This is a genomic window from Agrococcus sp. Marseille-P2731, assembly GCF_900117395.1.
Taxonomy (GTDB): Bacteria; Actinomycetota; Actinomycetes; order Actinomycetales; family Microbacteriaceae; genus Agrococcus.
The window spans coordinates 1-112951 of sequence record NZ_FPEG01000001.1 but is presented as its reverse complement, the minus strand read 5'-3'; the positions used below and the strand labels follow the sequence as shown (position 1 = coordinate 112951).

Here is a 112951-nt window from a genome sequence, read left to right as displayed (position 1 = left end):
CGCGCTTGACGCCCATCTCGATGCCCTCGAAGTCCATGACCAACGAGTAGGCACCCAGCAGCACCGCGAGACCACCGAGGAGCACGCCCCACGGGATGCCGAACAGCGGGCTGGGGGCCGAGCGCATGCCGAAGGCGAGGTCGCCGGTCGCGCCGAAGAGCATCATGCCGAAGTTCACGAGCGAGAAGACGCCGTAGCCGATGATCGCGATGAAGAAGATCTTGTTGAGCTTCGGCGACGTCCGGAAGATGCGGAACGCGTAGCCGGCGAGCGTGACACCGATCACGCAGGCGGTGGCGAGCAGCGCCTGGAAGATGATGCCGTCGAGCTGCATGCCGAACTCGAGCATGCCCGAGAATCCGCCGAGGAACAGGCCCTGCGCCGCGGCATAGCCGAGGATGAGCGCGGGGCTCGGCTCCTTCTTGAAGATGTTGACGAGCGCGAGCACGAAGCCGACGAGCGCGCCACCGTAGGTGAGCACGAAGAAGGGCGTCGTAGTGCCCTGCAGCATCACCATGCCGAGCGTGATGAGGAAGCCGACCGCAGTCACGCCGAGCGTGAGCGCCGTCTTCATGATGACGCCGTCGTAGGTCAGGCGCTCGGTCTCGACCGGGCCCGCCGCCGGAGCGTTGAACTGCTGGTTCAGCTGCTCGGGGGTGGGCACGCCGGGCTGCTGCTGACCGTACGGCGCCTGGCCGTAGGACTGCTGGCCGCTGGGCTGCTGCCCGAACTGCTGCTGGCCGTAGGGCGCCTGTCCATACGGAGCCTGGCCGTAGGGAGCCTGCTGGCCACCGGGGGTGGCCTGTGCAGCGCGCTGAGAATTCTCGCTGAACGCGGGGGAATTGCGGAACGCCGGGTTGCCTGCCAAGGGGTTTCCTCCAAGATGGTGTGGCCGTCGTGATGACGGACACGGTCAGCGTATCGAGCGACCGTCGGTTTTTGCTGTGGATCACGGGCCGTTCGCCCACCGCGCACCGCCGCTAGCCTGGCCCCGTGCATCCGACGCGCGTCATCGCCCACCGCGGCGCCTCCGGCTGGGCGCCCGAGCACACCGAGACGGCGGTGCGCCTCGCAGCGCAGCTGGGCGCTGATGCTGTGGAGCCCGATCTCGTCGCCACGCGTGACGGCGTGCTCGTCGTGCGCCACGACAACGAGCTCGGCGAGACGACCGACGTCGCGAGTCGGCCGGAGTTTGCCGATCGGCGTCGCACCGAGGTGATCGACGGCACCCGGCTCACCGGCTGGTTCGTCGAGGACTTCGCGTGGTCGGAGGTGGCGACGCTCCGCGCTCGCGAGCGACTGCCGGCGCTGCGACCGGCGAGCGCGCGACGCGACGGCGCTGAGGGCATCCTGCGCTTCACCGAGCTGCTCGCGATCGCCGAGCAGACCGGGCTCGATGTCGTCGCCGAGCTCAAGCACGCCAGCCATCACGCAGCGATCGGCCTGCCGCTCGCGGCGATGGTGGCGGATGCGGTGGCCGGCACCCGGTGGGCGACGCCCGGCGCGCTGACGGTCGAGTCGTTCGAGGAGGCGGCGCTGCACGAGGTGCGCGCAGCCGGGGTCGAGGCCCGGCTGGTCTACCTCATGGAGGAGGACGGCACCGCCGCCGACCTGGTCGACGGGCCCTCCGCATCCACCACCTATGCCGAGCAGCGCAGCGACGCGGGCCTCGCTGCGCTCGGTGCCCGGGTGGACGCCATCAGCGTCGCGAAGTCGGTGCTCTTCGACCGCAGCGGCGGCGAGCTGCGCACGAGCGACGTGGTCGAGCGTGCGCGCGCGGCTGGCCTCGGCACGATCACCTGGACGCTGCGGCCCGAGAACGCCTTCCTCGAGCCCGAGCATCGGCTGGGCGAGCATCCGGCCGCGTGGGGGAACTGGCAGCAGGAGTGGGGGATGCTCGCCGAGCTCGGCCTGGAGGCGGTCTTCGCCGACCACCCCGACCTGTGGCGGCGGATCCAGCGCTGAGGTCCTGCGATGGGCGGCACCCGCTGCCACGGCGGGGGACACTGCACGACGACTTGCCATCTCGCGTTCACCTGGCGTTCGCCGGGGAGCACCTGCACGTCGTCCGGCACGCGTTGGCTGAGCGGGTCCCACCCATCGAAGGAACCCCATGCGCCGTCGCACCCCAGCCATGCTCGCCGCCGCGATCCCCGCGGCGCTCGCAGCATCCCTCCTCATCGCCCCCGCCGCATCCGCGGCCGACACCGACATCGTCATCAACGAGGTGCAGTCCAACAGCGCTGAGGGCGCCCCCGACTTCTTCGAGCTGACGAACATCGGCTCCGCGCCCGTCGACATGTCGGGCTGGATCGCGCGCGACAGCAAGGATGCGCCCGACGCCGAGTTCGTCGAGCTCCCGGCCGGCACCGTGATCGAGCCCGGCGAGATCGTCGCCTTCGAGCCCGACACGCTCGCAGGCATGGGCCTCGGCAAGCAGGACGCGGTGCGCATCTTCACCGCGAGCGGCACGCTCGTCGCCGAGCACACCTGGAGCGAGCATGTGATCAGCGAGGGGCGCGTGCCCGATGGCACCGGCGCCTTCGGCCCGACCGAGCCGACGCCCGGCGCCGCGAACGTCGCGCGCTTCGCCGCGTCGCCGATCGTGATCAACGAGGTCGAGTCGAACGGCGACGCGCGCGGCGACTGGGTCGAGCTCGCGAACACCGACACCGTGAACACGGTCGATCTCTCTGGCTGGACGCTCGTCGACGGCGACCCGGAGCACGAGCCGATCGTGCTGCCGGAGGGCGCGACGATCGAGTCGGGCGGCTACCGCGCGATCATCACCGACGGCACCGCCTACACCACCGACTTCGGCCTCGGCGGCGGCGACTCCGTGACCCTGCGCGACGCTGCTGGCGCGGTCGTCGACCAGTTCAGCTGGGAGTCGCACGCGGACGTCACCTACGCGCGCTGCGCCGACATGACCGGCGGCTTCGTGCAGGCGGCGACGTCGACCTTCGAGCTCGTCAACGACTGCTCGACGGTCGACGAGCCGGTCGTCGAGGCCGAGCCGTGGCCGTTCGCCCAGACGGTGACGGATGCGGTGGCCGCCGGCACGTGGGGTGACGACATGTCGGGCCTCGACTACGCGGCCGACGGCACGCTGTTCGCCGTGAACAACGACAACGCCGAGATCTTCGAGCTGACCGAGGGCGCTGACGGCGTCTTCTCGATCGCGCAGTCCTGGATCCCGACCTACGCGGATGGGTCGGGGCAGCCCGACGCCGAGGGCATCTCGGTCGCCGGCGACGGCGCGATCTTCCTGGCGACGGAGCGCGACAACGCGGCCAAGAGCGTCAGCCGCCCGTCGATCCTGCGCGTCGAGCTCGGCGCCGACGGCACCTCGACCACGACGCACGAGTGGAACCTCACCTCGGTGCTGGGCGAGCTGGGCGCGAACCTCGGGCCCGAGGCGATCGAGTGGATCTCGGACGCCGACGCGACCCGACTGGGCGTGCTCGACGCATCCGGCGCTGCGTATGACCCTGACGCCTACGGCGAGCACTCCGGCGGCGTCTTCGCCTTCGCGGTCGAGCAGACCGGCATGGTCTACGTCGCGGTGCTCGAGGCATCGGGCGAGATCACGCTGCTGCAGGAGGCCGACCCGGGCGCGGCGCTCGAGGTCGTCATGGGCCTCGACTGGGCCGCGGGCGGCAATGCCCTGTGGGCGCTGTGCGACGAGGCGTGCGACAACCGCCACGCGGAGCTCGCCTTCGTCGATGGTCAGCTGACGGCGCAGCGCGCCGTGCACGCGGCGCCGACCATGGAGGCCGGCTACACCAACGAGGGCCTCGCGATCGACTGGTGCGAGACCGACCCGGCCGCGGTGCCGACGGTCGCGTGGATCTCGGACACAGCGCATGAGGGTGTCTCGCTGCGGATCGCGGCGGGCGACGAGTGCGCGGCGGTGGCACCGGTCGACCCGACCGAGCCCGGCGAGCCGACGGTGCCGGCTGAGCCGGCCGAGCCGACGGCGCCCGGCGAGCCGACCGACCCCGGCGCGGGCCAGGGCGACGACGGTCAGGGCGACGACGGTCAGGGCGCAGGCTCGTCGGGCGGCCAGGTCGGCGGCGACGGCACGCTGCCGCAGACCGGCGCCGACGCGCCCGTCATGCTGATGGCCGGCGCGCTGCTCCTGCTGCTCGCGGGTGCGGGCCTCGTGCTCGGTCGACGCCGCAGCGCCTGAGGCGCTCGCGTCACCCGCTGGTTGAGGAGCGCGCGCCGCAGGCGCTCGCGTCACCCGCTGGTTGAGGCGCGCGCGCCGCAGGCGCTCGCGTCACGAAACCATGGCCGAGGTCTCGAGACGCGTGCGGCCCGAGGCCGCGCGCTCCTCGACCAACGGAGGGGTGCGGCCTGCGGCCGCGCGCTCCTCGACCGACGGAGGGGTGCGGCCTGCGGCCGCGCGCTCCTCGACCAAGGGAGGCCTCGACCGGCGGAGGACCGACGGCGCGTGTCGGCGGGCGCACGTAGAATCGGGGTGATGAGCGACTTGTGGGGGCTGGGCGACGACGGCTTCGAAGCGGTGCAGCGTCCCGGCCCGACCGGGCCGCGCGGCGACGGCATCCCGGAGCACCTGCTGGCTGGCCTGAACCCGCCGCAGCGCGAGGCCGTCGAGCACCGCGGACCGGCCCTGCTGATCGTCGCCGGCGCCGGCTCCGGCAAGACGCGAGTCCTCACCCACCGCATCGCCGGCCTGCTCGCCACCCGCGAGGCGTGGCCGAGCCAGATCCTCGCCATCACCTTCACCAACAAGGCCGCGGCCGAGATGCGCGAGCGCGTCGAGCACCTCATCGGCGAGGAATCGCGCGGCATGTGGATCTCGACGTTCCACTCCGCGTGCGTGCGCATCCTGCGCCGCGAGGCCGAGGAGTTCGGCTTCAAGCAGTCCTTCACCATCTACGACTCCGGCGACGTGCGGGCCCTCATCAAGCGGCTCATCAAGCAGCGCGGCGCCGACATCCAGGGGCTGACGCCGGGCGGGGTCTCCGCCCGCATCTCGAAGGCGAAGAACGAGCTGCACGACGTCGACTCCTGGGCCCGCACCGCGAGCCTCGAGAACCCGCTCGACGCGGCCTTCCTCGAGCTGTGGCGCGACTACGACGCCGAGCTGCGGCGCGCGAACGCCTTCGACTTCGACGACCTCATCTCGCAGACCGTCTTCCTGCTGCGCGCCTTCCCGAACGTGGCCGCGCAGTACCGCAAGCGCTTCCGCCACGTGCTGGTCGACGAGTACCAGGACACCAACGCCGCGCAGTACGCCCTCATCCGCGAGCTCACGCAGCCCGTCACCCGCATGCAGCTGCCCGATCTGCGCAGCGACCTGCCCGGCGCATCGCTGACGGTCGTGGGCGACTCCGATCAGTCGATCTACGCGTTCCGAGGCGCCGACATCCGCAACATCACCGACTTCGAGCGCGACTTCGCGGGCGCCCGGGTGATCATGCTCGAGCAGAACTACCGCTCGACGCAGAACATCCTCTCGGCGGCGAACGCCGTCATCGGCAACAACTTCGACCGGCGGGCCAAGAACCTCTGGACCGACTCGGGCGACGGCGCGAAGATCATCGGCTTCACCGGCTACTCGGGCCACGACGAGGCGCAGTTCGTCGCCGACGAGATCGTCGAGCTCACGAGCGGCGGCATGTCCTACAGCGACATCGCCGTCTTCTACCGCACGAACGCGCAGACCCGAGCGCTCGAAGAGGTGCTGATCCGCACGGCGGTGCCCTACCGCGTGATCGGTGGCACCAAGTTCTACGAGCGCGCCGAGATCAAGGATGCGATGGCCTACCTGATCACGGTGGCCAACCCCGCTGATTCGCTGAGCCTCCGCCGCATCATGAACGTGCCCAAGCGCGGCATCGGCCCCGCGACCGAGGCCGCGCTGCAGGCCTTCGCCGACGAGCACCAGATGACGCTGCGGGATGCGATGCGTCGCGTCGACGAGATCGCGCTCGGCCCGAAGGTGGCGGCAGCGATCAAGGACCTCGCGACGCTGCTCGACGAGTGGAGCGCCCGGCCCGACGCCGACCCCGGTGAGGTGCTGCGCGAGCTGATGAGCCGCTCGGGCTACACCGACCAGCTGCGGCGCTCGCCCGACCCGCAGGATGCCGCGCGGCTCGAGAACGTCGAGGAGCTGGTGGCGGTGACGCGCGAGTACCGCCGGCAGAACCCCTCGGGCACCCTGATCGACTTCCTCACCGAGACGGCGCTCGTCGCCGCGGCCGACGAGCTCGACAGCTCCGGCGGCCAGGTCTCGCTCATGACCCTGCACACGGCGAAGGGCCTCGAGTTCGACGCGGTGTTCATCACCGGCGTCGAGGAGGAGCTGCTGCCGCACCGGATGGCGGCGATGGAGCCCGGCGGGCCGGCCGAGGAGCGCCGCCTGTTCTACGTCGGCATCACCCGAGCGCGCCAGCGGCTGCACCTCTCGCTCGCGATGACGCGCGCGCAGTTCGGCGAGGTGTCGCCCGCTGCGCCCAGCCGCTACCTCGAGGAGATCCCGGCCGAGCTGATCGACTGGCGCACGCCGCCGACCGCGACCCGCGGCGCGCAGCCGCGCGCGCTCGGCGGCCGCTGGCGCGACGAGCCGCGCGAGTCCTTCGTGACCGGTTTCCGCGACGCGCCGAAGCCGCTGCCCAAGGGGCCCAAGAAGGTGTTCGCCAACATGATCACCGAGGTGCGCGACAACAGCGCCATGGTGCTCGAACCAGGCGACCGCATCCGCCACAAGGACTTCGGCGAGGGCCGCGTGCAGGCCATCACCGGTGTCGACAAGAAGCGCGTCGCCGAGGTGCTCTTCGACGGCGTCGGCCGCAAGCGGCTGCTCGTGAAGATCGCGCCGATCGAGAAGATCAGCTTCTAGCGGGAGCGACGAGCGAGCCGGCTCAGAGGCCGGGCGTCACCAGCAGCACCATCGCGACGAGCGTCACCGCGCCGACGAGCCAGATGACCGGCTGAAGACGGCGCCGCAGCGTGCGCGGCGGCCTGTCGTCGTCGTAGCGGTCGAACCACGGATCGAGCTCCGGTGGCACGGCGTCCTGCTCGCGGCTGTGCCCACGCTCTTGCTCCTGCATGCCCCCAGCCTGTCACGCGCCGGCGCATCCGTCACGCGCTACGAGGTGGCGCTGCTGTAGTCGGGCAGCTGCTGCAAGGTCCAGCGGTTGCCGTCCGGGTCGGAGAACCCGACGAAGCGGCCCCACGCCTGCTCGTCGACCTCGCTCGCCTCGATGCCGGCAGCGCGCAGCTCGGCGTGAGCGGCGTCGGCGTCGTCGATCACGACCTGCACGTTGCGCAGGCTGCCGGGCGCATCCTCCGTCAGTCCCTCGCCGAACGCGATCGAGCACGCCGAGCCCGGCGGCGTCACCTGCACGAACCGCAGGCCCTCCTGCACGGTCTGGTCGTGGTCGACGCGCCAGCCGAGCCGCTCGCCGTAGAACGCCTTGGCTCGATCCGTGTCGCTCACCGGCACGAAGATCAGCTCGATGCGGTACTCCATGACTGCTCCCATCGTCGAGCGCTCGCCGTCGAGCGCGCTGCGCGCGATGCTACGCCCGGGCACCGACACGCGACGATGCGGTGGTGCTCGCGGTACCCCCCGGAGACGACGGATGCCGTCCCGCAGTGCGCGGGACGGCATCCGTCGTGTGCGTGGTCGGTGCCGACGAGGCGGTGCTACTCGCCGACGCTCGGCCCCTCCGGGTGGTTCGGGCCGTCGCCCCGGATCTTCGGCAGCGCCGTCGTCGAGAGACGACCGCGGTCGAGCTCTGGGTGCGGCTCCTGCGACTCGATCTCCTCGTCGAGCGCGGCGATCGCGGTCGTCTCGAGCGACGGCAGCGAAGCCTCGTAGCGCGCGCGGCGGCGCTTGAGCCACATCGCACCGACGATGATCAGCAGCATCACCGCGTAGGCGACGATCGAGAACGGGCTCTGCACGAGGTAGGTCGGATCGCCCTGCCCGATCTGCATCGCCTTGCGCAGCTGCTCCTCGGCCATCGGACCGAGGATGGCCCCCACCACGAGCGGCGCGATCGGGAACCCGAGGCGCCGCATGAAGAAGCCGAGCACGCCGAGCACCAGCAGCACGCCGATGTCGAACACCGTGAAGTTCGCCGCGTACGCGCCCAGGCCCGCGAAGACCAGGATGCCCGCGTAGAGGTAGGGGCGCGGGATCTGCAGCAGCTTCACCCAGATGCCGACGAGCGGCAGGTTGAGCACGAGCAGCAGCACGTTGCCGATGTAGAGGCTCGCGATGAGCGCCCACACGAGCTCCGGCTGGTTCTCGAACAGGCGGGGGCCCGGCTGGATGCCGTAGCCCTGGAAGGCGCTCAGGATGATCGCCGCCGTCGCCGTGGTCGGGATGCCGAGCGTCAGCAGCGGCACGAGCACGCCCGCGGCCGCCGCGTTGTTCGCCGACTCGGGGCCGGCGACGCCCTCGATGGCGCCCTTGCCGAACTGCTTGCGGTACTCGGGCTTCGCGAGGCTCCGCTCCGTCGCGTACGACAGGAACGTCGCGACGTCGGCACCGCCAGCGGGGATCGAGCCGATCGGGAAACCGATGAAGGAGCCGCGGAGCCACGGCTTCCAGGAGCGCGCCCAGTCGGAGCGCCGCATCCAGGTGCGCCAGCCGCGCGTGATCGGGATGATCGGCAGCTCGCCGCCGCGCAGGCGCGAGCCGACGTAGAGCGCCTCGCCGAGGGCGAACAGGCCCACCGCGACCAGCACGACGTCGATGCCGTCACCCAGCTGCGGGATGCCGAGGGTGAAGCGGGTCTGACCGGTGAGGGTGTCGACGCCGATGAGCCCGACGAACAGGCCGAGCGAGAGCGAGACCATGCCGCGCCACATGCTGTCGCCCAGGAGCGCGCCGACCGTGAGGAAGGCGATCACCATCAGCGCGAAGTAGTCGGCGGGACCGAGGCCGACCGCGAATCGCGCGACGAGCGGAGCGAGCAGCGTCAGCAGCACGGTCGCGATCGTGCCGGCGACGAACGAGCCGATCGCCGCGGTCGCGAGCGCGGCTGCGCCGCGACCGGCGCGCGCCATCTTGTTGCCCTCGAGCGCGGTGACGATCGACGCGGACTCACCGGGCGTGTTCAGCAGGATCGACGTGGTCGAGCCGCCGTACATGCCGCCGTAGTAGATGCCGGCGAAGACGATGAACGCCGCGGTCGGCTCGAGCACGTAGGTGATGGGCAGCAGCAGCGCGACCGTCATGGCCGGGCCGATGCCTGGCAGCACGCCTACGGCGGTGCCGAGCAGCACGCCGAGCAGCGCGTACAGCAGGTAGATGGGCTGGAGGGCGGTGGCGAAGCCGTCGAGCAGCAGGGACCAGGTGTCCATCAGATGCCGATCCAGGAGGTCAGGGTGCCGGTGGGAGGCAGCGTCAGGCCGAGCAGGGTGCCGAACACGATCTGCGTGATGACGCCCATGGCGAGCCCGATCAGGGCGGCGACCCACCAGCGCTTCGCACCGAGCGCGAGCGAGGCGCCCGTGAACAGGATGGCCACGCCGAGCGGCCAGCCCAGGTGCGGGATGGTGAGCATGAGGGAGAGGAAGCTCAGCACGATGATGCCCGTGACACCCCAGGAGGTGCCGTGCTCGAGGTCGACATCCTCGCCCTCCTCCGCGTGGCCGTAGCGCCCGCGCAGCTGGCCGATGAGCACCGCGATCGCGCTCAGCAGCATCAGGCCGCCGACGGCGTAGGGCACGACGCGTGCGCCGAGCGTGTTCGTCGAGCCGGGAGGCTCGCGGATGGTGGTCGTCGCGATCAGGACGGCGATCGAGAGCACGATGAGCAGCCCGACGAAGGCCATCGACTCGATGCGCAGGGAACGCGACGCCGCCGGCGCACCCGAGGGTGCACCGGCGGTCGTCGAGGCGGTCATTCGATCAGGCCGATCGTGCGCAGGGTCTCCTGCGTGAGCGAGATGTCCTCCGTGAGGAAGGCGTCGAACTCGTCGCCCGGCATGAACGCGTCCGTCCAGCCCTTGGTGGAGAGCTGCTCGGCCCAGGCGTCCTGGTCGTGCAGCTGCGTGGCGAGGTCGACCAGCGCGGTGCGCTCCTCGTCGGTGATGTCCCCCGGCGCGATGATGCCGCGCCAGTTGGTCAGCGTGATGTCGATGCCCTCGTCCTGGATGGTCGGCACGTCGGGCAGCGCCTCGGCGGGCTCGTCGCTGGAGACGGCGAGCGCCCGCAGGTCACCCGAGAGCACCGACTCCGAGAACTCGCCGACGCCGGAGATGCCGGCCTGCACGGTGTTGCCGAGCAGCATCGTGAGCGCCTCGCCGCCGCCGGAGTTGGCGACGTAGTTGAGGGTCCCCGGCACCTCGGCCGGGGCGACGCCCGCCTCGGTGAGGAGCAGGCCCGCGAGGATGTGGTCGATGCCGCCGGCCGAGCCGCCCGTCACCGCGACGCCCTGGCCCTCGGCGACGACCGCGTCGACGAGGTCCTGCAGCGTCTGGTACTCCGAGTCGGCGGGCACGACGATGACCAGCGGCTCCTCGGTGAGCTTCGCGATCGGCGTCATGTCCTCGATGCGGTTCTCGGATGCGTTGGTCTCGACCGCGCCGACCATCACGGAGCCCGTGATCATCAGCGTGTTGGGGTCGGTCTCCGTCGCGAGCGAGGCGAGGCCGACGGTGCCGCCGGCGCCGCCGATGTTCGACACCGGTGCCGAACCGACGAGGCTGGTCTCCGTGAGCACCTGGCCGAGGGTGCGGGCGGTCTGGTCCCAGCCGCCGCCCGGGTCGGCCGGTGCGATGACGTTGACGGCGCTGATCGCCGCGGGTGCCCCGCCCTCTGCGCCCTCGGAGCCCGCCGGAGCGGTGCCGCCCGTCGAGCATGCGGCGAGGGTCAGGGCTGCTGCGCCCGCCAGGCCGATTCGGAACATGGTCTGCGTGCGCGTGCTGCGCGTGGTGCTCGGGTGCATGGATCGCACGTCTCCTCCTTGAGCGCCCGGCTCCATGCCGGGTCACGATCTGTGGCGACCGTAGTCGCAGGCCGCCGCCGCGGTGCCGTTGTGGTCGAAAGGGAGCGTTTCGGTCGTTTCGGTCAGCGTCGGAGGGACGGCCGGCGGCCTACGATGGGGCCGTGAGACGAGCGATGAGGCTGCGCACGCAGCTGGTGCTGCTGCAGAGCGCCATCATGCTCGTCGTCATCGTCGGCTCCGGCATCGCTGCCGCCTGGCTGCAGGAGCGCGCGATCCGCGACGCCTACCAGGACCGCATGGTCGGCGTCGCCTACTCGGTCGCGCAGCTGCCCACCGTCATCAACGCCTTCGACGACCGCGATCCGTCGATCGTCATCCAGCCGATCGCCGAGACCGTCCGGAGCGCATCCGACGTCACCTACGTCGTCGTCACCGACGTCGGCGGCATCCGCTTCTCCCATCCGAACCCCGACCGCATCGGCGAGGTCGCCTCGACGCCGGCGGATGCGGTCATCACCGGGGGCCTGTTCACCGACACGCAGACGGGCACCCTCGGCACGTCGTGGCGGGCGAAGGTGCCGGTGTTCGGCGCGGAGGGCGAGATCATCGGCCAGGTCTCGGTCGGCATCCTCGAGTCGGAGCTGCACGCCGAGTGGGCGGCCAACATCTGGGTGCTCGCGCTGTGCCTCGCCGTCGCGGCGATCGTCGGGGTGCTGCTGGCCACGTGGGCCGCCGCAGTCGTGCGGCGCAGGATCCACGGCGTGGAGCCGGACGAGATCAAGGCGATGCTCGAGACGCGCAACGCCACGCTCCACGGCATCGGCGAGGGCCTCGTGGTGCTCGACGAGCGAGGCGCGATCGTGCTCTGCAACGACGCGGCGCTGCGACTGCTGGGGCGCGAGGGCGAGGATCTCGCCGGGGTCTCGGTCACCGAGGTGCTCGACGCGCAGGTCGAGCCGCTGCTGGCCGACGCGGGCGAGCAGCAGCTGGTGCTCGCGGGCGAGCGCGTGCTCGTCGTGCGCGCCGACCCCGTCGTGGTCGACGGCCGCGACGTCGGCACCGTGCTGATCCTGCGGGACCGCACCGAGCTCGACGCGGCGCTGCGCGACCTCGCCGGGGCCAAGGGCTCGACCGAGACGCTGCGCGCGCAGCAGCACGAGTTCGCGAACACGCTCCACACGCTCGGCGGGCTGCTCGAGCTGGGCGAGACCGAGGCCGCCATGGGCGTCATCCGCCGCGCCGGCGCCGGCGGTGCGCTCGACGCGCTCGAGCCCGCCTCGGGCACCTCCGCCATCCTCGAGCTCGAGGTCTCGGCACTCCTGCTCGCGAAGCGCGCGCAGGCGCGCGAGCGCGGCGTCGAGCTGGTGGTGGCGGCGGATGCGTCGCTGCAGCCGGCACCGTCGGTCGAGGTCGCCGGAGACTGGCTGACGGTGCTGGGCAACCTCATCGACAACGCCCTCGACGCGACTGCAGGCGGCAGGGTCGAGATCGCGCTGCGCGACGCGGAGACGGATGCGGGCAGGGTGGTCACGATCGCAGTCGACGACGACGGCGAGGGCGTGCCGGAGGAGCTGCGCGACTCGATCTTCGACGTCGAGTTCTCGACGAAGCAGCGCCCGGCCGGGGGCGCGCGCGGCTACGGGCTGACGCTCGTGCGTCGCGTCGCGGAGCGCCTCGGCGGCTCGGCGACGGTCGAGCGATCCCCGCTCGGAGGCGCGCGCTTCATCGCCCGACTGCCGGTCGCGGCCGACGCGGATGCGGTGCTCGGCGCGGGAACCGCCGGCACCGTGCGCGCACCGGCGTCAGCCGGTGACCGGGGGGCGCTGCCGTGAGGCTGCTGCGCGTGCTGATCGTCGAGGACGACAAGGCCGTCGCGATCGTCACCCGCGGCTTCGTCGAGCGCCACGGCGCCTTCGCGGTCGTCGGCGAGGCCGGCACCGGGCGCGACGCCCTCGAGGCGATCGAGGCCGTGCGCCCCGACCTCGTGCTCCTCGACGTGCACCTGCCCGACGCATCCGGCATCGAGGTGCTGCGGGTCGCACGCGCGCGCGGCTTCGCGGGCGAGGTGGTCGCCGTGACCGCCGCCCGCGACCTCGAGACCGTGCGGGCGGCGCGCACCTTCGGCGTGCGCCACTACCTCGTCAAGCCGTTCGGGCTCGAGGCGATGCGCGAGCGCCTCGAGGCGATCCGCGCCGAGCTCGCGCAGGTGGAGCACCTGGCGACGCAGCCGCTCGACCAGCGCGCGGTGGATGCGATGCTGCAGCCGAGCGAGCGGCAGAAGCCTGGCTCCGCCGGCTCGCAGCTGACACTCGACCGCGTGGCCTCGCTGCTCGCGGCGGTCGACGAGACCGTGAGCGCGGCCGAGGTCGGGGAGCGGCTGGGGATGTCGCGCGTGAGCGCTCGCCGCTACCTCGACCGCCTCGTGGTGGAGGGGCGCGCGGCCGTCGCGCCCCGCTATGGCGGCACCGGGCGGCCAGAGCTGCGCTACAGCGCTCGCTGAGTCAGCGCGCGGCGCCACTTGTCAGGCCGCCGTGCGCTCCCGTGGCTACGATGCCCGCATGGTGAAGCGGTGGGGGCGCGCGCTCGCGTCAGGCGCGGCGGCATCGCTCGTCGTCGGAGCGCTCGCGGGGTGCGGCATCACCATCCCCGCAGACCCCGACGGCACCCTGGAGCGGGTCTCCGGTGGCGTGCTCGAGGCCGGGGTGACGCCCAACCCGCCGCATGCGGAGACGGGCGGCACGCATCCGACCGGCACCGAACCCGCGCTCGTGACCTCCTTCGCCGAGTCGATCGGTGCGCGCGTGGAGTGGACCGAGGGCAGCGAGGAGCAGCTCGTCGGGCTGCTCGAAGCGGGCGAGCTCGACCTGGTGATCGGCGGCATCTCGGATGCGACGCCCTGGGTCGACCGCGCGGCCGTCACGCGCAGCTATGCGCAGGCAGTGCAGCCCGATGGCTCGACGGCGGGCCTCGTGATGCTCGCGCCACTGGGTGAGAACGCGTTCCTCACGGCGCTCGAGCGCCACCTCGACGCGGAGACGGCGGTCGCGCAGTGAGCCGCGTGCACGAGATCGGTGGCCGGCCGATGCCCGAGGAGCAGGCGCGGGCGCTGCGCAAGGCGCGCAACCTCGAGTGGGCCGTGCTGGGCTTCACCACCTGCACGATCGTGCTGGTGGCGCTCGTGATGGGCAGCTCGCAGGCGATGCGCACGGCCTGGTTCGAGGACCTGCTGTCGACGATCCCGCAGATCGCCTTCCTCGTGGCGCTGCCCTTCATCCGCCGATCGGCGACCGCGAAGCACCCCTACGGCTACCACCGGGCGATGGGGATCGGGCACCTCGTGTCAGGCGTCGCGCTGCTGGGCGTCGGTGGCTCGCTCTGCTTCGAGGCGATCAGCGGCCTCGTCAAGCAGGAGCACCCTCCGATCGGCACGATGCAGCTGTTCGGCATCACCTTCTGGCAGGGCTGGGCCATGATCGCGGTGATGTCGGTGATCGTCATCGGTCCGCTCATCTACGGACGCATGAAGATGCAGCTCGCGAAGCAGCTGCACAGCAAGCTGCTCTACGCCGACGCCGACATGGCGCAGGCCGACTGGACCACGAACGTCGGCTCGATCGTCGGTGTGCTCGGCATCGGCATGGGCCTGTGGTGGCTCGATGGCGCTGCCGCCCTCTTCATCTCGCTCGGCATCCTGAAGGACGGGCTGAAGAACACCCGGGCGGCGGTGCTCGACCTGATGGACATGCGCGCGACCGTCGTCGACCAGTCCGAGCCCGACCCCGTGCAGGGGCGCATCGACGATGCCATGCGCCGACGCCGCTGGGTGCGCGAGGCCGCCAGCCGCATCCGCGACGAGGGCCAGGTGCTGCACGTCGACGCGCACGTCGTGCCGAAGCGCGCGAAGGTGCGGGTGACGGATGTCGAGCGCATGATCGAGGATCTCAAGGAGGTCGACTGGCGCGTGCAGGATGTCTCGGTGACCGTCGTCACCGAGCTGGCGCTGCCCGACGAGGAGGAGCAGCGGCGAGGTCGCCGCTGACGTGGCCGCGGCGCCATCCTGCTCGCGGGCCTGCCCGAGGACCGAGCGCTAGTGGACCGGTGTGCCGATGAGCGAGCCGATGGCCCAGGTCGCCGCGAGGGCGATGCCGCCGCCGAGCAGCACGCGCACCATGGCGGCGCGCTTGCTCGAGGCCCCGATGCGCGCGGAGACCACGCCGGTCGCGACCAGCGCGAGGACGGTGGCGACCACGATCGGCCACGGCATCCACGCGGCGGGGGAGAGGAGCGCTGCGAGCAGCGGCACGAGCGAGCCCAGCGTGAAGGCGAGGGCGGATGCGCCGGCCGCCGACCACGGGTCGTTCAGGTCCTCGGGGTCGAGCTTGTACTCGACGTCGAGGTGCGCGCGCAGGGGATCGGCGTCGGTGAGCTCGACGGCCACCAGGTGCGCCGTGCGCGGGGTGAGGCCGCGCAGCTCGTACATGTGGGCGAGCTGGTCGACCTGGGCGTCCGGTGCGGCGTCGAGCAGCACCTGCTCGCGGCGGATCGCCGCTCGCTCGCTGTCGCGCTGCGACGAGACCGAGACGTACTCGCCGACGCCCATCGAGAACGCGCCGGCGACGAGCGCCGCGACACCCGCGGTCAGGATCCCGGCGGCAGAGGTTCCGGCGCCCGCGACGCCGACCATCAGGGCGGAGGTCGAGACGATGCCGTCGTTCGCGCCGAGCACGCCGGCGCGCAGCCAGTTGAGCTTCGAGGTCATCGACTCGACCGGCGGTGGCAGGTCTGGCCGACGCTGCAGTGCGGGATCCATGGAGTTCCTCCTGCCACCATGGTCGGTGCTCGCAGGGGCCGCCGCAAGCAAGGCGAGGCTCGTGCGAAAGCCGCAAGAAAGCCGAATCTTGGCGGTTCGGCGGGCCGAAAGCGCACGGGGGTGCATCGGTGGCAGGGCTAGGCTTGACGCGGCGAATCCCACACCACACATGGCTCACCAGACATCGATTGGATGACGCGTGGATCTCTACGAGTACCAGGCAAGAGACCTCTTCGAGCAGCACGGCGTCCCCGTGCTGCGAGGCATCACCGCCGACACCCCCGAGCAGGCCGAGGCAGCAGCCGCGGAGCTCGGTGGCGCTGTCGTCGTCGTGAAGGCACAGGTCAAGACCGGCGGACGAGGCAAGGCGGGCGGCGTGAAGGTCGCGAAGAGCCCTGCAGAGGCGAAGGACGCGGCCTCCGCGATCCTCGGGCTCGACATCAAGGGCCACACGGTGCAGCGCGTGATGGTGGCTGAAGGCGCCGCCATCAAGGAGGAGTACTACTTCTCCGTGCTGCTCGACCGCGCGAACCGCTCCTACCTCGCCATGTGCTCGTACGAGGGCGGCATGGAGATCGAGCAGCTGGCAGAGGAGCGCCCCGAGGCGCTCGCGAAGGTCGAGGTCGACCCCGCCGTCGGCATCACCGCCGAGAAGGCTGACGAGATCGTTCGCGCCGCGAGCTTCCCCGAGGAGCTGGTCGCAAAGATCGCTCCCGTGCTCGTGAAGCTGTACGACGTCTTCGTCAAGGAGGACGCCACGCTCGTCGAGGTGAACCCGCTCGTGCTCACCGAGGGCGGCGACATCGTCGCGCTCGACGGCAAGATCTCGCTCGACGAGAACGCCGAGTTCCGCCAGCCCGGCCACGCCGAGCTCGAGGACAAGGCTGCCGCAGACCCGCTCGAGGCGAAGGCCAAGGAGTCGGACCTCAACTACGTGAAGCTCGACGGCCAGGTCGGCATCATCGGCAACGGCGCGGGCCTCGTCATGTCGACGCTCGACGTCGTCGCCTACGCGGGCGAGCGCCACGGCGGCGTGAAGCCGGCCAACTTCCTCGACATCGGTGGCGGCGCATCCGCCCAGGTCATGGCTGCCGGTCTCGACGTCATCCTGAACGACGAGGACGTCAAGAGCGTGTTCGTGAACGTGTTCGGCGGCATCACCGCGTGCGACGCCGTCGCGAACGGCATCGTGCAGGCGCTCGAGATCCTCGGCGACACCGCCACGAAGCCGCTGGTCGTGCGGCTCGACGGCAACAACGTCGAGGAGGGTCGCAAGATCCTCGCTGACGCCGCGCACCCGCTGGTGACGGTCGTCGACACGATGGACGAGGCCGCCGACAAGGCCGCCGAGCTGGCTGCGGCGTAAGGGAGCAAGAGATGTCGATCTACCTCAACAAGGACAGCAAGGTCATCGTCCAGGGCATCACCGGCGGTGAGGGCTCGAAGCACACCGCCCGCATGCTCGCGGCCGGCACCCAGGTCGTCGGCGGCGTGAACGCCCGCAAGGCCGGCACGACCGTCTCGCACGTCGCGAAGGACGGCTCGCAGGTCGAGCTGCCGGTCTTCGGCTCGGTCGCCGAGGCCATGGAGGCCACCGGCGCCGACACCTCGATCGTGTTCGTGCCGCCGGCCTTCGCTAAGGACGCCGTCATCGAGGCCGTCGACGCAGGCATCGGCCTGCTCGTGGTCATCACCGAGGGCATCCCCGTCCAGGACTCCGCCGAGTTCTGGGCGCACGCCAAGGCTGCGGGCACGACCCGCATCATCGGCCCGAACTGCCCCGGCATCATCACGCCCGAGGAGTCGCTCGTCGGCATCACTCCGGCGAACATCACGGGCAAGGGCCCGATCGGCCTCGTGTCGAAGTCGGGCACGCTGACGTACCAGATGATGTTCGAGCTGCGCGACATCGGCTTCTCGACCGCCATCGGCATCGGCGGCGACCCGGTCATCGGCACGACGCACATCGACGCGCTCGAGGCCTTCGAGGCCGACCCCGAGACCAAGGCCATCGTCATGATCGGCGAGATCGGTGGCGACGCCGAGGAGCGCGCGGCCGACTTCATCAAGGCCAACGTGACGAAGCCGGTCGTCGGCTACGTCGCCGGCTTCACGGCGCCCGAGGGCAAGACGATGGGCCACGCAGGCGCCATCGTCTCGGGCTCGTCGGGCACGGCCGAGGCCAAGCAGGAGGCCCTCGAGGCCGCCGGCGTCAAGGTCGGCAAGACGCCGACCGAGGCCGCTCGCCTCATGCGGGAGATCATCGAGTCGCTCTGATCGGAGCGCATCGCCTCGAGACGGGTCCCGGCTTCGGCCGGGGCCCGTCTCGTCGTCGCGCGGGCACCGCGATCGTGCCCGTCCCATCCGCTCGTCGCACTCGGCTCGCTCAGGGCTGGCGGGGCTATCGTGGCGGCACGCTCCGGCCCTCCGCGAGGCCGGACGCTGATCAGGAGGACGCGATGAGCGAGCACGAGCAGCAGCACGATTCCGAGGGCACGCAGAAGCCCGGCGGCCTGGGCGAGGACGGCACGATCCCCGCCGACCCCGATGGCCTGGGCGCGACGACCACGGACGAGGCCTCGACCTTCGAGCCCGAGGAGGACGAGGCGAGCGACGAGGACGGCCAGTAGGGTCGCGACGTCGAGCTGATCGTGGTGGATGCGGGCGCGGTGGTGGCGGGCATGCCGGATGCGGGTGCGCCGGGTCCTGGCATGACCGTGCTGTGCGCGACCTGCGGTGTCGAGAGCCAAGAGCCGCTCCCGGAGACCTGCCCGATCTGCGCCGACGAGCGGCAGTGGGTACCCCTGCACGGCCAGCGCTGGACCTCGGTCGACGTGCAGCAGCGCGAGGGCATGCGCATCGACGTCGTCGAGCTCGAGCCGCGGCTCTGGGCGCTCACCTCTGAGCCGGCGGTCGGCATCGGGCAGCGAGCGCTGCTGGTGCAGACCGCCGAGGGCAACCTGCTCTGGGACCCCCTGGGCACGATCACGGATGCCGCGGTCGAGCAGGTGCGCGAGCTCGGTGGGCTGAGCGCGGTCGTCGCCTCGCATCCGCACATGTTCGGCGTGCAGTGCGCGTGGGCGGATGCGCTGGACGCGCGCGTGCTCGTCAACGCGCGCGACGCATCCTGGATCCAGCGCGAGCACGCGCGGATCGAGCTGTGGGACGACGAGGTCGACCTGCTGCCGGGCGTGCGGCTCATCCGCTTCGGCGGTCACTTCCCGGGTGCGGCGGTGGTGCTCTGGGAGCAGGGGAGCGGCGGCGCGGGCTCGCTGCTCGCGGGCGACACGATCCAGCCGAAGCCCGACCGCGCGAGCGTCGCCTTCATGCGCTCGTACCCGAACAACATCCCGCTCTCCGCCGGCGTCGTGCGTCGGCTCGCCGATCATGCCGCGACGCTCAGGTTCCGCCGCCTCTACGGCAACATCCCTGGGCAGCTCGTCGAGGACGGCCCGGGCGCCGTCGCTCGCTCGGCCGACCGGCACATCGCCTGGGTGACCGGCGAGCACGACGACCTGACCTGAGCGTTGGCACAGGCCGGGCCTGATCGGCGGTGGGGCGGCTGATCAGCGGTGTGGCGCCGGAGGATCTCCGGTTGTGGGCGGCTCGGGTTGGATAATCCGGGCGGATGCGCTCAGGGTCGGGGAATTTCTGGGAACTCCCGGATAGGCAGTGCGCGGGCCTCCGCCGCGTGAGGATGGACGGCTCTCCACAGCCGCTCGAGCTGCGGCGCCAGGCCGCCCTGGCACGTGGCACGGTGCGCCGATGGAGACGTTGACGCAGCAGCTGGGGATCGTGTCTGCCGCACAGCTCATGGCCGCAGGTGCGACCAGGTGGCAGATCGAGGTGTCGCTGAAGCTCGGTGAGCTCATTCGCGTGCGACCAGGCTGGTTCGCGACCTCTGCATCGGACGCATCGGCGCGCGCGGCTGTCGCGGCCGGCGGCTGCCTCTCCTGCTTCAGCGCGCTTCGCCTGCATGGCGTCTGGGTGCCGGAGGGCAAGGGCGCGCACGTGCGCCTGCCCGAGCACCGGCGGCGACGCAAGGTTCGGCCCGATGGCACGCGCGGCGCTCGGCTGCCCAGCTGTCGCTCCTTCGGGCTCGAGGCGCCGATCACCGCGGCGGCCGACGACCTCGAGGTCGCCTTCCGCTGCGCGCTGCGATGCGGTAGTCGTGAGGAGATCGTCGTGATCATCGACTCGATCTTGCAGCGGCGCCTCGCCAGCCGGGCCGCGCTCGAGCGGTGGGCGCGAGATGCGCCGCTCGCGGTGCGAACGCTGCTCGACCTCGCCGACGGCCGCTCGGAATCCGGCAGCGAGTCGATGGTGCGCTTGCGGCTGCGCTCGCTGCAGGTCGCCACGCGCATCCAGGTGCGGGTCACGGAGGGAGTGCGCGTCGACCTGCTCGTCGGCGAGCGCCTGATCATCGAGTGCGACAGCAAGGAGCACCACACGGCCGCGGAGGCCTACGAGAGCGACAGGCGCCGCGACCGCCGGCTCACCGCCCGCGGCTTCGTCGTGCTGCGGCTGAGCTACCGCCAGATCCACGACGAGTGGGCAGAGATCGAGCAGGACATCCTCGCGATCGTGCGTCGCGGCGGGCACCGAGTGCCGCGGCGCCGGAAGATCTCTGCCTGAGCCGTGTGCCAGCGGGATAGTCCCAGCGGATGCGCTGAGGTCCGGAGATCTTCCGGCAGCACGAAGGGCCCGGCCGGAGCCGGGCCCTTCGTGCTGCGCCCGCCTCTGGGGGTCAACCCAGCGGCGGCGAAGGGTCAGCGCAGCGGCGCGAGGATCGCGTTCAGCGAGGCGCTCGGGCGCATCGCGGCGTCCGCGAGGTCGGCGTCGACGCGGTAGTAGCCGGCCAGGTCGACCGGGCTGCCCTGCACCGCGAGCAGCTCGCGCTCGATCGTCTCGGTCTGCGCGACCAGCTGCTCGGCCACCGGTCCGAACGTCTCGGCCAGGTCGGCGTCATCGGTCTGCGCCGCGAGCTCCTCGGCCCAGAAGCGCGCGAGCCAGAAGTGGCTCCCGCGGTTGTCGAGCTCGCCCGTGCGGCGCGATGGCGACTTGTTCTCGTTGAGGAACGAGCCGGTCGCGGCGTCGAGCGTCTCGGCCAGCACGCCGGCGCGGTCGTTGCCCGTCGTCACCGACAGGTGGCGGAACGACTCGGCCAGCGCCATGAACTCGCCGAGCGAGTCCCAGCGCAGGTGGTTCTCCTCCACCAGCTGCTGCACGTGCTTCGGGGCCGAGCCGCCGGCACCCGTCTCGAACAGGCCTCCGCCGTTCAGCAGCGGCACGACCGACAGCATCTTCGCGCTCGTGCCGAGCTCCAGGATGGGGAACAGGTCGGTGTTGTAGTCGCGCAGCACGTTGCCGGTCACCGAGATGGTGTCGAGGCCCTGGCGGATGCGGTCGATCGACACCTTCGTCGCCTCCTCGGGGCTGAGGATCTGGATGTCGAGGCCCTCGGTGTCGTGGCTCGGCAGCTCCTGCTCGACCTTCTTGATGAGCTCGGCGTCGTGCGCGCGGGTCTTGTCGAGCCAGAAGATCGCGGGCGTCGAGGAGGCGCGGGCGCGCGTGACCGCGAGCTTCACCCAGTCGCGCACCGGCACGTCCTTCGTCTGGCAGGCGCGCCAGATGTCGCCCGCCTCGACCTCGTGCGAGGTGAGCACCGCGCCGGCACCGTCGACGATCTCTACCCGGCCGGCCCGCTCGATGCGGAAGGTCTTGTCGTGCGAGCCGTACTCCTCGGCCTTCTGCGCCATGAGGCCGACGTTCGGCACGGAACCCATCGTGGTCGGGTCGAAGGCGCCGTTGGCCTGGCAGTCCTCGATGACGACCTGGTAGATGCCGGCGTAGGACGAGTCGGGGATCACGGCGAGCGTGTCGGCCTCCTCGCCATCCGGGCCCCACATGTGACCGGACTGGCGGATCATGGCCGGCATCGACGCATCCACGATCACGTCGGAGGGCACGTGGAGGTTCGTGATGCCCTTGTCGGAGTTCACCATGGCGAGGCGCGGGCCGTCGGCGAGGCCCTGCTCGACCGCGGCGCGGACGCCGGCGGCGGTCGGCTCGTCGAGCTCCGACAGGCCCGAGAGGATCGAGCCGAGGCCGTTCTCGGGAGAGAGCCCGGCCTCCTCGAGCTGGGCGCCGTACTGCTCGAAGACCTCGGGCAGGAACGCACGCACGACGTGGCCGAAGATGATCGGGTCGGAGACCTTCATCATGGTCGCCTTGAGGTGGGCGGAGAAGAGCACCTGCTCGTCGCGGGCTCGCTGCACCTGCTCGGCGAGGAACGCGTCGAGCGCCTTCGCCGACATGAACGTCGCGTCGACGATCTCGCCCTCGAGCACGGCCAGGCCGTCCTTCAGCACGGTCGTCTCGCCGTCGGTGCCGACGAAGCGGATCTGCAGCGCATCATCGGCGGCGATGGTGACCGACTGCTCGTTCGAGCGGAAGTCGCCTGCGCTCATCGTCGCGACAGCGGTCTTCGAGTCATCGGCCCACGCGCCCATCGAGTGCGGGTGCTTGCGGGCGAACTCCTTCACGGAGCGCGGCGCTCGGCGGTCGGAGTTGCCCTCGCGCAGCACCGGGTTGACGGCGGAGCCCTTGACCGAGTCGTAGCGGGCGCGGATGTCGCGCTCCTCGTCGGTCGTGACCTCGTCCGGGTAGTCGGGCAGGTCGAAGCCCTGCTGCTGCAGCTCGGCGACGGCGGCCTTCAGCTGCGGGACGGATGCCGAGATGTTCGGCAGCTTGATGATGTTGGCCTCTGGCGTCTTCGCCAGCTCGCCCAGCTCGGTCAGCGCATCCGGCTCCTGCTGGTCGGCGGGCAGGCGGTCGGCGAACGCGGCGACGATGCGCCCGGCGAGCGAGATGTCGCGGCGCTCGACCTCGACGTCGGCCGCGGCGGCGAACGCGCTCACGATCGGCAGGAACGAGTGCGTCGCGAGCATCGGCGCCTCATCGGTGTACGTGTAGATGATCTTGGCCATGCGGCTCGAACCTCTCGCAGTGAAGTGATGGAGGGCGGCCACGATCGGTGCGCGGGCCGCGCCGTGCCCGTCCAACCTACCGTCTCGCCCGTCGGCGGTGCGCGATCCCAGCGCCGCTCGAGCGGCGCCGGGCACCTCGTGCTGCCCGGCGAGGCGACGGCCTCGGGGGCGGATGCGTCGATACAGTGCCTGCCGTGCGTCGCGTATGGGCCGGCATCGGCCAGGCAGTCGAGTCCGCAGCCATCGCGGCGGCGGGCATCGTGCTGTGCGCGCTCGTCTGCGTCGCCGTCTGGGGCATCGATCAGGGCTTCGGCGGCGACCCCCTGGTGCAGTGGCGCATCGCGGCGGACGCCTGGCTGCTCGGGCACGGCGTCGACATCGGCATCACGCCCGGCCGCGAGACCGTGCTCGCCGTGGGCCTCGAGGAGGCCGGGCGCTCGTGGGTGCTCTCGGCAGGCGCGTGGGGCATCGGCCTCATCACCTTCTGGCTGCACTGGCGCAGCGGCGGGAGGCTCGCCACGCTGCCCTTGCTCGACACGTCCATCGCGATCCTGCTCGGCGCGGTCGCGACCGGCACCATCGGCCTGCTGGTCGGCTCGAGCGCGCAGCACGGGGTCGCGAGCCCCGACCTCGCGCAGGCGGCCGTGCTGCCAGCGCTCGTCGCGCTGCTCGGCATGGGCGCCGCGGTGCTCGCCGCCCACAAGCACCGCTGGCTGCTCGCAATCGCCGCCGCGCTCACGGTCGAGGAGCGGTGGCTGCGCTCGATCCGCGCGGCGTTCCGCGCCGGGTTCGCGGGGCTCGTCGGCGTGCTGGGCGTCGGCGCGGGGCTCGTCGGCCTCGGCCTGCTCCTGCGGTTCACGGACGGCCTGCTGCTGCTGGAGTCGCTCGGGGTCACCGCCGTCGGCGTCATCGCGATCTTCCTGGTGCAGCTCGCCCTCGCGCCGACCGCGATCGTCTGGGGCGCGTCCTGGGCCGTCGGGCCCGGCTTCATGATCGGCCAGGGCTCGAGCGTCTCGCCGCTCGGCACGGACCTCGGCCCGGTGCCCGCGCTGCCGCTGCTGGCCGCGATCGACCCGGAGGCGCAGCCCTGGATGGCCGCCGTCGTCGTGCTGCCGGTGCTGGCCGCCGTGCTCGTCGGCGTCTTCGTGCGCCAGAGCCTGCTCGCGGGCAGCGCTGCCCGGCCGGTGCACTGGTGGGAGCTCGCGATCACCGCGGTCGGCGGTGGCGTGCTCGCCGGCGCGCTGCTGGGCATCGCCGCCATGCTCTCGGCCGGCGCGATCGGACCCGGACGCCTGGCGGTGACGGGGCCGGATGCGGTGCTCGTCGCGGCGTGGGGCGCGCTCGAGGTCGGGGTCGGCCTGCTCATCGGCATGCTGGCCGGCGGCAAGGGGGTCGGCGCGCTCGCGGGCGGCTTCGCGCTGCCGCTCGCGGCGGAGGGCGAGGGGTCGAGGATCCGCGACTTCTTCGGCTTCGGCGGCGGAGGGGGAGCGGCGGCGGATCGCGAGCCCGACGAGTCGGACGAGGACGACGCCGAGGCCGGGGCGGTCGGCGAGGTCGTGGGCGACGACGACGGCGACGACCGCGACGATGCGAGCCCGCCCGCCGAGTCCGCTGCACCAACCGCTGCCGCTGGCTCCGACGAAGCCGCTGCACCCGGCGAGGCCGCTGCACCCGACGGCGCCGCTGCGCCGGGCGGCGCGACGGGCGACCACGGCGGGCCGACCGCGGTCGGCGCGGCGTCGCCCGAGGCATCCGGCACCGACTCGCCCCGCGACCCTCGGTAGGCTGGACGGCGTGCTGCGTCTCGTCGTCCTCGTCTCCGGCAGCGGCACCAACTTCGCCGATCTGCTGCAGCGCACGAAGGCCGGGCGCGTGCCCGCCGAGATCATCGCCGTCGGCGCCGACCGCGCGTGCGGCGGCATCGAGACGGCTGCGGCAGCCGGCATCCCCACCTTCGTCGAGCCCTTCTCGGCGCCCCGTGAGGCGTGGTCGCGCCGCGTCGCCGACCGCGTCGCGGCCTTCGAGCCCGACCTCGTCGTGCTGTCGGGCTTCATGCGCCTGCTGTCGCCCGAGGCCGTCGCCCGCTTCGAGCCGGCGCTGCTCAACACCCACCCCGCCTTCCTGCCGGAGTTCCCCGGCGCCCACGGCGTGCGCGACGCGCTCGCCGCGGGCGTGACCGAGACGGGCGCATCCGTCATCATCGTCGACAGCGGCGTCGACACCGGGCCGATCCTCGCGCAGCAGCGCGTGCCGATCGAGCCCGACGACAGCCCGGACGCGTTGCACGACCGCATCAAGCTGGTCGAGCGCGAGCTGCTCGCGAGCGTCATCACCGACATCGCCGACGGCACCATCGACCTCGCCGACCACGGCCTCGAGCACCGCCTCGACCGCCCCGACACCCCAAGGACAGCACAGTGAGCGGACCCCAGCACGACCCGAGCCTCTACCGCGAGCGCGAGCAGGTGCCGTTCCGGCGCGCGCTGCTGTCGGTGAGCGACAAGTCCGGCATCGTCGAGCTCGGCACGGCGCTCGCCGCGGCCGGCGTCGAGCTGGTCTCGACCGGTTCGACGGCGAAGATGCTGGCAGATGCGGGGCTGGCGGTCACCGAGGTCGCCTCGGTGACGGGGTTCCAGGAGGCGCTGGACGGCCGCGTGAAGACCCTGCACCCGGCGATCCACGCCGGCCTGCTTGCCGACCTGCGGCTCGAGCACCACGAGGCGCAGCTCGCTGACCTCGGCATCGCGCCGTTCGAGCTCGTCGTCGTCAACCTCTACCCCTTCGTCGAGACGGTGCGCTCCGGCGCCGCCGATGCCGACGTGGTCGAGCAGATCGACATCGGCGGCCCGGCCATGGTGCGCGCTGCGGCCAAGAACCACGCGAACGTGGCGATCGTCACCGATCCGCGCGTCTACCCCCTGATCGAGCGGGCTGCGGCGACGGGACTCTCGCTCATGCAGCGGCGTGCGCTCGCGCGCGACGCCTTCGCGCACACCGCCGGCTACGACCGCGCCGTCGCGCGCTGGTTCGCGGGCGAGCCCGTCGACGAGGTGTCGGCTGCGGCCGCCGCCGCCACGCCGACCTCGCCGGTCGAGGAGCGCGCCGCCGCCCCCGCCTCGCCGGTCGAGGAGCGCGCCGCCGCCTCCGCCTCGACGGTCGAGGAGCGCGCCGCCGCAGGCGGCACGCGTCACGAGACCACCGCACCCGCCGCTCCCGAGCCCGCCGCCGCATCCGCCGTGCCCGACACCTCGAGCGCCACGGGCCTGCTGCGCGCCGTCGGCGCCGCGACCCTCGTGCAGGGCCTGCGCTACGGCGAGAACAGCCACCAGCAGGCGGGGATCTTCGGTCTGCCGGGCGGCAGGGGGATCACGCAGGCCGAGCTCCTGCACGGCAAGCCCATGTCGTTCAACAACTACGTCGACGCCGACGCGGCCCTGCGCGCCGCCTTCGACTTCACGGAGCCCGGGGTCGCGATCATCAAGCACGCGAACCCCTGCGGCATCGCGATCGCGGCACCGGGTGCCGACGATGCGATCGCCTCGGCGCACCAGCGCGCGCACGCCTGCGACCCGGTGTCGGCCTTCGGCGGGGTCATCGCCGCGAACCGCGTCGTCACTCGCGCCATGGCGGAGTCGGTGAAGGAGATCTTCACCGAGGTCGTCGTCGCGCCCGACTTCGAGCCCGAGGCGCTCGAGCTGCTGACGGCCAAGAAGAGCATCCGCCTGCTGCGCCTGCCGGAGGGCTACGCGCGCGAGGCCAGCGAGCTGCGCCAGGTCTCCGGCGGCGTGCTCGTGCAGCAGCCCGACACCTTCGACGGCTTCTCGTCGCACACGTGGCGCCGCGTCTCGGGCTCGCACGTGTCGGATGCGGTGCTCACCGACCTCGAGTTCGCGTGGCGGGCGGTGCGGTCGGTCAAGTCGAACGCGATCCTGCTCGCCTCCGGCGGGGCATCGGTCGGCGTGGGCATGGGCCAGGTCAACCGCGTCGACTCGTGCGGCCTCGCCGTGGCGCGCGCAGGCGACCGGGCGGCCGGCTCCGTGGCGGCGTCGGATGCGTTCTTCCCCTTCGCCGACGGCCTGCAGGTGCTGCTCGACGCGGGTGTGCAGGCGGTCGTGCAGCCGGGCGGGTCGGTGCGCGACGAGGAGGTCATCGCGGCCGCGAACGCCGCGGGCGTCACGATGTACTTCACCGGAGAGCGCCACTTCGCGCACTGACGCGCGCCGCGCCGCTGCGGCGCCCGCGCCGAGCACAACGCAAGCCCGGCGCGCGAGGGCTGCGGCGCTCCGGTGTCCAGCTCGCGTTCCGCCGCGTCTCGAGGCGCGCGGACTTGCGTTGTGCAGAGCCGCTGCGGAAGCCGCGGGCGAGCCGCTACGCTCGCTCGCGTGAGCGCCGGGAGCATCGACGACGTGCGAGCGGCCAGCCGCGTGCTGTGCTTCGGCGTCACCGGCTCGGGCAAGTCGACGCTCGCCGCAGCGCTCGCCGAGCGCCTCGACCTGCCCCTCGTGCTCATCGACGAGCTGTGCTGGGAGCCGGGTTGGGTGCAGCCGCCGCGCGATGAGCTCGACCGGCGCATCCTGCCGGTGCTGGAGCGCGACGCCTACGTGCTCGACTCGGTCTACGGCATCCACAACCACCTCGCGCTCGAGCGCGTCGACGTGATCGTCGCGCTCGACTACCCGCGCCTCACCTCGTTCGCGCGGCTCCTGCGTCGCAGCGCCCAGCGCATCCGCACCCGTGAGGCGGTCTGCAACGGCAACGTCGAGACGCTCGGCCGCACGCTCGCCCGCGACTCGATCCTGTGGTGGCACATCCGCTCGTGGCGCTCGAAGCGCGAGCGAATCCGGCGCTGGCACGCGGATGCGTCGGCACCGCCCGTGCTCGTCCTCCCGATGCCTCGCGACGCCGAGGCCCTGCTGGCGCAGCTCGGATCCTGAGGTCGGCGGGCGGGTCCCCGAGCGAGGGCGCTTGGGGGACAAAGCAAAAGTGATTGAGAATCTTCGATCAGGGCTAGACGCCGCGACGGGCCTCTGCTTAGACTCGAAGGCTGTCCGCACCGCAGGGGAGCGGCCGACCGAGGAGGATGCCATGAGCACGACGACGACCACACCGATCGCTGCTGCCGGCCTCCTCGCGCGCTCCGGGCGTCCGGCCGCCAGCTAGCGACGCAGCCCGCGAGCCTCGCTCGCGCCTCGCATGTCGGTGGCAGCACCGAGCATCGACCAGCGGCATCCGTGCCGCAGCACCACCAGCACCTCGCGACACCGCAGTCGTCCCGCTCCCACCGCCGGCTCGTCGTCGGCGGCCAGAAGGATCCCGTCATGTCTTCGACGTCCCACCAGGACTCGCCCACCGCCCCCGACCAGCGGCCGATCGGCCACCTGCGCGCGCTCAGCAGGCTGCTGCCGTACATCCGGCCCGTGCTGCCGCGCTTCCTCTTCGGCACCCTGGCCGCGCTGCTGTCCGCGCTGCTGAGCCTCGCGACGCCGATGGTGATGCGCGCGCTCGTCGACGGTCCGCTCGCCGACGCAGACGCCGCCGCCGTGTGGCCCGTCGCGGCGCTGATCCTCGTGCTCGCGCTCGGCGAGGCCTTCTTCGTCTTCCTGCGCCGCTTCCTCGTCACGCTGCCGTCGACCCAGGTCGAGGCGACGATGCGCAGCGCGCTCTACCGCAAGCTGCAGGCGCTCCCGGTCGCGTTCCACGACCGCTGGCAGTCGGGCCAGCTGCTCAGCCGCGCCGTGCAGGATCTCGGCATGCTGCGGCGCTTCGCCGCCTTCGGCGCACCGCTGCTCGTGGTCAACTCGATCACGCTCGTCGTGGGCATCGTCATCCTCTTCTTCTGGAGCCCGCTGCTCGCCGGCATCTTCGTCGTGCTCTCTGCGCCCATCGCGTTCGTCGCACTGCGCTTCGAGCAGCGCTACCACCTGGTGTCGCGCTCGGCCCAGGACCAGGCCGGCGACCTCGCGACGACCGTCGAGCAGTCGATCCACGGCATCCGCGTGCTGAAGGCCTTCGGCCGCGGGCGCCACGCGCTCGAGGGCTTCACGAAGCAGGCATCGAGGCTGCGCGAGACCGAGATCGACAAGGCCCGCATGGACGGCCACCTGTGGATGTGGCTCACGATCGTGCCCTACATCTCCTATGCCGTGTGCCTCTTCGTGGGCGTCGGCCTGGCCGCGGACGGGCAGCTCTCGGTCGGCACGCTCGCCGCGTTCTTCGCCATCGCGATGGTTCTGAACTGGCCGATCGAGTCGATCGGCTTCCTCTTCGCGTTCCTGATCGACGCCTCGAACGCGTCCCGCCGCTTCCACGAGATCACCGACTCCGAGAACACCATCGTCGACCCCGAGGAGCCCACCACCATCGCGCGCCCGCACGGCTCGCTCGTCTTCGAGGACGTGCGGTTCCGCTACCAGGACGCGCAGCCCCACGAGCGCGACCTCGTCGACGGCGCCACGCTCGCGCTCGAGCCCGGCGAGACGATGGCGCTCATCGGCATCACCGGCTCCGGCAAGACGACGCTGACCGCGCTGCCGGCGAGGCTCTACGACGTGACGGGCGGCCGCGTGCTGCTCGACGGCGTCGACGTGCGCGACCTCACGCTCAAGGAGCTCCGCACCCACGTGGCGATGGCCTTCGAGGACGCGACGCTGTTCTCCGCCTCCGTGCGAGACAACGTGCTGCTCGGCGCGCCGGAAGCGTCGGAGGAGGCGCTGGAGCGCGCGCTCGCCATCGCGCAGGCGGGCTTCGCGCGCGACCTCCCGAAGGGCCTCGACACCGAGATCGGCGAGGAGGGCCTCTCGCTCTCGGGCGGCCAGCGACAGCGCCTCGCGCTCGCTCGCGCCGTCGCCGCTGCGCCCGCGGTGCTCGTGCTCGACGACCCGCTCTCGGCGCTCGACGTCGAGACGGAGGCGCTCGTCGAGGAGGCGCTGCGCAGCGTGCTCGGGACGACCACCGCGCTCATCGTGGCGCACCGGCCGAGCACGGTGCAGCTCGCCGACCGCGTCGCGCTCATGCGGGACGGCCGCATCGACGACGTCGGCACCCACTCCGAGCTGCTGGCGCGCAACGAGCACTACCGCTTCGTCATCTCGAGCCTCGAGGAGACCGAGCGCGGCCGCCAGAGCATCGAGGCGGTCACGGGCACGATGCAGGTGGTCGACGTGGATGCGCTCGGCAGCCACGAGCAGCACGACGACGAGGAGGTGTCCCGATGACCGTCACCGGTGTGCAGGGCGAAGACCGCTCCGACTACACGAAGGAGGAGTCGCGGCAGATCCGCGCCCGCTCGCGGCGCCTGCTCGGCTCCCTCCTGCGGCCGCACGTCGGTCGCGTCGTGCTCACGATGCTGCTCGTCGTCGTCTCGGTCGCCGCGAGCATCGCGGGCCCGATGATCATCGCCTTCGGCATCGACCAGGCTCTGCCCGCGATCATGGAGCAGGCCGACTGGATGCCACTGTGGGGCGCGACGATCGTCTACATCGCCGCCGCGATCCTGTCGGGCGTCCTGATGTTCCTCTACACGGTGAGCGTCGCCCGCATCAGCCAGACGGTGCTGTTCGACCTGCGCCGTCGGCTCTTCGACCACTCGCAGCGGCTCAGCCTCGAGTTCCACGAGAGCTACACCTCCGGCCGCATCATCGCACGCCAGACGAGCGACCTCGAATCCATCCGCGACCTGCTCGACCAGGGCCTCAACGAGCTCGTGCGAGGCATCCTCTTCATGGGCTTCACCGCGGTCGCGATGACGATCCTCGACCCGCTGTCGGGCTTGATCGTGGCGCTCGCGCTGATCCCCGCGGTCATCCTGACCCGCTGGTTCCAGGTGCGCTCGACGAAGCTGTTCCGAGAGACGCGGACGACGAGCGCGCGCATGATCGTGCACTTCGTCGAGACGATGACGGGCATCCGCGCCGTGAAGGCGTTCCGCAAGGAGCCGGCGAACCAGCGCGAGTTCGACCAGCGCGTCGACGACTACCGCGACGCGAACTTCCGCACGATCAACATCTTCGGCATCTACGAGCCCGGCATCATGGCGATCGGCGCGGTCACGCTCGCGACGCTCGTGCTGGTCGGCGGGCTCCGCGTCGTCGACGGCTCGCTCGAGATCGGTGCGCTGCTGGGCATCGCGCTCTACGCTCGCAGCTTCTTCCAGCCCATCCAGGGCATCGGCATGTTCTTCAACGGCTACCAGGCGGCCTCCGCAGCGCTCGAGAAGATCTCGGGCGTGCTCGAGGAGGAGCCCACGGTGCGTGAGCCGGCGAGCCCCAAGGCGCTGCCGACCTCGCGCGGGCAGATCGACTTCGAGGACGTGCGCTTCGCCTACGAATCCGGCAAGGTCGTGCTGCCCGACTTCGAGCTGCACATCCCCTCCGGCCAGACGATCGCGCTCGTCGGCACCACGGGCGCCGGCAAGTCGACGCTCGCGAAGCTCATCTCGCGCTTCTACGACCCGAGCGCCGGCGTCGTGCGGCTCGACGGCGTCGACCTGCGCGAGCTGGCCAACGACGACCTGCGCCGCGCGGTGGTGATGGTGACGCAGGAGGCCTACCTGTTCTCCGGCACCGTCGCCGACAACATCGCGCTCGGCAGGCCGGGCGCGACCGCCGAGGAGATCGAGCAGGCGGCCCGCGCGGTCGGTGCGCACGAGTTCATCACGGCGCTGCCCGATGGCTACGACACCGACGTCGCCAAGCGCGGCGGGCGCGTGAGCGCCGGCCAGCGGCAGCTGCTGTCGTTCGCGCGCGCCTTCCTGGCCGACCCGCGCGTGCTGATCCTCGATGAGGCGACCGCCTCGCTCGACATCCCGTCGGAGCGCCTGGTGCAGGAGGGACTGACGACGCTGCTCGCCGACCGCACGGCGATCATCATCGCGCACCGCCTCTCGACCGTGGCGATCGCCCACCGGGTGCTGGTGATGGAGCACGGGCGCATCATCGAGGACGGCAGCCCTGACGAGCTGATCGCACAGGGCGGGAAGTTCGCCTCGCTGCATCGGGCCTGGCGCGACTCGCTCGTGTAGCCGCCGCCGGCCGCGCGGCCGGTGGCTGGGTCGCGGGTTAGGCTGAAGGACGTCGACGAGGGGGGCCTGTGGCCGGGATCCGATCCAAGATCGCGCCGGGCGGTGCGGTGTCCGAGCACCACTTCGTGACGCAGCTGCTCAACGACAACGCGTTCAGCGAGCTGCTCGAGCTGTTCGGCGACATCGAACCGGGGACCCGTCTGCCGTCGGAGCGCGAGCTCGCGCAGCAGCTCGGCGTCTCGCGCACGGCGCTGCGGGATCGCATCGGTCAGCTGGTCTCGCTCGGCGTGCTCGAGCGACGCGAGCGCGAGGGCACCTTCTTCAGCGGCATCAAGCCGGAGGCCGTCAGCGATGTCCTGGTGCTCGCGATGCTCTCGGAGCAGATGACGATCGAGTCGCTGGTCTCGGTCCGCACCGCGCTCGAACGACAGGCGGCGATCGACGCGTGCGCGACGACGGATGCGGAGGCGCTCGAGCAGCTGGGGGTCGCGGTCCGCAGGATGCACGAGTCCGACGACGGGTTCGAGCTCTTCGAGGCTGACAACGCCTTCCACCGCGCGATCTTCGCCGCGTCGGGATCCCAGGGCCTGGTGTTCTTCTCGAGGATGCTCCACGCCGTCCTGCGCGGCACGCTGCAGCAGGTCTCGCTCAGCAACGATCGGGTGGTGCTGCGAGAGCGGCACCAGGCGATCTACGATGCGATCCTCGCGCGCGACGTCGAAGCGGCGGTGCGCGCGATGGATCTGCACTTCGACTGGCTCAAGGAGCTCCGCGCAGCAGAAGGGGGCGGGGAGCGCTGAGCCCCCGCCCCCTCCAGCATCCCGAGCGCTAGGAGCGCAGCTTGCGCACCGCCGCTGCGATGTCGGTCGCCTGCGGCACGACGGCGCTCTCCAGATCTGCGGAGTACGGGATCGGCGTGCGCGCCGCACCCAGTCGCGCTGGCGCGGCGTCCAGGTCGTCCCACGCGGCTTCGACCGCCTGCGCGACGAACTCGCCACCCCAGCCGTAGTCCCGCACCGCCTCGTGAGCGACGAGGAGGTGGCGCGTCTTCTTGACCGAGCGATGCACCGACTCCATGTCGAACGGGTAGAGCGTGCGGGGGTCGACGATCTCGACGCTGATGCCGTCCTTCTCGAGCTCGACAGCCGCCTCCAGCGCACGGGCGGTCATGAGCTGCGTCGCCACGATGGTCACGTCGTCGCCCTCGCGGGCGACGCGAGCCTGCCCGAAGGGGATCGGCTCGAAGTCCACCGGTCCCTTGTCGTAGTACTGGTTCTTGTGCTCCAGGAAGATCGTCGGGTTGTCGGAGCGGACCGCGGTGCGGAGCAGGCCGTACGCATCGCCCGGCGTTCCCGGCAGCACCACCTCGAGGCCGGGGATGTGCGCGAACAGGGTCTCGAGCGACTGGGAGTGCTGGGCGGCCTTGCCGATGCCCGAGCCGCCGTTCGACCGGATCACCAGCGGCACGTCGAACTGACCGCCGAACATGTAGCGCGACTTCGCCGCCTGGTTGATGATGCCGTCGAACCCCAGCAGGCTGAAGTCCGAGTACATGATCTCCAGGATCGGGCGCGCACCCCGTGCCGCGGCAGCAGCCACGGCCGAGATGAGCACCTCTTCGCTGATCGGGGTGTCGAGCACGCGGTCGCGGCCGAAGGCGTCGACCAGCTTGCGCGTGACGCCGTAGATGCCGCCGCCCGTGCCCCAAGTCGTGATGTCCTCGCCGATGACGAACGCCTCGGGGGTGTCCGCCAGGATGTCGTGCAGCGCAGTGTTCACCGCGCGCCACGTGGTCATGCTCTTCGTGGCGGTGCCGGTGGCAGTGGCAGTCATCGGATGGCCTCCTGGGTCTGGGCTGCGTAGACGTCGACGAACGCGGTCGCGACCTCGGGGAAGGGTGAGCTGCGAGCGAACTGCTCGGCGGCATCGACGTCCGCCACGATGTCGAGCTCGAGCTGCTCGAACTGCTCCTGCGTCAGCACGCCCGCGTCGATCAGGCGAGCGGCGATCTTCGCGATCGGGTCGCGGTCGCGCCACTGCTGCACCTCCTCAGCGGAGCGGTAGATCTCGGTGTCGCCCGCCATGTGCCCGAGGTAGCGGTAGGTGTCGGCGACGATGAACGTCGGTCCTTCACCCGCCCGTGCGCGGGCCACGGCTGCCGCGGACGCCTCGTAGACCTCGGCGACGTCCATGCCGTTCACGTCCACGCTCGGCACGCCGTAGGCGATGCCGCGCTGCGTGAGATCGGTCTGCGCCGTCATCTGCTCGAAGGAGGCGGACTGCGCGTAGTGGTTGTTCTCGCACACGAAGATGACCGGGAGGTTCCAGATCGCGGCGAGGTTGAAGGCTTCGGCCAGCACACCCTGGTTCGCGGCACCGTCGCCGAAGTACGCGACCGCGACGGAGCCGTCGCCGAGCGTCTTCGCCGCCAGCGCCGAGCCCGTCGCCAGCCCGATGCCGGCGCCGACGATGCCGTTGGTGCCGAGCACCCCCAGCTCCTTGACGCCGATGTGCATCGAGCCGCCCTTGCCGCCGCAGTAGCCGTCGGCACGTCCGAGGATCTCCGCCATCGTGCGGCCGAAGTCGGCGCCCTTGGCGAGGGTGTGCGCGTGGCCGCGGTGGTTGCTGGCGATCGCGTCCTTCGCGTCGAGCGTCATCGAGACGCCGACGGCGACCGCCTCCATGCCGACCGAGGGGTGGGTGGATCCGCGGATCAGCCCCTCCTCGGACAGCAGCGGCATGCGCCGCTCGAACTCGCGGATGCGCGCCATGAGCTCCAGGGCCGGCAGCCCGTGCTCGGTGAGGTCGAATGTCGTCATGGGGCTACGCGATCGTCGCGAAGACGTCGTCGAGGTTCACGACATCGCCCTCGCCCGCCTTCCGGGTGATCGTGCCGGCAGCCGGGGCGACGAACTCGCTGACGAGCTTCGACGTCTCGAACTGCGCGATGGGGGCTCCCTGCTCGACGGCGCTGCCGTCCTCGACGAGCCACTCCACCAGGTCTGCCTCTTCCTCGTCGCCGAGGAACTCTGCGTTGAGTGCGATGTCCATGGTGCTTCCTTCTCTCTTGATGGTCTGGGTGCCGCGTCAGCGGATCTCTTGCAGGACGAGCTCGAAGGTGACGGCGGCGGGATTGGCTGCCGCGGTCAGCACGCCTGCGTGCAGCTGGCCCTGCCGGTCGACGAGCGTCGCGGTCAGCGCCGCGGTCCGCGCCTCCGCATCCACGACGCCGTTGACCGAGATCACCTCGGTCGCGGGGCCGTCGACGATGCGGCGGCGGCCGCCGTCGACGGGAGCGAAGTCCGCGCCGATGAGCGAGCCGGTGCCCGCCCTGACGACGGCCCTGGCGAAGCCTGCCCTGCGCGTCAGCGCGATGGCGGCCTCGGTGAGGTCCTCGTTGGGCAGGACACGGGCGATGATGGTGGGCACGAGCGCCTCCGATCCCGACCGGGCTCGGTCGGATGCGTGCGGGGTGAAGGTGGGCATGAGCGTCTCTGCGTCGTCGTCGCTGACGAGCTCGGCGCCGAAGACGGTGTTGAGGATGGCGTAGCCGCTGCCGGGCTCCACGAGGGTGTCGGGCAGCAGGTGGCCGCCGTGCAGGGCGCCGTCGCGGTCACGCCACATCGCGTGGCAGTGGGTGAAGTCCTCGCCGAAGCGCGAGCCGATCACGGCCGACGCCTGCACGAGCTCGACGGCGTCCTGCCGCTGCGCCGCGCTGAAGCTGACGGCGCGCCGGACCGTGTCCCCGATGGAGGGGTGGACGAAGCGGACGGATGCCAGCCGGATGCCGAACAGCTCGGCGAAGCCGCTCGACGCGCCGCGTGCGCGGAGGGCGTCGTGCAGCGCCTCCCCGAGCGGCATGGTGCGCTCGAACCGGATCAGGTGGCCCTCGGCACCGGCCTCGACGGCGATGAGTCGCTCGGGGTGCGCAGGGCCGAAGTGGTGGATGGTGGGCACGATGCTGGGCAGCGGCATGGTGGTCCTTTCAGCTTGTGGCTGGATCAGCGTCGGCAGGGGTGGCGCGTCGGCTGATGGAGACGGGGCGTGCGCTGCTCAGCCGATGGCAGCCCCGCCGCACACCTTGAGCGTCTCGCCGGTCACGAAGCCGGTGCGAGGAGAGGCGAGGTAGCCGACGGCGCCCGCGATGTCCTCCGGGGTGCCCATCCGCTTGATCGCCTGCGCGTCGAACGAGTAGGTCATGGCATCCGTCATCGGCGTCGCGATCGGGCCGGGAGCGACGGTGTTGACCGTGATGCCGAGCTCACCGACCTCCTTCGCGACCCACTTCGTGAAGGCGATGACGCCGCCCTTCGAGGCCGCGTACGCCGGCCCGCTGCGGCCACCGCCGTCCCCGGCCGCGAATGGGCCGCCCATGATGCCGGAGATCGAGCTCACGTTCACGACTCGGCCGTAGCCGGCGTCGCGCATGTGCGGGTAGATCGCGGCCTTGGTGAACAGGTACGTGCCGCGGAGGTTCGTCGCGAGGTCGCGCTCCCACGTCTCGTCGTCCATGGACTCGAGGTCGATGCGGCCGACGGTGCCGGCGTTGTTGACGAGGACGTCGAGCCGACCGAGCTCCTCGACGGTCTGGTCGACGACCGCCTGCACCTGCTCGGGGGAGCGGACGTCGGCGACCTTCGCGATCGCACGGACGCCGCCGCCCGCATCCCGCTCGATCTCGGCCGCAGAGTCGGCTCCGTCGATGATGTCGACGATGACGACGTGGGAGCCCTGCCGAGCGAGCTCTTGGGCGACGGCGAAGCCGATGCCGCGCGCGGCGCCGGTCACGATGCTGACCTGGCCCTGCATGGGGAGTGTCACGGGAGGTTCCTCTCGTCGGGCACGGGGCTAGAGGCCCATGAGATCGGGCAGGAAGTTGCTGATCGCGGGCACGAAGGCGACTAGCAGCAGGACGGCGACGCCGGTGCCGAGGAAGGGCCAGATGCCCTTGACGGCTTCGCCGAAGCTGATCTTCGCGATGCCGGCGGCGACGAAGAGGTCGAGCCCGACGGGTGGCGTCACGAGGCCGAGCGCCAGGTTGATCGTCATGAACACGCCGATCGTGGTGATGTCGTAGCCGACCTCCAGGAGCAGCGGCACGATCAGCGGCACGAAGAGGTAGAACGCGCTCACCGCGTCGAGGAACATGCCGGCGATCAGGAGCACGACGTTCACGAGCAGCATGATCACGATCGCGTTGTCGGTGATCGAGAGGATGCCGTCGGTGATGGTGGACGCGATGCGGTACTTCGTGATCACGTACGCGAACAGCGAGGCCGTCGCGATGATGAACATGATGCGCGCCGACTGCGCGCCGGCTGCCGAGAAGATGCGGAAGAAGTCACCGAACTTGATCTCGCGGGAGAGGAAGATCCCCACGACGAGCGCGTAGACCACGGCGACGGCAGCCGACTCGGTCGGCGTGAAGATGCCGCCGTAGATGCCGCCGAGGATGATGACCGGCATGATGAGGCCGGGCAGGGCCTTGACGAAGGCGCGCCAGATCTCGCCGCCTGATGCGCGCTGGGTGCGGACGCCGACTCGGACGTCGGACTCGTCCGGGTGATCGAGCAGGTCGATGGCCGCCTCGTGCGCACCTGCGGGGACGTCGTCGGCGCGCGAGTCGATGGACATCGCTCGCTGCTTCGCCGAGGGTCCGACTCCCAGACGATCGGCGGCCGTCGTCAGGTGGTGCTTCGCGTTCTCCGCCACGGCCTGCGTGTGGCGGGGGAGGTAGCGGGCCACCAGGTAGAAGGCGACCGCCAGGAGGATCCCGGGCACCACGCCCGCGGCGAAGAGCCGGGTGATCGAGACGCGCTCGTAGTCGCTCGCGACGACCGCGAAGACGATGAACGCGATGCTGGGCGGGATGATGATGCCCATCTCGCCCGCGCTCGCCATGAGCGATGCGGCGTGGCGCTTCGAGTATCCGTGGCGCACCAGGGCGGGGATCAGGATGCCGCCGAGCGCCGCGACGGTGGCCGGGCCGGATCCCGAGATGGAGGCGAACACCATCGCGGCGATGATCGTGGTGAGCGCGATGCCGCTCTTGCGGTGTCCGAACAGCGCATCCGCGAAGGCGACCAGCCGCGTCGATATGCCGGTCATCTCCATGATGACGCCGGCGAGGATGAAGAAGGGGATCGCCAGCAGCGTCTCGGACGCCATCGAGGCGAACATGATGCCGGTCGTGGGGAACAGGGCGGTGACGCTCTGCTCGGTGACGATGGTCAGCATCGCCGACAGGCCCATCGAGAAGGCGATGGGCACCCCGAGGAAGAGGAAGACGACGAAGCTCCCGAGGAGCACGAGCTCGACCATGGTTCAGGCCTCCTTGGTCTGGGCGTCGACGACGGCGGGAGCCGGGGTGCGAACGGTCGCGATGGTGTTCTGGATGACGCGGATCGCGCCGAGCGTCGCCCCGATGGGGATCGCGAGGGAGAGCGTCCACTGGGGGAGGGCGAGGCTGGGGGTCGCTCGCCCCTGGCCCATCTGCGTGGTGACCTGATCGAGCCCCAGCCATGCCAGCAGCACGAAGAAGGCGAGCGTGAGGACGCCGATGGCGATCACGACCACCGCTCGGGCCCACCCTCGTGCGGTGTCCCGCACGAGGGTGAAACCGGGGTGGATGTCGAGGCGGACTGCGGCGCTCGTGCCGATCATGATCATGAACACGGCGAGCGCCGTGACGATCTCAGCGGTCCAGGAGAGGGACCCGTGGAGCGCGTAGCGACTGACGACGTTGACGAACGCGACGATCGTCATGATGGCGAAGGTCGTCGCCACGAGGACGTTCTCGGCGCGGGTCAGGAGCTTGTCGAACACGAGCGGCAGTCCGTCTCGACTACTCGGGGCGGACGGCGTCGAGCAGCTCGGTGGTCCAGATCGACTCGTACTTCGAGTAGATCGGCTCCATCGTCTCGCGGAAGTCGGTCGTCTGCTCGGGCGTGAGCTCGGAGACGGTCATCTCCTCGCGCATCTCGGCCAGCTGCTCCTCGCCGCGCTCGCGGTTCTCGGTGATCTGCGCCTCGTTGGCTGCCGCTGCGGCCTGGCGCACGATCTCCTGGTCCTCGGGCGAGAGGCCATCGAAGGTCGCCTGGTTCATGCCGAGCATGAGCGGGTCGTAGACGTAGTTCCAGACCGACATGTAGTCCTGGACCTCGGTGAGGCCGTTGGAGTAGATGACGTCGTACGGGTTCTCCTGGCCGTCGATCGTGCCGCTCTGCAGCGAGGTGAAGACCTCTGCGAAGTTCATCGTGATCGGGTCGGCACCGAGCTCCGTGAAGATGTCGAGGAACAGCGATGAGCCGGGCACGCGGATCTTGAGCCCGGCGAGGTCCGCGGGGCCGCTGATGGGGGTGGAGCTCGTCGTGACCTGGCGGAAGCCGGACTCGCCGAACCCGAGCAGCTCGACCCCGTGCTCGCGCGAGAGCTCGGTGTAGGCCTCGAGCCCGCCTGCCTCGATCGCGGCCTCAGCCTGCTCGTACGAGTCGTAGAGGAAGGGCGCGTTGATCGCGCCGAAGCGCGGGTCGATCCCGGAGTAGATGATCGTCGAGTTGTACGAGAACGTCTTGTCGCCGTTCATGAGCTGCTCGACGCCGGCGGCAGGGTCGCCGCCGGAGAGCTGCTCGTTCGCGTAGATGCTCAGCTGCATGCGGCCGTCGGAGAGCTCGTCGAGCTGCTCGGCGAACACCTCGGCGCCCATGTACCAGCTCGACGTGTCGCTGACCGTGATGGTCATGTCCCACTCGTAGGTCTCGCCTGCCGCGGCGTCGTCGCCGCCGCCTGCTCCGCCGGTCCCGCCCGAGCAGGCGGTGAGTGCCAGGAGCGAGACTGCCCCGAGTGCGAGCAGTGTGGATCGATGCTTCATGACTTCCTCCTTGAAGTGAGCAACAGGTCCGTGATGGTGAGGTCGGCTCCTGTGGGTGCCGAGATCAGATCACGCCTGACGGAGCAATCATCTGGTAGTACCAGGATCGTGTCAAGTCGAGCGCGGCGGGCTGCGCGCGTCGCGCCGCCGTGCATGATGGGGGCTCGGGTGATCGAGTGGGACGTGAGTGGGGACGATGTTCATCGAGGTCGTGGGGCAGACGCTGCCGCTGTTCTTCGGCATGGCGCTCGGCTTCGCGGCCAGCTGGGCGCGCCCCTTCCGCACCGCTGAGCCGGGCATCACGGCGTTCGTCTTCTACGTCGCGCTGCCTGCGCTGCTGTTCACGCTGACGGCGGAGTCCGAGCTCGCCGAGGGCGTCCCCTGGCAGTTCGTCGTCACGATCGTCCTCTCGCTCGGCATCGTCATGGGCCTGCTCGGCGCCGCGCTGCGGCTGAGCATGCGACGCCGGCCGGGCTCGCCCATGCACCTCGCCATGGCGGGGAGCTTCGGCAACGTCGCCTATCTCGGCATCCCCGTGGTGCTGGGCGTGCTGGGGCCGACCGCAGGTCTCATCGCTGTGGTGGGACAGCTCGTGCACAACCTGGTGTTCCTCGTGGCCTACCCGGTGATGGCCTCTGTGCTGCTCGCTCGTGCCCGCGCGGGTGAAGGAGGGTCCGAGGGGATCGGGGCGGCGATCCGCCGCTCGACGCTCCAGAGCCCGCTCCTGTGGAGCGTCGCGGCGGGCGCCGCCGTCAACCTGCTGGGCATCCGGCTGCCGGCCCTCGTGACGGAGGTGACGGGCACGTTCGCAGCCGCAGCAGCCCCGGCAGCGCTGTTCGCCATCGGGCTGACGCTCCGCGGCGCCCTCGGGGCGCTGCGGCAGGGGGTCGCGGCGATCGGCCCGGTCGCCATCGCCGCGGTGGGCAAGATCGTGCTGCTGCCGCTCGTCACCGCGCTGCTGGCAATCGCGCTCGCACCGGGCCTCGACTCGGTCTGGGTCGTCGGCCTCGTGATCCTCGCCGCGATGCCGACGTCGGCGAGCGCCTTCGCGCTCGTCGGGACGCTCGTCGATCGCCAGTCCGTCGCGACGGTCACGCTCGCGACCAACGCGATCTCGATGCTCTCCGTTCCGGCGATCGCTGCGCTCTGCATGGCCCTGCTGGCTTGACTTCGGCCTGGTAATACCAGAGGCTGATCCCGCGCGGCGACCGGGTCGCGCGGATGGGAGCGCGGCATGGGCAGGCTGGCAGATCGGTCGGTGGTGGTCTTCGGTGGAGGATCGAAGGGCGCGCGGCTCAACAACGGGCTCGCGACCTCGATCGTCTATGCCCGTGAGGCTGCGGCGCTGACGATCGTGGATCGCGACGCCGACGCGGTGGCCGACGCCACCGCTCGAGTGCGCGAGCTGCAGCCATCCGCCGAGGTGCTGGGTGTCGTCGGCGACGTGACGGACCCCGAGAGCGTCGCGGCCGCGGTGCAGGAGGCAGAGGCCTTCGGCGGTGGCATCGACGTGCTGCACAACAACGTCGGCATCGCCCGCATGGGCGGCCCGATGGAGATGACGCTCGAGGAGTGGGACCTGGTGCACCGCGTCAACCTCACGAGCGTCTTCCTCACCTGCAAGCACGTCCTGCCGGGGATGCTCGGGCGCGGCCGCGGCGCGATCGTGAACGTCGCGTCGGTCGGCGGGATGCGCTACATCGGCTACAACTACCCGAGCTACTCGGCCACGAAGGGGGCACTGGTCCAGTTCACCCAGAACCTCGCCCTCGAGTACGCCGCTCAGGGGATCCGGGCCAACTGCGTCTCGCCCGGCTACATCGAGACGCCCATGATCCACGAGCAGATCAGCGGCAGCTACGCCTCCGTGGAGGAGATGCTCGCAGCGCGCAACGCGCTGTCACCGACCAAGCGGATGGGCGAGCCCTTCGACGTCGCGCACGCCGCGCTCTTCCTGGCCTCGGATGAGGCGAAGTACGTCAACGGCGTGAACCTGCCCGTCGACGGCGGCCTCGTGCAGCAGGCGGCGGCGCCCGTCGCGCACTGATGGCGGCGCCGGGCTAGGGGCGCGCGAGGCGGTCGAGGGAGTCGAGCGCCACGACGTCGCGGTCGCGGCCGGCTCAGAGCGTCTTGCGCCCGATGGCCTCGCCATACTCGTTCTCGCCGATGACCTCGAACCCGACTGCCTGGAAGAAGCTGCCGGGTCCCTGGTCGCCCTCTTCCCACACGGCGTAGACGCTGTCGAAGCCCCTGCGCTGCGCCTCCTCGGCGACCTGGTGGACGGTGAAGGTGCCGACGCCGCGACGCTGCGCGGTGCCCGCCACGTACATCCGCAGGATGCTCGAGCGGTACTCGTCGCGATCGACCTCCGGGTCGAAGTTGGCCATCACGAAGGCGACCGGCTCGTCGGCGTCGAAGACGACCCGCTGCCACGCGCTCTGCGTGTTGACGAACTCCTCGAGTCGGGCATTGGCCGCGAGGAAGGCCTCCTGGCCGCGCTTGAGCGTCATGCCGTTGGCTGCGACGACGTTCGCGGCGGACAGCTCTTCGAGGCGCAGGTTCTCCATGCGCACACCGTACCAGCGCATCCCGCCAGCCAGAATGAACGTTGGGCGGCCCCGCGATCAGCCGATCGGGGTGATGCGGATGCGCGGCTCGAGCTCGGCGGGATCGACGATCGAGCCCGCCTGCGGGGCGAGCACGGCGGCGCTCGACCACGCCGCCGCGCGCGCGAGCTGCGCCTCGAGGGTCTCGCCCTCGGCGATGGTGAGCGCGAGGGCGGCGACCGCCGCGTCGCCGGCGCCGGTCGGGTTGCCGTCGAGCACTCGGTCGAGCTGCGCGTGCCACGCGCGGCCGTCGGGCAGCACCGCGAGCATGCCCTCGATGTCAAGCGAGGCGAAGACGGTGCCGGTGCCGGCGGCGGCGAGCCGTCGGGCGGCGTCGAGCGGGTCGGTGCCGCCCATCGCCTCGAGCAGCTCGTGCCGGTTGGGCTTGACCGCGGTCGCGCCGGCGGCCATGGCGGCGCGCAGCTGCTCGCCGCCGACGTCGATGATGCAGGGCCTGCCGGCGGCGACCGCCACGTCGACGACGCTGGCGCAGAAGCCGAACGGGGTCTCGGGCGGCAGTGAGCCCGAGGAGACGATGATGCGGGATGCGGGAGCCTCGGCGCGCACGATCTCGAGCAGCCGCTGCCAGTCGTCGGCGCCGATCGCCTGGCCGCGCTCGTTGAGGTTGGTGGTGCCGGCCGGCGTCACGATCGCGGTGGTGCGACGCGTCGGCGCGCTGACCTCGACGAGGCGGTGGGGGATCCCGGAGCGCTCGAGGTCGTGCACGAAGAGCACGCGCACGGGACCGCCGATCGGTGCGATCACCACGGCGGGCTCGTGGTGCTGGTGCAGCACGCGCGCGACGTTGACGCCCTTGCCGCCGGCCCTGGCCAGGCCGGTCTCGACGCGGTGGCTCGTGCCGGGGCGCAGCTCCTCCATGGCGTAGGTGATGTCGATCGCGGGGTTCGTCGTCACGCACAGGATGGGGGAGGAGCTGCGCCCACCGACGCCGCGCTCGCCGGGCTCGCGCTCCCGAGCAGCCCCCTCGCCGTCCGCTCCGCTCATGCTCCACCCCTCGATGCCGCGACCGCCCTGCGCGGTCGCGCCGTGACTGCTGACATTCTTCACGCATCCGCTCGCGCTCGCCGACCGGATCGTGGCGGGAGACGCGACGCCCGGCCATCGTTACCGTTTCGTGATCGGCCAAGCCTTGCGGTTTGATTGTTTGGAAGGTGTACTAACAAACATGCCGATGTCGATGGGGACGCAGCCGCGGGCGCGGAGGGATGCAGCGATCGCGCTGCCCCACGATGCCTTCGCGATGGGGGCGAGGCGACGGCAGAAGGTCCTGCCGGAGCACGCGCGAGCGCACAACCGCACCCTGGTGCTGCAGACCCTGCTCGACGACGGCCCCGGCTCGCGCGCCGACCTCGCCCGCGCCACGATGCTCACGCGCGTCACCGTCTCCGACCTCGTCGCCGAGCTGCTGCAGGAGGGCCTGCTCGTCGAGCTCGGTCCTCGCGACGGCGCCCGGCCGGGCAAGCCCGCCACGCTGCTCGACCTCGCGCACGACACCTTCCAGCTCGTCGGGCTCGACCTCTCGGAGCCGCACCGGTTCCGCGGCGCCATCGTGCGGCTCGACGGCACGGTGGTCGAGCGGCTCGAGCGCGAGATCGGCGAGGCGACGGGGGATGCGGCGCTCGAGCACGCGATCGAGCTCGCCCGCGCGCTCGTGGCGCGCGCCGATCGCGTGGTGCTCGGCGTCGGCGTCGGCACGCCCGGCATCGTCGACGCGGCAGGCGTCGTGCACCAGGCGCCGAACCTCGGCTGGCACGAGCTGCCGCTGCGCGATCGCCTCGCCGACGCGCTCGAGCTGCCCGTGCACGTCGCGAACGACGCCAACATCGCGCTGCTGGCCGAGCTCTCGAGCTCCGGTGCCGAGACCCTGCTGGTCGTGCGCATCGGCCTCGGCGTCGGCGCCGGCGTGGCGGTCGCGGGCGCTCCCGTGCGCGGCGATCGCTCCGCCGCGGGCGAGATCGGCCACGTCACCATCGGCACCGACGGGGGTCCGCGCTGCGCGTGCGGCCGCGACGGCTGCTTGGAGGCCTGGCTCGCCGCGCCCCGGCTGCGCGCCGCGATCGACGCGGCGGGCGAGGCCGGTCGCGAGCGCGTGCTGGAGGAGGCGGGTCGCCGCCTCGGCATCGCGGTCGCGCCGATCGTCGGCGCGATCGACGTGCGACGCATCGTCATGAGCGGGCCGCCAGCGCTGATCGAGGGACCGCTGCTGGAGGCCACGGCCGCCACCCTGCGCGAGCGCACGCTCGACGAGGGCGACGGCTTGGTGGTCGCCATGACCGAGCACGGCGACGACGTCGTCGTGCGTGGTGCTGCGCTGCTGGTGCGCACCGGAGAGCTCGGGGTCTCGTAGCCCCGGACACCGCGACGGCGCCGCCGTCGCCGAGGAGAGGATCATCCATGAAGAAGAACGCGATCGCGGCGCTCGGCGCCGTGGGAGTGCTCGCCATCACGGGCTGCAGCGCCGCAGCCGGTGACGGCGAGACCGAGTCGCCGGCGGCAGAGGGCGCAGAGCTGCGCGTCTGGCTGGTCGGCACCGACACGCCCGACGACGCTCGGCAGCTGCTGATCGACACCTTCGAGGACGAGCACCCGGGCTCGACCCTCATCATCGAGGAGCAGTCGTGGGACGGGCTCGTCGACCGGCTGACGACGGCGCTGTCTGGCTCCGACAGCCCCGACATCGTCGAGATCGGCAACACGCAGGCACCGGCCTTCACGACCGCCGGCGCCTTCCTCGACCTCACCGAGCACGCCGAGCGGCTGCAGGCAGACGACCTGCTGCCCGGCTTCGTCGAGATCGGCACGGCCGACGGCGCGCTCTACGCCCCGCCGCTCTACTCGGGCTCGCGCCTCGTCTTCTACGACACGGCGGTCTACGAGGAGGCGGGGCTCGAGGCGCCCACCACGCTCGACGAGTACGTCTCGAACGCCACCGCGCTCGCGGAGGCGAACCCCGACGCCTCCGGCCTCTGGTGGCCGGGGCAGGACTGGTACAACGGCCTGCCCTTCATCTGGGAGCACGGCGGCGAGATCGCCGTGCCCGAGGGCGAGGGATGGGATGCGCAGCTCTCGAGCGACGCCTCGGTCGCGGGCCTCGAGCAGGTGCAGCAGGTGATGCAGGAGGCCTCGCGCGCACCGATCGACGGCAACGAGACGAACCCGCAGGTGGGCTACTGCGACGGCACCAGCCTGCAGCTCTCGGCCCCCAGCTGGGTGAAGTGGTCGATCCTGGCACCGGCCGATGCTGAGACGCCGGGCTGCCCGGGGGCCGAGGAGACGCTGGGCGTGTACGCGCTGCCCGGCATGGACGGCGGCGCGGCGCAGGTCTTCGCCGGCGGCTCGAACATCGCCATCTCGGCGGCGAGCGAGCACCCCGAGCTCGCGGTCGATGCGCTCGAGATCATCCTGGGCGACGAGTTCCAGACGATCTATGGCCAGAACGGGCTCGTGCCCGCTCGCGTCTCGCTCGCGGACACCCTCGGCACCGATGCCGTGGCGCAGGCGACGACCGAGGCGGCCGCCAACGCCCGCCTGACCCCCGCGTCGCCCCGCTGGGCCGACGTCGAGGCCTCCGGCCTGCTGCAGGACCTCTTCGTCAGCATCGCGCAGGGCGGCGACGTGCGCTCGCTCGCCGAGGCTGCCGATGCCCAGATCGAATCCATCCTGAACGGCTGACGCGCCGGGTCGTGACCGACGCATCCGCGCCGGTCACGACCCGCCGTGCCTCCACACCGAGGAGACCCCATGATCGAGGCTGAGGCCGCAGCGCAGGCAGCGCTGCCCACGCCGCGGCGAAGCCCCAGGCGGCGCGCGACCGTGCTGCCGCTCGTGCTGCTGGCACCGGCGACCGCCATCGTCGCCGTCGTCATCGGCTGGCCGCTCGTGCAGCTGGCGCTGCTCTCCTTCCAGGAGTTCGGCCGCGCGCAGGTCTTCGGCCAGCCGGCCGAGTGGGTGTGGTTCGACAACTACGTCACCGTGCTCGGCGACGGCGAGTTCTGGACGGTGCTCGGGCGCACGGTCGCCTTCGCGCTGGTGTGCGTGGTGTCGGCGATGCTCATCGGCATCGCGCTCGCGCTGCTCATGCAGCGGCTGCCGAAGCCGTTCCGGGTGCTCATGAGCGTCGGGCTGCTGCTGGCCTGGGCGATGCCGGCCCTCACCGCCACGATCGTCTGGGGGTGGATGTTCGACACCGAGTACGGCGTCGTGAACTCGCTGCTGCGCGACGTGCTGGGGCTGAGCGAGTTCGACCGCCGCTCGTGGCTCATCGACCCGATGGGCTTCTTCACCGTCGCGACGATCATCATCGTCTGGGGCGCCGTGCCGTTCGTGACCTTCATGGTCTTCGCCGGGCTCACGCAGGTGCCGGAGGAGCAGCTCGAGGCGGCCGCGCTCGACGGCGCGGGCCCCGCGCGGCGCTTCTCGTCGATCGTGCTGCCGCAGCTCGCGCCGATCCTCGTGATCGCCACGATCCTGCAGCTGATCTGGGACCTGCGGGTCTTCACCCAGATCTTCGCCCTGCAGGACATCGGCGGCATCCGCTCCGAGACCTCGACGCTCGGCGTGTACATCTACCAGACCGCGATCGCCGGCGGCGAGTTCGGCATCGGCGGCGCGCTCGCCATCATCACGATGCTCGTGCTGCTCGTGCTCGCCTTCCCGCTGATGCGGAACATGCTCAGGAGCGAGTCGTGAGGCACAAGCAGCGGCGCCGCGCCGCGACCGTCCTGTGGTGCGCCGTCGCGGTCTTCGTCTTCGTCTGCTCCACGTTCCCCGTCTACTGGATGGTCAAGACCTCCTTCCAGCCCAACAACGAGGTGCGCTCGCGCGAGCTGCAGCTGTGGCCGGAGTCGTTCACCCTGCGCAACTACGAGACCGTGCTCTTCGATCCGGGCCGCACGCCGTTCCTGCCGGCGCTCGGGATGTCGCTGGTGGTCACCCTCGCGACCGTGCTGGTCGCCGCGGTGCTCTCGTTCTTCGCCGCGGTCGCCATCTCGCGCTTCCGCTTCCGCAGCCGCAAGGGCTTCATCGTCGCGATCATCGCGATCCAGATGCTGCCGCTCGAGGCGATGATGGTCTCGCTCTACCGCGTGCTCGACGCCTGGCAGCTGCTCAACACGGCCATCGCGCTCATCCTGATCTACTCGGCGACGGTCGTGCCCTTCACGATCTGGACCCTGCGCGGCTTCGTCGACGGGCTGCCGATCGAGCTCGAGGAGGCTGCGCAGATCGACGGCTGCTCGCGCGTGGGCGCGTTCTTCCGCATCACCTTCCCGCTGCTCGCGCCCGGCCTCGTGGCCACCGGCGTCTTCGCCTTCATCCAGGCCTGGAACGAGTTCCTGATGGCATTGATCGTCAACACCCGACCCGATCTCATGACGCTGCCCGTGTGGCTGCGCACCTTCCTCACGCTCAACGGCACGACCAACTGGGCGGCGATCATGGCCGGCTCCACGCTCATGGCGATCCCGGTCGTGGTGTTCTTCCTCCTCATCCAGGGCCGCATGGCCAGCGGCCTCGCAGGCGGGGCGGTGAAGGGATGAGCCTGCTCGCAGACGCACGCGCCACGCTCATGCCGGGCTTCGTCGGCACCGAGCTGCCGGCCTGGATGGCCGGCCTGCTCGCCGAGGGCCTCGTCTCCTGCTGCCTCTACGGAGAGAACGTGGTCGACCCGCAGCAGCTGCGCCGGCTGTCGGATGCGGTGCGCGCCGTGCGCGCGGACGCGATCGTCGCGCTCGACGAGGAGGGCGGCGACGTGACCCGCGTGCACTACGCGACCGGCTCGCCCTTCCCGGGCGCCGCGGTGCTCGGCCGCGCGGACGATCTCGACTGGACCCGCTCGATCGCTGCACGAGTGGGGGAGCACGTGCGCGCCGTCGGCGCCACGATGACCTTCGGGCCCGTCGCCGACGTCAACGTCGACCCCGACAACCCGGTCATCGGGGTGCGCAGCTTCGGCGCGGATGCGCAGCTCGCGGCGCGCCACGCGGCCGCGTGGGTCGAGGGCGCGCAGGGCGTGGGCGTCGCCGCGACCGCGAAGCACTTCCCCGGCCACGGCGACACCGCGGTCGACTCGCACGTCGGGCTGCCCGTCGTGCACGCCGACGTCGCACTGCTGCGCGCCCGCGAGCTCGAGCCGTTCCGCGCGGTGATCGCGGCGGGAGCCGCAGCCATCATGACCTCGCACATCCTGGTCCCGGCGATCGATGCGGTGCCCGCGACGCACTCGCGGGCGATCCTCACCGAGCTGCTGCGCGGCGAGCTCGGCTACGAGGGGCTCATCGTCTCCGACGCGCTCGACATGGCGGGGGCCAGTGCCGAGATCGGCATCCCGGAGGCCGCGGTGCGCGCACTCACGGCGGGCTGCGACCTGCTGTGCCTCGGCACGGCCACGGGCGCCGAGGGCATCGCCGCGATCGAGCGCGCCGTGCTCGCCGCGGTGGAGGAGGGCAGGCTCGACGCCGAGCGGGTGCGCGACGCCGCCCGTCGCACGCGCGCCCGGGCGGCCGCTGCGCCGCCGCCCCTGCCGCTGAGCGCGCTCGGCGACGCGACCGCCGACGACCTGGCGCGCATCCGCTCGACCTTCTCCGTGACCGAGGAGGCGCTGCGGTGGATCGCGCAGCATCGCGGCGAGGCAGCGGTGGTGCGGCTCGAGCGCGCCGCGAACATCGCCGCGGGCGCGGTGCCGTGGGATCCCTTCGAAGGATCGGTCGTCGTCGAGCCGGGCGCCGTGCCGCAGCTGCAAGCAGGGCCCGTCATCGTGCTCGGCAAGGATCTCGAGCGCGGGCCGGAGTCAGCCGCGAGCATCGCGGCGCTGCGCGAGCGGCACGACCTGCTCGTCGTCGACGCGGGGTGGTCTGCCGGCCGCCTCGCCGACGTCGCGACCTTCGGCGCCTCGCGCGCCTGCGGGCTCGCGCTGCGCGAGATGCTCGCGCGATGAGCGCGCTCGGCATCGACATCGGCGGCACCACGACGGTCGCCGTCGTGCTCGAGCATGGGCGCGTGCTCGGCTCGCACCAGGTGGCGACGCGTCGCGGCGACGGCGTCGTGGCCTCTGCGGTCGCGGCGGCGCGCGAGGCGCTCGCGGTCGCCGGCGTCGAGCGCTCGGCGCTCGAAGGCGCAGGTCTCGGGGTGCCCGGCATCGTCGGCGACGACCGCACGCTCGTGCGCGGCGCCGTCAACCTCGGCATCGAGGCACTCGACATCGGCAGCGCGGTGAGCGAGGGCCTCGGCGTCGCGGTCACGGTCGACAACGACGTGCGCGCCGCGGTGCTCGGCGCCCGGCACCTGATGGCAGAGCCCGCTGCGGTGATCGCCTACGTCGGGCTCGGCACCGGCATCGCCGCAGGGCTGGCCTTCGGCGACCGCGTGCTGCGCGGCGCGAGCGGCATGGCGGGCGAGATCGGTCACATCCCCGTGCCGGGTGCGAGCAGCCGATGCCGCTGCGGGCAGCTCGGCTGCCTCGAGACGCTCGCCTCCGGCTGGTCGCTCGCACAGCGCTGGGCGGGCGATATCCCCGCCGCCGCCATGCTGGCCGCCGCCGAGCGCGGCCAGGAGCGGGGCGAGCGCGAGTGGCGGGCGTTCATCGACGGGATCGCGCACGCGGTGCGCAGCCTCGTGCTCACGACCGGCGTCGACGCCGTGCTGATCGGCGGCGGGATCAGCGGGCTCGGCGCCCCGCTGCTCGACGGGGTGCAGGGGCGGATCGCCGCCTGGGCCGAGGACTCGCCGCTGCTGGGCGCGCTCGACGTGCCCGCGCGCATCCGCCTGCTGCCACCCGGTGCGCAGCCGGGTGCTGTGGGCGCCGCCATCATGGGGAGCGCCGCATGGAGGTCGTGATCGTCGCGGACGCCGCAGCTGCCGGCGATCTCGCCGCCGCGCGGGTCGCCGAGGTCGTGGAGGCCATGCCCGATGCGGTGCTGGGCGTCGCGACCGGCTCGAGCCACCTCGCGACCTACCGCGCGCTCGCCGCCAGGAGGGAGGCGGGCCTCGATCTCTCGCGCGTGTCGGCGTTCGCGCTCGACGAGTACGTCGGGCTGGCCAGGCGGCACCCGGAGTCGTACCGCGAGGTGATCGCGAGGGAGGTGACGGCGCCGCTCGGCCTCGATCCCGCGCGAGTGCACGTGCCCAAGGGCGACGCCGCCGACCTCGCGGCGGAGTGCGCGCGCTACGAGCGGCGGATCGCGATCAGCGGCATCGACCTGCAGCTGCTCGGCATCGGGGCGAACGGGCACATCGGGTTCAACGAGCCGACCTCGTCACTCAGCTCACGAACGCGGGTGAAGTCGCTGTCGGTGCGCACGCGGGCGGACAACGCGCGCTTCTTCGCGAGCGCCGACGACGTGCCGACGCACTGCATCACGCAGGGGCTCGGCACCATCCTGGATGCCGACCGCGTGCTGCTGGTCGCGACGGGGGAGCGGAAGGCGGAGGCGGTGGCGCAGATGGTGGAGGGGTCGCTGTCGGCGATGTGGCCGGGATCGGTGCTGCAGCTGCATCGGCGGGCGACCGTGATCGTCGACGAGGCGGCGGCCGGCGGGCTGCGGATGCAGGACTACTACCGCGAGGCGGCTGCTGCGAGCGAGGCGCTGCGAGCGCGCTGATGCGCGCGCGCTGCGGCCGGCGGAGGCCGTCGGCGAGGCCGTGGCGACACGCCGCGCGCGATTGACAGCGATCGAACACACGTTCGATCATGGAGTGTGAGCACACGGGTTCCAGCACGACTCGAGCGCCGCACGGGAGACGACCGCACGGCGACGGTCGAAGCGCTGCGCGCGCGGCTCCGCGGCATGCAGCAGGCCACCACGCAGCAGGCGCCGGTGCCCGACGAGTCGATGCTGGAGGGCCTGGACGAGGTGGTGCGGCGCCTGCGTGCGGGTGCCGTGCACAGCATCGAGTCGCGAGGGCTCGCGCTCGCGTGCCTGGGGGCGGTGATGCCGGCAGGTGCCTGGGGCGCGATCGTCGGACTCCCCGATCTCGGCATCGAGGCGGCCCGCGACCTCGGGGTGCCCATCGACCGCGTGGCGCTCGTGCCGCATCCGGGCCGCTCGTGGCTCGATGTGGTGGCGAGCCTGGCCGAGGCGATGCCGGTGGTGCTCGCCGCCTCGCCCGGCAGGGTGACGCCGACGGATGCTGCTCGGCTCGCCGCGCGGTTGCGGCAGGCCTCGTCGACGCTGCTCATCGCGGGGCCGTGGCATGGGGCAGCGACCGTGGTGCGCAGCGTGCGCGCCGAGTGGCAGGGGCTCGCCGACGGCGACGGGCGGATCGCTGCCGGCGGCCTCGTCGTCGAGGTGGCGACCGGCGGGGCTCCGAGCTTCGCGAGGATCCCCATCGACAGGACGGGTGGGCCGGGGATGCGGGCGGTGGAAGCGCGCAGATCGGCCGCGTGAATCTTTCACACTCCGCAGAACTGGGAGGCGAGCAGAATTGCTGTGAATGCTCTGAGATTCCTCGCTTCTCCCATGCCAGCGGCCTAGCGTGACCAGAGAACACCCGAGAAGGCATGACTTCGGAGGACCGCAATGGACGCGAGCGCACCGCGCAGGCAGCCCCGCCTGCTGCGCCTCGCGCTCGCGAGCGGCACCGCGACGATCGGAGCCGCGGCGCTGTTCCTCTTCGCAGGCGGGATGCCTGCGCATGCGGCCGGTGATGAGGCGGTCGGCGGATCCACCACAGGGCTCGTGCAGGACCTCGGCGACCTGGTCGGTGGTGTGACGGAGCCGGTCGGCGACCTGGCCGGAGAGGTCACGGAGCCCGTCGGCGAGCTGGTCGGCGGAGTGGCGGAGCCGGTCGGCGACCTCGTCGAAGAGGTCGCGGAGCCTGCGGGAGATCTCGTCGGCGACATGGCAGCGCCCGTCGGCGACGTGGTCGCAGCGGTGGCGGAGCCGGTCACCGAGGTCACGCAGCCGGCCGGCGATCTGGTCTCTGCGGTGACGGCGCCTGTTGGCGACCTGGTCTCCGAGGTGACGGTGCCGGTGGGCGATGTCGTCTCCGAGGTGACGGCGCCGGTGGGCGATCTGGTCTCCGAGGTGACGCAGCCGGTCGGCGATCTGGTGACCGAGGTGACGCAGCCGGTCGGCGATCTGGTGACCGAGGTGACGCAGCCGGTCGGCGATCTGGTGACCGAGGTGACGCAGCCCGTCGGCGATCTGGTCACTGAGGTGACCGAGCCGGTCGTCGACGCCGTCGAGGAGACGCTGGAGCCGGTGACCGAGCCCGTCGTCGACGTCGTCGAAGAGGCGCTGGACCCGGTGCTCGACCCGGTCGTGGACGTGGTCGAGGCAGTCACGCCGAACCCGAGCCCCGCAGCTCCGAACCCTGTGGTGCCGGTCCCCTCGAGCCCGAGCCCCGCAGTCCCGACCCCCGCAGTCCCGAGCCCGTCGCCGCAGCCGATCCCCGCTACGCCGGCACCCGCAGCGCCGATCCTCCAGACCCCGGCTCCCGCCCCGACGACGCAGGCCGACGACGCGAGCGCCGTGGACGCATCCGACGCCCCCGACGCTGCCGACACCCTCGCGCTCCGCGTGATGGCGGCACTCACCTTCGCGCCGATGCCTGCCGCCGTCACGACGGTCGAGGCTCCGCAGCCTGGAGCGCTGCCCACGGTCGGCGAGCGCGCCGTGCCGATCGAGGCGCCCGCTGCTCCCGCGGTCGCGCCGGCTGCGCCGGCTGGCGCGAGCGGCGCTGCCGCCGGAGCCGCCGCCGCTGTGGCGGACACCCATGACCACCTGCTGCCCGAGCTCTCGGGCGGGCAGGCTGGCGCGATCGCGAACGATCGCGCCCCCGCCTCGATCGTCGAGGAGCACACCGCAAGTCCTGATTGAGCGATCCCCTGCCGCGCTCGCGCGGCATGCACAGCCGTCCCGGAGCGGGATGGCGGATCACTCCAATCAGGAAAGGCAGAGCAATGAACAAGCTCATGTGGCGAGCGCTGTGCACAGCAGCGGTCGCGGGCGGCCTGTGGGCCGCAGGCACTGGCATCGCCAGTGCGACAGAGACCGAGGGCGCAGACGGCCTCGGTGCAGGGAACCAGGCGGTGGTGGATGTCTCGCTGCCGGTGACGATCAGCGGCACATCCCTCGGTCTGCTCGGCGATGCCGAGTCGACGGATGCGCACACGACGTCGGACTCGTCGGCGGAAGCGCCGTCGGCCGGCGTCTCGACCTCCGGGATCGGCGGCGTGCTCTCGGGCACGACGGCGCTCGTGGACGTCGACCTGCCGGTGACGATCGCAGGCAATGCGGTCGGCGTGCTCGGCGACGCGACGAGCGAGGGCTCGACCGCGACGACGAGCTCAGGCGGCGGCGACGCCGCGGCGGCATCGACGTCCGGTGATGACAGCGTGCTGAGCGGCACCCAGCTGCTCGGCGACGTCTCGGTGCCGGTGAACATCTCGGGCAACGCGGTCGCGGTGCTGGGCGATGCGACGAGCACCGACTCGAGCAGCACCGCGTCGACCGGGGATGCAGGAGCGAGCGCTCCTGCTGCCACCTCGGGTGACGACGGTGTCGGCAGCGGCACGCAGGAGGTCTACGACGTCGCAGCGCCCGTGATCACGGGCGGCAATGCTGTCGGTGTGGGCGGTGACGCGCACAGCGAGGGCTCGTCGGCTGAGGCGATGACGGGCTCCGGTTCGTCGGATGCGCCGGTGACCTCGGGAGACGACAGCCTGCTGGGTGGTTCGCAGGTGGTGGCTGATGTCGTGGCGCCCATCGTCGCTGGCGGCAACGCTGTCGGCGTCGTCGGTGACGCGACGAGCACCGGTTCGGACGCTGGGGCGATGACGGGCTCCGGTTCGTCGGATGCTGCCGAGTCGACCTCCGGTGACGGCAGCCTGCTGGGTGGCACGCAGGTGGTGGCTGATGTCGTGGCGCCCATCGTCGCTGGCGGCAACGCTGTCGGCGTCGTCGGTGACGCGACGAGCACCGGTTCGGACGCTGGGGCGATGACGGGCTCCGGTTCGTCGGATGCTCCGTCGACCTCCGGTGACGACAGCCTGCTGGGTGGCACGCAGGTGGTCGCTGATGTCGTGGCGCCCATCGTCGTTGGTGGCAACGCTGTCGGCGTCGTCGGTGACGCGACGAGCACCGGTTCGGACGCTGGGGCGATGACGGGCTCCGGTTCGTCGGATGCTGCCGAGTCGACCTCGGGTGATGACAGCCTGCTGGGTGGTTCGCAGGTGGTCGCTGATGTGGTTGCGCCGATCGTCGCTGGCGGCAACGCTGTCGGCGTCGTCGGTGACGCGACGAGCACCGGTTCGGACGCTGGCGCGATGACGGGCTCCGGTTCGTCGGATGCTCCGTCGACCTCCGGTGATGACAGCCTGCTGGGTGGCACGCAGGTGGTCGCTGATGTCGTGGCGCCGATCGTCGCTGGCGGCAACGCTGTCGGCGTCGTCGGTGACGCGACGAGCACCGGTTCGGACGCTGGCGCGACGACGGGCTCCGGCTCGTCGGATGCTCCGTCGACCTCCGGTGACGACAGCCTGCTGGGCGGTCTGCAGACCGTCATCGAGGCCGCGGTTCCCGTGGCTGTCGGTGGCAACGCGATCGCCGTGCTGGGCGACGCGACGAGCGAGGGGTCCACGGTCGACTCCTCCGCGACCACTGGGTCGGGCAACGGCTCGACCTCCGGTGACGACGGGCTGCTCTCGGGCCTGCTCGGCAGCATCGGCGTCTCGGTGCCGGTGAACGTCTCCTGCAACGCGATCGGCCTCATCGGCGATGCGTCGTCGAGCGACTGCAGCGCGGTGACGGGCCCGGGAACCCCAGGTGAGCCGGGTACCCCGGGTGAGCCGGGTACCCCGGGTGAGCCGGGTACCCCGGGTGAGCCTGGTACCCCGGGTGAGCCTGGTACGCCTGGTGAGCCTGGTACGCCGGGTGACCCGGGTACCCCGGGTACCCCGGGTACCCCGGGTACCCCGGGTACCCCGGGTACCCCGGGTACCCCGGGTAAGCCTGGTACGCCGGGTGAGCCGGGTACCCCGGGTGAGCCTGGTACGCCGGGTGAGCCGGGTACGCCGGGCACCCCGGGTGAGCCGGGAACCCCCGGCCAGCCGGGCACCCCTGGCGAGCCGAACATGCCCGGTGAGCCCAGCACTCCGGGCGACGACGGCAAGGCCGACCTCCCGGTGATCGACCGCCCGGCGGACGACGGGGCGAACCCGTCGGCCGCGGGCGGCTCGGCGGCGATGCTGCCGCAGACGGGCGCGGAGCACTCCGCAGCCCTGCTGATGGCGCTCGGTCTGCTGGCGCTCGGTGCACTGCTGATGCTGGGCGCACGTCGCGTCCGCAGCATGCAGTGATGTGCAGGGAGGTGCGGGGCGCGTACGACAGCGTCCCGCACCTCCGCATGCCCGCGTGCGGTGCAGGCTGATCGCGACACACCGCATCCGCTTGACTGCGTTCGAACGTGTGTTCGATCATGGATGCATGGCAGAGCAGACGATGGAGCGGGGCGCGCAGTCGCGCGCCACCCCGCAGCGCGACAGCCGCATCGGCGTGCTGCGCGTGCCCGACTGGGCGGTCGTCGTCGCGCGCCAGACCGGCGCGCTGCCCGCTGGCGGCGAGGCCGGCGTGCCGGGCGCGATCACCCACGCGCTGCGGGTCGTCGCCTGCGACGCAGGGGCTCGAGCCGATGGCGTGCGGGTCGGCATGCGGGTGCGCGACGCGCAGTCGGCCTCGCCCATGCTCGCGCTCGCGCCCGCCGACCCGGTGGGCGAGGCGCTCGCCTTCGAGCAGGTCGTGCGCGCGGTGCTCGCGGTCGTGCCCGCCGCGCAGCCCATCGGCGACGGGGCGTTGGCGTTCCGGATGCGGGGGGCCAGCAGGTTCTACGGCTCGGAGCCGCGCGCGATCGAGGCGGTGCGCTCGGCGCTCGCGGCGCTGGGGCTGACGGCGGCGTTCGGCGTCGCCGATGATCGCTTCACCGCCGAGCTCGCCGCGGCCGCAGACACGATCGTGCCCGAGGGGCGCAGCCAGGAGTTCCTGAGCGCGCTGCCCGTCGGGGTGCTGGGCGACGATGAGCTGCCGGGCATGCTGCACCGGCTCGGCGTGCACACGCTGGGCGACTTCGCGCAGCTGCCGGAGGCGAGCATCCGCGATCGCTTCGGCGCCGCGGGGCTCATCGCCCTCTCCCGTGCTCGCGGGCTCGACGACCGCCGCGTCGACGAGGCGGGGCTGGGGGAGGAGCGCGTGCTGCGGCTCGTGTTCGAGCCCGGCATCGAGGGCGTGGCAGAGCTGGCGCTCGCGGTGCGCGAGCCGGTCGAGCGCTTCGTGCGGCAGCTGGCCGAGCAGCGGCTCGTGTGCAGCGAGATCCGCATCCTGCTGCGCGCCGAGGAGGGGCGGGTGAGCGAGCGCCTCTGGCGGCAGCCTGGCTTCCTGCGCGCGAGCGACATCGTCGACCGGATGCGCTGGCAGCTCGCCGAGAGCGACCTCGGCTCGGCGCTCGTCGAGGTCGAGGCGCTGCCAGAGCGGCTCGACGCCGACACCGAGCACATGCCGGGGCTGTGGGGCGGCGGCGACATCGACGACCGCACGAAGCACGCGCTCGAGCGGCTGCAGAGCATGCTGGGGCGCGAGGCAGTGCTCACCGCGGCGACCGGCGGCGGCAGGCTGCTGGCCGAGCGCGGCGTGCTCACCCCGTGGGGCGACGCCGCACCGCCGCAGCCGGTCGGACCCTGGCCGGGCGCGCTGCCCGCACCGCGGCCCTCCGTCGTCTTCCGCCCGCCGCTGCCGGTGCTGCTCGTCGATGCCGCCGGTCTCGCCGTCGAGCCCAGCGCGCTCGACGTGCGCGAGGCATCCCCCGCCGTCTTCTCGCCGCCCGCCGCGCCGCGGCGGCGGGTGGTGACGTGGGCGGGGCCGTGGCCGATCAGGCGGCGCGAGCTCGGCGACGTCGTGCACCGGCTGCAGCTGCTCGACGGCGAGGGCGAGGCCTGGGTACTGCTGCACGCCGACGGCGCCTGGCTCGCCGAGGGCCGTTATGCGTGAGGGGCGCAGCACGCCGGCGACCGTCAACCGGCATGGAGGGGGTTCGACCGGATAGCCCGGTCGAACCACCGGGAGACCGGTTGAAGAACGGCGGATGAGGCGGACGAGGCAGGCGCAGGCAGGCGCAGGCAGGCGCAGGCAGGCGCAGCAGCAGGGGAAGGGGGAGCGATGGCCGGCTGGAACAACCCGGCGATGCCGTGGCGCGAGCTCGAGGGCATCCTCAGCGACCGCGACGTCGGGGCGGGCAAGACCCCGCGCGCCGAGGAGCTCGACGAGGCGCGGCGCCCGCGCATCCGCGTGCCGAGCGCCTCGACGCCCTACGCCGAGCTGCACGCCCACTCGCACTACTCCTTCCTCGACGGCGCCTCGAGCCCGGCAGAGCTCGTGAACGAGGCGCGCAGGCTCGGCCTCGAGGCGCTCGCGCTCGTCGACCACGACGGGCTCTACGGCGCGGTGCGCTTCGCCGAGGCCGCCGCAGAGGCGCAGCTGCCCACCGTCTTCGGCACCGAGTTCTCGCTCGGCCTCGAGACCCCGCAGCACGGCATCCCCGACCCCGACGGCAGCCACCTCGTCGCACTCGCGACCGGCCCGACGGGCTACTCGGCGCTCGCCTCGGCGCTCACCGACGGCTACCTCTCGACCGACAGCCGCGGCCGGCCGGGCGAGAAGGGGCGGCCCATCTTCGAGCTCGAGCGGCTCGCCGAGACCGCGCGCGGCGAGTGGATGATCCTGTCGGGCTGCCGCAAGGGCACCGTGCGCCAGGCGCTCGACCGCTTCGGTGCCGACGCAGACGGGGCGGATGCCGCCGGTCACGAGCTCGACCGGCTCGCGTCGCTCTTCGGTCGGGATCGCGTCGTGGTCGAGCTGAGCGACATCGGCGACCCGCGCGACCACGAGCGCAACCGGGTGCTCGCCGACCTCGCCGAGCGCCGCGGGCTGCCGATGATCGCGACCACCAACGCCCACATCGCGAGCCCCGCCCGGCAGCAGCTCGGCGACGCGGTCGCGGCCGTGCGCGCCCGCCGCTCGATCGACGAGCTCGACGCCTGGCTGCCCGCCGGCGGCGTGCCGTCGCTGCGCTCGGGCGCCGTCATGGCCCGTCGCTTCCGCGCGTTCCCCGGCGCCGTCGACACGGCCGCGGCGCTCGGGCGCGACCTCGCCTTCGACCTGCGCGCCGCATCCCCCGCCCTGCCGAAGACCGAGGTGCCACCGGGGCACACCCCCATGAGCTGGCTGCGGGCGCTCGTCGACGAGCGGCTGCCGCGCGTCTACGACACCGGCGCAGACGGCGCACCCAGCCCCTCGGTGCGGGGGCGGCTCGACCACGAGCTGCGCCTCATCGACGAGAAGGGCTTCGCCGGCTACTTCCTCATCGTGTTCGAGATCGCCGAGTTCGCCCACAGCCGCGGCATCCTCTGCCAGGGCCGCGGCTCGGCCGTCGCGAGCGCCGTCTGCTTCATCCTCGGCATCACCGCCGTCGACCCCATCCGCTACGACCTGCCCTTCGAGCGCTTCATCTCGATGATGCGCACCGAGGAGCCCGACATCGACATCGACTTCGACGCCGACCGGCGCGAAGAGGTGATCCAGCACGTCTACGAGCGCTACGGCCGCCGCAACGCCGCGCAGGTCGCCAACGTCATCACCTACCGCCCGAAGTCGGCGGTGCGCGACGCGGCGAAGGCGCTCGGCTATGCCGTCGGGCAGCAGAACGCCTGGTCGAAGTCGGTCGAGTCCTACTCGCGCATCGACGAGGACAGCGGCATCCCCGAGCCGGTCGCGCTGCTCGCCGGCGAGTTCCTGCACGCGCCCCGCCACCTCGGCATCCACTCGGGTGGCATGGTGCTCACCGAGCAGCCCGTCGGCACGGTCTGCCCCATCGAGCCCGCGCGCATGGAGCATCGCACGGTGCTGCAGTGGGACAAGGACGACTGCGAGTGGATGGGCCTGGTGAAGTTCGACCTGCTGGGCCTCGGCATGCTCGGCGCCATGTCGCACACCCTCGAGCTCGCGCGCGAGCACCTCGGCGAGGAGTGGTCGATCGGGTCGATCCCCGCCGAGGAGGCGGGGGTCTACGACATGCTGTGCGAGGCGGATGCGGTGGGCGTGTTCCAGGTCGAGTCGCGCGCGCAGATGGCCACCCTCCCGCGGCTGAAGCCGCGCAGCTTCTACGACCTGGTGATCGAGATCGCGCTCATCCGCCCCGGCCCCATCCAGGGCGGTGCGGTGCACCCCTACATCCGCCGCCGCACCGGTGCCGAGCCGGTGACCTATCCGCACGCGCTGCTCGTGCCGGTCCTCGAGCGCACCCTCGGGGTGCCGCTGTTCCAGGAGCAGCTGATGCAGATGTCGGTCGCGGTCGGCGGCTTCGACGCCGGCGAGGCCGACCAGCTGCGCCGCGCGATCGGCTCGAAGCGATCGCGGGAGCGCATCGAGGCGCTCAAGGCGAAGCTCTTCGCGGGCATGGCCGCGAACGGTGTGGACGACGAGACGGCCGAGTCGATCTACCGCAAGATCGAGGCCTTCGCGGGCTTCGGCTTCGCCGAGTCGCACTCGCTCGCGTTCGGCAAGCTCGTCTACTCCTCGTCGTGGCTCAAGCTGCACTACCCGGCGGCGTTCCTCGCTGGGCTGCTGCGCAGCCAGCCCATGGGGTTCTGGTCCCCGCAGACGCTCGTGAAGGATGCCTCGAGGCACGGCGTCGAGACGCTGCGCCCCGACGTGGCGCGGTCGGGCATCGTCGCTGGCCTCGAGCGGCACGGCGAGCGCAGGCCAGGCGTCGACGCGTGCCTCGAGCGGGAGCAGCCGCCCGTGCCGAAGGTCGCGACAGAGACGCTCGCGATGCGCGACCGGCATCGGCGCGACGCGGGCTTCGCCGTGCGGATGGGGCTCACGAGCGTCGCGGGCGTGGGCGAGGCGGCCGCCGAGCGCATCGTCGCCGCGCGCGAGGCGGCGCCGCTGCGCGACATCCACGACCTCGCGCGCCGCGCCGACCTCGACCGCGGCGAGCTCGAGGCGCTCGCGACCGCTGGCGCGCTCGAGGGGCTGGGCGTCAGCCGGCGGGAGGGGCTGTGGCTCGCGGGCCCCGCGTCGGCGGAGCGCGAGGATCAGCTCGAGGGCTCGCAGCTGGTCATCCAGCCGCCGCTGCTGCCGATGCTGTCGGCCTCCGAGCAGGTGGCGCTCGACATCTGGTCGACGGGTGTCGCGACGGATGATCATCCGGTGCGGCACGCGCGCGCGATGCTCGACGGCCGCGGCGTGCTGCCGATCGCGGCGCTCGCTGAGGCAGAGCCCGGCCGGCGCGTGCAGGCGGCGGGCGTCGTCACGCACCGGCAGCGGCCGAGCACGGCGCAGGGCGTCACCTTCATGAACCTCGAGGACGAGACGGGCATGCTGAACGTCATCATCTCGAAGGGGCTGTGGGCGCACTCGCGGCAGGTCGCGCGGCACTCGCCAGCGCTCATCGTGCAAGGCATGCTGCAGCGGACGCCCGAGGGGGTCATCGCGCTGCTCGCCGATCGGCTCGAGCGCTTCGAGGTGCCGAGCTCGGGGTCGCGCGACTTCCGCTAGGCGGGCTCAGCTGGCGACGGGTCGCTGAGCCGGTGCGTGCCGCAGGCGCTCACCGTGTCGAAGCGTGGTCGCTGAGCCGGTGCGTGCCGCAGGCGCTCACCGTGTCGAAGCGCGGTCGCTGAGCCGGTGCGTGCCGCAGGCGCTCACCGTGTCGAAGCGTGCGCCCGTCACACCACCGATACCCTGCGGTGCTGCGTGGTCGGCATCCCCCGCACATCGGAGGCGAACCCATGTTCTCGAGCACTGTCACCCAGTACTGGCTGCCCCTGTCTGCGGATGCCACACCCGTCTCGAACGGCGAGCTCGGCGTGGTCGTCGACGAGACCCTGCCGCAGAATCGGCGCCTGGCGGTGCTCGAGCCCACCGACGGTGCCGGCATCGTCTCCGCCACTCCTTCGATCGCGCGCGCGCTCGGCCTCGTGCACGGCGGCACCGTCGGCTCGGCGCAGCTCGCGGCGGCGCTGCAGCGGGCGGACCTCTCGCTGCACGGCGCCGATGCGCTCTTCTACCTGCCCGCCGAGGGGCATGAGCTGCTCGTGCAGGCGACCGCGCCGTCACACGTGCGGCAGCTCACCGTCGCCGACGCGACGGCCTTCGCGGCGTTCGAGCGAGAGGCCCCCGAGAGCGACCTCGACGACGCCTTCGTCGAGCTCGATCACTGGCTCGTGTTCGGCGCCTTCGTGGAGGACGAGCTCGCATGCGCCGCCAGCATGTACCCGTGGCCCGAGACGGCGCTCGCCGACCTGGGGGTGCTGACGCTGCCGCGATTCCGGGGCCGCGGACTCGCCCGGCAGACGGTGCGGGCGATGAGCGCCCATGCGCTCTCGCTCGGCTACGAGCCGCAGTACCGCTGCCAGCTCGACAACGGAGCCTCCATCGCGCTCGCGCGCTCGGCGGGGCTGGCGTGCTTCGGCACGTGGGACGTCGTCGCCGAGCCTGACGAGGACTAGACCTGCGGCTCGCTGAGCCGGTGCGCTCCGCAGGCGCTCATCGTGTCGAAGCGCGCCACACCCCGACGACCTCGAGCCGCGCGTCGAGCGCCACGAGATCGGCTCGGGCACCCACCCGGATGCGGCCGAGGTCGTCGCGACCCACTGCATTCGCCGGTGCTCGCGTCGCCGCATCGACGGCGACCTCGAAGGGCACGCCGGCAGCGACGAGCACCCGCACCGCCCGGTCGAGCGTGAGCGTCGAGCCGGCGATCGTGCCATCTGCCGCCAGGCGCGGCAGCCCGCCCACGACCCGCACGTCGAGCGCACCGATGCGGTAGTCGCCGTCGGGCATGCCCGCGGCCGCCATCGCGTCGGTGACGAGCGCGATGCGGCCCGGCGCCGAGCGCAGCAGCAGCGCGAGCATCTCGGGGGCGACGTGGTGGCCGTCGGCGATCGCCTCGAGCGTCACGCGCTCGTCGAGGAGCGCTGCAGCCAGCGGGCCAGGGGCGCGGTGGTGCAACGGCGGCATGGCGTTGCAGGCGTGCGTCAGGAGCGTCGCGCCAGCATCGAACGCGGCGCGAGCGGTGGCTGCATCGGCGCCCGTGTGGCCGACGGCGACGCGCGCGCCCGCATCTGCGAAGCTGCCGATCGCGTCGAGCGCCCCGGGCAGCTCGGGCGCGATCGTGACCTGCAGGATGCGGCCCTCGCCGGCGTCGAGCAGCTGCTCGACCGCATCGGGCGTCGGCGCGCGCAGCGCCGAGGCGTCGTGGGCGCCGCGGTGGCTGTCGGCGAGGAACGGGCCCTCGAGGTGGATGCCGAGCAGCGATGGGTCGACCGCACAGCGACGGGCGGCGGCGGCGACGCGCGGCAGCAGCTCGTCGAGCGGAGCCGTCACGAGCGAGACCGCCCTGCTGGTGCTGCCGCGCTCGCCGTGGAAGCGGTCGACGGCCTCCCAGTCGGGTGCCCCGTCGTCGAACGCCGAGCCGCCGCCGCCGTGGCAGTGCAGGTCGACGAAGCCGGGCACGAGCGTGACGCCTCGCAGCTCGAGATCGGGGGCGCGCGGCGGCGCTCCCTGCCCGACTGCGGTGATGATGCCGTCTGCCGTCTCGACCCACGCATCCGGCACCAGGACGCCCTCGGCCAGAGCCCGGTCGACCGTCAGCAGCATGCGCTCCGTCACGCTCGTCAGCCTACGCGGAGGACGCAGAGGGCCCGCCTCGAGCAGCACTCGAGCACGGGCCCCTGCGGCCGATCAGGATCCGATCAGCAGCTCGTGCGCCAGGCCTCCGGGTGCAGCGAGGGAAGGCCGCCGACGTTGTAGACAGCCGTCGGGGCGAGCTTCGCGATCTGCTCCTCCACCGAGAGCAGCACGCAGCTGCGCACCGCGAGCACCACCGGGGCGCTGTGCGCACCGGCGACCATGGAGGCCGAGAGCGCATCGGGGAAGTTCTGCCCCGATGCGACGGCGATCGCCTGCTCGTCGCCCGGCGTGATGTAGGCGTCGATCAGCATGGCGTTGGTCGCGTAGCGGTCGGAGCCGGCGATGCGGGTGACCGTCGCCCCCGTCGCGCGGTAGGCGCGCAACGCGGTGTCCGAGACCGAGGGCTGTCCGCCCAGCACGGTCGCCGACTCGATGCCCAGTGACTCGAACGCCTCGAGCGTCGCCTCGTCGGATCGATCGCGCGGCGTGAGCAGCACGGGGATGTCGCCCAGCGCTGCAGCCGTGCCGCTGGCAGAGACGGCGTCGGCGAACACCTGGCCACTGGCGACGAACGCGGTGGTGGCGTCGCCGAAGTAGCGCTCGGCCAGCTCGGCCGCCGTCTGGTAGCGGTTGGCACCCGCGATGCGCTCGACGGTCGCGCCGGGCACGATGTCGAGCACCTGCGCGACGACGGCGGGCGAGATCGAGGGGGCGCCGCCGACGATCGTGACGGTCGAGGGCTGCAGGCGCTCGAGCTCCTCGGCCGTCGCGGTGGGCAGCACCGAGGCGCGCGTCAGCAGGAGGCTCGCGTCGACGCTCGCCGCCGCGGGGCCTGCGGCCAGCGCATCCGGGAACAGCTCGCCGGAGGCCAGCAGCACGTCGGTGCCAGCCGCGAAGGTGGCGCGCGAGGTCTCGGCGTTCGTCTCGAAGCGGTTCGCGCCGGCGTAGGTCTCGACCACCGTCTCGGTCGGCGGGGCGGCCTCGAGCGCGAGCCCGATCACGACGGCATCGTGGTCGCTCGACCGGTAGGGGTCGGGTGCGAAGAGCGCATCCTGCGCGTCGGCCTTGAAGGCCATCGCATAGTCGATGATGCTCGGCTCGTCCGCGTTCGCGTGCCATGCGGCGGCGCCCACGACGTGCGGCTGCAGCGCCTGATCGGCCAGACCGTAGTCGAGGTAGCCGAGCAGACCGTCGAAGACGTAGGTGTAGGCCTCCTCGCCCTGGAACTGCTCGAGCAGGTCGCTCCAGCCTGCGGCCTCGAGCGTGGTGATCGGATCCTCGTGGTCGTAGGAGTTCAGGTCGCCGATGATGAGCGAGCCGTCAGCCTCCACACCGGTGGGCTCGCTCGCCATCCAGTCGGCGAGCGCGGCCGCGGCATCCGTGCGCACCTCGTTGCAGTTGCCCTGCTCGGGCGTGCCGGTGTCGCCCTCGCACGCCGAGCCCTTGGACTTCAGGTGGTTGACGGCGACGGTGATGACGCGGTCGGTCGCGGTGTCGACGAACGACTGCGCGATCGCGGGGCGGTTGGCCGAGGTGTCGAAGCGCGCGTCGACGGTCTCGTCGAGCACGGCGTGCTCGCCCTCGGGGGTGACGAGGGCGGGCTGGTAGAGCAGTGCGGTCGTGATCTCGTCCGTGCCGACGGTGCCGGTGTCGATGCCCGCCCAACGAGCCGAGCCGTCGTCGTTCGGACCGGCGGCCTCGTTGAGCGCGGCGACCAGCGCATCCAGCGCCTCGCCGTCGTTGTTCTCGATCTCGTTCACACCGATGATGGCGGAGTCGAGCTCGGTGAGGGCGGCGACGATCTTCGCCTCCTGGCGCGCGAGCTCTTCAGCGGTCTGCGCGCCGCGGCTGCCGAGCGTCGTGAAGTAGTTGAGCACGTTGAACGAGGTCACCTCGAGCGTCGCGCCGGCGATCTCGGGTGCCGGTCCGCGGCTGTTGACCGACGTGAAGGTGCCCGCCTCGGTCGGCTGCAGACGCCAGAGGTCGAAGCGGTAGTCGAGCACACCGGTGATGCCGGTGATGAGGTCGCCTCCGCGGAAGGTGTTCTCGAGCGTGAACTCCTCGAGGTTGCCGGGGTGGATGGCCGGGTCGGCGTTCTGCGCCGTGCGGCTGTCGTCGATGGTGAGGCGGTTCATCGCGTTGGCCTCTCGGATCGCTGCCGCCTCGGGGGACCCCGGCGCCGCGACGGCGGTGGGCTGCATCTGGCGCTCCGTGCCGACGACGACCTCGCCGTAGCGGCCGTAGTTGAAGTACTCGAGGATCGCGAGATCCTGCGGCAGCGTGACGAGCATGCTCTCGTAGCGCTCGTGGTCGTCGATCGGCAGCTCGAGCTCGGTCGCGGCCGGCATCGCGCCCTCGCCGCAGGCGAGCACGGTGGCGCTCGAGAGCTGCGTCATGCCGAAGTGCTCGCCCGCGACGCCGCTGACGGTCACCGCGTCGCCCTCGGCGACCTCCGCTGCACCGGGTGCGTAGACGAAGATGCCGTCGCTCGTCGCGGCGTCGCCGTCGCCGGCGTCCTGCACGGTGAAGCCGTTGAAGCCTCCGACCTGCCAGTCGCCCACGACCGTGCCGCGCACGACCACGGTCTGGCCGGCGAGCGGGGTCGCCTCGCCGCTGCCCTGCACGGCGCCGATCGCCATCGCCTGCGACTCGCAGCTGAGGTCGATGTTCGCCGAGGACTCGTCGATGACCGGATGGTCAGCCGCCATCGCCGGCGTCGCGACCAGGCCGGCGAGGGCGAGGGACGCGATGGTGGCGGTGCCGAGCATGGTGCGTGCGCGCATGGTTCCACTCCGTTGAGGTGCAGGGACACTGCCGACGGTAGTGAAGGCCACCCACGGCGCGCCCGGGGCCTCAGTTGAACATCGGGTGACGAACGGCGCAAGGGTCGCGACCCTTCGACGCGCTCAGCGCCCTGCCGGCGCGGAGCGGCTCAGGGAACGTGGGTCGCTGAGCCGGTGCGCGCCGGATGCGCACACCGTGCCGAAGCGGAGGTCAGCGGAAGATGATGGTGCGCTGCCCGTCGAGCAGCACGCGATCCTCGGCGAACCACTGCACCGCGCGCGACAGCGTGCGCGACTCCTCGTCCTGCCCGATCGCGATCAGCTGGGCGGGGGAGTGCGCGTGATCGACGCGCACGACGTTCTGCTCGATGATCGGGCCCTCATCGAGGTCGCTCGTCACGAAGTGGGCCGTCGCGCCGATGAGCTTGACGCCGCGCGCGTGCGCCTGCCGATAGGGGTTGGCGCCCTTGAAGCCCGGCAGGAAGGAGTGGTGGATGTTGATCAGTCGCCCGGCGAGCGCGTCGCACAGCTCGGGGGAGAGGATCTGCATGTATCGGGCGAGCACGACGAGCTCGATGCCCTCCGCCTCGACGACCTCGAGGATCCGGCGCTCGAACGCGGCCTTCGATCCAGCGTCGACGACTGGCGAGTGCTCGAAGGGCACGTCGTAGAAGGAGGCGAGCGAACCGAGCTCCGCGTGGTTCGACATGACGAGCGGGATGTCGACGGAGAGCTGCCCCGCGCGCTGCCGGAAGAGCATGTCGTTGAGGCAGTGCGCAGCCTTCGACACCAATACGAGCGTCTTGAGTGGCCGGCCGACGTCGTCGAGCTGCCACTGCATGCCGTAGCGCTCGACGATCGGTGCGAGCCGCGACTCGAAGTCGGTGCGCTCGGCGTCGGCCTCGACCTGCAGCCGCATGAAGAAGCGGTCGGTGTCGGCAGAGGAGAACTGCTGCGACTCGGTGATGTTGCCGCCGCTGGCGACGATCGCACCGGAGATGGCGTGCACGATGCCCGGCCGGTCCTCGCAGACGAACGACAGGATCCAGTGGTTGCTCACCCGGTCGAGTCTAGGAGGGGGCGAGCCCGGCCGACTGCTCGTGCGAGCGGAGCGTCGCGCGCACCTCGTCGAGGAAGGCGTCGACCTCCCCGGCCGCATAGCCCTCGCGGAACCGCGTGGTCGCGAATCGCGCGGCGGCGACGTCGTCGGAGAGGAGCTCGATCGCTGCACCGTCGCCCTCGAGGTATCCGCGGAGCGTCAGCACGATGCGATCCAGGTAGTCGTCCACCTCGTCGGCCTCATAGCCCGGCGCGAACCGCGTCATCGAGAAGTGCTTCGTCACGATCTCCTGCGGTGTCAGCATGCGCCGATCCTAGGGCGGGCGGCGCCAGCACTAGGCTTGCGCCGCACCATGTCAGCCCCCACCGCACCCCACGCATCCGCCGCCCGGTCCTTCCCGATGGCGCCGCTGCTCGTGCTCGCGCTGGCGATCTTCACCAACATCTCCGTCGAGATGCTGCCCATGGGGCTGCTGCTGCCGATGAGCCGCGAGCTCGCCGTGAGCGAGAGCGCCATCGGCCTGCTGGTGACGATCTTCGCGTTCACGGTCGTCGCCTCGTCGACCACGCTCATCCGCCTCACGCGCCGCGTGCCCAGGCACCTGCTCGTGCTCACCGTGCTCGCGGTCTTCGCCGTCAGCTGCTTCGGCTCGGCGCTGGCGCCGACCTACGAGTGGATGATCGCCTTCCGCGTGCTCGGCGGCCTCGCACACGGTGTCTTCTGGACGGTCGTGGGCGCGTACGCCGCCTACCTCGTGCCGCCCCACCAGCTCGCGCGCGCCGTCGCGCTCACCTCAGCGGGCGGCTCCTTCGCCTACGTGCTCGGCCTGCCGCTGGCCACCCTGCTCGGGCAGGTGATCGGATGGCGCTGGTCGTTCGCGCTCTTCGGTGCCGTCTGCATCGTGGTCGCCGTGGCCGTCTGGCGGATGCTGCCGCCCGTCGATCACCTGCGGGACCAGGCGACCACCTCCACGGGATCCATCGCGCTGCCGAGCCCCGAGCCGGGGAAGAGCCTGCGCGGCGTGGCGCTCGCGATCATCTCGACCACGCTCGTGATGCTCGGCCACTACGCGCTGTACACCTACATCTCGCCCTTCCTCGTGCAGCACGCGGGGGTGCCCGAGTCGTGGCTCTCGGGCGCGCTGCTCGGCTACGGCGTCGTCGGCATCGTCGCGGTGCTCGCGATCGCGCTCTGGCTCGGCAAGCGCCCCACCGCGTCGACGCTCGCGATGATGCTCGCCGGCATCGTGGCGATGGTGCTGCTGGGCCTCTCGCAGCTCGCGCTGCTCACGATCGCCGCGGTGCTGGTGTGGGCCTTCGCGCTCGGCGCCCTGCCGGCGCTGCTGCAGACGAGGCAGCTGCAGGCGACGCCCGAGCGGCTGCTGCAGCAGGCCACCGCCTGGTACACGACGGGCTTCAACGTCGGCATCGGTGCCGGCGCGCTGCTGGGCGCGCTCGTGCTCGACTCGATCGGCGTCGCGTTCCTGCCCTGGGCGCTGTGCGCCGGGCTCGTCGTCGCCCTCGTGCTCGTCGCGGTCGACGCGGCGCTGCACCGCCGCGACCTCACGGCCCGCTGACGCGGTTCAGCGGCGGTGGCGCCGCTGCGACGCGCGCGCAGCCGCACCCGTCTCCACGACCTCCGGCCGCTTCTGCCGGAACATCCGCGCGGGGGTGTCCTCGCCGTCCCACACCTGCACGATGCCCCACGCGACCGCGGCGACGGGCACCGAGAGCACGGCGCCGACAACGCCACCGAGGACGGTGCCGATGGTCAGGGCGATGAGGATGACGAGCGCGTGCAGCTTGAGCGAGCGACCCATCACGACCGGCTGCAGGAAGTTGCCCTCGAGCTGGTTGACGACGATGACGGCGCCCAGCACGATCAGGGCGGTCACGACCTCGCCGGTCGACACGAGCGCCACGAGCGTGGCGAGGATGCCAGCGAGGGTGGCGCCCACGAGCGGGATGAAGGCGAGCAGGAAGACGAGGACCGCGAGCGGCAGGGCGAGCGGGATCTGGAGGATCCACAGCACCACGCCGATGCCGACGGCGTCGACGAGCGCGACGGTGGCCGTGCCGCGAACGTATCCGCCCAGCGTGTCGACGGTGCGGTCGCCGATGCGCTCGGCGCGGGCGTAGGACTCGCCCTCGAAGGGCCGCAGCAGGAACTCCCAGATGCGCGGGCCGTCCTTCAGGAAGAAGAACAGCACGACGATCATCAGCACGAGCCCGGTGAGGAAGCTCGCGGCGGCGCTGACGCCCGCGAGCGCGCCGGAGCCGAACTGGGCGCTCGTGACGAAGTCGATCACAGCGTCGCGCGCCTCGGTGATCTGCTCGTCGGTGGGGGCGAACGGCAGGGTGGCCACCCACTCGAGCACCCGGTCGAATCCTTCCTGCGCCTGCTCCGCGAGCTCGCCGAACTGGTCGCGCACCGCGTTGACGATGAGCCAGACCACGCCGCCGAGCACCACGACGATGGCGAGCAGCGAGATCACCGTCGCGAGCACCGACGGCACGCCCTTGCGGCGCATCCAGCGCATCAGGGGAGCGAAGGCCGAGGCGAGGATGAGCGCGAGGATCACCGGGATGATGACGAGCGTGAGCTGCGTCATGGCGTAGACGAGCCCGGCGACGACCAGCAGCACCAGGATGATCTGGAGGGCCCGCGTCGCGAGTCGGCCGAACGAGTCGGCCCACAGCGACCACGGTGGCCGGACGGGCCGCTGAGCGACGGGTGTCGGCTGCGTGCGTGTGAACAGGCCCATGGTTCCCCCTCCGAAGCGTGCGCCCAAACCTACCGATCGGCGGCTGGGAGCGACGGCGCCGTGGGCGCTCGCTCGTCGGCCGCGGCATCCGCTGGCACCGCGCCGCGCAGCGCCTCGCGCACGGCGGTGATCGCGGGCGAGCCGCTCGAGGCCGACCGGGCGGCCGTGAAGACCTCGCGCCGGGGCGCCCCCGGCAGCGGCAGCGCGCGGAACCGCACGGGCGTGCCGACCCAGGTGAGGTCGTTCATGATCCCGACGGCGTGCCCGGTCTCGATCAGCCGCATCTGCGCTTGCAGATCGGCGGTCGCGAAGCGCACGTCGGGCTCGAAGCCGGCGATGCGGCACTGCTGCTCGCCGAAGTGCCGCGATGCGGCGCCCTGCGGCTCCATGACCCAGGGGTGGGCGGATGCGTCGGCGAGCGAGCCGATGCGGCTGCCGGGTGGCACCGCCAGTCGCAGCGCATCCGTCATGAGCACCTCGCGGTCGAGCCCGAGGTGCTGCGGGGCCGCGTGCCCCGGGTACTGCTCGGCGACGACGAGGTCGAAGTCGCCCACGTGCGTGTCGTAGAGGGCGGTCTCGGGCTCGCGCTGCACCATCTCGATGCGCACCTCCGGAGCGGTCTCCGCGAGGATCCGCAGCATGCCGGGCACGAGCGACAGCGCCGCCGACTGGAAGACGGCGATGCGCACGGTGCCGATCGGGCGACCGAGCGACACCGCGACGGCGCGCTCGGCCGTCTCGAGCTGGGCGAGGATGCCCTCGGCGTGCTGGGCGAGCAGCTCACCCTGCGGAGTGAGTGCGAGCCGCCGCCCCTGCTTGCGCGTGAGGGGCACGCCGACCTCTCGCTCGAGCGCCGAGAGCTGCTGGGAGACGGCGCTCGGCGCGTAGGCGAGCGCTGTGGCGACCGCTGCGATCGTGCCACGCAGGCGCAGCTCGCGCAGCAGTCTGAGCCGTCGGATGTCGAGCATGCGCGCCCTTCGAGAAGCATCGCGAAAAGCGACGGATACTCGTCGCCAACCGTCACTGTACCTGAATGGTGGATGGGTGCAGACTGGCGCTGCGCGCACCGTCGTGCGCACCTCCATCACCGCAGGAAAGGGCAGCAGCATGGGCGCAGCCGCCACCCCGAAGCACGCCGAGATCACCGGCACCGAGACGACCGTGGACGCGGCCGAGCTCGCAGAGCTCCAGGCGCTCGCGCCGCAGATCGTCGAGCAGGTGCGCACCTGGCTCGAGCAGGCGGAGCAGATCCCCTCCGACTCGAGCGCCGAGCAGCTCGCCGGCGTGCTGCGCGACCCGAAGGGCCTTGACTTCGCGGTCGCCTTCGTCGACGGCGTCGTGCGCCCCGAGGACGTCCACGTCGCTGCGCGCACGCTGCGCGAGATCGCCGGGGATGCGCCCTCGTTCCTCCCCTGGCCGATGCGCCAGGCGCTCAAGCTCGGCGGCGGCGTCGCGCCCCTCGCCCCGCAGGTCGTCGTCCCGATCGCGCGCCGCGTGCTGCGCGAGATGGTCGGCCACCTCATCATCGACGCGACCGACGCCCGCCTCGGTGCCGCGATCAAGCGCATCCGCGCCACCGGCGCCCGTCTGAACGTCAACCTGCTCGGCGAGGCCGTGCTCGGCGACCGCGAGGCGAAGCGCCGCCTCGAGGGCACCATGGCGCTCATCGAGCGCGACGACGTCGACTACGTCTCGATCAAGGTCTCTGCCACGACCGCGCCGCACCAGGCGTTCGGCTTCGACGCCGCCGTCGAGCACGTGATCGAGCGGCTGCTGCCGCTCTATCGCCGCGCAGCCGAGACGAAGACCTTCATCAACCTCGACATGGAGGAGTACAAGGACCTCGAGATGACCATGGCGGTCTTCACGCGGATCCTGGAGACGCCGGGCCTCGAGCAGTACCGCGGCGGCATCGTGCTGCAGGCCTACCTGCCCGACGCGCTGCCCGCGATGCAGCGCCTGCAGGTGTGGGCCGCCGAGCGCCGCGCGCAGGGCGGGGCAGGCGTCAAGGTGCGCCTCGTCAAGGGCGCGAACCTGCCGATGGAGCGCGTCGAGGCCTCGATCCACGACTGGCCGCTCGCGACCTGGCACACGAAGCAGGACAGCGACACGCACTACAAGCGAGTGCTCGCCTGGTCGCTGACGCCTGAGCGCATCGGCAACGTCGAGCTCGGCGTCGCCGGCCACAACCTCTTCGACGTCGCCTTCGCGTGGCTGCTCGCGAAGCAGCGCGGCATCACCGCGGGGCTCGAGTTCGAGATGCTGCTCGGCATGGCGCAGGGCCAGGCAGAGGTCGTGCGCCGCGACGTCGGCGGCCTGCTGCTCTACACCCCGGTCGTGCACCCGGCCGAGTTCGACGTGGCGATCGCCTACCTGATCCGCCGCCTCGAGGAGGGTGCGAGCCGCGAGAACTTCATGTCGGCCGTCTTCGAGCTCGCGAACGACCGCGGCCTCTTCGACCGCGAGCGCGACCGCTTCCTCGCGTCGCTCGACGCGCTCGCCGCGCAGGCGCCCGGCACGCACCGCGTGCAGGACCGCACGCAGGCGCCGGAGCCGGCAGCGACCGACGCGTTCCACAACGCGCCCGACACCGACCCCTCGCTGCCCGCCAACCAGGCCTGGGCAGCAGGCATCCGCGAGCGCGCGCAGGGCTCGAGCCTGGGCGCAGACGCCGTCGCTGCCGCGACCCTGCACGACGCCGCAGCGCTCGACGCCGTGATCGAGACCGGCATCGCCGCCAACGACGCGTGGCGCTCGCTCTCGGGCGCCGAGCGCGCCGAGATCCTGCACCGCGTCGGTCACGAGCTCGAGGTGCGCCGCGCAGAGCTCATGGAGGTCGCCGCGAGCGAGGCGGGCAAGACGCTCGACCAGTCCGACCCCGAGGTCTCCGAGGCGATCGACTTCGCGCACTACTACGCCGAGCGCGCGCGCGACCTCGACCGCGTCGACGGCGCCACCGCGGTGCCCTCGCGGCTGATCGTCGTCACGCCGCCGTGGAACTTCCCGATCGCCATCCCCGCGGGCTCGACCCTCGCAGCCCTCGCGAGCGGCGCATCCGTCATCATCAAGCCCGCCCGCGCCACCGCGCGCACCGGAGCCACGATGGTCGAGGCGCTCTGGGCCGCCGGTGTGCCGAAGGACGTGCTGCAGCTCGTGCAGCTCGGCGAGCGCTCGCTCGGCGACCAGCTCATCGGAGACGAGCGCGTCGACCGCGTGATCCTCACCGGCGGCTTCGAGACCGCGCAGGCCTTCCGACGCATCCGCCCCGACCTCAGCCTGCTGGCCGAGACGAGCGGCAAGAACGCCATCATCGTCACCCCCTCCGCCGACTTCGACCTCGCGGCGAAGGACATCGTCTCGAGCGCCTTCGGCCACGCCGGCCAGAAGTGCTCGGCGGCCTCGCTGGTGATCCTCGTCGGCCAGGCCGGCCGCTCGAAGCGCCTGCACAACCAGATCGTCGACGGCGTGCGCTCGCTCGAGGTCGGCTACCCGTGGGAGGCCACGAGCCAGATGGGCCCGATCGTCGCGCCCGCCGAGGGCAAGCTGCTCGACGGCCTGACGACGCTCGGCGAGGGCGAGTCGTGGATCGTCGAGCCGAAGCAGCTCGACGACGAGGGCAAGCTGTGGACGCCGGGCCTGCGCGCAGGCGTGCAGCGCGGCAGCGAGTACCACCTGACGGAGTACTTCGGGCCGATCCTCGGCATCATGCGCGTCGAGACGCTGGAGGAGGCGATCGCGATCGTCAACGAGGTCGACTACGGCCTCACCTCCGGCATCCACTCGCTCAACCCGGCAGAGATCGGCCGGTGGCTCGACACCATCGAGGCCGGCAACCTCTACGTCAACCGCGGCATCACCGGCGCGATCGTGCAGCGCCAGCCCTTCGGCGGCTGGAAGCGCTCGGTCGTCGGCCCGACCACGAAGGCCGGCGGCCCGAGCTACCTCATGCCGCTCGTCGAGTGGGTGAGCGCCGAGGCTGCGCAGCTCGCGCCGATCGAGCTGCTGTCGGTGCAGACGGTCGTCGACGCCATCGAGTCGCTGGCGAGGTCGGCGGATGCGTCGGTGACGGTCGCCGAGGCCGCGGCGCTGTGGCGGTCGGCCGGCTCCGACCAGCAGGTGTGGGCGACCGACCTGGGCGTGGCGCGCGACGAGCAGCAGCTGCTGGCCGAGCGCGACATCCTGCGGCACCTGCCGATGCCGGGCGTCACCATCCGCCTCGCGGAGGGCGGCCGCATCGTGCAGCTCGCGCGATCGGTGGTCGCAGCGCTGCGCGCCGGAGCCTCGGTGCGCGTCTCGACGGCGATCGAGCCGGCACCCGCGGTGCGGGCTGCGCTCGCCGCGGCGAACGTGCCGGTCGAGGTGCAGGACGACGCCGCCTTCCGGCGCGCTGCTGCGGGCCTGGGCCAGGGGCGCATCCGCTATCTCGCGGCAGAGGACGCCGTCGCCGAAGGCGTGCGCGCGCTCGCCGAGGCGGTCGACGGGCGCCCCGACCTCGCCATCGTGTCGCACGCACTCGTCGAGGCCGGCCGGGTCGAGATGCTGCCGTTCCTGCGCGAGCAGGCGATCGCCATCACGGCGCACCGCTTCGGCACGCCGAACCACCTGACCGACGCGCTGATCTAGCGCACGCCAGCGAAGGACCCCTTCCGCCATCGCGGACCCGGTGCACCGGGTCCCCGATGGCAGAAGGGGTCCTCGTTCGTGGGGACCCCTTCCGCCACGAGGGACCCGGCGCACGGGGTCCCCGATGGCAGAAGGGGTCCCTGTGCGGAGGCGCGGGGGGAGCGGTCGCGAGATATCATGGTGGGAGGCCGTGACTGGCGCACAGGTGGAGCACCACCGGGGAGCGGCCGATCTCGAGCCGCGCGCCTGGGCGACACCGCCAGCGACGCGCGCGAGCGCATCAGCGAAGGAGCACCCGTGACCGACCGCATGCCCAGCACGTTCAACTCGCCCCTCGCCGAGGTCGATCCCGAGATCGCCGAGGTCCTGCAGCAGGAGCTGAACCGCCAGCGCGACTTCCTCGAGATGATCGCGAGCGAGAACTTCGTGCCGGTCGCGGTGCTCGAGTCCGCCGGCAGCGTGCTGACCAACAAGTACGCAGAGGGCTACCCGGGCCGCCGCTACTACGGCGGCTGCGAGTACGTCGACGTCGCCGAGCAGCTCGCGATCGACCGCGCCAAGTCGCTCTTCGGCGCCGAGTTCGCCAACGTGCAGCCCCACTCGGGCGCCACCGCCAACGCCGCCGTCCTGCACGCGATCGCGCGCCCGGGCGACACGGTGCTCGGCCTCTCGCTCGACCACGGCGGCCACCTCACGCACGGCATGAAGATCAACTTCTCCGGCCGGCTCTACGACATCGTCGCCTACGGCGTCGACGCCGAGACGAGCCGCGTCGACATGGAGGAGGTGCGCCGCCTCGCCATCGAGCACAAGCCGAAGGTGATCGTCGCCGGCTGGTCGGCCTACCCGCGCCAGCTCGACTTCGCGGCCTTCCGCGCCATCGCCGACGAGGTCGGCGCGCTGCTGTGGGTCGACATGGCCCACTTCGCGGGCCTCGTCGCCGCCGGCGTGCACCCGAGCCCGGTGCCGCACGCGCACGTCGTCTCGTCCACGGTGCACAAGACCATCGGCGGCCCCCGTTCGGGCTTCATCCTGACGAACGACGCCGACATCGCGAAGAAGATCAACTCCGGCGTCTTCCCCGGCCAGCAGGGCGGCCCGCTCATGCACGCGATCGCGGCGAAGGCGACCGCCTTCAAGCTCGCGGCCTCCGCCGAGTTCAAGGAGCGCCAGGAGCGCACCCTGCGCGGCGCGCACATCCTCGCCGACCGCCTCATGCAGCAGGATGTGGCGGATGCGGGCATCACCGTGCGCTCGAACGGCACCGACGTGCACCTGGTGCTCGTCGACCTGCGCGACGCCGCGATCGACGGCAAGCAGGCCGAGGATCTCCTGCACGAGATCCGCATCACCGTGAACCGCAACGCCGTGCCCAACGACCCGCGGCCTCCGATGGTCACGTCGGGCCTCCGCATCGGCACGCCGGCGCTTGCCACCCGCGGCTTCGGCGACACCGAGTTCACCGAGGTCGCCGACGTGATCGCGCTCGCGCTGCAGCTCGGCGCCGATGCAGCCGAGGCCGACCTCGAGCCGCTGCGCGCCCGCGTCGCGAAGCTCGCCGACGCCTTCCCGCTCTACGCGGGCTTCGGCCCCTCGGGGCAGCCCGAGGCGGTGCACGAGCTCGGCTCGTCGGTCGACGGCAGCGGCTCCGCCCGATGACGGCGCGCCTGCTCGACGGCAACGCGACCGCGGCGGCCATCAAGCTCGAGCTCAAGGAGCGAGTGGATGCGCTCGGCGCCAAGGGCGTGCACCCGGGCCTCGGCACGCTGCTGGTGGGCGAGGACCCGGCGAGCCAGTCCTATGTGAAGGGCAAGCACCGCGACTGCGCCGAGGTGGGCATCGAGTCGATCCGCGTGGACCTGCCGGCGAACGCGTCGAGCGCCGACGTGCGGACGGCGATCGAGGACCTCAACTCGGCGCGAGAGGTGACCGGCTACATCATCCAGCTGCCGCTGCCGCCCGGGCACGACGAGCACGCGATGCTCGAGCTGATGGACCCCGACAAGGATGCCGATGGCCTGCACCCGACCAACCTCGGCCGGCTCGTGCTGGGCGTCGACGGCCCCATCGACTCGCCGCTGCCGTGCACCCCGGCGGGCATCGTGCAGATGCTGCGCCGCCACGACATCGCGATCGCCGGCGCCACCGTCGCGGTGGTCGGCCGCGGGCTGACGGTCGGCCGTCCGCTCGGGCTGCTCCTGACCCGCAAGGGCATCGACGCGACCGTGACGCTCTGCCACTCCCGCACGCCCGATCTGGCCGCGCAGGTGCGCGAGGCCGACATCGTGGTGGCAGCTGTGGGCGTGCCGGGGCTCATCACGGCCGACTGGGTGAAGCCCGGTGCCGCGGTGCTCGACGTCGGCATCACGCGCGGCCTCTCGGCCGAGACGGGCAAGGTGAAGCTGCTGGGCGACGTCGACCCCGGTGTGCGCGAGGTCGCTGGCTGGGTCTCGCCCGTGCCCGGCGGCGTGGGCCCGATGACGCGCGTCATGCTGCTCGACAACGTCGTGCAGATGGCAGAGAAGTCGGTGCGCTCGCGCTGACCCTTCGACACGCTCTGCGCCCTTCGGGCGCGGAGCGGCTCAGGGGACGGCTGGGAGCCGTTCGGGCGCAGAGCGGCTCAGGGAGCAGTAGCCCGCTGAGCCGGTGCGCGCCGAAGGCGCTCACCGTGTCGAAGCGCCGGGTCAGGCCGTGTAGGCGTCGCGGAGCGCCGGGTAGTAGTCGTCCCACTCCGGCATGGGCTGGCCTCCGATCGCGGCGACGAGGCGGTCGAGGTACCACTCCCAGCCCGCGGCGACGTCGGGCAGCATCGTCAGCGGCAGCTCGTGCTGCGTGAAGCGGATCAGCGTGCCGGAGCCGGGCTCGCGCCCGCCATCCACCAGCTCGACCTCGAGGCTCCAGCTGCCGGCCTCATCCGTCGTCTGCACGACCAGGTGCTCGGGGGCCGTGCAGTCGATGATCTCGACGGCGCTCGTCGCGTCGCCCTCCTCGGCGGTCATCGCCAGCACGACCTCGCCCGAGTCGGGGTCGCCGACGTAGGTGGCGAACCAGAGACCCAGCTCCCGCGACTCCGACAGGAACGGCCACACCGCGATCGCGTCGGCCGTCACTTGCCGCTCCAGGGTCAGCTCGCACATCTGCCCGTGCTCGGTCACGCTGCCCGTCCGTTCGATGCCCATGCGGTCTCCTCCCGGTGCAGCCGAGCCTACGCATCCGCACCCGTGCACCGCCAGGGTGGCGTCACCGGCCGGCGCTGCGCCGCGAGCTGGCGCCCTCAGCGCCTCCCGCTGCTGCCTCAGCGCCCGATCGCGTCGACGTAGAGGCGGATGCGCTTCGCGTAGGTCTCGGCGTTGCGGGCGATCGCGAGCACCTCGTCGTCGGTCGTCTCTCGCCGCACCTTGCCGGGCACGCCGGCGACGAGCGAGCGCTCGGGGATGACGGTGCCCTCGGTGACGAGCGCTCCGGCGGCGATGATCGAGCCCGAGCCGATGACGGCACCGTTCATGACGGTCGCGTGCATGCCGATGAGCACGTCGTCCTCGACGGTGCAGCCGTGCACGACGGCGTTGTGGCCGATCGAGACGCGCGCACCGATCGTCAGCGGCGAGCCGTGGTCGACGTGCAGCGAGCAGGAGTCCTGCACGTTGGAGTCGTCGCCGATCACGACGGCCTCCTCCTCGGCGCGCAGCGAGGCGCCCGGCCAGATCCCGACGCGCTCGCCGAGCGAGACGGCCCCGGCGATCACGACGCCCGGCATCACGAGCGCCGACTTGGGCAGGTGCGGCACCCGGTCGGGCAGCGGGATGATCGTGGCTCGCTCGTGGACGGTCATGGGGTCAGCGTACGCCGGGACTCCGCTGATGGCGCGGTCAGCGCGAGCGGATGCGCTGCACGCTGCAGCCCCCGCACGCGCGCCGCTGGAGAAGAACGGGATGCGCTTCTCAGAGAAAGGGGGTACAAGGAGAGCAGCGCTTCTCCCGGATCGCTCGAATGGAGGACATCGGTGTCGAACTCGTCTGCAGCTGCCGCACCGCCCGTGGACCCGTCGGCATCAGCAGACGACCTGCCTGCGAGCGGCAAGCGCGGGCGCCCACGCGAGCGCAAGCGCGCGAGCCCGATGCGGCGGCGCGAGGCGCTCGCCGGCTACCTGTTCATCTCGCCGTGGGTGCTGGGCTTCCTGATCTTCACGCTCGGCGCGATGATCTACAGCCTCGTCATCTCCTTCAGCTACTACCAGCTGGCGACCGACACCGCGCGGCCCGCGGGCTTCGCGAACTACGAGTCGCTGATCACCGACCCCAAGATTGCGACGGCGCTCGGCAACACGCTCTTCTACGCCGTACTGGCTGTGCCGCTCGAGATCGCGCTCGCGCTGGGGCTCGCGCTGCTGCTCAACAGCGTTCGGCGCGGCGCCGGCTTCTTCCGCACCATCTTCTACCTCCCGAAGATGACGCCGACGGTCGCCACCGCATCCGTCTTCCTGCTGCTGCTGAACGGCTCGACGGGTGCGATCAACCGCGGCCTCGCATCCATCGGCATCGACGGGCCCGACTGGCTGCTCGACCCGGACTGGGTGAAGCCGTCGATCGTGCTGATGACCATCTGGGGCGTCGCCGGCACGATGGTGATCTTCCTCGCCGCGCTGCAGAACGTGCCGAAGGAGCTCTACGAGGCGGCGTCGATCGACGGCGCCGGGCCGTGGGGCCGCTTCTGGCACGTGACGCTGCCGCTGATCTCTCCGGCGGTGCTCTTCAACGTGCTGGTGCTCACGATCGCGGCCTTCCAGATCTTCGATCAGGCCTTCCTGCTCTTCCATCGGACCACGGGGACCGGGTCGACGGATGCATCGCTGTTCTATGCGATCTACCTGTTCGAGCAGGCCTTCCGGCAGTTCAACTTCGGCTTCGCAGCCGCCATGGCGTGGCTGCTGTTCCTGATCATCCTCATCATCTCGATGATCCAGATGCGGGTCGGCAACCGATTCGTCTACTACGAGGGGGATGAGCGATGACCGCTTCGACCGACGTCAGCGCGAAGGCGGCCGCGGCTGCCCCGATGACCTCTGGCGACCTCGCGAAGGCGGCAGCCAAGCCCTCGCGCGATCGCGGGCCGCGGCTCTCGGCATGGGGCTGGGCCGGCCAGGTGGTGCGCTGGCTGCTGCTGCTGGGCTGCAGCGCGCTGTTCCTCTACCCGCTCGTGTGGCTGGTCTCCGCGAGCCTCAAGCCGCGTGGCGAGGTGTTCGACAACCGCCTGATCCCCGAGACCTGGGTGCCGCAGAACTACGTCGACGTCTTCAACGAGCTGCCGCTGCTCTCGTGGCTCGGCAACAGCGTGCTGATCGCCGTGCTGGCCGCAGGGTTCGTGACGATCGCGAGCGCCATGGTGGCGTTCGGCTTCGCTCGGTTCCGCTTCCCGGGCAGGAAGGTGCTCTTCGGTGTGCTGCTCGCGACGATGATGCTGCCGGGCGCGGTCACCCTCGTGCCGCAGTTCCTGATCTGGAACCAGCTGGGCTTCGTGGGCACGAACGTGCCGCTGTGGGGCGCCAACCTCTTCGGCTCGGCCTTCTACATCTTCCTGCTGCGGCAGTTCTTCCTCGGGCTGCCGAAGGAGCTGTTCGAGGCGGCGCGCGTCGACGGGCTGAGCGCGTGGGGGCAGTTCTGGCGCATCGCGTTCCCGCTGTCGCTCCCGTCGTTCGTCATCGTGTTCCTCTTCGAGTTCCAGGCGAGCTGGAACAACCTGCAGGGGGCGCTCATCTACCTGAACACCGGGTCGGCCGAGGGGTACACCGTGCCGCTCGGCATCGCCAGCGCGATGACGAAGTACGCACCGGAGTCCGGCGGGCACGGCGACTACCAGTACGTCATGGTCGCAGCGCTGATCGTGACGCTGCCGATGCTGATCCTCTTCGCCTTCGGGCAGCGCTCGTTCATCCACGGCATCGCCACCTCTGGCAAGACCGGCTGAGGCGGCACGCGAGAGCGGGGGAGGCCGAAGCCGCCCCCGCTCTCGTGTGCGTCAGGTGAGTGCCTGGCTCAGCCCTCGTTGACGTCGGCCGCCTGCTCGTACGCAGACATCGCCGCCTGCTGCGCCTCCGCGAGCGCGTCAGCCGGCGAGGACTCGCCGAGCAGGGCAGAGGTGACGGCGCTCTCGAGCTCGCCACGGATCTGCTGCCCAGCGGCCGAGCCGCCGAGCGAGGCGCCTTCTGCCGCGACGTCGTAGTAGACGTCGATGGCCTGCTCGAAGCCCTCGTAGCCGTCGGCCGCGGCATACTCGTCGCGGATCATCTCGTCGGCCGCGGGCGAGCCGGTGAACAGACCCGTGTTGATGCCGTTGCGACCCTCGTCCTCCTCGGTCGTCGCCGCGCGGGCGTCGGCAGCTGCGGTCCAGGCCTCCTCGCTGGTCAGCTCGAGCGCCCAGGCGCACGCGGCAGCCGGGTTCTGCGCGCCCGCCGGGATCACGAACGCCGATCCTCCGGTGGCGGAGAAGGGCTCGCCCTCGGTCGTCGTCATCGGGATGGCGCCGATCTCGACGTCGTCGGCGTAGGGCGTCAGCACGTTGAGGTACCACTGGTCGAAGACCGCGGCGCCGACGGTGTCGTTCGCATAGCTGTTGCCGTCGCCGAAGATGTCGATCGAGTCGACGAAGCCGCTCACCTCGGCGTAGCCGCCCTGCACCTCGTAGAGCTCCTGCAGGAACTCGACAGCCTCGACGTTCTCGGCGCGGTCGAGCGTCGGTGCGCCCTCCTCGTCGACGGTGCCGCCGCCGAACGCGAGCATCCACTGGTTGGCCTTCGGCACGCCCTGCGGGTCGAAGCCGACGCGCGTCACGCTGTTGCCCTCCATCACGGTCATCGCCTCCGCGGCGGCGATCATCGCCTCCTGGTCGCTCAGATCGAGATCCTCGGCGCTCACGCCGGCCTCTTCCATGACGCGCGCGTTCGTGAGGATGGCGGGCGGCTGGTAGAACTGCGGCACCGCCCAGATCTGATCCTGATAGGTGATGTCGCTCGTCACCTGCGGGTACCAGTGCGACTGCGGGTCGAGGTCGTTGGCCTCGAAGCACGCGTCGAGCGGCATGATGAGCCCCTGCGCGGCATAGGTCGGCACGAACTGGCGATCCATCTGCACGACGTCGGCCATGCCGCCCGAGACCGAGAGGGTGGTGAACTTCTGCGCGTCGAACGCGGTCTGGTCGAGCTCGACGGTGACGCCCTCGAGCGCTCCAGCCGCGTGATCGAGTCGAGCCTGCCCGACGTCATCGGTGTTCTCGAAGCCCCAGCCGCTCAGCGTGCCGGTCGGCTCAGCGCCGAAGTCGGCCTCCGCGGCAGGCGTGCCGCCTCCTCCGCAGCCGGTCAGCAGCAGTGCTGTCGCAGCCGCAGCGGCGCCAGCGGCGCCCAAGCGTGATCGCATGTCAACCCTCTCTCCTGCAGCGGTCACCATACGACCGCTCCTCTCGCGGACGGTACGCCCCTTTGTACCCCGCGGGTATCGGCCACTTCTCAGGTTCTCCTCCTCCGTCGACGAGCGCGGGCGGATGCGCGGCGTGCACGCGCAGGCGCAGACAGGTTAGGCTCGCCTTACTTCGGCACCGTGGTCCTCCACGATCGCCTGGCCCGACCGTGGAGCCCCCTCCTGCCTGACACCTCGACCGCACGACCGGATGCGAGCGCCGACGCGCTCGCTGCCGGCCGTCGCCGCACCGGTCGTCGCCGCAGCACCCGCACCCGCGTCCTCGCCGTCGTGGCGTCGCTCCTCCTGCTCGCGGCCTCGTCGGCGCTCAGCCTCTTCGTCGGCTCGGGCGACCTCTCTCCTCAGATCGTCCTGAACGCGCTCATGGGCGACGGGACCACCACCAACGACCTGCTGGTGCGCGACTACCGCGTGCCCCGCACGATCCTCGCCGTGCTCGCCGGGCTCGCGCTCGGCCTCGCGGGTGTCGTCATGCAGGCCCTCACGCGCAACCCGCTCGCCGACCCCGGCCTGCTCGGCGTCAACGCCGGCGCCTACTTCGCCGTCGTCGTCGGCACCGGCTTCTTCGGCGCAGGCATCGCATCCGGCCAGATCGTCTGGGGCGTGGTGGGCGCCGGCATCGCCGCAGCCGTCGTCTACCTGGTCGGCACGACCGGGCCGGCGGCGGGCACGCCCGTCAAGCTGGTGCTCGCGGGTGTCGCGATCGGGGCCGTCCTCTCTGGCTTCAGCCAGGCGATCACGTTCGCGAACCCCACGGTCTTCGACCGCGTGCGCTTCTGGTCGGCCGGCTCGCTGCAGGGCAGGCAGTTCGACAGCGTGCACGCCGTCTGGCTGCTCATCGTCGTCGCCGCAGTCGCCGTGCTGCTGCTCTCTCGCTCGCTCAACGCGCTCACGATGGGCGAGGAGGTCGCGAGAGCGCTCGGCACGAACATCCCGCTCGTGCGCGGCGTCGGCTTCGTGGCCATCACGCTGCTGTGCGGCGCCGCGACGGCGGCGGTCGGCCCGATCACGTTCGTCGGCCTCGTCGTGCCGTTCGTCGCGCGGTTCACGGTCGGCGTCGACCACCGCTGGATCATCGCCTTCAGCCTCGTGGCCGGTCCTGCGCTCGTGCTGCTGTCGGATGTCCTCGGTCGCGTGCTCGTGGGCAGCGAGCTGCCCGTCGGGGTCGTCACGGCGTTCGTGGGTGCGCCCGTGCTCATCGCGCTCGTGCGCCGCACGAGGATGCGGTCGCTGTGAGCGGCGCGAGCATGGCGCTGTGGCCCTCGCGCGTCCGGATGCTTCGCGGCCCCGCCGGGATCCGGCTGCTGCTCGACGGACGAGCGCTCGCGGTGTGCGCGGCGCTGCTCGTCGCGATCGCGGCGCTCTCGGCGCTCGCGCTCACCTTCGGCGACTCCGACCTCTCGGTGCCCCAGGTGCTCGCGGCGCTGCTCGGGCAGGGCGACGACAGCACCGTGCGCGTGGTGCGGGAGTGGCGGCTCTCGCGCGTGGTGCTCGCGATCGTCGGGGGGATGAGCCTGGCGATCTCCGGAGCGATCTTCCAGTCGATGACGCGCAACCCGCTCGGCAGCCCCGACATCATCGGCTTCTCGACCGGCGCCTACACGGGCGCGCTCGTGGTGACCCTCGTGCTCGGCGCGAGCGCCGCATCCGTGTCCGTCGGCGCCTTCATCGGTGGCCTCGCGACGGCGCTCGCGGTCTATGCGCTCGCCTTCAAGCGCGGAGTGCAGGGCTTCAGGCTCATCGTGGTCGGCATCGCGGTGAGCGCGGTGCTGAGCGCGGTCAACGCCTACCTGCTCGTGCGGGCGAGCCTCGAGCAGGCCGTGACGGCCGCCATCTGGGGCGCCGGCACGCTCAACGAGGCGCGCTGGCCGGAGGTGCTGCCGGTGATCGCGACGCTCGCAGTGCTGACGCCCGCGTGCATGCTGCTCTCGCGGCGGCTCACGGTGCTCGAGCTCGGCGACGACCATGCCCGCATGCTGGGTGTGCGGGCAGAGCCGACGCGCATCATGCTGCTCGTCGTGGGCGTCGGGCTCGTCTCGATCGTCACCGCGATCACCGGGCCCATCACCTTCGTCGCGCTCGCGGCACCGCAGATCGCCAAGCGGCTCGTGCGCGGCACGGGCCCTGCGCTCATGGCGTCGGCGCTCGTCGGCGCGCTGCTGCTGCTGGCGAGCGACGTGCTCGCGCAGCGCGTCATCGCGCCCTCGCAGTACCCCGTCGGCGTCATCACCGCGTGCCTCGGCGGCGCCTACCTCGTCTGGCTGCTCTCGCGCGGCATGAAGGAGCAGCGATGACTGTGCACCCCGCCGACGGCGGCTCCCGCCTCGAGGCCCGCGGCGCCTCGATCGGCTACGGCGACCGCCACGTGATCGACGGGCTCGACGTCGCGATCCCGGACGGCTCGTTCACGGTCATCATCGGCCCGAACGCGTGCGGCAAGTCGACGCTGCTGCGCTCGCTCGCCCGGCTGCTGCCGCCCACGCACGGGCAGATCGTGCTCGACGGCGACGACATCCGCTCGAAGCCCACGCGCGAGGTGGCCCGCACCATCGGCCTGTTGCCGCAGACCGCGATCGCACCCGAGGGCATCACGGTCGTCGACCTCGTGAGCCGCGGCCGGTACCCGCACCAGGGGCTGCTGCAGCAGTGGTCGGCGGAGGACGAGCAGGCCGTGCGCGCGGCACTGCAGGCGACGTCGACCGAGGATCTCGCGAAGCGTCGCGTCGACGAGCTCTCCGGCGGGCAGCGGCAGCGCGTCTGGATCGCGATGGTGCTCGCGCAGGAGACCCCGCTCGTGCTGCTCGACGAGCCCACCACCTTCCTCGACATCGCGCACCAGATCGAGCTGCTCGAGCTGTGCCGCCGACTGCACCACGAGGGGCGCACCCTCGTGGCCGTGCTGCACGACATCAACCAGGCCGCGCGCTATGCCACGCACCTGATCGCGATGCGCGACGGCGCGATCGTCGCCGAGGGCACGCCCGCCGAGGTCGTCACCGTCGAGCTCGTCGAGCGCGTGTTCGGCGTGCGCAGCCGCGTGCTCGATGACCCCGAGTCGCACACGCCCATGATCGTTCCCCTCGCCCACGGCGCCGTCTCGGCGATGCCGCAGGCCGCGGGCGACTGAACCCACCGAAAGGAAACCCATGACACTCCGCACTCGCCGCGCTCGCGCGGCCACCGCAGCGATCGCCGGCGCGCTGGCCATCGGCCTGCTCGCCGGCTGCTCGGCCTCCACGCCCGAGGTCTCCACAGAGCCCACCGGCAGCGAGGCGCCCGCGGGTGACGGCCCCCTCGCGACGGTCGACACGATGTTCGGCGCCGTCGAGGTGCCGCAGCCCGAGGACGGCGAGCTCACCGTCGTCGCGCTCGGCTGGTCGGATGCCGAGATGGCGCTCGCCCTCGGCGTCACGCCGGTCGCCGTCTTCGACTGGCAGGGCTTCGGCGCCGAGAGCAACGGCGTCGGACCTTGGGCGGCCGAGCTCTTCGGCGATGAGGAGCCGGTGCTCATCGAGCGCGGCGACGAGTCGCTCAACTACGAGCAGATCCTCGGCCTCGACCCCGACGTGATCCTCAACACCCGCTCAGGCAACGACGAGGCGGAGTTCACGAACCTCAGCGACATCGCCCCCACCATCTACGGACCCGAGGGCGCTGGTGCGTTCGCGACCGAGTGGACGGACCAGCTGACGCTCGTCGGCGAGGCGCTCGGCAAGGCCGACGAGGCGCAGGCGCTCATCGAGGAGGTCGAGGGCGAGATCACCGCGGCCGCCGAGGCCAACCCCGAGTTCGCGGGCCTGACCACGGCATCCGTCGCCAAGTTCGGCGACGCCTACGGCGCCTACCTCCCGGGCGACGGCCGCTTCGACCTGCTCGCAGAGCTCGGCTTCGAGAACAACCCGGCGATCGCCGACCTCGAGTCCTCCGGCTTCTTCGCCAATGCCTCTGCCGAGAGCGTCGCTGCCTTCGACGCCGATACGGCGGTCATCCTGCCCATCGGCTACACGCTCGAGGAGACCGAGCAGGATGCGCTGCTCTCGTCGCTGAGCGTCGTGCAGGACGGCCGGGCGGTCTTCATCGACCCCGCCTCCGACCTCGCCGGCGCATGGGGTGCGGCGAGCGCGCTCAGCATCCCGGTCGTGCTCGACGAGCTGGTGCCGCAGCTGGCGGAGGCCGCTGCGAAGCTCTGACCGCGACGTCTGCCATCTCGGCAGCGCCTCGAAGGGCGGGTGCGCCTCGGCGCCCCGCCCTTCGGCGTACCGTAGTGGCGGGCGAGCGCCCGGCCCCCGTAGCCCAATCGGCAGAGGCAGCGGACTTAAACTCCGCGCAGTCTGGGTTCGAACCCCAGCGGGGGCACGCGTCGCCCGGGCGGCCTCGGCCGCGAGGGGCTCAGAGCCCGACGAGCTCCTCGAGCGCGACCGGCGGGCGGCCGGTGAGCAGCTCGACGTCGCCGCTTACATGCTCGTTCTCGCCCGCAGCGATCGCCGTGTAGGTCGAGACCCAGGCCTCCACGCGCATCTCGCTCGCTCCCGTCGCCGCTCGCCAGCGACGGCCCTCCTCGACGGTCTCGTCGAGATAGCGGATGCGTCGGCCGGTCGCCGCGGTGAGGGTCGCGGCGATCTCGTGGAACGAGAGCGCTCGCGGCCCGGTCAGCTCGTAGGTGCGGCCGGCATGCGCTGCGGGATCCCGCAGGACGGCAGCTGCAGCTCGGGCGACATCGAGCTTGGCGACGGCCGCGACTCGGCCCTCTCCCGCGGGGCCCTGCACGGTGTCGTCCGCGCCCGGCAGCAGGGCGACGAGGTCGAGAGGGAAGGCGCTGCGCAGGATGGTCCAGGCCATGCCGCTCGCGCGGATCGCCTCCTCGGTCGCGAAGTGCGAGCGGCCGAAGGTGAAGGTCGAGGTCGCCGAGGCGCCCTGGGTCGACAGGTAGACGATGTGCTCGACGCCGGCGTCGACGGCGGCGGCGACGAAGCCGAGCTGCTGCTCGAGCCACTGGGGCTCCTCGTCGGCCGACACCATCAGCAGGGTGCGCACGCCGACGAGCGCAGCCCGCGCGAGCTCGTCGTCGCAGTAGGTGCAGGCCATGATCGCGGCGCGCGGCAGCTGCGGGGCCCTGGCCGAGTCGCGGGCGAGCAGCCGCAGCGCCGCACCGCCCCGTGCGAGCTCCTCTGCCGTCAGCCGCCCGACCGTGCCGGTCGCGCCGGTGATCGCGAGCTCGGGAAGCGCCGGCGCAGCGGCTGAGCGCGCGCCATCGGGCAGCGCTCCATCAGCCAGTGCGGGGGCCTCGGTCATGCGTGTCTCTCCTGGGTGGCTGGGGCCGGTCGACTCCCGAATGCTGGACTCTCGACGATACGACGCCGAAGCCGCTCGCCGTGCCGTGCGCGGGCTGCTTCAGGGAACCCTGCGTCAGCCCTCAGACCTCAGACCTCAGTAGGCTCGCGGCATGCGCGCACCCACCGGCCAGCAGTTCTCCCTCTCGGGCACCGTCGACGGCAAGCAGCTGCGCGCGACGATCACGGAGGTCGCTGCGGGGCTGCGCGAGCTCGTCTTCGATGGCGTCGACCTCGTCGAGCCGTTCCCGGAGGAGGCCCGCCCGGCCAAGGCGCAGGGCATCGTGCTGGCGCCGTGGGGCGGCCGCGTCGCCCGCGGCGACTGGCAGCTCGACGGCAAGCGCCAGCAGCTGGCCATCACCGAGCGCGACCTCGGCAACGCCAGCCACGGCCTGCTGCGCTTCGCGCCATACCGCGTGCTCGAGCACACCGACTCGAAGGTCGTGCTGCAGGCGACCATCCACGCGCAGACCGGCTTCCCGTTCCTGCTCGACACCTCCGTCACCTACGAGCTCACCGACGATGGCCTGCTCGTCACCCACGAGGCCGTCAACGTCGGGACGGAGCGGGCGCCGTGGTCGTGCGGCGCGCATCCGTATCTCTCCGTCGGCGACACACCGGCCGAGCGCCTCACGCTCACCGTGCCGGCAGCGCGCGTGTTCAACGCAGAAGGGCTCATCCCGACCGAGGAGACCCTGGTCGATGCGATGGATGCGACGGCGCCAGACCTGCGCGGCGGCCGTCGGCTGGCAGAGCTCGACATCGACCACAACTACTCCGGGCTCGAGCTCGAGGACGGCGTGGTCACCTCGTCGCTCATCGACGACACCGGCCGCGGGGCCGAGCTCTGGCAGGACTCCGCGTTCCCCTTCGCGGTCGTGTTCACGCCCCGCGACTTCCCGGCGGCCGTCGGCCCGAAGCACGTCGCCGCCGTCGAGCCGATGTCGGCGCCCGCGAATGCTCTCAACAGCGGCACCGGCCTCGTCTGGCTCGAGCCGGGGGAGCGCTGGGTCGGCCACTGGGGCATCGACCCGGTCGGCTTCTGAGGCGGATCCCCGCGCGCACCCATTGACGCCCCGCGCCGCATGGCATAGCGTCGCAAGGCTGTGCACCCCGCACGGCAGGCAGTCGAGAAGGTGGCGATCGTGAGCGTCAAGCGCGAACGACAGGCAGAGGTTCGGGATCACTCGAACCTCCCCACGCCATGCCCTCCGGCGCTCGCCGCGTAGCCCATCCGCTTCGCGTCCCGCACCGTCAGGGTTCGGGACGACGCCTCCTCGTGAGCGGCTGCCCGCACCCTGTGGCAGTCATCGCAACTCACAAGGAACAGGAACCATGGAGACCATCTCCAAGCGGCTCGTGTCGTGGGCGAGCATCATCGAGGACCACACCCTCGAGCAGGCTCGCACCGCGTCGCGGATGCCGTTCATCCACCCGCACCTGGCACTGATGCCCGACGCCCACCTCGGGCGCGGCGCGACGGTCGGGTCGGTCATCCCGACGCTCGGCGCCATCATGCCGGCCGCCGTCGGCGTCGACATCGGCTGCGGCATGATCGCCGTGCGCACCCAGCTGCAGCGCAGCGACCTCGAGGGTCGCGAGCTCGGCGAGCTGCGCCAGCAGATCGAGCGCAGCATCCCGCTCTCGGCGGGTCACGCCAACCGCAAGCTGCAGGCGACCGCCGAGCCGCGCATCGCCGAGCTCGAGCAGCTGGCGTCCGACGGCGACTTCGACCCCGCGTCCTACGCGAAGCAGTGGCGGCTGCAGCTGGGCTCGCTCGGCAGCGGCAACCACTTCATCGAGGTGTCGCTCGATGAGGCGGGAGCAGTGTGGATGTTCCTGCACTCCGGCTCGCGCGGGGTGGGCAACAGGATCGCCGGCCACCACATCAAGGTCGCCCAGCGCCTCGCGCAGCAGTGGTGGATCGACCTGCCCGACCCCGACCTGGCCTACCTCGTCGAGGGCACGGAGGAGTTCGACCGCTACATCACCGAGCTGCGCTGGGCGCAGCGGTTCGCGCTGCTCAACCGCGAGGAGATGATGGATCGCGTCGCGAACCAGCTCGGCCGCTTCGTCGGGGCCGAGATCCAGGAGCTCGAGCGCATCAACTGCCACCACAACTTCACCGAGTCGGAGCGCCACTTCGGCAAGCAGGTGTGGGTGTCGCGCAAGGGCGCCATCATGGCCGACGAGGGTCGGCCGGGGCTGATCCCGGGCTCGATGGGCACCGCGTCCTACGTGGTCGAGGGGCTCGGCAACCCGGTCTCGCTCAACTCGGCGCCGCACGGTGCCGGGCGCAGGCTCTCCCGCAGCGCCGCCCGTCGGGCCTTCTCCCGCGACGAGCTGCGCGCGGCGATGGTGGGCATCGAGTACCGCGACACCGACGCCTTCATCGACGAGATCCCGCAGGCCTACAAGCCGATCGACGAGGTGATGGCGGATGCGTCAGACCTGGTGCGCGTGCGGCACACGCTGCGTCAGATCGTCAACGTGAAGGGCGACTGACGGCTGACGCCTGACCTCGCACCTCTCCTGCGCCACCAGCGCGGAGGGGTGCGGGGTCAGCCGGTGTGCGAGGTGGCGATCAGCAGCACGACGACCGTGGCGATCGCGGCCGCGCCGAGCGCGACGCCGAGCATCGCGAGCACCGATCGCCAGGCGCGCCGCCCGTGGGCCGCGCGGATGCCGACGAAGCCGAGCGCGACCGCGCCGGCCGCGAAGGGCAGCGTGATGACGTCGCCGATCACCGGCACGAACGCGCAGGCGATCGCGATGATGCCGAGCACGAGCGACCACTCGCCGGCGCTGTCGCTCCAACGGTGGGGCGGCTCGGGTGCGCGCCCGGCGCTCACCCCGTCACCGGCGCTGGCTTCTCCGTCGTGGCCTCGGCTCGCACCAGCTCGCCGCGCGTGGCGCGGTAGGGGTCGAGCGCCTTCGTGTAGTCGACCTTGTCGGCCATCGCCCGCCTCGTCGATCGATCGGATGCTGCGCACCAGGATACGGCGGTCGGTCCTGCGCGCGGCTCATCCCCGTCGGAGACGCGGAGCGCGCTCGACTACGCGGGGTCGCCGGGCCGGAGCTCGCTGTCCTGCCCGGCCGCGCGCGCTCTGCGCCTCGCGTGCACGATGGCCTGGATCTCTGCGCAGAGGGCGAGCTCGGCGGGGTCGGGGTCTGCCGCGAGCGTTCCGGTCGGGTATCTCGCGAGGTCGTCGAGGAGCTCGCGAAGTCGCGTCGCCTGCTCTGAGCTGCCGGGGAGGGGATCGCCGACGGTCACAGCGCGCGTTCCCAGATGCCGTCGACGAGCATGACGACGATCGGGACATGCTGCTCATCTCGATGGGTGAGGCGGATGTAGGTGAGGCTCGGGACGTTCACGATGCGGGCCATCTGGATGTCGGACCGCTCGATCCAGGGCTGCAGCTGCGCGCGGTCGCGCACATGCACGTTGAGCTCGGCGAGGAGCTCGTCGATGGCGATGACGCTGTGGGCGTGGAGCGCAGGCTTCACGATGGGCACCTGCCGTGAGCGATGGGCGTCGCGGGCTGCGGATTCGGACATGTGTGGTCGTTTCGCTGTCCGCTGTCGGGAGCTTCGGCCTGCGATGCCTGGGGCGCGGGATGTGCGTGCATCGCGGAGCTCAGCCGGAACCCGTGTGGGGCTGAGGGTACGCGCTTCTCCGAGGTGCGCAAGGGGTCCATATGGCCGAGCCCGCTCTCATAGGCGCTGTTCACACCATTCGGAGCACCATCGTGGCGGCGGTCCCGCCGGGCGCTCGATACTGAGAGCATGACCACGAACTTCGACCGCGACGAGATCATCGCCCAGGTGACGGCCCGCCTGGCGGCCGCGCGCCCTGAGTGGGACGCCGCGGAGATCCAGCGGGTGGCGAGCGAGGAGCTCGACGCGATCTCCGACAGCCCGGTGACGGACTTCCTCACCGTGCTGACGGAGCGGGCGACGAAGAAGCGGCTCAAGCGGTCGTAGCGACGGCGTCGTGGTGGGCCCGGTGGGGCTCGAACCCACGACCAGCGGATTAAAAGTCCGACGCTCTACCGACTGAGCTACAGGCCCGTGCCTCCAGGGTAGTAGCGCGATCGGGCCGGGAGCGACGCCTGGCGCTCAGCGCTCGATCGCGTGGCCGGCCGAGGCGAGCGACTCGGTCGCGACGTCGATCGAGGTCACTGGCACGAGCAGCAGATCGGCCGTCGCCGTGCCGACGACGAACGCGCCGATGCCCGCCGCGGCGAGCGGCGCCAGCAGCGAGGCGGTCATGCCGGGCGCCTCGAGGCCGTGCGCGGTGCCGCCGGAGAAGAGCGCGACGAACCGCTCCGCGTCGCCCTCCCGAGCGCGTCGGACGAGCGTCACGCCATCAGGCGCCGCGACCCGCGCCATCACCTGGCCCGGGTCGGCCGCGCCCTCGTCACCCGTCTGCACGATGGCGAGCTCACCCGGCAGCACCGTGAGCCGCTGCGGCACGATGCGCACCTCGACCGAGATCGTCTCGTCCATGCGGCCAACCCTAGGCGCGGCCGCCGCTGTCTCGATCCGCGCCCATCCGCGCGTGGGAGACTTGCAACCCATGGCTGACGACTTCCACCGCCCCACCCGCTTCTCGAACGACTGGTTCGAGCGGGTGGAGGGCGACGTCGATCCGGTCGTGCGGCTCCAGCTCGCGAGCGAGACGGCGCAGGCGCTGCTCGCCCGCGTGCGCTCGGGTGCCGACCCGCAGGTCGTCGAGCGCATCCTGCAGGTCGCGCGCGAGGACGGCATCGACACCGTCGCAGAGCTCTGGTCGCACGCCCGCGCCCACTCGCTGCCCGGCACGCTCTGGCGGGTGCACCTGCTGCACGCGCTCGTGACGCAGCGCGCCGACGAGACCGCGCACCTCTACCAGGCGGGGGCGGATGCGCTGCACACGGCCGCGCCCGTCGTCGCGGGAGTGCCCGCCCCGGCGACGCCGGAGGAGCTGCGCTCGCTCTCGGAGACGATCCTGCGCGGCGTCTTCTCGGGCGACTTCGCGATGGCGCTCGAGCGCGCGGCGGCGTTCGCCACCGTGACCGCCGCGGGCGCCGTGCAGGTGGCGCACGCCGACGAGGCGACGAACCCGGAGCGCGCGAGCGACCGCACCCGCCTCGCAGCGCGCCTGACCGACATCGCCGCCGACCTCCTGATCAGCGCTCGCATGTGGCGGGCCGACTCGCTCGACTGAGCGGTCACCGAGGGCCGCCGAGCCGCCCACCGGCGCGCCCATTCCCGCGTTCGCGGTGAGCGCACCCGCCTGCGTGTCGGCTCGCGCCTCGGTACATTGGTGGGGCCGGGCCGCGTAACCCCGGGCTCCATTATTCGCCGCTGCGAGCGGCCTTCCGCCGAGAGGCGTTCGCGGCCCGGCACTCGCATGTCTAGGCCCCGCTTCGGCGCCGATCTCGCGCCTCCACCGAGGCCAGCGCAGCGGCCTCGACCGGCCCGCTGCCGTGTTCACCCGCTGTTCACCTGTGCGGGGCCTCGCCGCCACCCGGCTTCCCTAGCGTGATCTCCGGCGCGCTCGTTCGCGCCGAATCCAGGCCGCTGATGCGCCCTGCACCGAATCATTCCGAAGGGAACCATCCGTGAAGTTCACGAAGCTCGGCCGCGCTGCGGTCGTCGCTGCTGCAGGCGCACTCCTGCTCAGCTCCTGCGCTGCCAACGAGCCCGCCGCCACCGAGGCCCCTGCGGGCGAGACCGGTGGCGAGTCCACCGCTCCCGAGTCCACGCTCTCGGGCGACCTCGCCGGCGCCGGCGCCTCGTCGATGGGTGCTGCACAGGAGGCCTGGATCGCAGGCTTCCAGACGCAGAACGAAGACGTCAACATCACGTACGACCCCGCAGGCTCGGGCGCTGGCCGCGAGCAGTTCATCGCCGGCGGCGTCGCCTTCGCTGGCTCGGACGCCTACCTCGGCGACGACGAGCTCGAGGGCTCGTTCGGCGCCTGCGTCGCCGACACGCTGCCGGTCGACCTGCCGATCTACATCTCGCCGATCGCCATCATCTTCAACGTCGAGGGCGTCGACTCGCTCAACATGGACGCCGCGACGATCGCCCAGATCTTCTCGGGCGAGATCACCAACTGGAACGACCCGGCGATCGCCGACCAGAACCCGGACGCGACGCTGCCGGACGCCAACATCACCGCCGTGCACCGCTCGGACGACTCGGGCACCACCGAGAACTTCACCGAGTACCTCGCTGCGACGGCTGAGTCGGACTGGACCGAGGGCGTCTTCGAGACGTGGCCTGCCTCCTACGGCGGCGAGGGCGCACAGGGCACCTCGGGCGTCGTCGACGCGGTCACCAACGGCATGAACACGATCGGCTACGCCGACGCCTCGCGCGCCGGTGACCTCGGCACCGTCGCCCTGCAGGTCGGCGAGGAGTACGTGCCCTTCACGGCGGAGGCCGCAGCGGCCGCCGTCGACGCGTCGCCGCGCGTCGAGGGCCGTCACGAGGGTGACATCGCGGTCGACCTGGACCGCACGTCGACCGAGGCCGGCGTCTACCCGCTCGTCCTCATCTCCTACGCGATCGCCTGCACGGAGTACCAGGACGAGGCTCAGGCCGAGCTCGTCAAGGGCTACCTGAGCTACATCGCCTCGGCTGAGGGCCAGCAGGCCGGCGCCGAGAACGCGGGCAACGCGCCCATCTCCGACGAGCTGCGCGAGGAGATCCTCAGCGTCGTCGACTTGATCCAGTAATACTGGTTCGGAACCTCGCGCGCCGCTGACGGCGCGCACCGTCCGGCCGGGGCGTCTCATCGCCCCGGCCGGACCCATTCATCCGGTCCTCCGAGCTCGCAGGGAGCCTCATGACTACCGCTGCACCGGCTGCGCCAAAGTCCGCCGTCAGGAACAGGCCCGCCGACATCGTCTTCAAGGCGATCTCGACCACCGCGGGCGTGCTCATCCTGCTGGCGCTCGGTGGCGTCGCGATCTTCCTGGTCGCCCAGGCCGTTCCCGCGATCATCGGGCCGATCCCCGAGTCCGAGGGCTCGAGCTTCTGGACCTGGGTCTGGCCGCTGACGTTCGGCACGCTCTGGTCCGCGTTCCTCGCGATGGTGATGGCCGTGCCGCTCGCCGTCTCGATCGCGCTGTTCATCACACACTTCGCGCCCCGCAGGCTGGCCCAGTTCCTCGGGTACCTGGTCGACCTGCTCGCCGCCATCCCCTCGGTCATCTACGGGCTCTGGGGCATCACGGTGCTCGCACCGTTCCTGCTGCCCGGCTTCGCCTGGCTCGCGCAGAACCTCGGCTGGATCCCGCTGTTCTCCCCGCCCGCCTCCGGCACGGGCCGCACGATCCTCACCGCATCCATCGTGCTCGCCGTCATGGTGCTGCCGATCATCACGGCGCTCTGCCGCGAGATCTTCCTGCAGACGCCGCGCCTCAACGAGGAAGCCGCGCTCGCCCTCGGCGCCACCCGCTGGGAGATGATCACGATGGCCGTCCTCCCGCACGGCCGCTCGGGCATCATCGCCTCGTCGATCCTCGGCCTCGGTCGTGCGCTGGGCGAGACGATGGCCGTCGCGATGGTGCTCGCCTCCTCCGGCGCCGTCAGCTTCGTCCTGATCGGCTCGCAGAACCCCTCGACGATCGCTGCCAACATCGCGCTCCGCTTCCCGGAGGCGCACGGCATCACCGTCAACATGCTCATCGGATCGGGCCTCGTGCTGTTCGCGATCACGCTGCTCGTGAACGCCATCTCGCGCCTGATCATCGCCAAGACGACCGTCGACGGAGGTCGCTGAGCCATGACCACCACCATCGCTCCCACCCGCCAGGCCCAGAACCCGCTGACCGCGGGCCAGCTGCCCGCCTGGGCCCCCTGGGCACTGCTCGGCGTCTGCATCGCTGTCGGCGCCGCCGTCGCGGGCCTCATCGCCGGCGCATCCGGCTCCAGCTTCAGCATCGTCATCGTCGCGCTCCTGGGCTACGTGCTCTACCTGGTGGCCGTGACGGTCGTCAGCCAGCTCATCGAGGGCGGCCGCAAGGCCACCGACCGCTTCGTCACGGGGCTCGTGATCGGGGCCTTCCTGCTCGCGCTCGTGCCGCTGGTCTCCCTCATCATCACGGTCGTCGCCAACGGCCTGGCCCGCTTCGACATCGAGTTCTTCACGTACACGATGCGCAACGTGGTCGGCGAGGGCGGCGGCGTGCTGCACGCCATCGTCGGCACCGTGCTCGTGACCCTCTGGGCCGCGATCATCTCGGTGCCGGTCGGCATCTTCACCGCCATCTACCTGGTCGAGTACGGCAAGGGCGCGCTGGCGAAGGCGATCACGTTCTTCGTCGACGTGATGACCGGCATCCCGTCGATCGTCGCCGGCCTGTTCGCCTATGCCCTGTTCGCCCTGTTCGCGGGCGAGGGCGTGCGCAGCGGCTTCGGCGGCGCGGTCGCGCTCAGCCTCCTCATGATCCCCACCGTCGTGCGGTCGACGGAGGAGATGCTGAAGCTCGTCCCGAACGACCTGCGCGAGGCATCGCTCGCGCTCGGCGTGCCGAAGTGGCTGACGATCTGGAAGGTCGTGCTCCCCACGGCACTCGCCGGCATCGTCACCGGCGTCACGCTCGCCATCGCCCGTGTCATCGGAGAGACGGCGCCGCTGCTCATCATCGCCGGCTTCACGACGAACATGAACTACAACGTGTTCGACGGCCGCATGATGACGCTGCCGGTGTTCGCCTTCAACCAGTACATCAGCCCCGGAGTGCAGGAGCAGGCCTACTTCGACCGAGCCTGGTCGGCCGCTCTCGTGCTCATCCTCATCGTCATGATCCTCAACATCGGCGCGCGCGTCATCTCGCACTTCTTCGCGCCGAAGTCTGGAAGGTAACGCAGCATGTCCAAGCGCATCGAGATCAACGACCTCGACATCTACTACGGCGCCTTCAAGGCCGTCGAGGGGGTCTCCGTCGACATCGAGCCCCGCGCGGTCACCGCGTTCATCGGCCCCTCGGGCTGCGGCAAGTCCACAGTGCTCCGCTCCATCAACCGCATGCACGAGGTCATCTCGGGTGCATGGGTCGACGGCGAGGTGCTGCTCGACGGCGCCAACCTCTATGGCCAGGGCGTCGACCCCGTGAACGTGCGCCGCCAGATCGGCATGGTGTTCCAGCGCCCCAACCCGTTCCCGACCATGACGATCCGCGAGAACGTGCTGGCGGGCGTGCTGCTGAACAACCGCCGCATGTCGCGCAGCGACCAGGACGACCTGGTCGAGCGCTCGCTGCGGGGAGCCAACCTCTGGAACGAGGTCAAGGACCGCCTCGGCGTGCCCGGCTCGGGCCTCTCCGGCGGCCAGCAGCAGCGCCTCTGCATCGCGCGCGCCATCGCCGTCAGCCCCGACGTGCTGCTCATGGACGAGCCCTGCTCGGCCCTCGACCCGATCTCGACGCTCGCGATCGAGGACCTCATCGAGGAGCTGAAGACCGAGTACACGATCGTGATCGTGACCCACAACATGCAGCAGGCCAGCCGCGTGAGCGACAAGACGGCCTTCTTCAACATCGCCGGAACCGGCAAGCCGGGCAAGCTCATCGAGTTCGATGAGACGACGAAGATCTTCTCGAACCCGACCGTGCAGGCCACCGAGGACTACGTCTCGGGCCGCTTCGGCTGATCCGCGCTGGCGATCGTCCTGCTGAGCACCCTGCTCGCCGCCCCCGCGGCGCGTAGGGTGCTCGCATGATCGCACTGCAGGAGTTCCTCGAGCACGTCGGCCGCCGCGAGACGATCGTCGCCGGGTCACCGCACCACGCGCTCATGCACGACCTCGCGCAGGAGGCGCTGCGCATCACCGCTGCGCTGAACGGCGCCTACCGCAGCGCCGACGAGGTGCGCGAGCTGCTGGGCGAGCTCACCGGCCGGGCAGTGGATGCGTCGGTGACGGTGTTCCCGCCGTTCTACTCGGAGTTCGGCAAGAACCTGCACCTCGGCGTCGACGTCTTCATCAACATGGGCTGCCGCTTCCAGGACACCGGTGGCATCACGATCGGCGACGGCTCGCTCATCGGTCACGGCTCGACCCTCGCGACGCTCGACCACGGCGTCGATCCAGCGCACCGCGGCGACATGCAGCCCGCACCGATCGTGATCGGGCGCAAGGTGTGGCTGGGGGCCAGCGTGACGGTCGTGCCGGGGGTCACCATCGGTGACGGCGCGATCGTCGGCGCCGGTGCGGTCGTGACGAAGGACGTGCCTGCCGACACGATCGTGGCCGGGGTGCCGGCGCGGGTGATCCGCGAGACCGGCTTCCGCGCGTCGTAGGCGCTCGGCTCCTGCTGCCAGCCGTCCCGGATCGAGGACGGATGGGCGAAGCGTCACGCAGCAGAGGACGGATCGGTCGCTGCCACCCATCCGTCCTCTGCTGAGGACACCGGCAGCGGCGGATGCGCGGCTACGGCTCGCGCGGTGCGTGCGTCTCGAGGCCCACGAGCGCGGGCGTCTCGCCCGCCGAGATGTGCATGACGGTGAACTCGGCCGTGTGCAGCATCGACGCGCGGTGCGTGCGCTCCGACTCCAGCGCATCCGCCGCATGCACCACCGCGGTGACGATCTCGGGGATGACGGGCGCGTGGCTGCAGAGCACGGTGCCGCGGCGCTTGCGCACGGCCTTCGCGACGCGGCGCTCGATCGCGCTGCGCAGGCTGCCGTGGTCGAGCTCGTGCGCGTCCTGGCTGATCTCGGCGCGCGCCTTCGGCTCGATGCCCGTGAGGCGGCGCAGCGGCTCGACGGTCTGCAGGCAGCGCGTCGCGTCTGAGGTGAGGATGCGCGCGGGCGCGAAGGCCGCGATGCCCGGCGCCGCCTGCTTCGCCTGCCGCTCGCCCCGCGTCGTCAGCGCGCGCGACGCATCCGTGCCCTCCCAGTCGAAGGGGCTGGTGGCCTTCGCGTGCCGCAGCGCGATGATCGGGAAGGTCTCGGCGTGCCCGGCCGCGAGCCGCTCCTCGAAGCGCTCGATCACGGCGACGTCGTGGCGGTAGGAGCAGCGCTGCTTGGCCTCCGCGATCGGCAGCCACTCGAGCGCGAGGATCTCGTCGTTGGACGCGAAGCGCGACGCGGCGACCGCGGCCTCGGCCTCGTCGACCTTCGACTGCCAGTAGTAGACGACCTTGTCGCGGCCGTCGGGCAGCCGGTACTCGCTCTGCGGCAGGGGAGCGCCGAGCGCGATCCGAAGCCCCGTCTCCTCCTCGATCTCGCGCACGGCGCACTCCGGCAGCGTCTCGCCCGGGTCGAGCTTGCCCTTCGGCAGCGAGAAGTCGCGGTGCTGCGTGCGCTCCACGAGCAGCACGAGCACCTCGTCGTCGACGCGGCGCCAGACCAGTGCTCCGGCGGCGAGCACGGGGGCCGCGGCGCTCATCGCGACGACCGCTTCCTGCGCTGGATCTGGATCATGCGGTCGCGGTGCAGGTCGTCGAGGTGCGTGCCGTCCTCCGCCTCGAAGCGGCGCGTCCAGGTGCCGTCGGGCTCGCCCCACCAGCCCGCGGTCTGCGCCGACATCGCCTTGTCGAAGTGCTGCTGGATGTCGCGCATGTGCTCGGAGGAGGTGAGCTGGATGAGCGTCTCGACGCGCCGGTCGAGGTTGCGGTGCATCATGTCGGCCGAGCCGATGAAGACCTCCTCGTCGCCGTCGTTCCAGAAGACGAAGACCCGCGAGTGCTCGAGGTAGCGCCCGACGATCGAGCGCAGCACGATGTTCTCGCTCAGCCCCGGCACGCCCGGCTTGATCGAGCAGATCCCGCGCACCCAGAGCTGCACCTCGACGCCCGCGCGGCTCGCGCGGTACAGCGCGTCGATGATCTGCTCGTCGACGATCGAGTTCACCTTCAGGCGGATGCGCGCGCGGCGGCCGGCGAGCGCGGCCTGCGTCTCGCGCTCGATGCGGCTGAGCAGCCCCTTGCGCAGGTGCCTGGGCGCGACGAGCAGCCGCTGGAACGACTTCTCCTTGGCGTAGCCGGAGAGCTCGTTGAACAGGCGCGTGATGTCGCGACCGACCTGGTCGTTGTCGGTGAAGAGGCCGAAGTCCTCGTAGATGCGACTGGTCTTGGGGTTGTAGTTGCCGGTGCCGATGTGGCAGTAGTTGCGCAGCCTGCCGTTCTCGCGCCGCACGATCATCATCAGCTTGCAGTGCGTCTTCAGGCCCACGATGCCGTAGACGACGTGCACGCCGGCGCGCTCGAGCTGCCGCGCCCAGCGGATGTTCGCCTGCTCGTCGAAGCGCGCCTTCACCTCGACGAGGGCGAGCACCTGCTTGCCGGCGGCAGCGGCGCGGATGAGCGCGGCGACCACGGGCGAGTCGCCCGAGGTGCGGTAGAGCGTCTGCTTGATGGCGAGCACGTCGGGGTCGCCCGCGGCCTGCTCGAGCAGCGCCTGCACGCTCGTCGCGAACGACTCGTAGGGGTGGTGGACGAGCACGTCCTTGCGCGTGATCGCCTGGAAGAAGTCGGTCTCCTCGTCCTGGTCGGTCGGCAGGAACGCAGGCGAGGTGACGGGCACGCGCTTCGTGTAGTGCAGGTCAGGGCGGTCGATGCCGGCGACCTGGAACAGACCGGTCGCGTCCAGCAGCCCCGGCAGCTTGTAGACCTCGCTGTCGGTGATGCCGAGCTCGTCGACGAGCAGCTCGAGGGTGTCGTCGTCCATGTCCTCCGACACCTCGAGCCGGATGGGCGGGCCGAACTTGCGACGCGAGAGCTCGTGCTCGAGCGCCTTGATGAGGTTCTCGGTGTCGTCCTCGTCGATCGTCACATCCTCGTTGCGCGTGACGCGGAAGACGTGGTGCTCGACGATCTCCATCCCTGAGAACACCTCGTCGAGGTTGTTCGAGATCAGGTCCTCGAGGGGCAGGAAGCGCTGCGACGTGCCGTTGCGCGCGACCTCGACGAAGCGCGGCAGCACCGCCGGCACCTTGAGCCGAGCGAACTGCTCGTCGTCGTCGCCGGGCACCCGCACGCGCACCGCCAGGTTCAGCGACAGGCCGGAGATGTAGGGGAAGGGATGCGCGGGGTCGACCGCGAGCGGCATCAGCACGGGGAAGATGTCGTCGTCGAAGCGCTGCGACATGGTCTCGCGCTCGCTGTCGCTCAGCTCGTCCCAGCGCACGACGGTGATGCCTGCCTCGTGCAGGGCCGGCAGGAACGAGTCCTGCGTGCTGTGGGCGTGCCGCAGCTGCATGTCGTGCGCGCGCTGCACGATCTCGTCGAGCAGCTGCTGCGGCGCCATGCCGACGTTCGTGGGCACGGCGAGCCCGGTGGCGATGCGGCGCTTGAGGCCGGCGACGCGCACCATGAAGAACTCGTCGAGGTTCGAGGCGAAGATCGCGAGGAAGTTTGCGCGCTCGAGCAGCGGCGTCGCGGGGTCCTCCGCCATCTCGAGCACTCGCTGGTTGAACTCGAGCCAGGAGAGCTCGCGGTCGAGGAACCGGTCGGCGGGCAGGCCGTCCTCGGTCTCGACGCCCTGCATCTCTGCAGACCAGGCGATCTCCTCGTCGAAGTCGTCGCCGTCGAAGTCGGCTTCGTTGGCGTCGTGGAAGGTGCGCTCCTGCTCGAGCGTGCGGGCGGTGCGCTCGGGGCGCAGCTCCTCGATCGAGCCGGTGTCGGTCGAGCCGGTGTCCATCGCGCGAGCGTCGCTCGCAGTGCCGTCGGTCATGCCGTCATTGTGTCAACTGCGGGTGAACGGCGCGCGACGTCATCGCGCGTCGCTGCTGCCCGTCGTCGCAGCACGCTGCCACCGCACGTCGATCGCCCACTGCTCGAAGCCGGCTCGGCGATAGAGCGCGAGCGCCGCGTCGTTGTCGCCCTCGACGTAGAGGTGCGCCGTGGTCGCGCCGACCGCGCGCATCCGCACGAAGGTGGCCTCGAGCATCCGCCGACCGAGACCCGCGCCCTGCCGCTCTGGCGAGACGCCCAGCACGTAGAGCTCGGCGACATCGCCCTCGCCCTCGCCGGTCGCGGGCTTGACCCAGGTGAAGGCGTCGAGGCCGTGGTCGCCCGGCGCGACCACGAGGTTCGCGTCGTCGTGCCAGGGCTCGGCCAAGCGCGATGCCAGGTCGTCGGCGCTCATGCGGCCCTGCTCGGGGTGCGAGGCGAAGGCTGCGGCGTTGAGGGCGAGCAGGGCGGATGCGTCGGCCCGCTCGAACGCGCGGGTCCCATCGGGCAGGCGGTCGCTTCTCTCGCCCGCGGGCGGCACCGGCGCGCGCAGCTGCAGCAGCGTGCGCACCCGCCGCATGCCGAGCCGCTCGGCGATCGCGCGGGCGCCGGGCAGGTCGCCGTGCGCCCAGGCCTCGAGCTCGCCGAGCTCGTCGGTGACGCGCGCCGCGAGGGCGCTGCCGAGACCCCGGCGGCGGTGCGCGGGGTGCACGGCGAGCTCGACCTCGCGCTCGGCGTCGCTGACGACAGCGAGGGCCTCGGCGTCGCCGATCGCGCACCGGGCGCCGCGCCGCAGCTCGACGAGCGCCTGGTCGTTGAAGGGCGGCACGCCGTCAGCGGCGAGGCTCGCGGCGCCCAGTGCCTCGGCGAGTTCGATCGCGCGCGCAGCCTCCATCAGTCGTCCTCCCGCTCGAAGCGATAGCCGACCCCGCGCACCGTGCCGATGAGCCGCTCGAGGTCGCCGAGCTTGGCGCGCAGGCGCCGCACGTGCACGTCGACCGTGCGGGTGCCGCCGAAGTAGTCGTAGCCCCACACCTCGCTCAGCAGCTGCTCGCGCGTGAAGACCCGCGCCGGGTGCGCGGAGAGGAACCGCAGCAGCTCGAACTCCTTGTACGTCAGGTCGATCGGTTTGCCGTCGACCTTGGCCTGATAGCTCGCCTCGTCGATCGTGAGGCCGCTCGTCGAGACGGGCTCGGCGCTGCGCGCGGCGCTCGCGAGGGCGAGGCGGATGCGCGCCTCGAGCTCAGCGGGACCGGCGGAGTCGAGCACGATGTCGGCCACCGACCACTCGGCGGTGACCGCGGCGAAGCCGCCGTCGCTCAGCACCAGCAGCACGGGGGAGGGGTCGTGCTCGAGCAGGCGGCACAGGGCCTTCGCCGCGGCGAGCTCGACAGCGCCGTCGACGACGAGCAGGTCGCCCTCGGGAGCGCGCGCGGCAGCCTCCGCCGAGACCGGCAGTGTGCTCACGCGGTGCTCGAGGAGCTCCAGGCTGGGCAGCACGTCCTCGGCTCGGCGGGTGAAGACCACGACGTGCGCCATCCAACCTCCCGATCTCGATCCTAAGCCGGTCTGATACCCGCCGCGACCGCTCCGCCTGCGCGGCGGCGCATCCGACACCCCCAGGGCGCGCGCACCGCACCTGCGCCATGATGTTGGCCATGAGCACTGCAGGTCGGTCGTGAGCGACGACGCCGCCGTCAGCGGCGACGCTCCTTCCCGGGGCGTCGCTGGCGGCGCGCTGTCCTGGCGGTGGGCGAGCGTGTGGCCGGTCTGGCTGCTGGCAGCGATCGGCGCCGCGGTGGTCGGTGTGCTGCAGCCGAGCGACGGCATCGTCTGGCTGCCGATCGTGCTGGGCGCCTGCACGCTGGTCGCCTTCGGGATCCAGCTCGGTGGGCCGACGGTCCCGGGTCTCGTGGGGCGGCTGGCGTCGGCGATCTTCGGCTCGGTGGTGGTGCTCGCGGTGGCGAGCGCGATCCTCGTGCCGCTCACCGTGCTCTGAGGCCCCCGACCTGCCGCTCGTCCCCGGGCGGTGGCGTGCGCGAGGCGGTAGGATCGAGCCATGGATGCCATCCCCGTCGTCGCACTCGAGATCTTCTTCACCGGTCTGCTGGGCCTCGCGATGCTCGCGATCCTGGGCACCTCGTTCGTCGTCATCCGCAACCTCTTCCGGGGTCAGCGCTAAGCGATGCTCGAGCTCGACCCGACGCTCCCGGCCGAGCTGGGGCCGCTCCAGTGGCTGATCGGCACGTGGGAGGGCACCGGCGTCCTCTCCTTCCCCGACGGCGAGAGCACCGTCGAGCGCGAGTTCGGCCAGCGCATCTCGTTCGAGCACCACGGGCACCCCTACCTCAGCTACCAGGCCTACGCGTGGCAGCTCGACGACGAGCTGACACCGCTGGCTGCCGAGAGCGGCTTCTGGCGCCTCGCGCGCCCCTCGCACGAGGCAGACGCGGGGCCGGGCATGCTGCCGGCGCAGGGCGCGCCCGCGTTCGGCGACGCCGATGCGGTCGAGGGGCTGCGCCGCCCCGATGGTGCCTTCGACTTGCAGGCGCTCATCTCGCATCCGACCGGAGTCGCAGAGCTCTACCTCGGCACGATCGACGGCCCGCGGATCGACCTCGCGACCGACGCAGTCCTGCGCGGCGCGGGCGCCAAGGATCACAGTGCCTCCACCCGCATGTACGGCCTGGTCGAGAACCACCTGCTGTGGGCGTGGGATCTCGCAGCCCTCGGCCGCGGGCTCGAGAGCCATGCCTCGGCGCGCCTCGGGCGCCAGACGCGCAGCGAGGCGAGCGCGACGTGACCGCGCCCGAGCTGGCCTCCCGCATCCCCGACGCCGTGCTCGACGAAGCCTCCGGGCTGCCGCTGCACGTCGGCAACCCCGTCGCCGAGCAGCGCCGCCTGCTTGCCGGTGGGCTCGTGCTGCTGCCGCGCGACGTGCTGCGGCTGAGCGGGCCCGACACGCTGCCGTGGCTCGACTCGATCACGAGCCAGGCCGTCGAGCAGCTCGACGACGGCGCCTCCACCGAGACGCTCGTGCTGTCCCCGGTGGGCCGCATCGAGCACGTGCTGCGCCTGCTGCGCGAGGGCGACGCGCTCTGGGTGCTCGTCGACGCGGGCACGGGCGACGCGCTCGAGACGTGGCTGACGCGGATGCGCTTCTACAAGCAGGTCGAGATCGAGCGGCCGGAGGTGGTCGTCGTGGGCACCGCGGGCGTCGCCCCGCTCGCGCCGACCTGGGTCGACGGCTGGCCGGAGGTATCGCCGGGCGGCGCCCGCTACGGCGAGCCGACGGGCGAGCCCTGGGCGTGGTCCGAGGCCATCCTCACCCCCGACCAGGCGGCGGCGATCGCGCCCGACCGCTTCGTCGGCAGCCTGGCGGCGGATGCGCTGCGCATCGCGGCCGGGCGGCCCTCGCTCGCCGAGGTCGACGACCGCACGATCCCGCATGAGCTCGACTGGCTGACGACCGCGGTGCACCTCTCGAAGGGCTGCTACCGCGGGCAGGAGACGGTCGCGAAGGTGCACAACCTCGGCGCACCGCCCCGTCGCATCGTGCTGCTGCACCTCGACGGCAGCGAGAACGGCCAGGTCGCCGCCGGTGACCAGGTGCTGGCGGGCGACCAGGCGGTCGGGCAGGTGACGTCCTCGGCCGTGCACCACGAGCTGGGCCCCATCGCCCTCGCGGTCGTGAAGCGCTCGGCGCCGGCCGATGGCGACCTGGTGGTCACCGCGGCTGACGGGATCGCGGTCGCGGCGGCGCAGCAGCTGCTGGTGCCGCCGTCTGCCGGGCACGTCAACCGCCCTCCGCGCCTGCCGCGCCTCGGCGCCGTCAAGCGCCCGGCGCCCACCCCGTAGTCCGACGCCCACCCCGTAGGTCGAGGAGCGCGCGGCGCAGCCGCACGCGTCACGAGACCGAACCCGGAGCGGTACCCCTCCGGTTTCGTGACGGCTGCGTGCCTGCGGCGCGCGGCCTCCTCAACCTGCGGGGCTCTCTGTAGGTCGAGGAGCGCGCGGCGCAGCCGCACGCGTCACGAGACCGGACCCGGAGCGGCAGGCTTCCGGTTTCGTGACGGCTGCGTGCCTGCGGCGCGCGGCCTCCTCAACCTGCGGGGCTCTCCGTAGGTCGAGGAGCGCGCGGCGCAGCCGCACGCGTCACGAGACCGACCGCGCCCGCACGACGCCCATCCACAGCGCGCCCTCCCGACGAGCGCGCGCCCCCGAGCATCCGCTTTCCTCCGCTCATGCCCTACATGTACATCCTCCGCTGCGCTGACGACTCGTTCTACGTCGGCAGCACCTGGAACGCCGAGCGCAGGCTCGCTGAGCACAACGCCGGGACCGGTGCGAAGTACACGAAGCGACGACGGCCGGTCGAGCTCGTCTATGCCGCATGGTTCGACCGGATCGACGAGGCGTACGCCGCAGAGAAGCAGGTGCAGGGCTGGAGCCGCAGGAAGCGGCAGATGCTCATCGATGGGCGAGCGGATGCGCTCCCGGGCTCGGGGTCGCGGGCGCGGGCGCGGGAGGAACGCGCTCTGCCTCCCGGGGTGACGTAGGTCGAGGAGCGCGCGGGCGGAGCCCGCACGTGTCATGAGGCCGAACTCGTGAGGGGTGCGCTCCGGTTTCGTGACGGCTGCGGGCCTGCGGCCCGCGGCCTCCTCAACCTGCGGGGGCCTGCGGCCCGCGGCCTCCTCAACCTGCGGGGTGCTGCGGGGGCCTGCGGCCCGCGGCCTCCTCAACCTGCGGGACTGGGCGCGGGCGCGACCGCCGACCACGCGACCGTCAGCTCGCCCAGCCGCCAGCGCGCGGGGCCTCCGGTGACCGGCCAGCCCGCCGCGCGCATCCGCCCCGCCGTCGCCACCCAGCGCTGCACCGCGCCGAAGTCGGCCAGCGGCGCCTCGATCGCCCACGCCCTGTCGAGCTCCGCGAGCAGCTCGTGGATGCGCTCGCCCGGCACGTTGCGGTGGATCAGCGCCTTCGGGAGCCGCTCGCGCACGACCGACGGCGCCTCCATCGCGTCGCTGCCCAGCTCGTCGACCTTCAGCGCGATCGTCAGCGACCGAGGCCCCTCGGCGTCGAGCGCCACCCACGAGCACACGCGCCCCACCTCGTTGGACGTGCCCTCCACGAGCAGACCTCCGGGCCCGAGCCGCCCGAGCATCGTCGCCCAGTGCCCCGCGACCTCGTGCTCGTCGTACTGCCGCAGCACGTTCATCGCCCTGATCACCTGCGGCCGCCGCGGCGCCGGCACCTCGAAGCCGCCCAGCGCGAACGAGACACGGGCGTCGGATGCGATGGCGCGCCCATAGCGCGTCGGCCCGGCCAGGCGCGCCTCGGCGAGCTGGGCCGTCGCGAGCGCGACCCGCGCCGGATCGATCTCGAGCCCGAGCACCTCCACCGCGGGGTTCGCGCGCGAGAGCCGCTCGTGCAGCTCGAGGCTCGTCGTCGCGCTCGCGCCGTAGCCGAGGTCGACCACGAGGCAGCCGGGCACGCGCGCCGCAGCGTGCGCGGCGATCCAGCGGTCGACGCGCCGCAGCCGGTTCACGCCGGTCGTGCCGCGCGTGATGCGCCCCTGCGGCGTGCCCGCGACACTCGCTCCTGCGCTCCCAGCCCTGCCCACGGCATCCATTCTCCCGCCACGCGCGCTGACTATGCTGGCCGCATGACCGAGCGCACCCTCATCCTGCTCCGCCACGGCCAGTCCGACTGGAACGAGAAGAACCTCTTCACCGGTTGGGTCGACGTCCGTCTCACCCAGAAGGGCCAAGAGGAGGCGAAGCGCGGCGGCGAGCTGCTGCGCGAGCGCGACCTGCTGCCCGACGTGCTCTACACCTCGCTGCTCGCGCGGGCGATCCAGACCGCCAACATCGCGCTCGACGCGGCCGAGCGCTCGTGGATCCCGGTGCACCGCTCGTGGCGCCTCAACGAGCGGCACTACGGCGACCTGCAGGGCAAGGACAAGGCAGAGACCCTCGAGCAGTACGGCGAGGAGCGCTTCATGATCTGGCGCCGCTCGTTCGACACGCCCCCGCCGCCCATCAGCGACGACAACGAGTACTCGCAGGCCGACGATCCGCGCTACGCCGACATCGACGGCGAGGTGCCGAAGACCGAGTGCCTGAAGGACGTCATCGACCGCTTCCTGCCCTACTGGGAGTCGACGATCACCGAGGACCTCGACGCCGGCAAGACCGTGCTCGTCACCGCGCACGGCAACTCGCTGCGCGCGCTCGTCAAGCACCTCGACGGCATCTCCGACGACGACATCGCCGCGCTCAACATCCCCACGGGCATCCCGCTCGTCTACAAGCTGGGCGACGACAACATGCCGCTCGGCCCGGGGGAGTACCTCGACCCCGAGGCCGCCGCAGCCGGCGCCGCCGCCGTGGCGAACCAGGGCAAGCACTGAGCCGCTCGCACCGACGACGAGGGCCCCGCAGCGCAGCGCTGCGGGGCCCTCGTCGTCGGTCGTGCGACCGTCAGGTCACGAGGCGGGCTGCACCGGCTCCGATGCCAGCTCGGCCCGCGCATCCTCGTCGCCGACCCAGTCGCCGGTCGCGAGGTACTGCACCTTCTTGGCGATGCCGACCGCGTGGTCGGCGAAGCGCTCGTGGTAGCGGCTGGCGAGCGTCGCGTCGACGGTCGTGTGCGCCGCGCCCTCCCACTCGGTGCCGAGCACGTGCGCGAAGACGTCGCGGTGCAGCTGGTCGACGACCTCGTCGGCGTCCTGCAGGCGCTCGGCCAGCGTGAGGTCCTGCGTCTCCAGCAGGTCGCGCAGCATCTTGGCGATCTCGATGTCGCGCGCGCCCATCTCGGCGAAGGTCGGCTGCAGCGACTCGGGAACCACCTGCATCGGGAAGCGGTAGCGCGCGAGCATCGCGATGTGGCGGGCGAGGTCGCCCATGCGCTCGAGCGAGGCCGAGATGCGCAGCGCCGAGACGACGATGCGCAGGTCGCGCGCGACGGGCGACTGGCGGGCGATGATGTCGATCGCGAGCTCGTCGAGGGACGAGGCCTTGTCGTCGATCACCGGGTCGGTCGCGATGACCTGCTCGGCGAGCTGCACGTTCGAGTCGCCGAACGCGCGCACGGCGGATTCGATCGACACCACGACGTGGTTGGCGATGTCGACGAGGCGGTTCTGCACCTCGGCGAGCTCCTGCTGGAATACGTCGCGCATGCTTCTGCTCCTTGTGGTGTGCCTCGCTGCATCGGGGGGACCGGGCACGAGTCGAACTCCGAGTCTTCCCCGCTCAGGTTACCGCCGAGTGTCCATCGCCTGAACCTGTGGGGGCGGCAGTGCGGATGGGAGGTTCGCGCCGCGCCGCCCGGATACGATCGACAGGTGGATGCGTCCTGGTACGTGCTGCTCGCACTCCTGCTCGGCTTCGCGTTCGGTGCCGGCTCCGTGCATCTGCTGGGGCTCGCCGCGCAGCGAGGGCGCCAGGTGATGGCGATCGCGAGCGAGCCGATCCCCGACGGCATCGTCGCGATGGTCAACGTGCTCGAATCGGCGGGCATCGTCCTCGACGGCTCCAACCAGGTGATCCTGTCGTCGCCGGGCGCTGACGCCCTCGACCTCGTCGACGGCCGCGAGCTGCGCATGCGAGAGATGGCGGATGCGGTGCGACGCGTCTGGCGCACCGGGGAGTCGGAGGTGCTCGACCTCACCTACCGTCGTGGCCGCATCGGGATCGGCACCGAGATGCAGCTGCGCACGCGCGTCGCGCCGCTCGGCAACCGCTTCATGCTCGTGCTCGTCGCCGACCGCACGGAAGAGCTGCGGCTCGCGGGGGTGCGGCGGGACTTCGTCGCCAACATCAGCCACGAGCTGAAGACCCCGATCGGTGCGCTCGCGCTGCTCGCAGAGGCGATCGAGGCGGCAGCAGAGGATCCGGAGCGGGTGCGGGCGTTCTCGCAGCGCATGCAGGTCGAGGCCGACCGGCTCGGCCGCATGACCAAGGAGCTCATCGACCTCTCGCGCATCCAGGCCGACGACCCGCTCGAGGAGGCCGAGCGCTTCCCGATCTCGCGCATCGTCGACGTGGCGGTGGATCGCAACCACGTGCTCGCCGACGCCAAACGCATCCGCATCATGCCCCGAGTGCTCGACGAGGCCGAGGTGATCGGCTCGGAGGAGCTCGTCACGATGGCCGTGCAGAACCTCATCTCGAACGCCGTCCAGTACTCGCCGGAGGCCACGCACGTGGGCGTCGGTGTGCGCGTCGTCGACGACGTCATCGAGATCGCCGTGACCGACAAGGGCGTCGGCATCGCGGCGGAGGAGCAGGAGCGCGTCTTCGAGCGCTTCTACCGGATCGACCCAGCGCGCAGCCGCGTGACGGGCGGCACCGGCCTCGGCCTCAGTATCGTGAAGCACGTCGCCGTCAGTCACGGCGGCGAGGTCACGCTCTGGTCGCGCCCTGCTCAGGGCTCGACCTTCACCCTGCGGCTCCCCGCCGCGCACGCCCCTGTCCACAAGGAGACTGCATGACGACGCGCATCCTGATCGTCGAGGACGAGACGGCGCTCGCCGAGCCGCTGGCCTACCTGCTCGAGCGCGAGGGCTACGAGACGGCCCACGCGCCCGACGGCAACGCGGCGGTGCAGATGTTCGAGCAGCAGGGCGCCGACCTGGTGCTGCTCGACCTCATGCTCCCCGGTCGCAGCGGCACCGAGGTGTGCCGGCACATCCGCCAGACCTCGCAGGTGCCGATCATCATGGTGACCGCGAAGGACAGCGAGGTCGACACGATCGTGGGGCTCGAGCTCGGCGCCGACGACTACGTGACCAAGCCCTACTCGACCCGCGAGCTCATCGCGCGCATCCGCGCCGTGCTGCGCCGCCGCGCGGTCGACGAGGAGGGCGAGGACGACTCCGTGGTCGAGATCGGCCGCGTGCGGCTCGATGCCGACAGCCACACCGTGCACGTCGACGGCGAGGAGGTCGCGATGCCGCTGCGCGAGTTCGAGCTGCTCGAGTACCTGATGCGCAACGCCGGCCGCGTGCTGACGCGCGGGCAGCTGATCGACCGGGTGTGGGGCAGCGACTACTTCGGCGACACGAAGACGCTCGACGTGCACGTCAAGCGCCTGCGGGCGAAGATCGAGGAGGACCCCTCGAACCCGACGCGCGTCGTGACGCTGCGCGGGCTGGGGTATCGCTTCGAGCGCTGAGCCGCTGCTACTCGGCGACGGGCGCGAGCGTCTCGTAGCCGACGACCTCGGTCGAGATCGACGGCACCTCGAGGCCGACCGGCTCGGCGCCGTCAGCCGTGAACGAGACGTTGTGGAGCGATCCGAAGGTCAGCTCGCTCGGCGCGGGCAGCACCAGCTGCTGCTCGGGGAAGCCGTAGGTCGTGACGCCCTCCGCGACGCGCACCTGCTCGACCGCATCCTCGAAGCGCACCTCGACGAAGGTCGCCTCGCCGGCGTTCGTGAACGTGGTGGAGAGGCTCAGCGCGTCGCCGCCGGGCTCGCCGATGAGCATCGCGTTGTGGATCTCGACCGTGCCCGTCAGGCCCGAGACGCCGTCGGACGGGTCGTAGTCGATCGTCGTCGCCTGCGGCGTGAGGAGGTTGCAGCCGGTCGCTGCGAAGGCGACGACGACGGCTGCGGCTGCTGCGGCGGCGATGCGAGGCTGCACGGGGACCCTTTCGACAGTGACGAACGCCGATCAGGTGCGGGTGGCGCCGTCTGGATGAGTCTAGTACGGGCCGCTTCGCGCTCGCGAAGGGGCGCAGCCCGGCGCGAGAAGGGCGTGATTCAACCACGGTCGGCGGGCGCTGGCGAGCGACACGCTGTGATAAAATCAAGGTTCTGGCTATGACGAGGAGCATTCGATGAACTTTGAGGTCGGAGAGACAGTCGTCTACCCCCACCACGGCGCTGCGACGATCACCGAGGTCAAGGTGCGCAAGGTCAAGGGCGTCGAGATGACCTACCTCAAGCTCAACGTCGCACAGGGCGGCCTCACGATCGAGGTCCCCGCTGCCAACGTCGACATGGTGGGCGTGCGCGATGTGATCGGCGAGGAGGGCCTCGACCGGGTCTTCGAGGTGCTGCGCGCAGACTTCACCGAGGAGCCCACCAACTGGGCGCGCCGCTACAAGGCGAACGTCGAGAAGCTCGCTTCCGGCGACGTCATCAAGGTGAGCGAGGTCGTGCGCGACCTGAGCCGCCGCGATCAGGACCGCGGCCTCTCGGCCGGTGAGAAGCGCATGCTCGCGAAGGCGCGCCAGATCCTGGTCTCGGAGCTCGCGCTCGCTGAGAAGACCGATGAGGATGCCGCAGCCGCGCGCCTCGACGAGGCGCTCGCGCCCGCAGTCTGACGCACTCCGGTCGTCGCGCAGCGCGAGCTGCCGCAGCGATCCGGTGCAGGGCTGAGGCACCCGCTCCCCAAGGGCGGGTGCCTCTCTGCGTGCCTGCGCTACCTGCCGGTGACGATCATCAGGCGCACGAGGCCGACGAGCGTGCTCGCCATCGTGCCGGCGAGCCCCACGACGAGCAGTGCCACACCGCCGGCGCCGGTCACCATGAGCGCGAGGCCGGCAAACACGAGCGTCAGCGCGGCCAGCAGCCACACCAGCGTGCGCTCGCCCTCGCGGTAGAGGCGCTGCGCGTTCTGCTCTGTGACGGGCACCGGGAAGTTGAACGACCGCGGACGCGTCGAGATCCAGCCGACGAGCGCAGCCAGCGCGAGCGCCACGCCCGCGAGCCACAGCACGCTCGCCTTGCTGCCCCAGGCGTCGGGCTCGCCGCCCGGGCCGAAGTGCGTCGGGATGACGTCGGGCAGCGAGGGGTACTGCAGCACGAGCCACGCGGCGGTCGCGGCGCTGCCGAGCAGTGCGATGCCGCGCGTCACCCGCGTGAGCGCACCCGTGGCATAGGTGCGGGCGGGGCGAGCTGCTCGGGTCATCGCCCTCGAGCCTAGAGGCCGCCTCTCGAGCTGCGCGCGCCTCCGCACCGCCGTCGCCTCGCGCTCGCGGCCGTCCACCTAGGCTGTCGCTGTGACCGACACCGCCATCATCGTCGTCGCCGCGGGCAGCGGCACCCGGCTCGGCCGTGGCGTGCCGAAGGCCTTCGCCGAGCTCGCGGGCGCGACGATCCTCGAGCACGCGCTGCGTGGGCTCGCCGCATCCGGGTCCACCGCATCCGTCGTCGTGGTCGTGCCGGTCGGGTTCGAGGCGGATGCGTCGGCGATCGCCGCGCGCGCCGGAGTCGGCGCCGCAGTGGTCGCCGGGGGAGCGACCCGAGCCGACTCGGTCGCCGCCGGCCTCGCTGCGGCGGGCGACGCGCGCTGGGTGCTCGTGCACGACGCCGCGCGCGCCCTGACGCCGCCTGCGCAGGTCGAGCGCGTGCGCGCGGCGCTGCGCGAGGGCGCGCTCGCGGTCGTGCCCGTGCTTCCGGTCGTCGACACGATCCGCGAGGCGAGCGACGCGGGGCTCGGCGCGATCGTCGACCGCTCGGTGCTGCGCGCGATGCAGACGCCGCAGGGCTTCGAGGCGGCGGTGCTGCGACGCGCCTACGAGGCGGCGGCGGATGCGCGGGGCGCGTCGACCGACGACGCGCAGCTCGTGCAGGCCCTCGGCGAGCAGGTCGTGCCGGTGGCGGGCGACGAGCTCGCGTTCAAGATCACGACCGCGGCCGACGCGGATCGAGCGGCATCGCTGCTGGGCGAGCGGGGATCGGCGAAGGGGGCAGCGATGGACATCAGGACCGGCGTCGGGGTCGACGTGCACGGCTTCGGCGGCGACGCGCCGCTGCGCCTCGCGGGGCTCGAGTGGGAGGGCCAGGGGCTCGCCGGGCACTCCGACGGGGATGCCGTCTGCCACGCGATCGTCGACGCGCTGCTCGGCGCCGCCGGGCTCGGTGACATCGGAGGGCTCGTCGGCGTCGACGACCCGCAGCACGCCGGCGCGGCAGGATCGGTCTTCGTGCGGGCGGCGCTCGAGCTGCTGGCCGAGCACGGCTGGACCCCGGTGAACGTCTCGGTGCAGGTGCTCGGCAACCGGCCCCGCATCGGCACCCGCCGCGACGAGGCGCAGACGGCGCTGTCGGCGATGGTCGGCGCGCCCGTGAGCGTCTCCGGCACCACGACCGACGGGCTCGGCGCGATCGGCCGTGGCGAGGGCGTGCAGGCGGTCGCGACGGCGCTCATCCGCCGCGCGCACTAGCGCTCTCCCGCTCCCGCGGATCTGGTTGATCTCGGGCACGATGTAGGCGATCGTGCGCGGCAGCGCGACGGCCTCGAAGGCGACGATGGCGATGTATCCGCCGGTGATGCCCCAGGAGCCCACGAACGCCCACCGCGGGCCCAT

At 71.7% G+C, this 112951-nt stretch carries 103 protein-coding genes, 2 tRNA genes and 1 riboswitch (1 of these 106 cut by a window edge); of the genes, 64 read left to right on the top strand and 41 right to left on the bottom strand.

Annotation, left to right across the window (positions count from 1 at the left end; all coding sequences use genetic code 11):
* A protein-coding gene (locus BQ6202_RS00515; protein WP_072312723.1) for a Bax inhibitor-1/YccA family protein crosses the window boundary here: on the bottom strand, positions 1-868 show its 5' portion. 110 nt of this gene lie to the left of the window's left edge; only the first 868 of its 978 coding nucleotides appear in the window; the start codon lies at positions 866-868; its stop codon lies off the left edge, out of view.
* Between the two features lie 125 nt (positions 869-993).
* Here BQ6202_RS00515 and BQ6202_RS00510 point away from each other — a divergent pair, with 125 nt between their 5' ends.
* The 3 genes from BQ6202_RS00510 (at position 994) to BQ6202_RS00500 (ending at position 6871) form a co-directional block, all read left to right on the top strand.
* Positions 994-1965: a glycerophosphodiester phosphodiesterase family protein gene (locus BQ6202_RS00510; RefSeq protein WP_072312722.1), complete on the top strand. Its 972-nt coding sequence runs from the start codon at positions 994-996 to the stop codon at positions 1963-1965.
* 148 nt (positions 1966-2113) lie between these two features.
* Positions 2114-4192, top strand: a complete 2079-nt coding sequence (locus BQ6202_RS00505; RefSeq protein WP_083586783.1) for a lamin tail domain-containing protein — start codon at positions 2114-2116, stop codon at positions 4190-4192.
* A 294-nt stretch (positions 4193-4486) separates the two neighbouring features.
* Positions 4487-6871 (top strand): ATP-dependent helicase, encoded by a 2385-nt coding sequence (locus tag BQ6202_RS00500; protein WP_072312720.1) that lies wholly within the window; start codon positions 4487-4489, stop codon positions 6869-6871.
* Between the two features lie 22 nt (positions 6872-6893).
* On the opposite strand, the gene BQ6202_RS00495 is transcribed toward BQ6202_RS00500, so the two are convergent.
* From BQ6202_RS00495 to BQ6202_RS00475, 5 genes are all read right to left on the bottom strand, one after another.
* The gene (locus tag BQ6202_RS00495) at positions 6894-7082 is read right to left on the bottom strand and encodes a hypothetical protein (protein WP_072312719.1); all 189 of its coding nucleotides are present in this window, start codon (positions 7080-7082) and stop codon (positions 6894-6896) included.
* A gap of 38 nt (positions 7083-7120) precedes the next feature.
* On the bottom strand, positions 7121-7552 hold the full coding sequence (locus tag BQ6202_RS00490; protein ID WP_268753740.1) for a glyoxalase superfamily protein: 432 nt from the start codon (positions 7550-7552) through the stop codon (positions 7121-7123).
* Positions 7553-7680: 128 nt separating this feature from the next.
* On the bottom strand, positions 7681-9348 hold the full coding sequence (locus BQ6202_RS00485) for a tripartite tricarboxylate transporter permease (RefSeq protein WP_083586780.1): 1668 nt from the start codon (positions 9346-9348) through the stop codon (positions 7681-7683).
* Positions 9348-9893: a tripartite tricarboxylate transporter TctB family protein gene (locus tag BQ6202_RS00480; RefSeq protein WP_072312718.1), complete on the bottom strand. Its 546-nt coding sequence runs from the start codon at positions 9891-9893 to the stop codon at positions 9348-9350. The genes BQ6202_RS00485 and BQ6202_RS00480 overlap by 1 nt, the downstream gene beginning before the upstream one ends.
* Complete coding sequence (locus BQ6202_RS00475; RefSeq protein WP_234946101.1) at positions 9890-10936, bottom strand: Bug family tripartite tricarboxylate transporter substrate binding protein; 1047 nt, start codon at positions 10934-10936, stop codon at positions 9890-9892. Before BQ6202_RS00475 ends, BQ6202_RS00480 begins: the two co-directional genes overlap by 4 nt.
* A 161-nt stretch (positions 10937-11097) precedes the next feature.
* Between BQ6202_RS00475 and BQ6202_RS00470 the strand changes: the two genes are divergently transcribed.
* From BQ6202_RS00470 to BQ6202_RS00455, 4 genes are read left to right on the top strand one after another with little or no spacing between them, the layout of a single operon-like run.
* Positions 11098-12768 (top strand): ATP-binding protein, encoded by a 1671-nt coding sequence (locus BQ6202_RS00470; protein ID WP_159433604.1) that lies wholly within the window; start codon positions 11098-11100, stop codon positions 12766-12768.
* An 11-nt stretch (positions 12769-12779) separates the two neighbouring features.
* Positions 12780-13436, top strand: coding sequence for a response regulator (locus BQ6202_RS00465; RefSeq protein ID WP_234946080.1), 657 nt, complete (start codon positions 12780-12782; stop codon positions 13434-13436).
* Positions 13437-13494: 58 nt separating this feature from the next.
* Positions 13495-13989 carry a transglycosylase SLT domain-containing protein gene (locus BQ6202_RS00460; protein WP_072312716.1) on the top strand — a complete coding sequence of 165 codons (495 nt, stop codon included), beginning with the start codon at positions 13495-13497 and terminating at the stop codon, positions 13987-13989.
* Positions 13986-14975: a cation diffusion facilitator family transporter gene (locus BQ6202_RS00455; RefSeq protein WP_234946079.1), complete on the top strand. Its 990-nt coding sequence runs from the start codon at positions 13986-13988 to the stop codon at positions 14973-14975. Before BQ6202_RS00460 ends, BQ6202_RS00455 begins: the two co-directional genes overlap by 4 nt.
* 48 nt (positions 14976-15023) lie before the next feature.
* On the opposite strand, the gene BQ6202_RS00450 is transcribed toward BQ6202_RS00455, so the two are convergent.
* On the bottom strand, positions 15024-15746 hold the full coding sequence (locus BQ6202_RS00450; RefSeq protein ID WP_072312715.1) for a VIT1/CCC1 transporter family protein: 723 nt from the start codon (positions 15744-15746) through the stop codon (positions 15024-15026).
* Positions 15747-15945: 199 nt separating this feature from the next.
* On the opposite strand from BQ6202_RS00450, the gene sucC reads away from it, so the two are divergent.
* The 5 genes from sucC to BQ6202_RS00430 all read left to right on the top strand — a co-directional run bounded on the left by sucC (position 15946) and on the right by BQ6202_RS00430 (position 20381).
* Positions 15946-17112 (top strand): ADP-forming succinate--CoA ligase subunit beta, encoded by a 1167-nt coding sequence (sucC, locus tag BQ6202_RS00445; protein ID WP_072312714.1) that lies wholly within the window; start codon positions 15946-15948, stop codon positions 17110-17112.
* A gap of 11 nt (positions 17113-17123) precedes the next feature.
* Complete coding sequence (gene sucD / locus BQ6202_RS00440; protein WP_072312713.1) at positions 17124-18023, top strand: succinate--CoA ligase subunit alpha; 900 nt, start codon at positions 17124-17126, stop codon at positions 18021-18023.
* A gap of 182 nt (positions 18024-18205) precedes the next feature.
* Positions 18206-18376 carry a hypothetical protein gene (locus BQ6202_RS14955; protein ID WP_200792174.1) on the top strand — a complete coding sequence of 57 codons (171 nt, stop codon included), beginning with the start codon at positions 18206-18208 and terminating at the stop codon, positions 18374-18376.
* Between the two features lie 21 nt (positions 18377-18397).
* Positions 18398-19270: an MBL fold metallo-hydrolase gene (locus BQ6202_RS00435; RefSeq protein WP_327021575.1), complete on the top strand. Its 873-nt coding sequence runs from the start codon at positions 18398-18400 to the stop codon at positions 19268-19270.
* A gap of 241 nt (positions 19271-19511) precedes the next feature.
* Positions 19512-20381: an endonuclease domain-containing protein gene (locus tag BQ6202_RS00430; RefSeq protein ID WP_072312712.1), complete on the top strand. Its 870-nt coding sequence runs from the start codon at positions 19512-19514 to the stop codon at positions 20379-20381.
* A gap of 134 nt (positions 20382-20515) precedes the next feature.
* On the opposite strand, the gene BQ6202_RS00425 is transcribed toward BQ6202_RS00430, so the two are convergent.
* Positions 20516-22735 (bottom strand): NADP-dependent isocitrate dehydrogenase, encoded by a 2220-nt coding sequence (locus BQ6202_RS00425; RefSeq protein WP_072312711.1) that lies wholly within the window; start codon positions 22733-22735, stop codon positions 20516-20518.
* A gap of 194 nt (positions 22736-22929) precedes the next feature.
* On the opposite strand from BQ6202_RS00425, the gene BQ6202_RS00420 reads away from it, so the two are divergent.
* The 7 genes from BQ6202_RS00420 (at position 22930) to BQ6202_RS00390 (ending at position 32554) form a co-directional block, all read left to right on the top strand.
* The gene (locus BQ6202_RS00420) at positions 22930-24519 is read left to right on the top strand and encodes a cell division protein PerM (RefSeq protein WP_072312710.1); all 1590 of its coding nucleotides are present in this window, start codon (positions 22930-22932) and stop codon (positions 24517-24519) included.
* Between the two features lie 10 nt (positions 24520-24529).
* On the top strand, positions 24530-25156 hold the full coding sequence (gene purN / locus BQ6202_RS00415; RefSeq protein WP_072312709.1) for a phosphoribosylglycinamide formyltransferase: 627 nt from the start codon (positions 24530-24532) through the stop codon (positions 25154-25156).
* Complete coding sequence (locus BQ6202_RS00410; protein WP_072312708.1) at positions 25153-26949, top strand: bifunctional phosphoribosylaminoimidazolecarboxamide formyltransferase/inosine monophosphate cyclohydrolase; 1797 nt, start codon at positions 25153-25155, stop codon at positions 26947-26949. Before purN ends, BQ6202_RS00410 begins: the two co-directional genes overlap by 4 nt.
* Positions 26950-27117: 168 nt before the next feature.
* Positions 27118-27669, top strand: a complete 552-nt coding sequence (locus BQ6202_RS00405) for a P-loop NTPase family protein (protein WP_200792172.1) — start codon at positions 27118-27120, stop codon at positions 27667-27669.
* A gap of 384 nt (positions 27670-28053) precedes the next feature.
* Entirely contained in the window at positions 28054-29949 is a 1896-nt protein-coding gene (locus BQ6202_RS00400; protein ID WP_072313147.1) for an ABC transporter ATP-binding protein, read from the top strand.
* Positions 29946-31754 carry an ABC transporter ATP-binding protein gene (locus BQ6202_RS00395; protein WP_072312707.1) on the top strand — a complete coding sequence of 603 codons (1809 nt, stop codon included), beginning with the start codon at positions 29946-29948 and terminating at the stop codon, positions 31752-31754. The genes BQ6202_RS00400 and BQ6202_RS00395 overlap by 4 nt, the downstream gene beginning before the upstream one ends.
* 68 nt (positions 31755-31822) lie before the next feature.
* Entirely contained in the window at positions 31823-32554 is a 732-nt protein-coding gene (locus tag BQ6202_RS00390) for a FadR/GntR family transcriptional regulator (protein ID WP_072312706.1), read from the top strand.
* Positions 32555-32582: 28 nt separating this feature from the next.
* On the opposite strand, the gene BQ6202_RS00385 is transcribed toward BQ6202_RS00390, so the two are convergent.
* The 8 genes from BQ6202_RS00385 to BQ6202_RS00350 all read right to left on the bottom strand — a co-directional run bounded on the left by BQ6202_RS00385 (position 32583) and on the right by BQ6202_RS00350 (position 39624).
* Positions 32583-33587 (bottom strand): alpha-ketoacid dehydrogenase subunit beta, encoded by a 1005-nt coding sequence (locus BQ6202_RS00385; RefSeq protein ID WP_072312705.1) that lies wholly within the window; start codon positions 33585-33587, stop codon positions 32583-32585.
* Complete coding sequence (locus BQ6202_RS00380; protein WP_200792170.1) at positions 33584-34573, bottom strand: thiamine pyrophosphate-dependent dehydrogenase E1 component subunit alpha; 990 nt, start codon at positions 34571-34573, stop codon at positions 33584-33586. The genes BQ6202_RS00385 and BQ6202_RS00380 overlap by 4 nt, the downstream gene beginning before the upstream one ends.
* Positions 34574-34577: 4 nt before the next feature.
* A complete protein-coding gene (locus BQ6202_RS00375) occupies positions 34578-34805 on the bottom strand; it encodes a lipoyl domain-containing protein (RefSeq protein WP_072312704.1) in 228 nt (75 codons plus the stop codon).
* Between the two features lie 36 nt (positions 34806-34841).
* Positions 34842-35729, bottom strand: a complete 888-nt coding sequence (locus BQ6202_RS00370) for a PCC domain-containing protein (protein ID WP_072312703.1) — start codon at positions 35727-35729, stop codon at positions 34842-34844.
* Between the two features lie 78 nt (positions 35730-35807).
* The gene (locus BQ6202_RS00365) at positions 35808-36575 is read right to left on the bottom strand and encodes an SDR family NAD(P)-dependent oxidoreductase (protein WP_234946078.1); all 768 of its coding nucleotides are present in this window, start codon (positions 36573-36575) and stop codon (positions 35808-35810) included.
* Positions 36576-36602: 27 nt separating this feature from the next.
* Positions 36603-38075: a TRAP transporter large permease gene (locus tag BQ6202_RS00360; protein ID WP_072312701.1), complete on the bottom strand. Its 1473-nt coding sequence runs from the start codon at positions 38073-38075 to the stop codon at positions 36603-36605.
* 3 nt (positions 38076-38078) lie between these two features.
* Positions 38079-38579, bottom strand: coding sequence for a TRAP transporter small permease (locus tag BQ6202_RS00355; RefSeq protein ID WP_083586777.1), 501 nt, complete (start codon positions 38577-38579; stop codon positions 38079-38081).
* Between the two features lie 19 nt (positions 38580-38598).
* Positions 38599-39624: a DctP family TRAP transporter solute-binding subunit gene (locus BQ6202_RS00350; RefSeq protein WP_072312700.1), complete on the bottom strand. Its 1026-nt coding sequence runs from the start codon at positions 39622-39624 to the stop codon at positions 38599-38601.
* A 196-nt stretch (positions 39625-39820) separates the two neighbouring features.
* On the opposite strand from BQ6202_RS00350, the gene BQ6202_RS00345 reads away from it, so the two are divergent.
* Together BQ6202_RS00345 and BQ6202_RS00340 are read left to right on the top strand one after the other, a co-directional pair.
* Positions 39821-40792, top strand: a complete 972-nt coding sequence (locus BQ6202_RS00345; protein ID WP_143143602.1) for an AEC family transporter — start codon at positions 39821-39823, stop codon at positions 40790-40792.
* A 66-nt stretch (positions 40793-40858) separates the two neighbouring features.
* The gene (locus tag BQ6202_RS00340; RefSeq protein WP_072312698.1) at positions 40859-41671 is read left to right on the top strand and encodes an SDR family NAD(P)-dependent oxidoreductase; all 813 of its coding nucleotides are present in this window, start codon (positions 40859-40861) and stop codon (positions 41669-41671) included.
* A gap of 73 nt (positions 41672-41744) precedes the next feature.
* Here the strand turns inward: BQ6202_RS00340 and BQ6202_RS00335 are convergent, their stop codons facing one another.
* Both BQ6202_RS00335 and BQ6202_RS00330 read right to left on the bottom strand, forming a co-directional pair.
* Positions 41745-42191 (bottom strand): GNAT family N-acetyltransferase, encoded by a 447-nt coding sequence (locus BQ6202_RS00335; RefSeq protein WP_072312697.1) that lies wholly within the window; start codon positions 42189-42191, stop codon positions 41745-41747.
* 57 nt (positions 42192-42248) lie between these two features.
* A complete protein-coding gene (locus BQ6202_RS00330; RefSeq protein WP_143143601.1) occupies positions 42249-43235 on the bottom strand; it encodes a 1-phosphofructokinase family hexose kinase in 987 nt (328 codons plus the stop codon).
* A gap of 187 nt (positions 43236-43422) precedes the next feature.
* On the opposite strand from BQ6202_RS00330, the gene BQ6202_RS00325 reads away from it, so the two are divergent.
* The 13 genes from BQ6202_RS00325 (at position 43423) to BQ6202_RS00265 (ending at position 61746) form a co-directional block, all read left to right on the top strand.
* On the top strand, positions 43423-44598 hold the full coding sequence (locus BQ6202_RS00325) for an ROK family protein (protein WP_083586771.1): 1176 nt from the start codon (positions 43423-43425) through the stop codon (positions 44596-44598).
* A gap of 47 nt (positions 44599-44645) precedes the next feature.
* Entirely contained in the window at positions 44646-45923 is a 1278-nt protein-coding gene (locus BQ6202_RS00320; RefSeq protein ID WP_072312696.1) for an extracellular solute-binding protein, read from the top strand.
* A 69-nt stretch (positions 45924-45992) separates the two neighbouring features.
* Positions 45993-46940, top strand: coding sequence for a carbohydrate ABC transporter permease (locus BQ6202_RS00315; protein WP_072312695.1), 948 nt, complete (start codon positions 45993-45995; stop codon positions 46938-46940).
* Complete coding sequence (locus BQ6202_RS00310) at positions 46937-47788, top strand: carbohydrate ABC transporter permease (protein ID WP_072312694.1); 852 nt, start codon at positions 46937-46939, stop codon at positions 47786-47788. The genes BQ6202_RS00315 and BQ6202_RS00310 overlap by 4 nt, the downstream gene beginning before the upstream one ends.
* A complete protein-coding gene (locus BQ6202_RS00305; RefSeq protein WP_072312693.1) occupies positions 47785-49185 on the top strand; it encodes a glycoside hydrolase family 3 N-terminal domain-containing protein in 1401 nt (466 codons plus the stop codon). The genes BQ6202_RS00310 and BQ6202_RS00305 overlap by 4 nt, the downstream gene beginning before the upstream one ends.
* Complete coding sequence (locus tag BQ6202_RS00300) at positions 49182-50084, top strand: ROK family protein (protein WP_072312692.1); 903 nt, start codon at positions 49182-49184, stop codon at positions 50082-50084. The genes BQ6202_RS00305 and BQ6202_RS00300 overlap by 4 nt, the downstream gene beginning before the upstream one ends.
* Positions 50072-50848 carry a glucosamine-6-phosphate deaminase gene (nagB, locus tag BQ6202_RS00295; RefSeq protein WP_072312691.1) on the top strand — a complete coding sequence of 259 codons (777 nt, stop codon included), beginning with the start codon at positions 50072-50074 and terminating at the stop codon, positions 50846-50848. The genes BQ6202_RS00300 and nagB overlap by 13 nt, the downstream gene beginning before the upstream one ends.
* 96 nt (positions 50849-50944) lie before the next feature.
* Positions 50945-51634, top strand: a complete 690-nt coding sequence (locus BQ6202_RS00290; protein WP_072312690.1) for a hypothetical protein — start codon at positions 50945-50947, stop codon at positions 51632-51634.
* A gap of 132 nt (positions 51635-51766) precedes the next feature.
* On the top strand, positions 51767-53068 hold the full coding sequence (locus tag BQ6202_RS00285; RefSeq protein WP_072312689.1) for a hypothetical protein: 1302 nt from the start codon (positions 51767-51769) through the stop codon (positions 53066-53068).
* Positions 53069-53151: 83 nt separating this feature from the next.
* Positions 53152-55548, top strand: a complete 2397-nt coding sequence (locus BQ6202_RS15050) for a beta strand repeat-containing protein (protein WP_143143600.1) — start codon at positions 53152-53154, stop codon at positions 55546-55548.
* A 127-nt stretch (positions 55549-55675) separates the two neighbouring features.
* Entirely contained in the window at positions 55676-57229 is a 1554-nt protein-coding gene (locus BQ6202_RS00275) for a DNA polymerase Y family protein (RefSeq protein ID WP_083586768.1), read from the top strand.
* A 168-nt stretch (positions 57230-57397) separates the two neighbouring features.
* Positions 57398-60796 carry an error-prone DNA polymerase gene (locus tag BQ6202_RS00270; RefSeq protein WP_072312688.1) on the top strand — a complete coding sequence of 1133 codons (3399 nt, stop codon included), beginning with the start codon at positions 57398-57400 and terminating at the stop codon, positions 60794-60796.
* A gap of 230 nt (positions 60797-61026) precedes the next feature.
* Entirely contained in the window at positions 61027-61746 is a 720-nt protein-coding gene (locus BQ6202_RS00265; protein ID WP_072312687.1) for a GNAT family N-acetyltransferase, read from the top strand.
* A 37-nt stretch (positions 61747-61783) separates the two neighbouring features.
* Here the strand turns inward: BQ6202_RS00265 and nagA are convergent, their stop codons facing one another.
* From nagA to BQ6202_RS00245, 4 genes are all read right to left on the bottom strand, one after another.
* On the bottom strand, positions 61784-62908 hold the full coding sequence (nagA, locus tag BQ6202_RS00260) for an N-acetylglucosamine-6-phosphate deacetylase (RefSeq protein ID WP_234946076.1): 1125 nt from the start codon (positions 62906-62908) through the stop codon (positions 61784-61786).
* 83 nt (positions 62909-62991) lie between these two features.
* A complete protein-coding gene (locus BQ6202_RS00255; RefSeq protein ID WP_072312686.1) occupies positions 62992-65712 on the bottom strand; it encodes an ExeM/NucH family extracellular endonuclease in 2721 nt (906 codons plus the stop codon).
* A 211-nt stretch (positions 65713-65923) separates the two neighbouring features.
* The gene (gene purU, locus BQ6202_RS00250; RefSeq protein ID WP_072312685.1) at positions 65924-66772 is read right to left on the bottom strand and encodes a formyltetrahydrofolate deformylase; all 849 of its coding nucleotides are present in this window, start codon (positions 66770-66772) and stop codon (positions 65924-65926) included.
* A 10-nt stretch (positions 66773-66782) separates the two neighbouring features.
* Positions 66783-67076: a DivIVA domain-containing protein gene (locus BQ6202_RS00245; protein WP_072312684.1), complete on the bottom strand. Its 294-nt coding sequence runs from the start codon at positions 67074-67076 to the stop codon at positions 66783-66785.
* A 48-nt stretch (positions 67077-67124) separates the two neighbouring features.
* Between BQ6202_RS00245 and BQ6202_RS00240 the strand changes: the two genes are divergently transcribed.
* Positions 67125-68348 (top strand): MFS transporter, encoded by a 1224-nt coding sequence (locus tag BQ6202_RS00240; RefSeq protein WP_072312683.1) that lies wholly within the window; start codon positions 67125-67127, stop codon positions 68346-68348.
* A gap of 6 nt (positions 68349-68354) precedes the next feature.
* Here BQ6202_RS00240 and BQ6202_RS00235 read toward each other — a convergent pair whose 3' ends face one another.
* Positions 68355-69536: an AI-2E family transporter gene (locus BQ6202_RS00235; RefSeq protein ID WP_072312682.1), complete on the bottom strand. Its 1182-nt coding sequence runs from the start codon at positions 69534-69536 to the stop codon at positions 68355-68357.
* A 29-nt stretch (positions 69537-69565) separates the two neighbouring features.
* Positions 69566-70504, bottom strand: coding sequence for a LysR substrate-binding domain-containing protein (locus tag BQ6202_RS00230; protein ID WP_072312681.1), 939 nt, complete (start codon positions 70502-70504; stop codon positions 69566-69568).
* A gap of 139 nt (positions 70505-70643) precedes the next feature.
* Here BQ6202_RS00230 and BQ6202_RS00225 point away from each other — a divergent pair, with 139 nt between their 5' ends.
* From BQ6202_RS00225 to BQ6202_RS00215, 3 genes are all read left to right on the top strand, one after another.
* Positions 70644-74159 (top strand): proline dehydrogenase family protein, encoded by a 3516-nt coding sequence (locus tag BQ6202_RS00225; RefSeq protein ID WP_072313138.1) that lies wholly within the window; start codon positions 70644-70646, stop codon positions 74157-74159.
* Positions 74160-74339: 180 nt separating this feature from the next.
* A riboswitch (ZMP/ZTP riboswitch) is annotated at positions 74340-74418 on the top strand.
* Positions 74419-74468: 50 nt separating this feature from the next.
* A complete protein-coding gene (gene glyA / locus BQ6202_RS00220) occupies positions 74469-75818 on the top strand; it encodes a serine hydroxymethyltransferase (protein WP_083586953.1) in 1350 nt (449 codons plus the stop codon).
* Positions 75815-76702 (top strand): bifunctional methylenetetrahydrofolate dehydrogenase/methenyltetrahydrofolate cyclohydrolase, encoded by an 888-nt coding sequence (locus BQ6202_RS00215; RefSeq protein ID WP_072312679.1) that lies wholly within the window; start codon positions 75815-75817, stop codon positions 76700-76702. The genes glyA and BQ6202_RS00215 overlap by 4 nt, the downstream gene beginning before the upstream one ends.
* A gap of 141 nt (positions 76703-76843) precedes the next feature.
* Here BQ6202_RS00215 and BQ6202_RS00210 read toward each other — a convergent pair whose 3' ends face one another.
* Together BQ6202_RS00210 and BQ6202_RS00205 are read right to left on the bottom strand one after the other, a co-directional pair.
* Positions 76844-77338 carry an SRPBCC domain-containing protein gene (locus BQ6202_RS00210; protein WP_083586765.1) on the bottom strand — a complete coding sequence of 165 codons (495 nt, stop codon included), beginning with the start codon at positions 77336-77338 and terminating at the stop codon, positions 76844-76846.
* A gap of 116 nt (positions 77339-77454) precedes the next feature.
* The gene (locus BQ6202_RS00205; protein ID WP_072312678.1) at positions 77455-77991 is read right to left on the bottom strand and encodes a gamma carbonic anhydrase family protein; all 537 of its coding nucleotides are present in this window, start codon (positions 77989-77991) and stop codon (positions 77455-77457) included.
* 285 nt (positions 77992-78276) lie between these two features.
* On the opposite strand from BQ6202_RS00205, the gene BQ6202_RS00200 reads away from it, so the two are divergent.
* Both BQ6202_RS00200 and BQ6202_RS00195 read left to right on the top strand, forming a co-directional pair.
* Entirely contained in the window at positions 78277-79170 is an 894-nt protein-coding gene (locus BQ6202_RS00200) for a carbohydrate ABC transporter permease (RefSeq protein WP_083586951.1), read from the top strand.
* Entirely contained in the window at positions 79167-80123 is a 957-nt protein-coding gene (locus BQ6202_RS00195; protein ID WP_072312677.1) for a carbohydrate ABC transporter permease, read from the top strand. Before BQ6202_RS00200 ends, BQ6202_RS00195 begins: the two co-directional genes overlap by 4 nt.
* Before the next feature lie 68 nt (positions 80124-80191).
* On the opposite strand, the gene BQ6202_RS00190 is transcribed toward BQ6202_RS00195, so the two are convergent.
* Positions 80192-81568: an extracellular solute-binding protein gene (locus tag BQ6202_RS00190; protein WP_072312676.1), complete on the bottom strand. Its 1377-nt coding sequence runs from the start codon at positions 81566-81568 to the stop codon at positions 80192-80194.
* Positions 81569-81748: 180 nt separating this feature from the next.
* On the opposite strand from BQ6202_RS00190, the gene BQ6202_RS00185 reads away from it, so the two are divergent.
* From BQ6202_RS00185 to BQ6202_RS00165, 5 genes are all read left to right on the top strand, one after another.
* Complete coding sequence (locus BQ6202_RS00185; RefSeq protein WP_234946075.1) at positions 81749-82864, top strand: iron chelate uptake ABC transporter family permease subunit; 1116 nt, start codon at positions 81749-81751, stop codon at positions 82862-82864.
* Positions 82861-83922, top strand: a complete 1062-nt coding sequence (locus BQ6202_RS00180; protein ID WP_234946074.1) for a FecCD family ABC transporter permease — start codon at positions 82861-82863, stop codon at positions 83920-83922. The genes BQ6202_RS00185 and BQ6202_RS00180 overlap by 4 nt, the downstream gene beginning before the upstream one ends.
* A complete protein-coding gene (locus BQ6202_RS00175; protein WP_072312675.1) occupies positions 83919-84755 on the top strand; it encodes an ABC transporter ATP-binding protein in 837 nt (278 codons plus the stop codon). The genes BQ6202_RS00180 and BQ6202_RS00175 overlap by 4 nt, the downstream gene beginning before the upstream one ends.
* Positions 84756-84774: 19 nt before the next feature.
* On the top strand, positions 84775-85818 hold the full coding sequence (locus BQ6202_RS00170; protein WP_072312674.1) for an iron-siderophore ABC transporter substrate-binding protein: 1044 nt from the start codon (positions 84775-84777) through the stop codon (positions 85816-85818).
* 92 nt (positions 85819-85910) lie between these two features.
* Positions 85911-85984 (top strand) — tRNA-Leu (locus BQ6202_RS00165).
* A 33-nt stretch (positions 85985-86017) separates the two neighbouring features.
* Here BQ6202_RS00165 and BQ6202_RS00160 read toward each other — a convergent pair.
* Positions 86018-86920, bottom strand: a complete 903-nt coding sequence (locus tag BQ6202_RS00160) for an NAD(P)H-binding protein (protein WP_072312673.1) — start codon at positions 86918-86920, stop codon at positions 86018-86020.
* A 151-nt stretch (positions 86921-87071) separates the two neighbouring features.
* Here BQ6202_RS00160 and BQ6202_RS00155 point away from each other — a divergent pair, with 151 nt between their 5' ends.
* Both BQ6202_RS00155 and BQ6202_RS00150 read left to right on the top strand, forming a co-directional pair.
* Positions 87072-88004, top strand: a complete 933-nt coding sequence (locus BQ6202_RS00155) for an aldose 1-epimerase family protein (protein ID WP_072312672.1) — start codon at positions 87072-87074, stop codon at positions 88002-88004.
* A gap of 289 nt (positions 88005-88293) precedes the next feature.
* Positions 88294-89463: an RtcB family protein gene (locus BQ6202_RS00150; protein ID WP_072312671.1), complete on the top strand. Its 1170-nt coding sequence runs from the start codon at positions 88294-88296 to the stop codon at positions 89461-89463.
* Positions 89464-89519: 56 nt separating this feature from the next.
* Here BQ6202_RS00150 and BQ6202_RS00145 read toward each other — a convergent pair whose 3' ends face one another.
* The 3 genes from BQ6202_RS00145 to BQ6202_RS00135 form a co-directional block, all read right to left on the bottom strand.
* Entirely contained in the window at positions 89520-89810 is a 291-nt protein-coding gene (locus BQ6202_RS00145) for a hypothetical protein (protein WP_072312670.1), read from the bottom strand.
* A 203-nt stretch (positions 89811-90013) separates the two neighbouring features.
* Positions 90014-90232 (bottom strand): hypothetical protein, encoded by a 219-nt coding sequence (locus BQ6202_RS00140; RefSeq protein ID WP_072312669.1) that lies wholly within the window; start codon positions 90230-90232, stop codon positions 90014-90016.
* Positions 90229-90516, bottom strand: a complete 288-nt coding sequence (locus BQ6202_RS00135; protein ID WP_143143599.1) for a hypothetical protein — start codon at positions 90514-90516, stop codon at positions 90229-90231. Before BQ6202_RS00135 ends, BQ6202_RS00140 begins: the two co-directional genes overlap by 4 nt.
* 228 nt (positions 90517-90744) lie before the next feature.
* Here BQ6202_RS00135 and BQ6202_RS00130 point away from each other — a divergent pair, with 228 nt between their 5' ends.
* On the top strand, positions 90745-90942 hold the full coding sequence (locus BQ6202_RS00130; RefSeq protein ID WP_072312667.1) for a three-helix bundle dimerization domain-containing protein: 198 nt from the start codon (positions 90745-90747) through the stop codon (positions 90940-90942).
* Positions 90943-90953: 11 nt separating this feature from the next.
* Here BQ6202_RS00130 and BQ6202_RS00125 read toward each other — a convergent pair.
* Positions 90954-91029: transfer RNA gene (locus BQ6202_RS00125), tRNA-Lys, on the bottom strand.
* Positions 91030-91077: 48 nt separating this feature from the next.
* Entirely contained in the window at positions 91078-91467 is a 390-nt protein-coding gene (locus BQ6202_RS00120; RefSeq protein WP_072312666.1) for an ACT domain-containing protein, read from the bottom strand.
* A 70-nt stretch (positions 91468-91537) separates the two neighbouring features.
* Here BQ6202_RS00120 and BQ6202_RS00115 point away from each other — a divergent pair, with 70 nt between their 5' ends.
* From BQ6202_RS00115 to BQ6202_RS00090, 6 genes are all read left to right on the top strand, one after another.
* Complete coding sequence (locus BQ6202_RS00115) at positions 91538-92167, top strand: hypothetical protein (RefSeq protein WP_072312665.1); 630 nt, start codon at positions 91538-91540, stop codon at positions 92165-92167.
* A gap of 397 nt (positions 92168-92564) precedes the next feature.
* Positions 92565-93686: a phosphate ABC transporter substrate-binding protein PstS gene (locus BQ6202_RS00110; protein ID WP_072312664.1), complete on the top strand. Its 1122-nt coding sequence runs from the start codon at positions 92565-92567 to the stop codon at positions 93684-93686.
* Between the two features lie 110 nt (positions 93687-93796).
* The gene (gene pstC / locus BQ6202_RS00105) at positions 93797-94735 is read left to right on the top strand and encodes a phosphate ABC transporter permease subunit PstC (RefSeq protein WP_072312663.1); all 939 of its coding nucleotides are present in this window, start codon (positions 93797-93799) and stop codon (positions 94733-94735) included.
* Positions 94736-94738: 3 nt separating this feature from the next.
* A complete protein-coding gene (gene pstA, locus BQ6202_RS00100; protein WP_072312662.1) occupies positions 94739-95821 on the top strand; it encodes a phosphate ABC transporter permease PstA in 1083 nt (360 codons plus the stop codon).
* A 6-nt stretch (positions 95822-95827) separates the two neighbouring features.
* Entirely contained in the window at positions 95828-96607 is a 780-nt protein-coding gene (gene pstB, locus BQ6202_RS00095) for a phosphate ABC transporter ATP-binding protein PstB (RefSeq protein ID WP_072312661.1), read from the top strand.
* A gap of 65 nt (positions 96608-96672) precedes the next feature.
* Positions 96673-97254 (top strand): DapH/DapD/GlmU-related protein, encoded by a 582-nt coding sequence (locus BQ6202_RS00090; protein WP_143143598.1) that lies wholly within the window; start codon positions 96673-96675, stop codon positions 97252-97254.
* A 130-nt stretch (positions 97255-97384) separates the two neighbouring features.
* On the opposite strand, the gene BQ6202_RS00085 is transcribed toward BQ6202_RS00090, so the two are convergent.
* Genes BQ6202_RS00085 through BQ6202_RS00070 form a run of 4 tightly spaced genes read right to left on the bottom strand, consistent with a single transcriptional unit; the run spans position 97385 to position 102167 of the window.
* Complete coding sequence (locus BQ6202_RS00085; protein WP_072312660.1) at positions 97385-98344, bottom strand: NUDIX hydrolase; 960 nt, start codon at positions 98342-98344, stop codon at positions 97385-97387.
* On the bottom strand, positions 98341-100629 hold the full coding sequence (locus BQ6202_RS00080) for an RNA degradosome polyphosphate kinase (RefSeq protein ID WP_268753732.1): 2289 nt from the start codon (positions 100627-100629) through the stop codon (positions 98341-98343). Before BQ6202_RS00080 ends, BQ6202_RS00085 begins: the two co-directional genes overlap by 4 nt.
* Before the next feature lie 39 nt (positions 100630-100668).
* Complete coding sequence (gene mshD / locus BQ6202_RS00075; RefSeq protein ID WP_072312659.1) at positions 100669-101523, bottom strand: mycothiol synthase; 855 nt, start codon at positions 101521-101523, stop codon at positions 100669-100671.
* Entirely contained in the window at positions 101523-102167 is a 645-nt protein-coding gene (locus BQ6202_RS00070) for a response regulator transcription factor (RefSeq protein ID WP_072312658.1), read from the bottom strand. Before BQ6202_RS00070 ends, mshD begins: the two co-directional genes overlap by 1 nt.
* 139 nt (positions 102168-102306) lie before the next feature.
* On the opposite strand from BQ6202_RS00070, the gene BQ6202_RS00065 reads away from it, so the two are divergent.
* From BQ6202_RS00065 to BQ6202_RS00050, 5 genes are all read left to right on the top strand, one after another.
* Positions 102307-102627 (top strand): hypothetical protein, encoded by a 321-nt coding sequence (locus tag BQ6202_RS00065; protein WP_083586761.1) that lies wholly within the window; start codon positions 102307-102309, stop codon positions 102625-102627.
* Between the two features lie 60 nt (positions 102628-102687).
* Positions 102688-102810 carry a hypothetical protein gene (locus BQ6202_RS15185; protein WP_268753731.1) on the top strand — a complete coding sequence of 41 codons (123 nt, stop codon included), beginning with the start codon at positions 102688-102690 and terminating at the stop codon, positions 102808-102810.
* A 3-nt stretch (positions 102811-102813) separates the two neighbouring features.
* On the top strand, positions 102814-103431 hold the full coding sequence (locus BQ6202_RS00060; RefSeq protein WP_072312657.1) for a heme-binding beta-barrel domain-containing protein: 618 nt from the start codon (positions 102814-102816) through the stop codon (positions 103429-103431).
* Positions 103428-104486, top strand: a complete 1059-nt coding sequence (gene ygfZ / locus BQ6202_RS00055; RefSeq protein ID WP_072312656.1) for a CAF17-like 4Fe-4S cluster assembly/insertion protein YgfZ — start codon at positions 103428-103430, stop codon at positions 104484-104486. The genes BQ6202_RS00060 and ygfZ overlap by 4 nt, the downstream gene beginning before the upstream one ends.
* 386 nt (positions 104487-104872) lie before the next feature.
* Entirely contained in the window at positions 104873-105187 is a 315-nt protein-coding gene (locus tag BQ6202_RS00050; RefSeq protein ID WP_072312655.1) for a GIY-YIG nuclease family protein, read from the top strand.
* Positions 105188-105366: 179 nt separating this feature from the next.
* On the opposite strand, the gene BQ6202_RS00045 is transcribed toward BQ6202_RS00050, so the two are convergent.
* Positions 105367-106260 (bottom strand): SAM-dependent methyltransferase, encoded by an 894-nt coding sequence (locus BQ6202_RS00045; protein ID WP_072312654.1) that lies wholly within the window; start codon positions 106258-106260, stop codon positions 105367-105369.
* Positions 106261-106293: 33 nt separating this feature from the next.
* On the opposite strand from BQ6202_RS00045, the gene BQ6202_RS00040 reads away from it, so the two are divergent.
* Positions 106294-107040 carry a phosphoglyceromutase gene (locus BQ6202_RS00040; protein ID WP_072312653.1) on the top strand — a complete coding sequence of 249 codons (747 nt, stop codon included), beginning with the start codon at positions 106294-106296 and terminating at the stop codon, positions 107038-107040.
* Positions 107041-107115: 75 nt separating this feature from the next.
* On the opposite strand, the gene phoU is transcribed toward BQ6202_RS00040, so the two are convergent.
* A complete protein-coding gene (phoU, locus tag BQ6202_RS00035; RefSeq protein WP_072312652.1) occupies positions 107116-107811 on the bottom strand; it encodes a phosphate signaling complex protein PhoU in 696 nt (231 codons plus the stop codon).
* A gap of 165 nt (positions 107812-107976) precedes the next feature.
* Here phoU and BQ6202_RS00030 point away from each other — a divergent pair, with 165 nt between their 5' ends.
* Both BQ6202_RS00030 and BQ6202_RS00025 read left to right on the top strand, forming a co-directional pair.
* Positions 107977-109125, top strand: a complete 1149-nt coding sequence (locus tag BQ6202_RS00030; RefSeq protein ID WP_072312651.1) for a sensor histidine kinase — start codon at positions 107977-107979, stop codon at positions 109123-109125.
* Positions 109122-109808, top strand: coding sequence for a response regulator transcription factor (locus BQ6202_RS00025; RefSeq protein WP_072312650.1), 687 nt, complete (start codon positions 109122-109124; stop codon positions 109806-109808). The genes BQ6202_RS00030 and BQ6202_RS00025 overlap by 4 nt, the downstream gene beginning before the upstream one ends.
* Before the next feature lie 7 nt (positions 109809-109815).
* Here BQ6202_RS00025 and BQ6202_RS00020 read toward each other — a convergent pair whose 3' ends face one another.
* Positions 109816-110277, bottom strand: coding sequence for a hypothetical protein (locus tag BQ6202_RS00020; protein ID WP_072312649.1), 462 nt, complete (start codon positions 110275-110277; stop codon positions 109816-109818).
* A gap of 196 nt (positions 110278-110473) precedes the next feature.
* On the opposite strand from BQ6202_RS00020, the gene BQ6202_RS00015 reads away from it, so the two are divergent.
* Positions 110474-110962 carry a CarD family transcriptional regulator gene (locus tag BQ6202_RS00015; RefSeq protein WP_072312648.1) on the top strand — a complete coding sequence of 163 codons (489 nt, stop codon included), beginning with the start codon at positions 110474-110476 and terminating at the stop codon, positions 110960-110962.
* Between the two features lie 98 nt (positions 110963-111060).
* Here the strand turns inward: BQ6202_RS00015 and BQ6202_RS00010 are convergent, their stop codons facing one another.
* Positions 111061-111549 carry a DUF1648 domain-containing protein gene (locus BQ6202_RS00010; RefSeq protein ID WP_072312647.1) on the bottom strand — a complete coding sequence of 163 codons (489 nt, stop codon included), beginning with the start codon at positions 111547-111549 and terminating at the stop codon, positions 111061-111063.
* 91 nt (positions 111550-111640) lie between these two features.
* On the opposite strand from BQ6202_RS00010, the gene ispD reads away from it, so the two are divergent.
* The gene (ispD, locus tag BQ6202_RS00005) at positions 111641-112807 is read left to right on the top strand and encodes a 2-C-methyl-D-erythritol 4-phosphate cytidylyltransferase (protein ID WP_072312646.1); all 1167 of its coding nucleotides are present in this window, start codon (positions 111641-111643) and stop codon (positions 112805-112807) included.
* The last annotated feature ends 144 nt before the right edge of the window (positions 112808-112951 follow it).

What these genes read in the sequence shown, in the direction of transcription:
- BQ6202_RS00305 (WP_072312693.1), top strand. Translation starts at nt 47,785, where the DNA reads ATGAGCCTGCTCGCAGACGCACGCGCCACGCTCATGCCGGGCTTCGTC.
- BQ6202_RS15185 (WP_268753731.1), top strand. Translation starts at nt 102,688, where the DNA reads ATGGATGCCATCCCCGTCGTCGCACTCGAGATCTTCTTCACCGGTCTG.
- nagB (WP_072312691.1), top strand. Translation starts at nt 50,072, where the DNA reads ATGGAGGTCGTGATCGTCGCGGACGCCGCAGCTGCCGGCGATCTCGCC.
- BQ6202_RS00330 (WP_143143601.1), bottom strand. Translation starts at nt 43,235, where the DNA reads ATGAGCGGAGCGGACGGCGAGGGGGCTGCTCGGGAGCGCGAGCCCGGC.
- BQ6202_RS00400 (WP_072313147.1), top strand. Translation starts at nt 28,054, where the DNA reads ATGTCTTCGACGTCCCACCAGGACTCGCCCACCGCCCCCGACCAGCGG.
- BQ6202_RS00255 (WP_072312686.1), bottom strand. Translation starts at nt 65,712, where the DNA reads ATGCGCGCACGCACCATGCTCGGCACCGCCACCATCGCGTCCCTCGCC.
- BQ6202_RS00300 (WP_072312692.1), top strand. Translation starts at nt 49,182, where the DNA reads ATGAGCGCGCTCGGCATCGACATCGGCGGCACCACGACGGTCGCCGTC.
- BQ6202_RS00370 (WP_072312703.1), bottom strand. Translation starts at nt 35,729, where the DNA reads ATGCCGCTGCCCAGCATCGTGCCCACCATCCACCACTTCGGCCCTGCG.
- BQ6202_RS00170 (WP_072312674.1), top strand. Translation starts at nt 84,775, where the DNA reads ATGACACTCCGCACTCGCCGCGCTCGCGCGGCCACCGCAGCGATCGCC.
- BQ6202_RS00215 (WP_072312679.1), top strand. Translation starts at nt 75,815, where the DNA reads ATGACGGCGCGCCTGCTCGACGGCAACGCGACCGCGGCGGCCATCAAG.
- BQ6202_RS00350 (WP_072312700.1), bottom strand. Translation starts at nt 39,624, where the DNA reads ATGAAGCATCGATCCACACTGCTCGCACTCGGGGCAGTCTCGCTCCTG.
- BQ6202_RS00050 (WP_072312655.1), top strand. Translation starts at nt 104,873, where the DNA reads ATGCCCTACATGTACATCCTCCGCTGCGCTGACGACTCGTTCTACGTC.
- BQ6202_RS00190 (WP_072312676.1), bottom strand. Translation starts at nt 81,568, where the DNA reads ATGCGATCACGCTTGGGCGCCGCTGGCGCCGCTGCGGCTGCGACAGCA.
- BQ6202_RS00130 (WP_072312667.1), top strand. Translation starts at nt 90,745, where the DNA reads ATGACCACGAACTTCGACCGCGACGAGATCATCGCCCAGGTGACGGCC.
- BQ6202_RS00500 (WP_072312720.1), top strand. Translation starts at nt 4,487, where the DNA reads ATGAGCGACTTGTGGGGGCTGGGCGACGACGGCTTCGAAGCGGTGCAG.
- BQ6202_RS00045 (WP_072312654.1), bottom strand. Translation starts at nt 106,260, where the DNA reads ATGGATGCCGTGGGCAGGGCTGGGAGCGCAGGAGCGAGTGTCGCGGGC.
- BQ6202_RS00040 (WP_072312653.1), top strand. Translation starts at nt 106,294, where the DNA reads ATGACCGAGCGCACCCTCATCCTGCTCCGCCACGGCCAGTCCGACTGG.
- BQ6202_RS00080 (WP_268753732.1), bottom strand. Translation starts at nt 100,629, where the DNA reads ATGACCGACGGCACTGCGAGCGACGCTCGCGCGATGGACACCGGCTCG.
- BQ6202_RS00335 (WP_072312697.1), bottom strand. Translation starts at nt 42,191, where the DNA reads ATGGAGAACCTGCGCCTCGAAGAGCTGTCCGCCGCGAACGTCGTCGCA.
- glyA (WP_083586953.1), top strand. Translation starts at nt 74,469, where the DNA reads ATGCCCAGCACGTTCAACTCGCCCCTCGCCGAGGTCGATCCCGAGATC.
- BQ6202_RS00010 (WP_072312647.1), bottom strand. Translation starts at nt 111,549, where the DNA reads ATGACCCGAGCAGCTCGCCCCGCCCGCACCTATGCCACGGGTGCGCTC.
- BQ6202_RS00135 (WP_143143599.1), bottom strand. Translation starts at nt 90,516, where the DNA reads ATGTCCGAATCCGCAGCCCGCGACGCCCATCGCTCACGGCAGGTGCCC.
- pstB (WP_072312661.1), top strand. Translation starts at nt 95,828, where the DNA reads ATGTCCAAGCGCATCGAGATCAACGACCTCGACATCTACTACGGCGCC.
- BQ6202_RS00275 (WP_083586768.1), top strand. Translation starts at nt 55,676, where the DNA reads ATGGCAGAGCAGACGATGGAGCGGGGCGCGCAGTCGCGCGCCACCCCG.
- BQ6202_RS00450 (WP_072312715.1), bottom strand. Translation starts at nt 15,746, where the DNA reads ATGGATCCCGCACTGCAGCGTCGGCCAGACCTGCCACCGCCGGTCGAG.
- BQ6202_RS00115 (WP_072312665.1), top strand. Translation starts at nt 91,538, where the DNA reads ATGGCTGACGACTTCCACCGCCCCACCCGCTTCTCGAACGACTGGTTC.
- BQ6202_RS00505 (WP_083586783.1), top strand. Translation starts at nt 2,114, where the DNA reads ATGCGCCGTCGCACCCCAGCCATGCTCGCCGCCGCGATCCCCGCGGCG.
- BQ6202_RS00360 (WP_072312701.1), bottom strand. Translation starts at nt 38,075, where the DNA reads ATGGTCGAGCTCGTGCTCCTCGGGAGCTTCGTCGTCTTCCTCTTCCTC.
- phoU (WP_072312652.1), bottom strand. Translation starts at nt 107,811, where the DNA reads ATGCGCGACGTATTCCAGCAGGAGCTCGCCGAGGTGCAGAACCGCCTC.
- BQ6202_RS00425 (WP_072312711.1), bottom strand. Translation starts at nt 22,735, where the DNA reads ATGGCCAAGATCATCTACACGTACACCGATGAGGCGCCGATGCTCGCG.
- BQ6202_RS00155 (WP_072312672.1), top strand. Translation starts at nt 87,072, where the DNA reads ATGCGCGCACCCACCGGCCAGCAGTTCTCCCTCTCGGGCACCGTCGAC.
- BQ6202_RS00025 (WP_072312650.1), top strand. Translation starts at nt 109,122, where the DNA reads ATGACGACGCGCATCCTGATCGTCGAGGACGAGACGGCGCTCGCCGAG.
- BQ6202_RS00090 (WP_143143598.1), top strand. Translation starts at nt 96,673, where the DNA reads ATGATCGCACTGCAGGAGTTCCTCGAGCACGTCGGCCGCCGCGAGACG.
- BQ6202_RS00225 (WP_072313138.1), top strand. Translation starts at nt 70,644, where the DNA reads ATGGGCGCAGCCGCCACCCCGAAGCACGCCGAGATCACCGGCACCGAG.
- BQ6202_RS00265 (WP_072312687.1), top strand. Translation starts at nt 61,027, where the DNA reads ATGTTCTCGAGCACTGTCACCCAGTACTGGCTGCCCCTGTCTGCGGAT.
- BQ6202_RS00385 (WP_072312705.1), bottom strand. Translation starts at nt 33,587, where the DNA reads ATGACTGCCACTGCCACCGGCACCGCCACGAAGAGCATGACCACGTGG.
- BQ6202_RS00120 (WP_072312666.1), bottom strand. Translation starts at nt 91,467, where the DNA reads ATGGACGAGACGATCTCGGTCGAGGTGCGCATCGTGCCGCAGCGGCTC.
- BQ6202_RS00380 (WP_200792170.1), bottom strand. Translation starts at nt 34,573, where the DNA reads ATGACGACATTCGACCTCACCGAGCACGGGCTGCCGGCCCTGGAGCTC.
- BQ6202_RS00230 (WP_072312681.1), bottom strand. Translation starts at nt 70,504, where the DNA reads ATGCTCGACATCCGACGGCTCAGACTGCTGCGCGAGCTGCGCCTGCGT.
- BQ6202_RS00480 (WP_072312718.1), bottom strand. Translation starts at nt 9,893, where the DNA reads ATGACCGCCTCGACGACCGCCGGTGCACCCTCGGGTGCGCCGGCGGCG.
- BQ6202_RS00060 (WP_072312657.1), top strand. Translation starts at nt 102,814, where the DNA reads ATGCTCGAGCTCGACCCGACGCTCCCGGCCGAGCTGGGGCCGCTCCAG.
- BQ6202_RS00375 (WP_072312704.1), bottom strand. Translation starts at nt 34,805, where the DNA reads ATGGACATCGCACTCAACGCAGAGTTCCTCGGCGACGAGGAAGAGGCA.
- BQ6202_RS00495 (WP_072312719.1), bottom strand. Translation starts at nt 7,082, where the DNA reads ATGCAGGAGCAAGAGCGTGGGCACAGCCGCGAGCAGGACGCCGTGCCA.
- BQ6202_RS00200 (WP_083586951.1), top strand. Translation starts at nt 78,277, where the DNA reads ATGCGGCGGCGCGAGGCGCTCGCCGGCTACCTGTTCATCTCGCCGTGG.
- BQ6202_RS00430 (WP_072312712.1), top strand. Translation starts at nt 19,512, where the DNA reads ATGGAGACGTTGACGCAGCAGCTGGGGATCGTGTCTGCCGCACAGCTC.
- BQ6202_RS00485 (WP_083586780.1), bottom strand. Translation starts at nt 9,348, where the DNA reads ATGGACACCTGGTCCCTGCTGCTCGACGGCTTCGCCACCGCCCTCCAG.
- BQ6202_RS15050 (WP_143143600.1), top strand. Translation starts at nt 53,152, where the DNA reads ATGAACAAGCTCATGTGGCGAGCGCTGTGCACAGCAGCGGTCGCGGGC.
- BQ6202_RS00315 (WP_072312695.1), top strand. Translation starts at nt 45,993, where the DNA reads ATGATCGAGGCTGAGGCCGCAGCGCAGGCAGCGCTGCCCACGCCGCGG.
- BQ6202_RS00150 (WP_072312671.1), top strand. Translation starts at nt 88,294, where the DNA reads ATGGAGACCATCTCCAAGCGGCTCGTGTCGTGGGCGAGCATCATCGAG.
- BQ6202_RS00205 (WP_072312678.1), bottom strand. Translation starts at nt 77,991, where the DNA reads ATGACCGTCCACGAGCGAGCCACGATCATCCCGCTGCCCGACCGGGTG.
- BQ6202_RS00085 (WP_072312660.1), bottom strand. Translation starts at nt 98,344, where the DNA reads ATGAGCGCCGCGGCCCCCGTGCTCGCCGCCGGAGCACTGGTCTGGCGC.
- BQ6202_RS00395 (WP_072312707.1), top strand. Translation starts at nt 29,946, where the DNA reads ATGACCGTCACCGGTGTGCAGGGCGAAGACCGCTCCGACTACACGAAG.
- BQ6202_RS14955 (WP_200792174.1), top strand. Translation starts at nt 18,206, where the DNA reads ATGAGCGAGCACGAGCAGCAGCACGATTCCGAGGGCACGCAGAAGCCC.
- BQ6202_RS00070 (WP_072312658.1), bottom strand. Translation starts at nt 102,167, where the DNA reads ATGGCGCACGTCGTGGTCTTCACCCGCCGAGCCGAGGACGTGCTGCCC.
- pstA (WP_072312662.1), top strand. Translation starts at nt 94,739, where the DNA reads ATGACCACCACCATCGCTCCCACCCGCCAGGCCCAGAACCCGCTGACC.
- BQ6202_RS00235 (WP_072312682.1), bottom strand. Translation starts at nt 69,536, where the DNA reads ATGGGCCTGTTCACACGCACGCAGCCGACACCCGTCGCTCAGCGGCCC.
- pstC (WP_072312663.1), top strand. Translation starts at nt 93,797, where the DNA reads ATGACTACCGCTGCACCGGCTGCGCCAAAGTCCGCCGTCAGGAACAGG.
- BQ6202_RS00340 (WP_072312698.1), top strand. Translation starts at nt 40,859, where the DNA reads ATGGGCAGGCTGGCAGATCGGTCGGTGGTGGTCTTCGGTGGAGGATCG.
- BQ6202_RS00320 (WP_072312696.1), top strand. Translation starts at nt 44,646, where the DNA reads ATGAAGAAGAACGCGATCGCGGCGCTCGGCGCCGTGGGAGTGCTCGCC.
- BQ6202_RS00195 (WP_072312677.1), top strand. Translation starts at nt 79,167, where the DNA reads ATGACCGCTTCGACCGACGTCAGCGCGAAGGCGGCCGCGGCTGCCCCG.
- BQ6202_RS00245 (WP_072312684.1), bottom strand. Translation starts at nt 67,076, where the DNA reads ATGCTGACACCGCAGGAGATCGTGACGAAGCACTTCTCGATGACGCGG.
- BQ6202_RS00325 (WP_083586771.1), top strand. Translation starts at nt 43,423, where the DNA reads ATGTCGATGGGGACGCAGCCGCGGGCGCGGAGGGATGCAGCGATCGCG.
- BQ6202_RS00175 (WP_072312675.1), top strand. Translation starts at nt 83,919, where the DNA reads ATGACTGTGCACCCCGCCGACGGCGGCTCCCGCCTCGAGGCCCGCGGC.
- BQ6202_RS00210 (WP_083586765.1), bottom strand. Translation starts at nt 77,338, where the DNA reads ATGGGCATCGAACGGACGGGCAGCGTGACCGAGCACGGGCAGATGTGC.
- BQ6202_RS00345 (WP_143143602.1), top strand. Translation starts at nt 39,821, where the DNA reads ATGTTCATCGAGGTCGTGGGGCAGACGCTGCCGCTGTTCTTCGGCATG.
- BQ6202_RS00285 (WP_072312689.1), top strand. Translation starts at nt 51,767, where the DNA reads ATGGACGCGAGCGCACCGCGCAGGCAGCCCCGCCTGCTGCGCCTCGCG.
- BQ6202_RS00270 (WP_072312688.1), top strand. Translation starts at nt 57,398, where the DNA reads ATGGCCGGCTGGAACAACCCGGCGATGCCGTGGCGCGAGCTCGAGGGC.
- sucD (WP_072312713.1), top strand. Translation starts at nt 17,124, where the DNA reads ATGTCGATCTACCTCAACAAGGACAGCAAGGTCATCGTCCAGGGCATC.
- mshD (WP_072312659.1), bottom strand. Translation starts at nt 101,523, where the DNA reads ATGGAGGCTGCGCGCGCGATCGAACTCGCCGAGGCACTGGGCGCCGCG.
- BQ6202_RS00240 (WP_072312683.1), top strand. Translation starts at nt 67,125, where the DNA reads ATGTCAGCCCCCACCGCACCCCACGCATCCGCCGCCCGGTCCTTCCCG.
- BQ6202_RS00160 (WP_072312673.1), bottom strand. Translation starts at nt 86,920, where the DNA reads ATGACCGAGGCCCCCGCACTGGCTGATGGAGCGCTGCCCGATGGCGCG.
- BQ6202_RS00460 (WP_072312716.1), top strand. Translation starts at nt 13,495, where the DNA reads ATGGTGAAGCGGTGGGGGCGCGCGCTCGCGTCAGGCGCGGCGGCATCG.
- BQ6202_RS00475 (WP_234946101.1), bottom strand. Translation starts at nt 10,936, where the DNA reads ATGCACCCGAGCACCACGCGCAGCACGCGCACGCAGACCATGTTCCGA.
- BQ6202_RS00015 (WP_072312648.1), top strand. Translation starts at nt 110,474, where the DNA reads ATGAACTTTGAGGTCGGAGAGACAGTCGTCTACCCCCACCACGGCGCT.